This is a genomic window from Companilactobacillus nodensis DSM 19682 = JCM 14932 = NBRC 107160, from assembly GCF_000615905.1.
Taxonomy (GTDB): Bacteria; Bacillota; Bacilli; order Lactobacillales; family Lactobacillaceae; genus Companilactobacillus; species Companilactobacillus nodensis.
This window is the reverse complement of the sequence record NZ_BAMN01000001.1, coordinates 57,672-173,014: the sequence shown is the minus strand read 5'-3', so window position 1 is coordinate 173,014 and position 115,343 is coordinate 57,672. Positions and strand designations below refer to the sequence as shown.

Annotated in this window: 102 protein-coding genes, 1 tRNA gene, 9 pseudogenes and 1 other annotated feature (1 of these 113 only partly in view); of the genes and pseudogenes, 47 read left to right on the top strand and 65 right to left on the bottom strand. The window is 38.4% G+C overall.

The window, feature by feature from the left end; genetic code table 11:
• Window positions 1-236 precede the first annotated feature (236 nt).
• Both JCM14932_RS00780 and JCM14932_RS00775 read left to right on the top strand, forming a co-directional pair.
• Entirely contained in the window at window positions 237-2,471 is a 2,235-nt protein-coding gene (locus JCM14932_RS00780) for an ATP-dependent Clp protease ATP-binding subunit (protein WP_025023170.1), read from the top strand.
• Window positions 2,472-2,933: 462 nt separating this feature from the next.
• On the top strand, window positions 2,934-3,971 hold the full coding sequence (locus JCM14932_RS00775) for a MucBP domain-containing protein (RefSeq protein WP_051528043.1): 1,038 nt from the start codon (window positions 2,934-2,936) through the stop codon (window positions 3,969-3,971).
• A gap of 292 nt (window positions 3,972-4,263) precedes the next feature.
• Here the strand turns inward: JCM14932_RS00775 and JCM14932_RS00770 are convergent, their stop codons facing one another.
• The 12 genes from JCM14932_RS00770 to hisJ all read right to left on the bottom strand — a co-directional run bounded on the left by JCM14932_RS00770 (window position 4,264) and on the right by hisJ (window position 13,907).
• On the bottom strand, window positions 4,264-5,187 hold the full coding sequence (locus JCM14932_RS00770) for an AEC family transporter (RefSeq protein ID WP_025023168.1): 924 nt from the start codon (window positions 5,185-5,187) through the stop codon (window positions 4,264-4,266).
• A gap of 44 nt (window positions 5,188-5,231) precedes the next feature.
• The gene (hisC, locus tag JCM14932_RS00765) at window positions 5,232-6,296 is read right to left on the bottom strand and encodes a histidinol-phosphate transaminase (protein ID WP_025023167.1); all 1,065 of its coding nucleotides are present in this window, start codon (window positions 6,294-6,296) and stop codon (window positions 5,232-5,234) included.
• Between the two features lie 12 nt (window positions 6,297-6,308).
• Window positions 6,309-6,641: a phosphoribosyl-ATP diphosphatase gene (hisE, locus tag JCM14932_RS00760; protein ID WP_025023166.1), complete on the bottom strand. Its 333-nt coding sequence runs from the start codon at window positions 6,639-6,641 to the stop codon at window positions 6,309-6,311.
• Window positions 6,642-6,968, bottom strand: a complete 327-nt coding sequence (gene hisI / locus JCM14932_RS00755) for a phosphoribosyl-AMP cyclohydrolase (RefSeq protein WP_025023165.1) — start codon at window positions 6,966-6,968, stop codon at window positions 6,642-6,644.
• Window positions 6,965-7,720, bottom strand: coding sequence for an imidazole glycerol phosphate synthase subunit HisF (gene hisF / locus JCM14932_RS00750; protein ID WP_025023164.1), 756 nt, complete (start codon window positions 7,718-7,720; stop codon window positions 6,965-6,967). Before hisF ends, hisI begins: the two co-directional genes overlap by 4 nt.
• Complete coding sequence (gene hisA / locus JCM14932_RS00745; RefSeq protein ID WP_025023163.1) at window positions 7,710-8,435, bottom strand: 1-(5-phosphoribosyl)-5-[(5-phosphoribosylamino)methylideneamino]imidazole-4-carboxamide isomerase; 726 nt, start codon at window positions 8,433-8,435, stop codon at window positions 7,710-7,712. Before hisA ends, hisF begins: the two co-directional genes overlap by 11 nt.
• A complete protein-coding gene (hisH, locus tag JCM14932_RS00740) occupies window positions 8,432-9,031 on the bottom strand; it encodes an imidazole glycerol phosphate synthase subunit HisH (RefSeq protein WP_025023162.1) in 600 nt (199 codons plus the stop codon). The genes hisA and hisH overlap by 4 nt, the downstream gene beginning before the upstream one ends.
• Window positions 9,031-9,615 (bottom strand): imidazoleglycerol-phosphate dehydratase HisB, encoded by a 585-nt coding sequence (gene hisB / locus JCM14932_RS00735; protein ID WP_025023161.1) that lies wholly within the window; start codon window positions 9,613-9,615, stop codon window positions 9,031-9,033. The genes hisH and hisB overlap by 1 nt, the downstream gene beginning before the upstream one ends.
• Before the next feature lie 11 nt (window positions 9,616-9,626).
• Complete coding sequence (gene hisD, locus JCM14932_RS00730; RefSeq protein ID WP_025023160.1) at window positions 9,627-10,910, bottom strand: histidinol dehydrogenase; 1,284 nt, start codon at window positions 10,908-10,910, stop codon at window positions 9,627-9,629.
• Window positions 10,907-11,566, bottom strand: coding sequence for an ATP phosphoribosyltransferase (hisG, locus tag JCM14932_RS00725; protein WP_025023159.1), 660 nt, complete (start codon window positions 11,564-11,566; stop codon window positions 10,907-10,909). The genes hisD and hisG overlap by 4 nt, the downstream gene beginning before the upstream one ends.
• Window positions 11,559-12,716 (bottom strand): ATP phosphoribosyltransferase regulatory subunit, encoded by a 1,158-nt coding sequence (locus JCM14932_RS00720; protein WP_025023158.1) that lies wholly within the window; start codon window positions 12,714-12,716, stop codon window positions 11,559-11,561. The genes hisG and JCM14932_RS00720 overlap by 8 nt, the downstream gene beginning before the upstream one ends.
• 57 nt (window positions 12,717-12,773) lie before the next feature.
• Window positions 12,774-13,001: a binding site (T-box leader), on the bottom strand.
• Window positions 13,002-13,070: 69 nt separating this feature from the next.
• Entirely contained in the window at window positions 13,071-13,907 is an 837-nt protein-coding gene (gene hisJ, locus JCM14932_RS00715) for a histidinol-phosphatase HisJ (protein ID WP_025023157.1), read from the bottom strand.
• A 158-nt stretch (window positions 13,908-14,065) separates the two neighbouring features.
• Between hisJ and JCM14932_RS14065 the strand changes: the two genes are divergently transcribed.
• From JCM14932_RS14065 to JCM14932_RS00705, 3 genes are read left to right on the top strand one after another with little or no spacing between them, the layout of a single operon-like run.
• Window positions 14,066-14,635 (top strand): HAD-IIB family hydrolase, encoded by a 570-nt coding sequence (locus JCM14932_RS14065; protein WP_081776076.1) that lies wholly within the window; start codon window positions 14,066-14,068, stop codon window positions 14,633-14,635.
• The gene (locus JCM14932_RS16205; RefSeq protein WP_081776075.1) at window positions 14,586-14,873 is read left to right on the top strand and encodes an HAD family hydrolase; all 288 of its coding nucleotides are present in this window, start codon (window positions 14,586-14,588) and stop codon (window positions 14,871-14,873) included. Before JCM14932_RS14065 ends, JCM14932_RS16205 begins: the two co-directional genes overlap by 50 nt.
• Window positions 14,874-14,876: 3 nt before the next feature.
• Complete coding sequence (locus JCM14932_RS00705; protein ID WP_025023156.1) at window positions 14,877-15,833, top strand: LacI family DNA-binding transcriptional regulator; 957 nt, start codon at window positions 14,877-14,879, stop codon at window positions 15,831-15,833.
• 25 nt (window positions 15,834-15,858) lie between these two features.
• Here JCM14932_RS00705 and rpoN read toward each other — a convergent pair whose 3' ends face one another.
• The 3 genes from rpoN to JCM14932_RS14060 all read right to left on the bottom strand — a co-directional run bounded on the left by rpoN (window position 15,859) and on the right by JCM14932_RS14060 (window position 17,842).
• Window positions 15,859-17,157 carry an RNA polymerase factor sigma-54 gene (rpoN, locus tag JCM14932_RS00700; RefSeq protein ID WP_025023155.1) on the bottom strand — a complete coding sequence of 433 codons (1,299 nt, stop codon included), beginning with the start codon at window positions 17,155-17,157 and terminating at the stop codon, window positions 15,859-15,861.
• 104 nt (window positions 17,158-17,261) lie between these two features.
• On the bottom strand, window positions 17,262-17,402 hold the full coding sequence (locus JCM14932_RS16845; RefSeq protein WP_235700484.1) for a hypothetical protein: 141 nt from the start codon (window positions 17,400-17,402) through the stop codon (window positions 17,262-17,264).
• Complete coding sequence (locus JCM14932_RS14060; protein ID WP_051528042.1) at window positions 17,399-17,842, bottom strand: TetR/AcrR family transcriptional regulator; 444 nt, start codon at window positions 17,840-17,842, stop codon at window positions 17,399-17,401. Before JCM14932_RS14060 ends, JCM14932_RS16845 begins: the two co-directional genes overlap by 4 nt.
• A 156-nt stretch (window positions 17,843-17,998) precedes the next feature.
• On the opposite strand from JCM14932_RS14060, the gene JCM14932_RS00690 reads away from it, so the two are divergent.
• Window positions 17,999-20,554 (top strand): YhgE/Pip domain-containing protein, encoded by a 2,556-nt coding sequence (locus JCM14932_RS00690; protein WP_025023154.1) that lies wholly within the window; start codon window positions 17,999-18,001, stop codon window positions 20,552-20,554.
• 37 nt (window positions 20,555-20,591) lie between these two features.
• On the opposite strand, the gene JCM14932_RS00685 is transcribed toward JCM14932_RS00690, so the two are convergent.
• Window positions 20,592-21,734, bottom strand: coding sequence for a glycerate kinase family protein (locus JCM14932_RS00685; RefSeq protein ID WP_025023153.1), 1,143 nt, complete (start codon window positions 21,732-21,734; stop codon window positions 20,592-20,594).
• Between the two features lie 169 nt (window positions 21,735-21,903).
• Here JCM14932_RS00685 and JCM14932_RS00680 point away from each other — a divergent pair, with 169 nt between their 5' ends.
• Window positions 21,904-22,746 (top strand): aldo/keto reductase, encoded by an 843-nt coding sequence (locus JCM14932_RS00680; protein ID WP_025023152.1) that lies wholly within the window; start codon window positions 21,904-21,906, stop codon window positions 22,744-22,746.
• Here the strand turns inward: JCM14932_RS00680 and brnQ are convergent.
• The gene (gene brnQ / locus JCM14932_RS00675; protein WP_025023151.1) at window positions 22,743-24,065 is read right to left on the bottom strand and encodes a branched-chain amino acid transport system II carrier protein; all 1,323 of its coding nucleotides are present in this window, start codon (window positions 24,063-24,065) and stop codon (window positions 22,743-22,745) included. The genes JCM14932_RS00680 and brnQ overlap by 4 nt on opposite strands.
• 121 nt (window positions 24,066-24,186) lie before the next feature.
• On the opposite strand from brnQ, the gene JCM14932_RS00670 reads away from it, so the two are divergent.
• Window positions 24,187-24,738: a GNAT family N-acetyltransferase gene (locus JCM14932_RS00670; protein WP_025023150.1), complete on the top strand. Its 552-nt coding sequence runs from the start codon at window positions 24,187-24,189 to the stop codon at window positions 24,736-24,738.
• 55 nt (window positions 24,739-24,793) lie between these two features.
• Here JCM14932_RS00670 and JCM14932_RS00665 read toward each other — a convergent pair whose 3' ends face one another.
• Window positions 24,794-26,371: a peptide chain release factor 3 gene (locus JCM14932_RS00665; protein WP_025023149.1), complete on the bottom strand. Its 1,578-nt coding sequence runs from the start codon at window positions 26,369-26,371 to the stop codon at window positions 24,794-24,796.
• Window positions 26,372-26,424: 53 nt separating this feature from the next.
• Window positions 26,425-27,795, bottom strand: coding sequence for a hemolysin family protein (locus JCM14932_RS00660; protein ID WP_025023148.1), 1,371 nt, complete (start codon window positions 27,793-27,795; stop codon window positions 26,425-26,427).
• Between the two features lie 130 nt (window positions 27,796-27,925).
• Between JCM14932_RS00660 and JCM14932_RS00655 the strand changes: the two genes are divergently transcribed.
• The 6 genes and pseudogenes from JCM14932_RS00655 (at window position 27,926) to JCM14932_RS14050 (ending at window position 32,731) form a co-directional block, all read left to right on the top strand.
• Window positions 27,926-28,390, top strand: coding sequence for a hypothetical protein (locus JCM14932_RS00655; protein WP_025023147.1), 465 nt, complete (start codon window positions 27,926-27,928; stop codon window positions 28,388-28,390).
• A 251-nt stretch (window positions 28,391-28,641) separates the two neighbouring features.
• A complete protein-coding gene (locus JCM14932_RS14055) occupies window positions 28,642-29,403 on the top strand; it encodes a homoserine O-acetyltransferase/O-succinyltransferase family protein (RefSeq protein WP_235700483.1) in 762 nt (253 codons plus the stop codon).
• A gap of 46 nt (window positions 29,404-29,449) precedes the next feature.
• The gene (gene cysK / locus JCM14932_RS00645) at window positions 29,450-30,373 is read left to right on the top strand and encodes a cysteine synthase A (RefSeq protein ID WP_025023146.1); all 924 of its coding nucleotides are present in this window, start codon (window positions 29,450-29,452) and stop codon (window positions 30,371-30,373) included.
• A gap of 77 nt (window positions 30,374-30,450) precedes the next feature.
• Window positions 30,451-31,236, top strand: coding sequence for a transporter substrate-binding domain-containing protein (locus JCM14932_RS00640; protein WP_025023145.1), 786 nt, complete (start codon window positions 30,451-30,453; stop codon window positions 31,234-31,236).
• A 42-nt stretch (window positions 31,237-31,278) separates the two neighbouring features.
• Window positions 31,279-31,974, top strand: coding sequence for an amino acid ABC transporter permease (locus JCM14932_RS00635; protein WP_025023144.1), 696 nt, complete (start codon window positions 31,279-31,281; stop codon window positions 31,972-31,974).
• Window positions 31,974-32,731: pseudogene (locus JCM14932_RS14050) on the top strand (amino acid ABC transporter ATP-binding protein). Before JCM14932_RS00635 ends, JCM14932_RS14050 begins: the two are co-directional and overlap by 1 nt.
• Window positions 32,732-32,814: 83 nt before the next feature.
• Here the strand turns inward: JCM14932_RS14050 and ntdP are convergent.
• From ntdP to recX, 5 genes are all read right to left on the bottom strand, one after another.
• Window positions 32,815-33,348, bottom strand: coding sequence for a nucleoside tri-diphosphate phosphatase (ntdP, locus tag JCM14932_RS00625; protein WP_025023143.1), 534 nt, complete (start codon window positions 33,346-33,348; stop codon window positions 32,815-32,817).
• Between the two features lie 116 nt (window positions 33,349-33,464).
• Window positions 33,465-33,623 carry a hypothetical protein gene (locus tag JCM14932_RS16445; RefSeq protein WP_155832047.1) on the bottom strand — a complete coding sequence of 53 codons (159 nt, stop codon included), beginning with the start codon at window positions 33,621-33,623 and terminating at the stop codon, window positions 33,465-33,467.
• Window positions 33,624-33,667: 44 nt separating this feature from the next.
• Window positions 33,668-34,291: a type II toxin-antitoxin system death-on-curing family toxin gene (locus JCM14932_RS15800; protein WP_025023142.1), complete on the bottom strand. Its 624-nt coding sequence runs from the start codon at window positions 34,289-34,291 to the stop codon at window positions 33,668-33,670.
• Window positions 34,292-34,333: 42 nt separating this feature from the next.
• Window positions 34,334-34,462: a hypothetical protein gene (locus JCM14932_RS17350; protein ID WP_268870352.1), complete on the bottom strand. Its 129-nt coding sequence runs from the start codon at window positions 34,460-34,462 to the stop codon at window positions 34,334-34,336.
• A 162-nt stretch (window positions 34,463-34,624) separates the two neighbouring features.
• On the bottom strand, window positions 34,625-35,395 hold the full coding sequence (gene recX, locus JCM14932_RS00605) for a recombination regulator RecX (RefSeq protein ID WP_025023141.1): 771 nt from the start codon (window positions 35,393-35,395) through the stop codon (window positions 34,625-34,627).
• 65 nt (window positions 35,396-35,460) lie between these two features.
• Here recX and rlmD (JCM14932_RS00600) point away from each other — a divergent pair, with 65 nt between their 5' ends.
• Together rlmD (JCM14932_RS00600) and JCM14932_RS14040 are read left to right on the top strand one after the other, a co-directional pair.
• Window positions 35,461-36,840 carry a 23S rRNA (uracil(1939)-C(5))-methyltransferase RlmD gene (gene rlmD, locus JCM14932_RS00600; RefSeq protein WP_025023140.1) on the top strand — a complete coding sequence of 460 codons (1,380 nt, stop codon included), beginning with the start codon at window positions 35,461-35,463 and terminating at the stop codon, window positions 36,838-36,840.
• A 164-nt stretch (window positions 36,841-37,004) separates the two neighbouring features.
• Window positions 37,005-39,679, top strand: a pseudogene (locus JCM14932_RS14040) (HAD-IC family P-type ATPase).
• A 41-nt stretch (window positions 39,680-39,720) separates the two neighbouring features.
• Here JCM14932_RS14040 and JCM14932_RS00590 read toward each other — a convergent pair.
• The gene (locus JCM14932_RS00590; RefSeq protein ID WP_025023139.1) at window positions 39,721-40,242 is read right to left on the bottom strand and encodes a GNAT family N-acetyltransferase; all 522 of its coding nucleotides are present in this window, start codon (window positions 40,240-40,242) and stop codon (window positions 39,721-39,723) included.
• 150 nt (window positions 40,243-40,392) lie between these two features.
• On the opposite strand from JCM14932_RS00590, the gene JCM14932_RS00585 reads away from it, so the two are divergent.
• Window positions 40,393-41,769 (top strand): MDR family MFS transporter, encoded by a 1,377-nt coding sequence (locus JCM14932_RS00585; RefSeq protein ID WP_025023138.1) that lies wholly within the window; start codon window positions 40,393-40,395, stop codon window positions 41,767-41,769.
• Between the two features lie 438 nt (window positions 41,770-42,207).
• Here the strand turns inward: JCM14932_RS00585 and JCM14932_RS00580 are convergent, their stop codons facing one another.
• The gene (locus JCM14932_RS00580) at window positions 42,208-43,074 is read right to left on the bottom strand and encodes a DegV family protein (RefSeq protein ID WP_025023137.1); all 867 of its coding nucleotides are present in this window, start codon (window positions 43,072-43,074) and stop codon (window positions 42,208-42,210) included.
• A 201-nt stretch (window positions 43,075-43,275) separates the two neighbouring features.
• Here JCM14932_RS00580 and JCM14932_RS00575 point away from each other — a divergent pair, with 201 nt between their 5' ends.
• From JCM14932_RS00575 to JCM14932_RS00565, 3 genes are read left to right on the top strand one after another with little or no spacing between them, the layout of a single operon-like run.
• Window positions 43,276-44,451 carry a galactokinase gene (locus JCM14932_RS00575; RefSeq protein ID WP_025023136.1) on the top strand — a complete coding sequence of 392 codons (1,176 nt, stop codon included), beginning with the start codon at window positions 43,276-43,278 and terminating at the stop codon, window positions 44,449-44,451.
• Window position 44,452: 1 nt separating this feature from the next.
• Complete coding sequence (locus JCM14932_RS00570; RefSeq protein WP_025023135.1) at window positions 44,453-45,916, top strand: UDP-glucose--hexose-1-phosphate uridylyltransferase; 1,464 nt, start codon at window positions 44,453-44,455, stop codon at window positions 45,914-45,916.
• Window positions 45,916-46,911 (top strand): LacI family DNA-binding transcriptional regulator, encoded by a 996-nt coding sequence (locus JCM14932_RS00565; protein ID WP_025023134.1) that lies wholly within the window; start codon window positions 45,916-45,918, stop codon window positions 46,909-46,911. The genes JCM14932_RS00570 and JCM14932_RS00565 overlap by 1 nt, the downstream gene beginning before the upstream one ends.
• Before the next feature lie 30 nt (window positions 46,912-46,941).
• Here the strand turns inward: JCM14932_RS00565 and JCM14932_RS00560 are convergent, their stop codons facing one another.
• Window positions 46,942-47,907, bottom strand: coding sequence for a ketopantoate reductase family protein (locus JCM14932_RS00560; protein WP_025023133.1), 966 nt, complete (start codon window positions 47,905-47,907; stop codon window positions 46,942-46,944).
• Between the two features lie 164 nt (window positions 47,908-48,071).
• Here JCM14932_RS00560 and JCM14932_RS00555 point away from each other — a divergent pair, with 164 nt between their 5' ends.
• Both JCM14932_RS00555 and JCM14932_RS00550 read left to right on the top strand, forming a co-directional pair.
• The gene (locus JCM14932_RS00555) at window positions 48,072-49,103 is read left to right on the top strand and encodes a branched-chain amino acid aminotransferase (protein WP_025023132.1); all 1,032 of its coding nucleotides are present in this window, start codon (window positions 48,072-48,074) and stop codon (window positions 49,101-49,103) included.
• A gap of 294 nt (window positions 49,104-49,397) precedes the next feature.
• Complete coding sequence (locus JCM14932_RS00550; protein WP_025023131.1) at window positions 49,398-50,315, top strand: L-lactate dehydrogenase; 918 nt, start codon at window positions 49,398-49,400, stop codon at window positions 50,313-50,315.
• Window positions 50,316-50,353: 38 nt separating this feature from the next.
• Here the strand turns inward: JCM14932_RS00550 and JCM14932_RS14035 are convergent.
• The 8 genes and pseudogenes from JCM14932_RS14035 to JCM14932_RS14015 form a co-directional block, all read right to left on the bottom strand.
• Window positions 50,354-52,278, bottom strand: a pseudogene (locus JCM14932_RS14035) (copper-translocating P-type ATPase).
• Window positions 52,278-52,550, bottom strand: coding sequence for a cupredoxin domain-containing protein (locus tag JCM14932_RS14030; protein WP_034542275.1), 273 nt, complete (start codon window positions 52,548-52,550; stop codon window positions 52,278-52,280). The pseudogene JCM14932_RS14035 and the gene JCM14932_RS14030 overlap by 1 nt, the downstream one beginning before the upstream one ends.
• A 140-nt stretch (window positions 52,551-52,690) precedes the next feature.
• On the bottom strand, window positions 52,691-53,101 hold the full coding sequence (locus JCM14932_RS00540; protein WP_081776074.1) for a cupredoxin domain-containing protein: 411 nt from the start codon (window positions 53,099-53,101) through the stop codon (window positions 52,691-52,693).
• A gap of 94 nt (window positions 53,102-53,195) precedes the next feature.
• Window positions 53,196-53,936 (bottom strand): ABC transporter ATP-binding protein, encoded by a 741-nt coding sequence (locus tag JCM14932_RS14025; protein ID WP_034542274.1) that lies wholly within the window; start codon window positions 53,934-53,936, stop codon window positions 53,196-53,198.
• Window positions 53,937-54,947: a taurine ABC transporter substrate-binding protein gene (locus tag JCM14932_RS16200; RefSeq protein ID WP_061778443.1), complete on the bottom strand. Its 1,011-nt coding sequence runs from the start codon at window positions 54,945-54,947 to the stop codon at window positions 53,937-53,939.
• Window positions 54,944-55,720: an ABC transporter permease gene (locus JCM14932_RS00525; RefSeq protein WP_025023129.1), complete on the bottom strand. Its 777-nt coding sequence runs from the start codon at window positions 55,718-55,720 to the stop codon at window positions 54,944-54,946. Before JCM14932_RS00525 ends, JCM14932_RS16200 begins: the two co-directional genes overlap by 4 nt.
• Window positions 55,721-55,941: 221 nt before the next feature.
• Window positions 55,942-57,645, bottom strand: a complete 1,704-nt coding sequence (locus JCM14932_RS00520; RefSeq protein ID WP_025023128.1) for an FAD-dependent oxidoreductase — start codon at window positions 57,643-57,645, stop codon at window positions 55,942-55,944.
• Between the two features lie 21 nt (window positions 57,646-57,666).
• A pseudogene (locus JCM14932_RS14015) lies at window positions 57,667-58,821 on the bottom strand (YeeE/YedE thiosulfate transporter family protein).
• 247 nt (window positions 58,822-59,068) lie between these two features.
• Here JCM14932_RS14015 and JCM14932_RS00510 point away from each other — a divergent pair.
• The gene (locus JCM14932_RS00510; protein ID WP_025023127.1) at window positions 59,069-59,989 is read left to right on the top strand and encodes a LysR family transcriptional regulator; all 921 of its coding nucleotides are present in this window, start codon (window positions 59,069-59,071) and stop codon (window positions 59,987-59,989) included.
• Window positions 59,990-60,002: 13 nt separating this feature from the next.
• On the opposite strand, the gene JCM14932_RS16735 is transcribed toward JCM14932_RS00510, so the two are convergent.
• Window positions 60,003-60,260 carry a hypothetical protein gene (locus tag JCM14932_RS16735; RefSeq protein ID WP_025023126.1) on the bottom strand — a complete coding sequence of 86 codons (258 nt, stop codon included), beginning with the start codon at window positions 60,258-60,260 and terminating at the stop codon, window positions 60,003-60,005.
• A gap of 58 nt (window positions 60,261-60,318) precedes the next feature.
• Between JCM14932_RS16735 and JCM14932_RS00500 the strand changes: the two genes are divergently transcribed.
• The 5 genes from JCM14932_RS00500 (at window position 60,319) to JCM14932_RS14005 (ending at window position 64,743) form a co-directional block, all read left to right on the top strand.
• Window positions 60,319-60,780, top strand: a complete 462-nt coding sequence (locus JCM14932_RS00500; RefSeq protein ID WP_025023125.1) for an Rrf2 family transcriptional regulator — start codon at window positions 60,319-60,321, stop codon at window positions 60,778-60,780.
• A 52-nt stretch (window positions 60,781-60,832) separates the two neighbouring features.
• Window positions 60,833-61,306 (top strand): nucleoside 2-deoxyribosyltransferase, encoded by a 474-nt coding sequence (locus JCM14932_RS00495; RefSeq protein ID WP_025023124.1) that lies wholly within the window; start codon window positions 60,833-60,835, stop codon window positions 61,304-61,306.
• 160 nt (window positions 61,307-61,466) lie between these two features.
• Window positions 61,467-62,276 (top strand): SLAP domain-containing protein, encoded by an 810-nt coding sequence (locus JCM14932_RS00490; RefSeq protein WP_025023123.1) that lies wholly within the window; start codon window positions 61,467-61,469, stop codon window positions 62,274-62,276.
• Between the two features lie 275 nt (window positions 62,277-62,551).
• Window positions 62,552-63,154, top strand: coding sequence for a hypothetical protein (locus JCM14932_RS14010; protein WP_034542271.1), 603 nt, complete (start codon window positions 62,552-62,554; stop codon window positions 63,152-63,154).
• A gap of 17 nt (window positions 63,155-63,171) precedes the next feature.
• Window positions 63,172-64,743 (top strand): glycosyl hydrolase family 65 domain-containing protein, encoded by a 1,572-nt coding sequence (locus JCM14932_RS14005; RefSeq protein ID WP_051528040.1) that lies wholly within the window; start codon window positions 63,172-63,174, stop codon window positions 64,741-64,743.
• Window positions 64,744-65,211: 468 nt separating this feature from the next.
• Here the strand turns inward: JCM14932_RS14005 and JCM14932_RS14000 are convergent, their stop codons facing one another.
• The 4 genes from JCM14932_RS14000 to JCM14932_RS00470 are packed head-to-tail and all read right to left on the bottom strand — an operon-like array spanning window position 65,212 to window position 68,760.
• The gene (locus tag JCM14932_RS14000) at window positions 65,212-66,183 is read right to left on the bottom strand and encodes a hydroxymethylglutaryl-CoA synthase (RefSeq protein WP_268870351.1); all 972 of its coding nucleotides are present in this window, start codon (window positions 66,181-66,183) and stop codon (window positions 65,212-65,214) included.
• The gene (locus JCM14932_RS17345) at window positions 66,093-66,368 is read right to left on the bottom strand and encodes a hypothetical protein (protein WP_268870350.1); all 276 of its coding nucleotides are present in this window, start codon (window positions 66,366-66,368) and stop codon (window positions 66,093-66,095) included. Before JCM14932_RS17345 ends, JCM14932_RS14000 begins: the two co-directional genes overlap by 91 nt.
• Window positions 66,368-67,609: a hydroxymethylglutaryl-CoA reductase, degradative gene (locus JCM14932_RS00475; protein WP_025023122.1), complete on the bottom strand. Its 1,242-nt coding sequence runs from the start codon at window positions 67,607-67,609 to the stop codon at window positions 66,368-66,370. The genes JCM14932_RS17345 and JCM14932_RS00475 overlap by 1 nt, the downstream gene beginning before the upstream one ends.
• The gene (locus JCM14932_RS00470) at window positions 67,606-68,760 is read right to left on the bottom strand and encodes a thiolase family protein (RefSeq protein ID WP_025023121.1); all 1,155 of its coding nucleotides are present in this window, start codon (window positions 68,758-68,760) and stop codon (window positions 67,606-67,608) included. The genes JCM14932_RS00475 and JCM14932_RS00470 overlap by 4 nt, the downstream gene beginning before the upstream one ends.
• 93 nt (window positions 68,761-68,853) lie before the next feature.
• Here JCM14932_RS00470 and JCM14932_RS00465 point away from each other — a divergent pair, with 93 nt between their 5' ends.
• Window positions 68,854-69,138 (top strand): hypothetical protein, encoded by a 285-nt coding sequence (locus JCM14932_RS00465; RefSeq protein ID WP_025023120.1) that lies wholly within the window; start codon window positions 68,854-68,856, stop codon window positions 69,136-69,138.
• 384 nt (window positions 69,139-69,522) lie between these two features.
• On the opposite strand, the gene galU is transcribed toward JCM14932_RS00465, so the two are convergent.
• Genes galU through map form a run of 3 tightly spaced genes read right to left on the bottom strand, consistent with a single transcriptional unit; the run spans window position 69,523 to window position 72,220 of the window.
• A complete protein-coding gene (galU, locus tag JCM14932_RS00460; protein WP_025023119.1) occupies window positions 69,523-70,434 on the bottom strand; it encodes a UTP--glucose-1-phosphate uridylyltransferase GalU in 912 nt (303 codons plus the stop codon).
• On the bottom strand, window positions 70,434-71,411 hold the full coding sequence (locus JCM14932_RS00455; protein ID WP_025023118.1) for a YihY/virulence factor BrkB family protein: 978 nt from the start codon (window positions 71,409-71,411) through the stop codon (window positions 70,434-70,436). The genes galU and JCM14932_RS00455 overlap by 1 nt, the downstream gene beginning before the upstream one ends.
• 11 nt (window positions 71,412-71,422) lie before the next feature.
• Window positions 71,423-72,220 (bottom strand): type I methionyl aminopeptidase, encoded by a 798-nt coding sequence (gene map, locus JCM14932_RS00450; protein WP_025023117.1) that lies wholly within the window; start codon window positions 72,218-72,220, stop codon window positions 71,423-71,425.
• A 124-nt stretch (window positions 72,221-72,344) separates the two neighbouring features.
• On the opposite strand from map, the gene JCM14932_RS00445 reads away from it, so the two are divergent.
• Both JCM14932_RS00445 and JCM14932_RS00440 read left to right on the top strand, forming a co-directional pair.
• On the top strand, window positions 72,345-72,800 hold the full coding sequence (locus tag JCM14932_RS00445) for a flavodoxin (protein ID WP_025023116.1): 456 nt from the start codon (window positions 72,345-72,347) through the stop codon (window positions 72,798-72,800).
• 2 nt (window positions 72,801-72,802) lie between these two features.
• Entirely contained in the window at window positions 72,803-73,285 is a 483-nt protein-coding gene (locus JCM14932_RS00440; RefSeq protein WP_025023115.1) for a GtrA family protein, read from the top strand.
• A gap of 25 nt (window positions 73,286-73,310) precedes the next feature.
• Here the strand turns inward: JCM14932_RS00440 and wecB are convergent.
• A pseudogene (gene wecB, locus JCM14932_RS13995) lies at window positions 73,311-74,452 on the bottom strand (non-hydrolyzing UDP-N-acetylglucosamine 2-epimerase).
• A gap of 405 nt (window positions 74,453-74,857) precedes the next feature.
• On the opposite strand from wecB, the gene fba reads away from it, so the two are divergent.
• Window positions 74,858-75,724: a class II fructose-1,6-bisphosphate aldolase gene (fba, locus tag JCM14932_RS00430; protein ID WP_025023114.1), complete on the top strand. Its 867-nt coding sequence runs from the start codon at window positions 74,858-74,860 to the stop codon at window positions 75,722-75,724.
• A 448-nt stretch (window positions 75,725-76,172) separates the two neighbouring features.
• On the opposite strand, the gene JCM14932_RS00425 is transcribed toward fba, so the two are convergent.
• Complete coding sequence (locus JCM14932_RS00425) at window positions 76,173-76,496, bottom strand: metal-sulfur cluster assembly factor (protein ID WP_025023113.1); 324 nt, start codon at window positions 76,494-76,496, stop codon at window positions 76,173-76,175.
• A 147-nt stretch (window positions 76,497-76,643) separates the two neighbouring features.
• Entirely contained in the window at window positions 76,644-77,996 is a 1,353-nt protein-coding gene (locus JCM14932_RS00420; RefSeq protein ID WP_025023112.1) for an FAD-dependent oxidoreductase, read from the bottom strand.
• Window positions 77,997-78,317: 321 nt separating this feature from the next.
• Here JCM14932_RS00420 and JCM14932_RS00415 point away from each other — a divergent pair, with 321 nt between their 5' ends.
• Window positions 78,318-78,755 carry a GNAT family N-acetyltransferase gene (locus JCM14932_RS00415; RefSeq protein ID WP_025023111.1) on the top strand — a complete coding sequence of 146 codons (438 nt, stop codon included), beginning with the start codon at window positions 78,318-78,320 and terminating at the stop codon, window positions 78,753-78,755.
• A 55-nt stretch (window positions 78,756-78,810) separates the two neighbouring features.
• Window positions 78,811-79,503 carry an EAL domain-containing protein gene (locus JCM14932_RS00410; protein ID WP_025023110.1) on the top strand — a complete coding sequence of 231 codons (693 nt, stop codon included), beginning with the start codon at window positions 78,811-78,813 and terminating at the stop codon, window positions 79,501-79,503.
• 32 nt (window positions 79,504-79,535) lie between these two features.
• On the opposite strand, the pseudogene JCM14932_RS13990 reads toward JCM14932_RS00410, so the two are convergent.
• Window positions 79,536-82,206, bottom strand: a pseudogene (locus tag JCM14932_RS13990) (cation-translocating P-type ATPase).
• 217 nt (window positions 82,207-82,423) lie between these two features.
• Window positions 82,424-83,770, bottom strand: coding sequence for an FAD-dependent oxidoreductase (locus JCM14932_RS00400; RefSeq protein WP_025023109.1), 1,347 nt, complete (start codon window positions 83,768-83,770; stop codon window positions 82,424-82,426).
• Window positions 83,771-83,972: 202 nt separating this feature from the next.
• Here JCM14932_RS00400 and JCM14932_RS00395 point away from each other — a divergent pair, with 202 nt between their 5' ends.
• From JCM14932_RS00395 to JCM14932_RS00375, 5 genes are all read left to right on the top strand, one after another.
• The gene (locus JCM14932_RS00395; protein WP_025023108.1) at window positions 83,973-85,046 is read left to right on the top strand and encodes a bifunctional glycosyltransferase family 2/GtrA family protein; all 1,074 of its coding nucleotides are present in this window, start codon (window positions 83,973-83,975) and stop codon (window positions 85,044-85,046) included.
• A complete protein-coding gene (locus JCM14932_RS00390) occupies window positions 85,043-87,262 on the top strand; it encodes a glycosyltransferase family 2 protein (protein WP_025023107.1) in 2,220 nt (739 codons plus the stop codon). Before JCM14932_RS00395 ends, JCM14932_RS00390 begins: the two co-directional genes overlap by 4 nt.
• Window positions 87,259-89,121: a hypothetical protein gene (locus JCM14932_RS00385; protein ID WP_155832046.1), complete on the top strand. Its 1,863-nt coding sequence runs from the start codon at window positions 87,259-87,261 to the stop codon at window positions 89,119-89,121. Before JCM14932_RS00390 ends, JCM14932_RS00385 begins: the two co-directional genes overlap by 4 nt.
• 191 nt (window positions 89,122-89,312) lie before the next feature.
• The gene (locus JCM14932_RS00380) at window positions 89,313-90,518 is read left to right on the top strand and encodes a GGDEF domain-containing protein (RefSeq protein ID WP_025023105.1); all 1,206 of its coding nucleotides are present in this window, start codon (window positions 89,313-89,315) and stop codon (window positions 90,516-90,518) included.
• 123 nt (window positions 90,519-90,641) lie between these two features.
• Complete coding sequence (locus tag JCM14932_RS00375) at window positions 90,642-91,841, top strand: GGDEF domain-containing protein (RefSeq protein ID WP_025023104.1); 1,200 nt, start codon at window positions 90,642-90,644, stop codon at window positions 91,839-91,841.
• Window positions 91,842-92,091: 250 nt separating this feature from the next.
• On the opposite strand, the gene JCM14932_RS00370 is transcribed toward JCM14932_RS00375, so the two are convergent.
• The 3 genes from JCM14932_RS00370 to JCM14932_RS00355 all read right to left on the bottom strand — a co-directional run bounded on the left by JCM14932_RS00370 (window position 92,092) and on the right by JCM14932_RS00355 (window position 95,402).
• Entirely contained in the window at window positions 92,092-92,718 is a 627-nt protein-coding gene (locus JCM14932_RS00370; RefSeq protein ID WP_034542327.1) for a DUF6198 family protein, read from the bottom strand.
• A gap of 306 nt (window positions 92,719-93,024) precedes the next feature.
• Window positions 93,025-94,485, bottom strand: coding sequence for a multicopper oxidase family protein (locus JCM14932_RS13985; RefSeq protein WP_034542269.1), 1,461 nt, complete (start codon window positions 94,483-94,485; stop codon window positions 93,025-93,027).
• Window positions 94,486-94,844: 359 nt separating this feature from the next.
• A complete protein-coding gene (locus JCM14932_RS00355) occupies window positions 94,845-95,402 on the bottom strand; it encodes a hypothetical protein (RefSeq protein ID WP_025023102.1) in 558 nt (185 codons plus the stop codon).
• 100 nt (window positions 95,403-95,502) lie between these two features.
• On the opposite strand from JCM14932_RS00355, the gene JCM14932_RS00350 reads away from it, so the two are divergent.
• Window positions 95,503-96,147 (top strand): Crp/Fnr family transcriptional regulator, encoded by a 645-nt coding sequence (locus JCM14932_RS00350; RefSeq protein WP_025023101.1) that lies wholly within the window; start codon window positions 95,503-95,505, stop codon window positions 96,145-96,147.
• Here JCM14932_RS00350 and JCM14932_RS13980 read toward each other — a convergent pair.
• From JCM14932_RS13980 to JCM14932_RS00320, 6 genes and pseudogenes are all read right to left on the bottom strand, one after another.
• Window positions 96,144-96,772, bottom strand: a pseudogene (locus JCM14932_RS13980) (DUF421 domain-containing protein). The gene JCM14932_RS00350 and the pseudogene JCM14932_RS13980 overlap by 4 nt on opposite strands.
• Before the next feature lie 9 nt (window positions 96,773-96,781).
• Window positions 96,782-97,228, bottom strand: a complete 447-nt coding sequence (locus tag JCM14932_RS00340; protein ID WP_025023100.1) for a DUF3290 family protein — start codon at window positions 97,226-97,228, stop codon at window positions 96,782-96,784.
• An 82-nt stretch (window positions 97,229-97,310) separates the two neighbouring features.
• The gene (locus tag JCM14932_RS00335) at window positions 97,311-97,817 is read right to left on the bottom strand and encodes an acyl-CoA thioesterase (protein WP_025023099.1); all 507 of its coding nucleotides are present in this window, start codon (window positions 97,815-97,817) and stop codon (window positions 97,311-97,313) included.
• Window positions 97,818-97,892: 75 nt separating this feature from the next.
• Window positions 97,893-98,285: a type II toxin-antitoxin system HicB family antitoxin gene (locus JCM14932_RS00330; RefSeq protein WP_025023098.1), complete on the bottom strand. Its 393-nt coding sequence runs from the start codon at window positions 98,283-98,285 to the stop codon at window positions 97,893-97,895.
• 2 nt (window positions 98,286-98,287) lie between these two features.
• Window positions 98,288-98,482, bottom strand: a complete 195-nt coding sequence (locus JCM14932_RS00325; RefSeq protein WP_025023097.1) for a type II toxin-antitoxin system HicA family toxin — start codon at window positions 98,480-98,482, stop codon at window positions 98,288-98,290.
• Between the two features lie 110 nt (window positions 98,483-98,592).
• The gene (locus JCM14932_RS00320; RefSeq protein ID WP_025023096.1) at window positions 98,593-100,608 is read right to left on the bottom strand and encodes a hypothetical protein; all 2,016 of its coding nucleotides are present in this window, start codon (window positions 100,606-100,608) and stop codon (window positions 98,593-98,595) included.
• A 285-nt stretch (window positions 100,609-100,893) separates the two neighbouring features.
• On the opposite strand from JCM14932_RS00320, the gene JCM14932_RS00315 reads away from it, so the two are divergent.
• Complete coding sequence (locus JCM14932_RS00315; protein WP_025023095.1) at window positions 100,894-102,624, top strand: putative glycosyltransferase family protein; 1,731 nt, start codon at window positions 100,894-100,896, stop codon at window positions 102,622-102,624.
• 29 nt (window positions 102,625-102,653) lie between these two features.
• The gene (locus tag JCM14932_RS17570; protein WP_025023094.1) at window positions 102,654-103,127 is read left to right on the top strand and encodes an SHOCT domain-containing protein; all 474 of its coding nucleotides are present in this window, start codon (window positions 102,654-102,656) and stop codon (window positions 103,125-103,127) included.
• A 192-nt stretch (window positions 103,128-103,319) separates the two neighbouring features.
• On the opposite strand, the gene JCM14932_RS00305 is transcribed toward JCM14932_RS17570, so the two are convergent.
• The 3 genes from JCM14932_RS00305 to JCM14932_RS00295 form a co-directional block, all read right to left on the bottom strand.
• A tRNA-Arg gene (locus tag JCM14932_RS00305) sits at window positions 103,320-103,393 on the bottom strand.
• A 57-nt stretch (window positions 103,394-103,450) separates the two neighbouring features.
• Complete coding sequence (locus JCM14932_RS00300; RefSeq protein ID WP_025023093.1) at window positions 103,451-104,671, bottom strand: DEAD/DEAH box helicase; 1,221 nt, start codon at window positions 104,669-104,671, stop codon at window positions 103,451-103,453.
• A 1-nt stretch (window position 104,672) separates the two neighbouring features.
• Window positions 104,673-105,683, bottom strand: a complete 1,011-nt coding sequence (locus JCM14932_RS00295; protein WP_025023092.1) for a Gfo/Idh/MocA family protein — start codon at window positions 105,681-105,683, stop codon at window positions 104,673-104,675.
• Between the two features lie 119 nt (window positions 105,684-105,802).
• Between JCM14932_RS00295 and JCM14932_RS13970 the strand changes: the two are divergent.
• From JCM14932_RS13970 to JCM14932_RS00275, 4 genes and pseudogenes are all read left to right on the top strand, one after another.
• Window positions 105,803-107,145: pseudogene (locus JCM14932_RS13970) on the top strand (APC family permease).
• 71 nt (window positions 107,146-107,216) lie between these two features.
• A complete protein-coding gene (locus tag JCM14932_RS00285) occupies window positions 107,217-108,566 on the top strand; it encodes a PTS transporter subunit EIIC (protein ID WP_025023091.1) in 1,350 nt (449 codons plus the stop codon).
• Window positions 108,550-109,433 (top strand): annotated as a pseudogene (locus JCM14932_RS13965) (alpha/beta hydrolase). The gene JCM14932_RS00285 and the pseudogene JCM14932_RS13965 overlap by 17 nt, the downstream one beginning before the upstream one ends.
• A gap of 133 nt (window positions 109,434-109,566) precedes the next feature.
• Window positions 109,567-110,316 carry a response regulator transcription factor gene (locus JCM14932_RS00275; RefSeq protein WP_025023090.1) on the top strand — a complete coding sequence of 250 codons (750 nt, stop codon included), beginning with the start codon at window positions 109,567-109,569 and terminating at the stop codon, window positions 110,314-110,316.
• Window positions 110,317-110,377: 61 nt separating this feature from the next.
• Here the strand turns inward: JCM14932_RS00275 and JCM14932_RS00270 are convergent, their stop codons facing one another.
• Window positions 110,378-110,638 (bottom strand): helix-turn-helix domain-containing protein, encoded by a 261-nt coding sequence (locus tag JCM14932_RS00270; protein WP_025023089.1) that lies wholly within the window; start codon window positions 110,636-110,638, stop codon window positions 110,378-110,380.
• A gap of 237 nt (window positions 110,639-110,875) precedes the next feature.
• On the opposite strand from JCM14932_RS00270, the gene JCM14932_RS00265 reads away from it, so the two are divergent.
• Window positions 110,876-112,219, top strand: coding sequence for a sensor histidine kinase (locus tag JCM14932_RS00265; protein ID WP_025023088.1), 1,344 nt, complete (start codon window positions 110,876-110,878; stop codon window positions 112,217-112,219).
• A gap of 60 nt (window positions 112,220-112,279) precedes the next feature.
• On the opposite strand, the gene JCM14932_RS00260 is transcribed toward JCM14932_RS00265, so the two are convergent.
• From JCM14932_RS00260 to gatB, 4 genes are all read right to left on the bottom strand, one after another.
• Entirely contained in the window at window positions 112,280-112,477 is a 198-nt protein-coding gene (locus tag JCM14932_RS00260) for a hypothetical protein (RefSeq protein WP_025023087.1), read from the bottom strand.
• Window positions 112,478-112,566: 89 nt separating this feature from the next.
• The gene (gene rlmD, locus JCM14932_RS00255) at window positions 112,567-113,922 is read right to left on the bottom strand and encodes a 23S rRNA (uracil(1939)-C(5))-methyltransferase RlmD (RefSeq protein ID WP_025023086.1); all 1,356 of its coding nucleotides are present in this window, start codon (window positions 113,920-113,922) and stop codon (window positions 112,567-112,569) included.
• 74 nt (window positions 113,923-113,996) lie between these two features.
• The gene (locus JCM14932_RS13960) at window positions 113,997-114,983 is read right to left on the bottom strand and encodes a diacylglycerol kinase (RefSeq protein ID WP_034542264.1); all 987 of its coding nucleotides are present in this window, start codon (window positions 114,981-114,983) and stop codon (window positions 113,997-113,999) included.
• A 13-nt stretch (window positions 114,984-114,996) separates the two neighbouring features.
• Window positions 114,997-115,343, bottom strand: the final stretch of a protein-coding gene (gene gatB / locus JCM14932_RS00245) for an Asp-tRNA(Asn)/Glu-tRNA(Gln) amidotransferase subunit GatB (protein ID WP_025023085.1). It continues 1,084 nt past the right edge of the window; the window shows 347 of its 1,431 coding nt (coding positions 1,085-1,431); its start codon lies off the right edge, out of view; it ends in the stop codon at window positions 114,997-114,999.

Sequence of the window (115,343 nt, the reverse complement as noted above, 5' to 3'; positions counted from 1 at the left end):
AATTTACCATTATATAGATTTATTCACAAGTGATTTGTCGAAATATCTCTTATGAACCCTTGTTATGATAAGTCATGTAACGCTTTCATGCAACCCTTTTGGAAACGTTAAATTTTGTGAGAATAAATTCTTTGCAAAATGTCTGTATTTTTCGAGACTTAGCACTTGCATTACCCGAGTGCTAAGTTATATACTACCGTTGTATCCTGTATATGAGACAGAAAGGTGGGGTGTCAGTGCTTTGTCAAAATTGTCACAAAAATGAAGCAACAATTCATTTGTATACAAGTGTTAATGGTCAACGTACAGAAATAAACCTCTGTCAGAATTGCTATCAACAACTAAGAAATCAAGCTAACGAAGGTATGAATAATATGGCAGAAAATCCATACGGTTTTTCAAGTTTTGAAGACTTGTTCAATGCCTTGAACAATGGTGGCGCACAAGCTGCTAATGGCATTGGTCAACAACAAGGTCCACAAACACAAACTGGTGGCAACGGTGGAAACAACCGTGGCCGCGGTCGTGGTAATGGTGTGTTAGATCAATATGGTGTTGATTTAACAGAATTGGCTAAGAAAGGCCAAATTGACCCTGTTATCGGTCGTGATAAAGAAATTAACCGTGTAATCGAAATTTTAAATAGAAGAACAAAGAACAATCCCGTCCTAATCGGTGAAGCTGGTGTTGGTAAAACAGCTGTTGTCGAAGGTCTTGCACAAAAGATCGTTGACGGAGATGTCCCAGAAAAATTACAAAATAAACGTGTCGTTCGTCTAGACGTCGTCTCACTAGTTCAGGGAACTGGTGTCCGTGGTCAATTCGAACAACGTATGCAACAATTGATCCAAGAATTACAAAAGAGCAAAGAAATCATCCTATTTATAGATGAAATTCATGAAATCGTCGGTGCTGGTAACGCCGAAGGTGGTATGGACGCTGGTAACGTCTTGAAACCTGCCCTAGCCCGTGGTGATCTTCAATTAGTTGGTGCTACAACTTTGAATGAATACAGAACTATCGAAAAAGACTCAGCTCTTGAACGTCGTCTACAACCTGTTCAAGTTGACGAACCTTCAGTAGAAGAAACTGTTCAAATTCTAAAAGGTCTCCAACCTAAGTATGAAGACTATCACCATGTTAAATATTCCAACGAAGCTATCAAGGCTGCTGCAGAATTGTCTGCACGTTACATCCAAGATAGATTCTTGCCTGATAAGGCTATCGACTTGATCGATGAAGCTGGTTCTAAGAAGAACTTGCAGATCAATCACGTTGATATGGCTGACCTAGATAATAAGATCTCTGATGCGGAAGTTCAAAAGCAAGCTGCATTGCGTAATGAAGATTACGAAAAAGCTGCCTACTACCGTGATCAAGTAACTAAGTTCCAAGATATGAAAGATAACGAAAAAGATAAACCAACTGACGAGAGTATTGTCAGTGAAAAGAATATCCAACAAATCGTTGAGGAGAAGACCAATATTCCTGTTGGTGAGCTCCAATCCAACGAGCAAACTCAATTGAAGAACCTAGGTCCTGATTTGAAGAGTCACGTGATTGGACAAGATGAAGCTGTTGAACAAGTTGCCAAAGCAATTCGTCGTAACAGAGTCGGATTCAACAAGTCTGGTCGTCCAATCGGTAGTTTCCTATTTGTCGGACCTACTGGTGTTGGTAAAACTGAACTAGCTAAGCAATTAGCACGTGAACTATTCGGTACTGAAGATTCAATGATTCGTTTCGATATGTCTGAGTACATGGAGAAACACAGTGTGTCTAAGTTGATCGGTTCACCTCCAGGGTATGTTGGTTACGAAGAAGCTGGTCAATTGACTGAACAAGTTCGTCGTAATCCATACAGTTTGATCCTATTAGATGAAATCGAAAAGGCTCACCCTGACGTTATGCACATGTTCCTACAGATTCTTGATGACGGTCGTCTGACAGATTCTCAAGGACGCACAGTCAGCTTCAAAGATACGATTATTATCATGACTTCTAATGCTGGACAAGGTTTGCAAGAAGCAAATGTTGGTTTCGGTGCTGAAGCAACTGGTAATACTCACTCAATCATCAGTCGTCTATCAGAATTCTTCAAACCAGAGTTCTTGAACAGATTTGACGGTATCGTTGAATTCAATTCATTGACTAAGGCAAACTTGATGAAGATTGTTGACTTGATGCTTGACGATACTAACTCAATGATTGCTGATCAAGGTTTGAGTATTCACGTTACAAGGGATGCCAAGGAGAAACTTGTTGACCTTGGATTCAATCCTAAGATGGGTGCTCGTCCATTGAGAAGAGTTATTGAGGAACAGATCGAAGATAAAGTTGCTGATTACTTCTTGGACAATGCTCGAGAAAAAGAATTGGAAGCTAAGATCGTCGATGGTAAGATCACTATTAGTAAGTACAATAGTGCAAATACACCTGCTACTGACAATTCGTCAACTGACAAAAACTAATTTAATAGGTAAATAAAAATCCGAGGTCTTATGATCTCGGATTTTTTGTTTGTTATTTTTGGGTGGTTTGCAACAAGATTTGCACTTTTAAAACGAGTTGCGGAAGGGCAAAACTCTGCGCTTACTACGGGTAACGAATGCACTGCTTCGCAGCACCTTCGTTACCCTAAGTAATGCTCAAGTTCTGACCGCCCTTCCTCCACTCTCTCTTCAAAACGCGTTTACCAAAGACAACCTCCTCCGCTCACTACGATTAGTGACTTCACCACTACGTGGCAAATTCACTAATCTAGGTGATGCTCAGAGCTTCCCATCTTTGGACACGCTCTGAATATTAAAATTTCCTTTAGTCTTCCTTATATTTAATTTAAATTATCGCCATAACGGCTTTAGAGCAACTTTCATACTACTTTACTATGTTAGAATTACAATAATTAAAAAGTACATTGAAGGGGTCTAACTATGGGGAAAACACAAAATAGAAATAGTTCCCCTAACCACGGGGACATGCATATGAACAACAATTTAGTTTCTTCAAAAGTAAAAAAAATAACTCGCAATGATGTTGAGATCACTATAAACTACATCGATTCTGTCGGTAATCCAATCGCTGAACCAGTCACACTTCAAGGTCATTACATGGATGCTCTTGATATGCCTTGGAAGACGATTCCTGGCTATGTTCTTTCATCCGTCCAAAACTTTCAACAATCATTCTTACCTAACTCTGATGGGATCTATTTAATCTATTTCAAGCAAATAGCTGCCCCAGTTGTCGTCTATCATCGTAATACTAAGGGCGAATTGATTTCTGATCCACAATATATTTATGGCGAATTGAACAAGGATTATCAAGCTAAGCCACTCGCAGAAGCCGAACGTTTCTTAGTTAATTATCCTAAAAAATCTAAAGGTCAATTTTCTAGTCAGGTTCAAGAATATGAATTTGTCTACAATACTATTCCGCTGGTTAATTACAAAATTGAAAAAGACTTGTTCATCAAAACCAACAGCAACGTCAATGTCTTCGAAGAACCTGCTAGCAAAACTCCGTTACAATTGCCTATTCCACATGACTCAACTTGGCGTGTCTTCAAAGCCTTGAAGGAAACTTACAGCAATATTATTTGGTATAACTTGGGCGGCAGTACTTGGATCCCTAGTTCTGAGGACATTACACCAGTCGTATTGAAGGAATACACTACTAAGCAAATTGAACAACAGCGTCAATTAAACAATCCATTGAATGCTACTGCCAATAATATCAGCTATATTTATCAAATCATTGACAGCATGAGTATCAATCGTTCAGTTAGGATCCTCTACTATGAAGATCAAAATGTGACCGCCTGGGAAACTCCGTATGGCACGATGGACAACAAACGCTATTATGGCGGTCAAGATGTCTTTGTCACTCGTTTGATTCAGCTCGATAATTACAGTGTCTGGGCAGAGTTAAAAGATGGTTATTACATTGAAAGTAAGTATTTGAACTTGTAGTCGTCTCCAGGACCGAGAATACCTACCTGCTGTGCGGACCTGTTCGAGCCTGAAGCCCGGTCTCGAACTTCGGTTTGAAGCCTTGTAAAATTCACAAGTCTCCAAACACGCCCGGTGGTGTATATGGCTAAAGCCATAACTCCACTCTCACGGCTGGTCGGATTCTCGGTCCTTCCGACTCACTTACATATATATAATAGAAAACGTTAATATAAATTCATTCCATGGCTAAAACAATCTATAAAATCAAAAATTTCATTACTGAAATTAATCAGTAATGGAATTTTTTCTTCTACAATATAAATCCGCCAATCGCAAATATTAATGGAATTGTTATCAAACTCAGTATTGTTGAAATACTCATCAGAGAAATTGCTGGTCCCGCATCCCCGTGAGATTGCAATGTGAATAACACTACGATTCCAGCCACCGGACAGGCTGCCATGATTATTGTCGTATAATATGCCACCCCTGTTACTCCTAATAACTTGAGTATCAAGATCATGATAACTGGCAAAATCAAGTTTCTTAATATCAAGGTTAAACCAATATTCTTATCTAACATATCCCTACTCAACTTAATATTGGCAAGGCTATTTCCAATAACGATCATCGACAATGGCGTGTTGATCGAACCGACATTTTTCACAACTTGATTCAATATACTTGGAAAACGTAACGATAATAAAAACATTAATAAACCTATAACAATGGCTATTAAATTAGGATTAAGCATAACTTGCTTATAGTCGATTTGTTCTTCATCGTTTCTGAATAATGAAACTCCATGAGTCCAACTAAAAATATTGAATCCTGCAAGTGATACGACGGCATAAAATACCCCGGTCGAACCGAATAAAGCACTGATCAATGGTATTCCCATAAATCCAGCATTCGAATAGACACTTCCATACTGGGTTATTCGTCGAAGATTCTCATTCTTCAATCGACCAAAAACTAATTTTGAAATAATAATCGCAATAATATAAAAAATAACTATTCCTATGGAAACCATCACAAATTGCTTGATTCGACTATTTGAATAGTCTTGTTCAAAAGCATTGATGATCAAACAAGGTGAAACCACATAAAGTAATATATTCGTTAAATCGTTGGAAGTTTGGGCGTGCATAAATTTAAACTTATTAATAATCACACCCACTAGCATCAAACAAAACATCAAAACGATCTGATTAGTTATTTGTCCTAGATTCATATATAGTTTCCTCCTCAATAAAAAAAGAGTGACAAATCTCACCCTTATTTATAACTATATATTAAATTACGTAATTCTTCATTATCTGTCTTTGTTCCAACGGTTAATCTTAACCAATTTTTTTGCAATCCTGTTCTCAATAAGTAGCCATTGTGTAACAGGTAATCCGCTAGCTTGTTGGCATCAGGATATTCGAAGAAAACAAAATTAGCTTGACTCGGATAATATTTAATTTTTTCTTTTTCGAAGAATTCCTCCCACAACTCACGTTCAAAATCATTTTTCTTAACTACATCAGCAACGAATTCAGTATCTTTGAAGGCGGCTGTAGCCGCAACTTGAGCAACTGAATTCACATTATATGGCAAACGGACTTTTTGAACATTTTCACCAACATCTTGAGGAAAAACAGCATACCCAACTCGGAAATTAGCAAGCCCATATGCTTTGGAAAAAGTTCGCATGACAACAATATTGGGATACTTCTTAGTCAATGACATCGCCGTTGCATTTGGTTCAGAGGCAAAGTCGATATACGCTTCGTCCACTAAAACCATCACATCATCTGGCACTTTGGCAACAAACTTTTCAATATCAGCAACTGTTTCGATCGTTCCCGTGGGGTTATTTGGATTACAGATCCAGATCAACTTGGTGGCATCAGTAATTGCCTGAAGCATCCCCGCAAAGTCTATCTGACCACTCGCTAACACGGGAACTTTGGTGATATTAGCCTGTTCTATCTCAGCATGCAAAGCATACTCTGAGAATGTTGGCGTTGAGACCATCTCAACATCACCCGGTGATAAAAAGACTCGTGACAACATAACGATAACTTCGTCTAATCCAACTCCAAAGACAATTTGTTCTGGATCAAGCTCGAACTTCTTAGAAATCAAGCCACGCAATTCTGTCGCATCACCATCGGGGTAACGATTAGATTGATCGTAATTCCAGTTAAGCACCGCTTCTTTGACAGTTGGTGAAGTTCCATAAGGATTCTCATTCGCAGATAATCGAACTAACTTCTTCAGTCCTAACTCCTGTTTTAATTGCTCAAGTGGTTTTTCAGGTATATAGGGTTGTAATTGTTGAATAATTTTTTTCATACCGGCCTCCGACTATAAGTCTTTGATTTCTGGTCTATCTTTGTATTCACTCATCAAGCCTTCACGTTTGGCGAGTTCTGTCTTGATCTGGTCAAAGGTCACTCCTTGTTCGACCCACAAAACACACAGGTGATACAGCAAATCGGCTGACTCATAAACCAACTCACCATCACCACGTGGTTTGTCAGGATTCTTAGCGGCTACTACAACTTCAGTTGATTCTTCACCGACTTTTTTGAGGATCTTATCCAATCCCTTTGAGAATAAGTAATCAGTATAAGAACCTTCCTTAGGATTCTCTTTACGCTGTTTGACCATTTCATATAATTCATCTAAGTTTTGCATTTATTTTCCTCCTAATACCGGATTAAAGAAGCACGATTGATGTCCGGTGTGACAAGCTGGACCATGCGGAATTACTGATACCAATAAGGTGTCTAAGTCACAGTCTAGAGTCATCTCAACAACATCTTGCAGATTGCCGCTAGTTGCCCCTTTGTGCCAAAGTTCTTGCCTGGAACGAGACCAGAACCAAGTCTGACCACTCTCAAGCGTTCGGCGATAACTTTCTTCATTCATCCAAGCTACCATCAAGACCTCTTTGGTCTGACTGTCAGTTACAACGGTGGTCAGTAATCCTTTTGAAAAATCAGGTTCTAATTCATTTTTCATCTGACAACGACACCTTCTTTTTTGGCAGCAGCTTTGACGTCGTTGACAGTCAATTCACCAAAGTGAAAAACCGAAGCCGCTAATGCTCCATCCACATCAGCCCGCTTGAAGACTTCCGTAAAATCCTCTACTTTGCCAGCACCGCCTGATGCGATGATCGGTACATTTACTACCTGATTGATTTTTTGATACAGTTCAATATCGAACCCTTGCATAGTACCATCGGCATCCATACTCGTTATCAACAATTCTCCAGCGCCAGCTTCAACAGCTTGTTTCGCCCAATCGATTGCATTCAATTCTGTTGCCATTTTTCCACCATGGATATAAACGATGTATTCTCCTTGAGGATTCTTTTTAACATCAATGGCAACGACGATACACTGATTACCAAATTTTTCAGCGCCTTGTGTGATAAGTTCTGGATTATTCACAGCAGCTGAATTAATAGCTACTTTATCAGCGCCAGCTTTTAACAAACGCTGAATATCCGCAACACTGCTGACACCTCCGCCAATCGTTAAAGGCATGAAGACTTGCGACGACACTTGTTCAACCACATCCGCCATCGTTTTGCGCTGTTCATTTGTGGCAGTAATATCTAAGAAGACTAATTCATCAGCACCTTGTTTTTGATATTCAGCGGCGATTTCTACCGGATCACCAACGTCAGTCAGATTGACGAAGTTGACACCTTTTTTAACTCGCCCGTCGTCCACATCAAGACAGGGAATAATTCGTTTAGCTAACATTTTTCTCCACCTCAGCAATCTGTTCTAATGTGATCGTACCTTCATACAAAGCCTTGCCAATAATGACATCAACTAGTCCAAAGGCTTTGAGATGGTGTAAGTCACGCAAGTCACGAATACCACCACTGGCAACTAGATTAACTTGCGGCATATCTTGCTTTAATTTCCACAGTAAGTCGAGATTAGGACCTGTCATCGTTCCATCACGCGAAACATCGGTTACGATGAAGTGCTTGGCGCCATTATCGACCATAACTTTGATCAAGTCTTCCATAGTAATATTTGATTGGTCGATCCAACCATTGACTGCAACTTTGCCATTGTTACCATCGACACCGATAACAATGCGCTCGCCACCGTATTCCTTCAACAAGTCCTTAACAAACTGTGGTTCTTCGATGGCGGCTGAACCAATGATGATGCGGTCGATGCCTAGTTCCAAATAATCCTTAGCAGTTTGATAATCACTGATTCCGCCGCCTAATTCTAAGAATCCTGAAAAGCTCTCACGAATAGCTTTGATAACTTCAAAATTCTTCGGTTGACCTGACTTAGCACCATCCAAATCGACTAAGTGTAACTGTCTAACCCCAGCAGCAATAATATCTTTGGCCTGTTGCACAGGATTTTTGTTGATCAAAGTAACTTTTTGATAATCTCCTTTGAATAAACGAACGCTCTGACCGTTATGTAAATCAATTGCTGGAAAAATCATGCTTCCACCACTCCCTGAAATTTTTCTAATAACTCAAGTCCAACTTTTCCACTTTTCTCCGGGTGAAATTGCATCCCGTAAACATTGTCATTCTGCACAATGCTAGGAATAAAGGTTCCATAATCAACCCCGGCAACAACGGTTTCTTGTGGACAATCGGCATAATATGAATGAACAAAGTATGTAAACTGCTGATCAATAATATTAAACGGACCATTACGCAAAATGCGATTCTGATTCCAGCCCATTTGCGGAACTTTGACATCTGCTGGAATTGCTTTGACGTTACCATTTATCAGTCCCAGACCGGTGTGCTTGCCATATTCTTCACTACTGTCGAATAACAATTGCATACCCAGACAGATACCAAGCATCGGTGTCTTATTGGCGGCAACTTGTTTAAGAACATTAACCAGGTCACGTTTTTGTAATTCTGCCATTGCAGCGGCAAAGGCTCCTACTCCCGGAAGGATGACTGCGTCTGCATTAATAATTTCATTAGGATCATCAGTTAATTTGTTTTCAATCTTTAAGTAATCTAGTGCTTTGATGAGATTACGAGTGTTCCCTGTATCATAGTCAACAATGGCAAACATCAAATCACACCTTTCGTTGAATTGACACCTTTGATCTCCGGATTGATCGTCACAGCTTCACGCATTGAACGACCTAAGGCTTTGAACAAACTCTCAACCTTGTGGTGAGTATTTCGACCGTATAGGATCCTAGCATGGAGATTCATTTCAGCCGCAAAAGCAAAAGCTTGAAAGAAATCTTCAACGGTCTCAGTATCTAATCCGCCGAGTCGAGGATTAGTTAATTCAGCATCAAAAACCAAATACGAACGTCCAGATAGATCAACACTGACTTGCCCCAGAGTTTCATCCATTGGTACGAATTGTGTGCCATAACGTTCAATCCCCACTTTGCCCCCTAACGCTTGTTTGAAACATTCGCCAAGAACGATACCGGTGTCTTCAGTCGTGTGGTGCGGATCAACATCCAGATCACCGTGAGCTTCAACGATCAACCCGAATCTGCCGTGCTTAGCAAAGAGATTCAGCATATGATTCAAGAAACCAATTCCGGTATCAATTTTTATTTCTGATTGATTATCAAGATCCAAGCTGATCTTGATCTGTGTTTCTTTCGTTTTGCGTTCAATTGTCGCTGCTCTCATAATCTTGCCCCTTAATAGTATTTGTTAAAACGTGATTCAATAGCTCTGGCGTGTCCTTCTAGTCCTTCAACTCGAGCAAGTGTCGTGATTGCCTTAGCTTCTTTTTCGAGTGCTGGCTTAGTGTATTGAATGAACGAAGTACGCTTAACGAAGTCATAGACTCCGAGTGGTGATGAGAATCGTGCCGTTCCGCCAGTTGGCAAAATGTGATTGGGACCGGCAACATAATCTCCAAGTGGCTCGCTAGCATACTTACCTAAGAAAACTGAACCGGCATTTCTAATCTGATTCAAATACTGTGTCGGATTTTCAACTTGAATCTCCAAGTGCTCTGGAGCAACTGTGTTCATCAGATCGAACATGTCATCGATCTTCTCAACTACTGCAATGAAGCCTTTATTATTGACCGATTCTGTTGCAATCTCTTCACGTGGTAATGTCTTTAACTGCACATCAACATTTTCACTAACGGCTTGTGCTAGCTTCTCACTGTCGGTAACTAAGATGGGACGTGCCAACTTGTCGTGCTCAGCTTGTGATAATAGATCAGCAGCTAATTGTTTGGGATCAGCTGAGTCATCCGCGATGATACCAATTTCAGAAGGACCCGCGACCATATCGATAGCCACTTGACCAAAGACTTGTTTCTTAGCTGTCGCAACGAAGATATTACCCGGTCCAACGATCTTATCCACACGTGGAATTGATTCGGTTCCAAATGCTAAAGCTGCAATAGCTTGTGCTCCACCCACCTGATAGATGGAATCTACACCAGCAATCTTGGCGGCAGCGAGAACAGCAGGATTGATACCATCCTTTTGCGGAGGTGTCACGATTACGACTTGTTCGACACCGGCAATCTTGGCTGGCAACGCACTCATCAGAATAGTAGATGGATAGGCAGCTGTCCCGCCTGGAACGTACAATCCGACCTTTTGTAGCGGCAATAACTTTTGTCCACGTAGAACTCCGGGTTGTTCGGCATCAATGAAGCCTGTTTCCTTCTCTTTTTCGTGGAAACTAGTGATATTCTTCTTGGCCAACAACAGGGCATCTTTGACATCACCAGCGAGGTTATCATAAGCTTCGTCGATCACAGACTGTGGCAATTTGAAATTTTCGATATCCACATTATCAAACTTCTTCTCATATTCTTTGACAGCTTGGTCGCCATTTTCAATTACATTCTCAATGATTTCACTGACACTTTTTGAAATCTGAGGGTCATTCAGTTGACGTGTTTTGGTTTGAACGATATTCTTCAATTCTGACAAACTCTTTTTATAAATTTTCATTGCGCTATCTCCCTGTCATTATTCATTTGAATTGCTGCACTCAAGTTATCCACAAAGTTATAGATTTCTGAGGGATGCTGTTTGAGCGACATCCGATTGACTACTAAACGAGTCGAGACTTTATCTAAATAATCATATATTTTAAGATTGTTTTCGCGAATCGTCGTACCTGTTTCAGTGATATCTACGATGGCATCAGCTAGCCCTGTTAAAGGTGCTAATTCGACTGAACCTTCGATTTTGATAATTTCAACATCTTGACCTAACTTATCAAAATACCTTTTTGTGATATTAGGATACTTTGTTCCAATGATTTTTCTTCTCGGTTCATCTGGATCGAAAGCTTCGGTTGAAGCAAGGACAAACTGACACTTACCGATATCTAAGTCCAATAACTCATATTGTGTACTCTGATGTTCAGTCAAAATATCACTACCTACAATGCCGATATCTGCTGCACCTCGTTCAAGAAAAGTCGTTACATCTGGTCCTTTAGCCAAAATGAATTCATATGGTTGTGTCGTTGAATCAAAGATCAAACGACGTTTTTTGTTTCTAATTTGATCACAATTTATTCCTGCTTCTTCTAAAAGTGGAACAACTTGTTTTTCCACCCGTCCTTTAGTCAGGGCAATTTTTATCCTGTTCTCATTCAATATCATTTTCATTGCCCCCTGTTAAATCCAAGAACTTAGCATCTGCCTGTTCTGCTTCTAACTGCGCTTGTTTTTTGGTATCCGCCAGTGACAGAACGCTGTGTGGAATCTTTGCTAAAACTCTCTCTGCTTCATTCCACTGTGAATTATTGAAATAGATCATCGTCTTAGTCTTTTTTGTTTTCTTTTGTAATGCCAAGTCAGCGATAACGTCAATATCGATGCCCATACCGATAGCTGATTCAGTCTGATCTTGAAAATTGGCTAACAACTTATCATACCGACCGCCACTGAAAAGATATCCAGCACCATCCTTGGAGAATCCACGAAACGTCAAGCCGGTGTAATATTTTTGCGGTGCCCGACTGCTTAAGTCTAATGAAACCTTCTGTTCTGGCATCGTTTGACTGATCCACTCAATGATTTCTTTCAAAGCATCGATTTTAACCTGAATCATGACTGGTAGATCGAACTTCGTTAACTGTTCAAAAATAACATCTGGCTTACCGAATAATCTCGGCCATCTCTTCAAAAATTCGAATAACTCATTGTTAGAAAACTTGCTGATCAAGGATTCGTATGTAGGAATTTTTTTATCATACAAAGCCTGCAAAATCTCTTCTTGCAGCTGTGTATCATCAGTCAGCAATCTTAAAATCCCTCTAGCAAAATCGGCATATCCTAGTTCGATTTCAACTGAGCTATCTAATAGTTCATCACTCAGCTGATTAATGATCATCAAGCATTCCAATTCAGCTTTGATCGATTTATAGCCAATCAATTCAATCCCAGCTTGAGTCGATTCGTTATACGAACCTGATAGTCGACGACTGATCCTAAAAATATCACCAATATAAAAGAATTTTTGTGGTAACGGTATATTTGTTGAACTGAGGAACCTGGCAATCGGTAGGGTTAAGTCTGGCCGCAATACTAAGGTGTCACCATCCTGATCCAAGAAACGATACATTTGGTAGTTGCCCAATTGATATGGTTCGAAGACTTGTTCTTTTTCTAATAATGGTGTAGAAATTCTTGAGAATCCGCGTGCTTCAAAATGTCGCTGAATCACCGCTACGATATTTTGTTTGATACTGGCACGACTTCCGAATTCATCGCGTGTCCCTAATGGTAATAAATTATTTTTCATTTCTACGCCCCCTTATTTGAATAAAAAAATAGCGCCTCTCAACAAATAAAAATTTGTTAAGAGGACGCTATTAAACGTGGTTCCACCTCATTTTATCTGACCCTTACGAATCAGACCTCATGTTGGCTAAGTCAACTTGGATAACGAATCCACTCGGTGAAGCTACTTGAGTTCAGCTCCACAGTTCATAGGTGTGTGTTCGTAAATAACTTCCATCCTGATCTCAGCTTAGAGGACTCTCTTTTCGGAGCGGTCATTACTACTTTTCCTAATCATCACTATTATTAAAATAAAATTAGCGTTTTTAATAATCATTTAATTTAATGTTAATAATAGGAGCTGAGAGTCAATCTGTCAAGCTAAATTTGCAGATTCAACCAGATGCTGTCCGTGTCCGACCGAGGCAATATCGTGCGCATCAGAACCATAAATCAAGGGAATTCCTAATTCTTTAGCCACTTCAGTAATCTGTCTACCTGGATAAAAGTCATTGCACAGCGGTTTGTATAATCCCGCCAAGTTCAAATCCAATTCTCTACTCTGCTGCTTGATCTCCTGAAGTATCCCAGTGATCAACTTCATATTTTCAGCATCATAGTCCTCAGCCAAACCAAAGTAATCCTGAAATTTTCTAACTAGACTCATATGACCGATTCTCTGCGGACGATACTGACCTAGATCAGCCTCCACAGATTTCTTGACTGTCTCGTAATATTGTTTGAAAACATGTTGAGGATCATCTAAAAATTGTACAAAACCTTCTTGATACGCATCAGTATCATAATCGATACACCATTGCTTTTGTCCTTTGCCTTGCATGAAGTGAACCGACAAGATACTTTCCTGTGTCTGTGGCCCATACTCATCTAAGAAGTCTCTGGTCCAATCTTCGAATCCTTCTAGATAATCAACTTCAAAGCCAATCGAAATTTCTAACTCAGATTGGTATTTTTTTTGCAGTCGTTGCATTTGTTTCATGTAATCCGGCAAGTCGGTCAAATCCATTGCCCCAGTATCAAACCCATCTGGATCGCCATCATAAACACTCTTAAAATCAGCTGGTAAAGGTGCATGTTCCGTAATACAATACTTCTTCATCCCTAACTGAATCGCACGTAAAATCATCTTTTCTGCCGGTTCACCACTTCCGTGCTGGCAGAATTCAGTATGTGTATGTCCATCCAAAAGCATTCGATCACCCCTATTTTTTGTTTAAAACTTAGCACAAAACAAAATATTAAACAAAAGGTTTTTTTGCTTGATGTGGAACGCGTTTCACAATTTAAGATAACTTTGTAGGATAATTAAAGTAAATAAACCATTAAAATACAGTTCCGAGAGGAGTTAACATGATCAAACACATTTTTTCTGATATGGATGGAACCTTGCTCAACAATCAAGGTATCGTCAGTAATGAAAATATCAGAGTAATCAAAAATTCTCACATTCCTTTTACACTAGTGTCGGCACGCGCACCGATGGAAATGTTCGATACGATCGACAAATTAAACTTGACTAGTACTCAGATCGCCTTTAATGGTGGCCTAATCTACAAGCGTCATGAAGACTCAATCATTAAGATTTCCGTGCATTCTTTAGATATCAATAACGTTAAGAATATCGTCAACAAAATTAGACTGACATTACCAAATGTCAGCATGAGCCTCTATACAGCTGACAACTGGTATACTGACAAAATCGATGCTGGTATCAAGTTGGAAACAAGTATCACTGGCCTACATGCACAAGTTGTTAACTATCAACAATTTTTAAATACAAACAAAGATGATATTTTTAAAATAATGTTCATTGGCTCCGATAAAACACAAATAGATGAATTGATCACGACCTTGGACAAATTGAACTTATCTGGCGTCAGTATTCAACAGTCCGGAAATAATTATCTTAGAAATAACTAGTGATCAAGCCAAAAAATCACGGGGTATTCAATATATTCAGGAGATTAATTCACTCGATAAGTCTGAAATGGCAGCTTTTGGTGACGGTCATAATGATATTCCCATGTTAAAGATGGTTGACACAGCCGTTATTATGGCAAATGCTATGGATGAGGTAAAAAAATATGCCACCCACATGACAAAGAGTAATGTCGACGATGGTGTGGCCTATGGTATCCAAAATTTTATTGAGGTGTAACTTATGAATATTCACGACATTGCCAAAATAAGTGGTTATTCGGTTTCAACTGTTTCTCGAGTGATCAATAACCACGATTATGTTTCTGATAAGACCAGACAAGATATCCAAAAAGTTATCAACCATTTTGACTATGTTCCTAACGACGTGGCTAGAGATCTCAGTAATGGTAAAACTTATAATATCGGCGTTGTCCTGCCACACACCGATCATCCCTACTACACACAATTGGTCGAAGGTATTATTAGTGCTGCCTTCCCGGCAGGATACAAAATCGTCATGTTACCATCAAAATTCGAAGCTGACCTAGAGATGGATTATCTTAATCGTTTACGACGTAAGGCATACGACGCCATCATCTTCACTTCACATGTAATCCCGTTAGAGGAATTATTGAAGTATCAGCAATACGGGTCCATCGTCATCTGTCATAATCCTGGTGATCTCAACATTGCGGCAGCGTACACTCGTCGCGAGAATTCATACATGGAAGCTTTCAATTGGATAAAATCACAAGGTAGCCAAAAAATTGGGATATTGCTGAACCGTGATTACAGCGTTAGTGCCACCGCGCAAAAGACATTTAAATCATACGAGAAAATATTCGGATCGACGCCGGATGAGCGACTATTAAAGACCGATATTACAACCTATCAGGATGGATACGATGCCGCAAAGCAATTCCATCAGAATGAGTATGAACCGGACATATACTTCACAAATGGTGACGACATTGCTGCTGGCGTCAGACAATTCTACCTGGACAACAAACTATCAGTACCAAAACTGATTGGTCAAGAAAATCAACTATCCAGCAAACTTCTCAATATTCCAACTATCAATCACCACTTTCATGAAGTTGGTAAACTAGCATTTGAGTTAGCTATTAACAATGAAATAAAACAATTATCAGTTGAATCAGAGTTTATCTTTAGAAATCAAAAGAACATCGAAAATTAATTCGATGTTCTTTTATTTTTTAGTTTTAAACTATTTGATCATTCTTACGTTTGCTTGCAGTTGGGATTTCTAATTGTTCACGATATTTAGCAACTGTTCTTCTAGCAACTTCTGAACCTTGTTCTTTCAGTAAATCAGAAATCTTCTGATCACTTAATGGCTTATCTTCATTATCGATCATTGACTTGATTTGTTGTTTAACTTGATCGACAGACCGACTCTCAACACCAGCTGCAACCTTACTACGTCTTGAGAAGAAGTGTTTCAAAGCAAATAACCCAAAGTCAGTTTGAATATATTTACCATTAATGGCACGACTAACGGTCGACTCACTCAATTGTAATTTTTGAGCAACATCACGCAATAATAATGGCTCTAAACTGTCAGACTCTTGCGTAAAGAACTTGTATTGCTTATTCACAACAACCTTACCGATCATAGAAATGGTCTTGATGCGGCGCTCCAAATTGTATTCCAAAGTCTGATACTGATCATACTTCTGCTTGATATATTTTTTGACATCTTCATCAACCGTCTTCGATAACAAGTCATAAGTCTCTTCCGCAAAAATCAATTGTGGTTGACCATATCTAGTGACAGCCAAGCTCAATTTGCCACCATTATTCTTAACCTGCAATTCAGGAACAACATATTGCAGATCACTACCGTTATAGCGTTCACCAGGGGCACCTGACAAGGACTTGATGTAATCGATGTTATCGTCCAAAGCTACTTGGTCGATCTCTAACTTCTTCATGAGTTTTTTCCAATCATGAGCGGCTACCAAGTCAAAGTACTTGTCTAATATTTCTTCAGCATATTCTGGTGCTTCCGAGTCAGCTTGCGCCTGTAGGAACAAGCACTCACGTAAATCATGTGCTCCAACCCCGGGTGGGTCGAGTTGTTGCAACAATGTCTTGGCATCAAGCAGCATGATCTTATCAACATCTAATTCTTTCAAAATCTCTTTGTCAGTCAATGGCAAATATCCGTTAGGGTCAAGTTGCTCAACTAAATAAATCACCAAGTCACGTAACGGCGTCTTCCTCATCGTTAGTTGAACCTGATCTAACAAATATTCAAATAGTGATTGGTCATTATCTCTTAATTGATACGATTGATTATCTCTAGTACCTTGCATGAATGGAACGTCCAGACTTGTATGTACATCAAACAATGGATTTTCCAAACTAATGTCTTTTAAGTATTCACTTAGGTCGATTGCATCTGACTGTAACATCAGAATTGACTGACGCATCCCTTGAGTTAGCGATAATTTTTGCGATTGTCTCTGACTTAACTGTTGTCCTTGTGCGAGTTGCATAATAAATTGCCCTCCTTTCGGGTTAAAAATATTCTTTTATGAATTATTCTTCAAAATTAATGATAGCGCTTTTCAGTGGCTTTGTAATTGATTATTTAAATATTTCACAAACTATTATTCTTATTCAAAAAAGTCCGCAATCCAGATTTATCGAGTCGAATGATACGATCTTTGAATTCATCACGAGTCATCTCGACCTCACTATTGATCCGCAATCTAAATAACATCATCGTATTACGAATCATAAAACTAGAACTGATATAGGCGTCAGCTTACTGACTTGGTATGATTCACTGATTGCTTGAGCCAGACTTTTCGATACTTTTGACTCAACCTTCCGCGACAAGAAGCTATATTCATCCGAAGTAATCATAAAAGTATAGAATTCTCGAGATTGTTCGAAGAAGTCAAACACTTTATCAAAAATAATCCCTGGTTGCGACAATGTTTTGTTCATCGGTTTGATAACAATTATTTTGATCAATTGATCGGCTAATTCGTCAACAAAAGTATTCGCAAAGTCTTCAATCGAATCATAGTGTAGATAAAATGTCTTGCGATTAACATTGGCTTTTTCCGTCAAAGCTTGAATAGTAATGTCGTGATAGCTTGTATTCCTTGCCATCTCGCGAAATGCATCTTTCAAAGCTGTCGTTGTCTTTCTAACCCTACGATCTGTACTCATTCATGTTACGCCTCACTTCTAATGTATCTGTGTATTAATACTCAGATGTGGCTGATTTAGTGTAGTAATCAACTTTCAAAGAAGTTATTCTTTCTACACAAGTGAGTATTATCTTTACTCACAGTATAATACTTTTTACGAGATGCGAGTGAAGCTATGTTAAAAGCTGAATGGAAATATATCCTCAAACACAGATTCTTATTAATAGTGTTAATCGTCATCATGTTCATACCATCAATATATTCGGTCACCTTCCTAAAATCAATGTGGAATCCATATCAGGAATTGAATAAAATTCCTGTTGCAGTGATCAATGAAGATGAACCAGTTAAATATCAAGACTCTGAATTAGAGGTTGGACACAATTTAACTAATAATCTTAAGAATTCATCTGCGATGAACTTCAAAATTATCAACAATAAGAAGACTGCTGATCAAGGTTTGAAGAATGGTAAGTATTACATGATAATTACTATCCCTAAGAATTTTTCCAAAAATGCCACGACCTTGATGAACAAAGAACCTAAGAAGATGATTCTAAAATACGAAACCAGTGCCGGTCACAATTACACTGCTTCAAAGATGACCGCCACAGCTGCCAAACAAGTTGCTCAAGAAGTATCTCAGCAGATAACCAAGAGTTATTCAAAAACTATGTTTACCGATATCAAGAAAATTGGTAATGGTATGAAAACAGCCGCCAATGGCAGTGCAAAAGTCGTCAAAGGTGACCAAAAGATTTCCACAGCCAATAAAACAATCACAAATGGATTGAATCAATTGGCTGCCAGTTCATTAACTTTTTCTGACGGTACTAATAGTTTGAATCAAGGTCTGAACGATTATATTCAAGGTGTCGACCAGCTTGAAAGTGGCAATAATGATTTGACCAGCGGTGTCGAGCAACTATCCAACAATTCGTCGAACCTCATCAATGGTGTTGGACAATTAGCAAATGGTTCATCTAATCTGAACACTGGTATAAAATCCTATACCAGCGGTGTCGACAATTTGAACTCGTCTACCAAGTCATTGAACTTCGGTTCTAGTTCATTGGCCAGTGGCAGTAATAAGTTGAGCAAGAGCTCCACCGCTCTCAATTCTGGTATGAATCAGATCTATTCAGCCAGTTCACAATTATCCACCCAACTACAAAGAGTCAGTGACGGGCTTAACAGTTCATCAGACACGGCCAAACTTAGTTCATCGATTTCTAATTTGAAATCCGCCTTGAGTAATAACAGTCAGTCAGACACATTACAGACTGACCTGGCTTCACTACAAAAAAGTATTGATAATAATAATGACGACCTCACAGTCAAGGTTTCTGATGTTGCCGATCAGCAAGGATTAACTTCTGAACAAAAATCAGCAATCTTGGCTGCTGTAAGTGACAATGATTCAGCAAGTATCACCCAGGCTGCTTCTACACTCAACAAAGATCTAAGTAACATGTTGGACTCACAAAACACTGCGGTCGACAATTTAAACACGATTCAATCACAGTTATCCACAAACTCAGACCTGACAACTATCATCGGACAGTTAAGTTCTGGTGCTACGGCATTAACGACCAATATTGGAACAGCAGCTACAGGAATGAATCAACTAAACAATGGTATTTCACAATTAACTGATAACTCAACGGCATTAGCCAACGGTGCCAACAAAGTTTCTGTCGGAACTGAACAATTAGCCGATAGCTCAAACACTCTGACTACCGGAGCAAATACGTTAACTAACGGAATTAGTTCGATGAATAGCCAAATGCCAGCTTTAACTAATGGTATCTCACAACTAGATACTGGTGCCAGTCAACTGAATTCAGGCTTCCACAAATTAACCGCAAATAATCAAACTCTAACTTCAGGATCAAAGCAATTATCAAGTGGAGCAACACAAATATCATCTGGTGCAAATACTCTAGCATCCGGTTCTTCACAAATGGGAACCGGAATTAGTCAAGTAACATCTGGTGATAATACACTAGCCACTCAATTAGCTAATGGTGCTAAAAAAGCCAAAGTAAACCCCAGCAAATTAACTTACGACCAAATTGTCCAGCCTGCTACAACTAAGCACACAGAACGTGATGATGCGCCAAACAACGGAACCGGCATGGCACCTTATATGTTGTCAGTTTCATTATTTGTTGGGGCTCTCGCCTTCAATATGATGTTTGATACCTACTCTCCAAGAAAGTATCCTCGTAACGGCTTCAACTGGTGGTTCAGCAAAGCTTCGGTTCAACTAGTCTTCGCAACATGTGAGGCTATTATCGTCTTCGGTCTATTGTGTGTTATCGATGGATTAGCACCCATTCATCCCGTCGCAACATTCGGTATGATCTTGTGTACGGCACTAGTCTTCATGGCAATAGTTGGTTGGCTGAATCTAGTCTTTGGCAAAGTCGGTGCCTTCTTCAGTATGATCTTGCTGGTACTTCAACTTGGTGGTTCAGCTGGAACATATCCGATTCAACTATCTAACGGCTTCTTCAATGCAATTCATCCCTGGTTACCTATGTCATACAGTGTTTCTGGATTACGTGAAACATTAATGATCGGCAATTCAGCTATATCACAAATGATAATTTTGTTGAGTATCACTACAGTCTTTTCAATCATGAGTATTCTCTTCTTCTTACGCCGCAGATCTCATATTAACAAGATCGACTTCACCAAAGAAGCAGCTGAGAATTCCCTTACGTAAATAAAAAATCCCACAAGTTTTGTGGGATTTTTAGTAATCACTTTCGATTGGCAGCAATCAAGCGGCCAATATTCTCAGATACTTGTTCAATATTTTTTTGTGAATTAGTGATTGCTTTGTCCAAGCTTTCAACACCGGGAACACAGGTAAAAATTGCATCGATTCCTAATGGATATAATTCAGAAATCCTATCGCCAATACTACCAGCAATGCCAATCACCATTGCATCGGGATTAACAGACTTCGTTGCCTGACTGACACCGATCGGTGTCTTACCAAACTTAGTCTGGAAGTCAATTTGACCTTCACCGGTCAAAACCACATCAGCATCTTTGACCTGTTCCTTCAATCCGGTGTAGTCCACGACAATGTCGACCCCTGATTGAAGTTTAGCATCAGTAAAAGCTAATAATCCTGTTCCTAATCCACCTGCAGCACCAGCTCCGGGAACTTGCTCCAAATCTTTATCTAAGTCACGTTTAATCACATCTGCATAATGTGACAATGACTTATCCAAGAACTTGACCATCTCTTCACTGGCACCTTTTTGTGGTCCAAAGACACGTGAAGCACCATTTTCACCAGTCAATGGATTAGTAACATCAGATGCTACGACGATTTTTACATCACTTAATTCAGGTAATATTCCACTGATGTCAATTCTATCCAGCTTCTCTAACATCGCACCGCCATATTTTAACTCTTCACCTTTTTCGTCCAGTAAGTGAGCACCCAAAGCTTGCGCCATACCAGCACCACCGTCATTTGTTGCCGATCCACCAATACCAATAATAATTGTCTTGACACCATGTTTAATTGCAGCCCTCATCAATTGTCCAGTACCATAAGTCGTTGTGATATAAGGATTCTTAGTGAAGTCATTGATGAACTGAATTCCCGATGCTTCGGCCATTTCAATAACCGCGACTTCACCATTATTGATCAATCCATAGTGAGCTTTAGTTGTGGCACCTAATGGATTAACGACTGTTTCAGTTAGAATTTCACCATCCTTGGCATCGACTAGCGATTGAACAGTTCCTTCACCACCATCAGCCATTGGAACTTTGACATATTCAGCATTTGGATAAACTTTTTCCAAACCATTCTGCATTGCCTGTGCTACTTGCTTTGCAGTCAATGAATTCTTGAATGAATCTGGAGCTAATACAAATTTCATTTTGGTAACTCCCCTTTATAACTTTTGAAACATATAATTATATGATAACTCAAAACAAAATCACCAAATCAACTGATTTTGATTTACACAACATAGGCCAAACTATTAAACTATATGTGAATTACCCGTTCTTTTGATTACAAATCATTAATCCGAATAGGAGACAATTATGAAACAAATAGAATTTAATGGCCGACCAACCTCCATCATTGGCATGGGAACTTGGCGTATAGGTGAAGCCGCCGAAAAAACTGATTCTGAAATTGAGACGATTCGCTATGGTCTCGATCACGATATCAATCTTATCGATACCGCCGAAATGTATGGCAACGGAGCTTCTGAATTACTTATCGGTGAAGCAACTAAGTGTTATGACCGCAGTAAGTTCCAGCTAGTTTCGAAGTTCTATCCCTACCATGCAACACCAGATTTGATCAAAAAAAGCCTGCAAGACAGTCTTCGCAGACTTCAAACAGACTATCTAGACATGTACCTACTGCATTGGCGTGGCGACACTCCACTTGAAGAAACCATTGCCGGTTTGGAAGCAGTAAAAAAAGCCGGCTACATCAAAGATTGGGGTGTCTCCAACTTTGATATTGACGACTTAAAAGAACTCGCTTCATTGCCTAATGGTGATAACTGTAAGGTCAACCAAAATCTCTACAATATTGAGAGCCGCGGTGTTGAATACAACGTCTTGCCTTGGCAAAAAGAACACAGTATTTCATTCATGGGTTACTCACCTTTCGGCTCCGACAAGAATGCGTACTTGCATCCCAAAGAAATAGTTGCGGAACTGGCTGAACAAAAACAAATTACTGTCTTCCAATTATTACTAGCTTGGGCTATCAGAAATAATAATCTCTTAAGCATTCCTAAGACTAGCTCGGTTGAACACTTGAAGAGCAACTTAAAGGCTGTCGACGTTGAATTCACCAGCGACGAACTCAACTTGCTTGACGAATATTACCCAGCTCCAACACATGCCGTACCACTAGATACAATCTAATCCTTAACAATTTTACTAACTACATAGCCGATTACCGCTCCAATCAAGGCCGGGACGATCCATCCCAGACCAAGATTTGAAAATGGTAAGAGGCTATTTATTTTGAGTAATGATGCAATTTGGAGATTCTTAGGCATATTCTCAATTCCAGCAAAAATGGCTGGAAACAGCGTGAACAATAACGTTACACCGTACAGAATTTTGGAGTGACCTAATATTGGTGAAAATACTGATAACAATATCAACACGATTGCGATTGGATAAATGAACATCAATACTGGCGTTGAATACTTAATAATATTTGTCAAACCAACATTTGACATAATACATGACAAGACAGTTGCAACGATGATCATTACTTGATAGTTAGCACGCGGGAACATCTCCACCATCGAATCACCGAAGGCCGAGATAGCACCGATAGCCGTTTTCAAACAGGCAATAATAACGATCACTGCTAATAGCAAACTACCAACTGAACCAAAGTAATAACTGAACACTTGAGCCAAAGTAACTCCACCGTTGTCGGCTAAGTCTAATTTACCAAGACTCATCGCACCGATCAGGGCTAACAAAGCATACAAGATTCCCATCAAAACAATACTGATAGTACCTGACTTAATTGTTTCTTTGGCAATTTGAGCCGGTTGTCTAACACCAAGTTCCTTGATCGAATCAATAACAACTACCCCAAAGGCCAGTGATGCTAAAGCATCCATCGTATTATAACCTTCAGTAAAACCAGACAACACAGGGCTATGGCTGTATGCTCCCTGTGGCATTGAAGAGATGCTTCCCATTGGCTTAACAAATGCCGTCACGATCAATATTCCTAATAGGATCAAGAAAATTGGTGTCAGCCACTTACCAACATAAGTCATCAACTTACTAGGTCTTCTAGCAAACCACCAAGATACAGCGAAGAAAATAATTGAGAAGATTGCTAAAACAACTTTCTGATTCTCTACCGGTGTAAATAGTGCTAAGCCCATTTGAAATGATGATGTTGCCAATCTAGGCGTTGCGAAGAATGGTCCAATCGTCAAATACAATAGCATTGTAAATACATAAGCAAACGGACGATTAACTTTTTCTGATAACTCAAACACACTGTTAGAACGAGTAAGTCCCATTCCAGCAACTCCCAATAACGGTAATCCAATCCCAGTTATTAAGAATCCAATAATTGCTGGAAAGACATTTTGTCCCGCTTGTTGCCCCATAAAAACTGGAAAAATTAAATTCCCGGCTCCAAAGAACAGTCCAAACAACATGGATCCAATGAATAGCGAATTTCGCCATGATAACTTATTATCCATAAAACTTTCACCTCATAATGAGTTTAAAAACTCAACCTAAATATAATAACAAAATTTCCACACAATTATTCACAGAAGTTGTAAGATTTAGATAATTTATTATGAGAGCCGGTGCTTGATCATGAATAATGTTGGTACGATTCCACTTGAAACTAAACGTCTTATGTTGCGAAGATTAAATCTCAATGATGCACAACAAATGTATGATAATTGGGCCAGTGACTCAGAGATCACCAAGTACTTATCTTGGCCAGCTTACGACTCAATCGAACAGGCACGTGCCTTTCTTGACTATCGCACCGACTCATACCGCGATCCATGTACATATGACTGGGGTATCGTCGTCAAAGAGACAAAGCAATTAATCGGAACTATCTCCGCTGTCGACTTCTCTGGTAAAGTAAGTTCAGTGGAGATCGGTTACGTCATCGGAAGAAACTGGTGGCACGAAGGTTACATGACTGAAGCATTGAAGAAAATAATTAGTTTTTTCTTTACTAACACCGATGTCAATCGAATCGAAGCCTGTCATGATTGTGACAATCCTAATTCTGGTCGCGTTATGCACAAGTGCGGTATGAGTTTTGAAGGAATATTACGTAGCCGCGGATATAATAACAACGGTATTTGTGATGAAGCAGTGTACTCTATTTTAAGAACTGAATATGAATAAAAAAAGTTTCCTCAAAAGAGGAAACTTTTTTAAACGCGTTTACAAGAAACAATCTCTATAATTTAGAAGTCAACTTAACGTCTGGATATTTATTAGCAAACCAATTCTCAGCAAATCTGTTTTCAAACAAGAACAATGGTTGGTCATCTGTATCCTTCACTAACATATTTCTAGTTGAGGACATTGCTGGATCCAATTGTTCTGGATCGATCCAACGAGCTGTTCTTGAGCCGATCGGATTCATTTCAACATCACAGTTATATTCATTTTTCATACGGAATTGGAATACTTCGAACTGCAATTGACCAACAGCACCAAGGATATAATCGTTAGTCGTATAAGTTCTATACAATTGAACAGCACCTTCTTGAACAAGCTGTTGCATACCCTTGTGGAAAGACTTCTGTTTCATAACATTCTTAGCTTGAACTTGCATGAACATTTCAGGTGTAAACTGTGGCAAGTCTTCGAATTGAACTGCCTTCTTACCAGAATAAATCGTATCACCAATTTGGAAATTACCAGTATCGTACAGACCAACGATATCACCCGCAACGGCAGTCTTAACTTGTTCCCTTTGATCAGACATGAATTCAGTCGCGTTATTCAAACGCATGACCTTGCCCGTTCTTTGTAAGGTAACATCCATCCCCTTATCGAACTCACCTGAACAAATTCTAACGAAAGCAATTCTATCACGGTGATTAGGATTCATATTAGCTTGAATCTTGAAGACAAAGGCAGAGAATTCAGGATCATCTGGCTTAACGATTTCGTCACTATTTTGAATTTTGTGTTCAGCAGGAGCTGGTGCCATATCAAGGAAAGCATCCAAGAATGTTTGTACACCGAAGTTTGTCAAAGCTGATCCGAAGAAGACAGGCGTCTGATTACCAGCTTGGACTTTATCGATATCAAAAGTATTACCAGCTTCTTTGATCAAATCAACTTCACCAACAGCTTGGTCATATACTCCTTCACCCTCTAAGTCATTGCCAGCAGGCAACTTACCATTTTCATCCAATGGCAAATACTTATCGTCACCATCCTTACGATATAACTCAACACGATTGTTTGAAATATCATAAAGACCTTTTAGTTCCTTACCCATACCGATAGGCCAATTCATTGCACAACCTTCAATATTAAGTAGATCTTCTAATTCAGCGATAAGGTCTAGTGGATCACGACCATCACGATCCAACTTATTCATAAATGTAAAAATAGGGATACCACGTTTTTTAACAACTTTGAACAGCTTCTTTGTTTGTGGCTCAATACCTTTGGCTGAGTCAATTACCATGACTGCAGCATCAACTGCCATCAATGTACGGTAAGTATCTTCAGAGAAGTCCTCATGTCCTGGTGTATCCAGGATATTAACATCTTTATCACGATAATGGAATTGCATAACCGAACTAGTTACAGAGATCCCACGTTTCTTTTCGATCTCCATCCAGTCACTAGTTGCGAACTGTCCTGACTTCTTAGCTTTAACAGTACCAGCAGAACGAATAACTCCACCAAAGTAAAGCATCTGTTCTGTAATGGTTGTTTTACCAGCATCCGGGTGAGAGATGATGGCGAATGTACGACGCTTGTTTACTTCATTTTCTAATTGTTTTTGATCCATATTAACTCCTATATTCTTATATTAACTTAAACATTGAAAAAGAAGGCAACAAACTAAGCGCCTTCTGTTCCACTTTCTTTTCTAAAAGTATTTGCCATAACTTGTTTTGTCTTCTTATCAGGCAAGGTTACGATAACTTTTTCAATTCTCGAACCATTCATTTCACCAGATGTGACAACAACACCGTCTTCCAAGGTGAATGACTTAGGATGATTTTCATCCGGAATCTCACCAATGTTGGCAATCAAGTAACCGGCAATCGTATCAACATCTTCTGCTTCTAATTCTTCATTGAACAAGTCGTTGAAATCTTCTAATGAATACTTACCAATAACTGAATACTTGTTGGCACTGATCCGCTTATAGTTAGTAGTGATCTCATCATATTCATCATCGATTTCACCGACGATTTCTTCAATAATATCTTCAATCGTTGCTAGACCAACGATACCACCGTACTCATCGACTACCATCGTAATCTGTGTCTGAGTACTGCGCATTTTGACTAAGACCGAATCAATATTAGTTGTTTCTTGAACAAAGAGTGGTTCAGTCATAATATCCTTCAAAGAAATATTATCAAAACCAGATTCACGAGCTTTTTTGAGCAAGTTCTTAATGTGAACAATCCCAATGATCGTATCCTTGTCACCACCATAAACAGGAATTCTTGAATATGGTTGATTCAAGATTGCATCAATATTCTCATCTAATGGATCATTGATATCGATCATAAAAGTATCGATTCTTGGAACCATGATCTCACGAATTGTCGTGTCACCGAAGCGAATTATCCCTTGTAACATCTGATACTCATCAGAATTAATAGTTCCACTTTGACGGGACTTTTGAATCGTAGCCATCATTTCATTACGTGTTACCTTGTCATCTTTTTTGCTAAAATCAATCGGCGTTATCTTCATTAATAAATCTATCGATACTGTCAATAACCAAACAAACGGCTTCAGCAACTTACCAAAAATTGAAACTACCGGTTCAGTTGCACTCGCAACTTTGTATGGACTATGTAACGCTATACGCTTGGGATAAAGCTCTCCCAGCACTAATGTGAAGTAAGATAAGATCACCGTTATTATAACGATGGATAGCTCACGACTACCTGGGAACTTACCCATTACTCCTTCTAAAATAGAGCTCAAACTTGTAGCAGCACTAGCTGATGAAAGGAACCCAGCTAAGGTTATCGCTACTTGAATCGTTGATAAAAAATTATTTGGGTGATTAATCGCCTGTAAAATCTTAACAGCTCGACGGTTACCATCCTTTGCCTTTTCCTCCACGGAAGTTTTATTAACAGAAACAATCGCCATTTCGCCTGCGGCAAAAAAAGCATTAAGGAACGTAAGCACGACTATTAAAATCAGCTGTCCAGTCAGCGTCGCTCCGGTAGGGTCATCACTCATTAAACTTTTCACTCTCTTTCATTTGTAAAATTAAATAGACAAAAACATTATAGCAGGTGTTATTGTTTTCAACAATATAGGTTTTTCATGATAGAATATAAGTTAATTGTATATATGGGAGTTTTCAAAAATGTCTAACAAAAAAATTGCAATTATTTATCTATTATTCTTCATCATTCCTTACATCGTTTGCTTACTAGTTGTGGGGATATCATACAACGCACTTGTCCTACATGCATTGACTTGGCGCGTTGTCATGGGTGGAATCGTTGGCGCATTCGGTATGTTTGCGGTCAAGGTCATTGCACAGAGACCAGTCTTGATCATGTATCGCAGTACCACTAGGAAGTTCCTCAAGGGTTTGATCAACTTTTTTGTACTTGAAAGAAGTAAATGGGTCATCGGATTTAATTTGATCGTCGACTTTTTCCTATCGATTGGAAGTATTTATTTAGTAGCCAATGTCTTTACCATTTCACAGATAATTGGTAAGACTCTTGGCTGGCTAGTCTTGATACTAATGGTTTCTTTGACCTTAGCATCATACTTAGAATTCGAGTCACTCTCGATCTACACTGAGAAAAAGAAGAAATAATTCTTGACTTATCTATAAATTAATAATAATCTTGAGACAACTTAATTGAAGGAGGTATTTGACATGATGAAATTCAACAGTGAAAAACAAATGCAAGCATGTTGTTGTGTAGTAATTAAAAATTACTATACTTTTTCGACATGTCTAATACCACTCAATTGATGAACACGTAGTGAAAACTATAAATTTCAGGAGAGTCGACATTAGTCGGCTCTCCTTTTTTTATGCCCACTACCAGAAAGGAGCCAGTCGTGGAACATACTAGAATCGGAATTTTGAATTTAATGAAAAACAAAATTGAGACTAATCATAACTTTGAACATGTTTTAAGAAATGATGAAGTGGAATTAACCTTTTATTATTCAGCTACTCGATACAACGATAGAGTTCTTGACCCAGAGATTACTTCAACAATGAAACCACTCGATTTAACTGCAATCAAACAATTCGATGGTTTTATCATAACCGGAAGTCCAGTTGAACAACTCGCTTTTGAACAAGTTACCTACAATCAAGAGATCAACGAACTGTTGGACAAACTAGATGAACTGAATATCCCACAGCTCTATGTCTGTTGGGGCGCCATGGCTGCCCTTAATCACTTCTACCAAATCAGAAAGAATATTTTACCACACAAAACTTTTGGAGTTTATCAAAACAATATTATTGGTGAATCTTATTTCCTCAGGGATATTGAAAATGAATTCCCCGCACCACATGCTCGTTACGCCGAAATGAACCACCAAGATATCGACATGAGTAATGAACTAGAGACCAAGGCTATCAGCGAGAACGGTTTACTTACATTAGTAGAATCAACTACCAAACCACAACTATTTATCTTCTCACATCTTGAATATCCACAGAGTGGATTAGATGACGAATATCAACGTGAAGTTAACAGTGGCAAAGTTCCTGAAGCTTCCCTGCCAATAATTATTATTCACCGATCGACAATCATCCAATGTTCACTTGGCAAGAGACACAGACACAATTCTTCAATAATTGGTTGAATTGCGTTACCGAAACCAAATTAATTAAATCTTAGGAGAAAAAATTATGACAAAAATTGCTGACAACGTAACAGAATTAATTGGAAACACACCTATCGTTAAACTAAACAACGTCGTACCAGAAGACGCTGCTGACGTATATGTCAAACTTGAATTCTTCAATCCCGGCAGTTCCATCAAGGATAGAATTGCTTTGGCCATGATTGAAGATGCTGAAAAATCCCGCAAGATAAAACCCGGAGATACAATCGTTGAACCCACATCCGGTAATACTGGTATCGGGCTTTCGTTAGTTGCATCAGCTAAAGGATATCATCTGATCATCATGATGCCCGACACGATGAGTGTTGAACGTCGTAAATTGATGCAAGGTTACGGCACAGAATTAGTTCTTACACCAGGTAGTGAAGGCATGGGTGGTGCCATCAAACGTGCACAAGACCTAGCGGACGAAAAGGGCTACTTCCTACCTATGCAATTCAAGAATCCCGCTAACCCTGCCATCCACGAACAAACAACTGGCAAAGAAATTGTCGATGCTTTTGGAGATGACAAAGTCGACGCCTTTGTTGCTGGCGTCGGTACTGGCGGTACTCTTTCTGGTGTCAGCCATGCGTTGACTAAGGCATATCCCGACGTTCAAGTTTTTGCACTAGAAGCCGCTGAATCTCCATTATTAAAGGAAGGAAAAACTGGTCCACATAAAATTCAAGGTATCAGTGCTGGTATGATTCCTGACACATTGGATCAAAATTCTTATTCAGACATTGTTGAAGTAAGTAGTGACAACGCCATTAAAACAGCTCAAGAAGTTAGTCACAAAGAAGGCTTCCTACCTGGCATTTCATCTGGTGCCAACATCTATGGTGCTATTCAAATTGCTAAGAAACTTGGCAAAGGTAAGAAAGTGGTTACAGTTGCTCCAGACAACGGAGAACGATATCTATCAACTGATTTATTTAATTTTTAAAAGTCAAATCTTTTCAAACGACAACCAAGTTATGAGAGAATAGAAAATGATAATTTTATATGGGGAGAGTTTTTAATATGAAGAAAAGAATTATTTTACTTTTGTCTACAATCGCTGCATTGGTACTTATCCTAACTGGATGCTCAAGTAACAACGACCAAGCAACTACTAAAACAAAGGGTACATTGACAATTGGACTTGAGGGCACATATGCACCCTATTCATACCGTGAAGATGGCAAGCTAAAGGGATTTGAGGTTGACCTTGGCAAAGATATTGCCAAAGAAATGGGTATGAAAGCTAAATTTGTTCCTACTAAGTGGGATTCACTTATCGCTGGTTTGAACTCAAATACATTCGACGTTGTTATCAATAACGTTGCTATGAACAAATCACGTGAGAAACAATATCTTTTCTCAACACCTTATATCTACTCAAGATCAGCTTTGATCATGAAACAAGATAACACTGATATCAAAAACATCACTGATATTAAAGGTAAGAAAGTTGCTGCCGGAACTGGTACAGATAATTACAACAAGGCTGAAAAGTACGGTGCCGACATCGTTCCATCAGCTGACTTCCAAACATCAATGTCAATGATCGATCAAGGACGTGTTGAAGCTGCTGTTAACTCAAAGGAAGCCTTCTTAACATGGAAGAAAGATCACAAGAACACTGACCTTAAGTACCAAGTTATTTCATCTAAGTATATCGAAGCATCTAAGATTGCTCCTATTTACAATAAGAAATCAACTGCACTTCGTGACGACGTCAACAAAGCTATGAAGAAGCTTTACAAAGACGGAACTATGAAGAAGTTATCAATCAAGTACTTCGGTGAGGATATTACTAAAAAATAATTATTTTTAATTAATAGATTTTTGAGATGGGGTTTTCGTTTCATGTGGCACATAATTGTTTCATCACTGCCGGAAATGGTTGGAGCTATGCTTCAATTCACTATTCCACTAGCCATTATTTCGTTCATCTTCGGACTTATCTTGGCTGTTCTAACAGCACTGATCAAGTTCATTGAACCTAGTGAGAACAAAGCACTACGTTATCCCTGGTTAGTATTACGAGCTATCGCCAACTTCTATGTTTGGTTATTCCGTTCTACTCCATTGCTAGTTCAATTATTCATTATTTTCTTCGGACTACCTAGTGTTGGGATTCAACTACCAGCTTTCATAGCTGCTGTGATTGGGTTCTCACTCAATACTGGTGCATACGCATCTGAAACCATTCGTTCAGCGCTACTATCTGTACCGCAGGATCAATGGGATGCAGCTTATACTTTGAACTTTACTACTCGTCAAACACTGATGAAAATTGTTCTTCCACAAGCTGTCAGAATTGCCTTACCACCACTATCCAATTCATTTATTGGCTTGGTTAAGGATACTTCACTGGCCAGTTCAATCACTATCTTGGAAATGTTCCAAGTCAGTCAACAGATTACGGCTAAGAACTACCAACCACTATTGATGTACACGCTGGCTGCCGTACTTTATGCGATCGTCTGCTCACTTCTAAGTTGGTTACAACACTACTTAGAACGTCGTACATCCAAATACGTTAAGGGAGGTCAGAACTAATGATTTCAGCAAAACATATCAATAAGCAATACGAAGGCAAAACTGTTTTGGATGATATCTCAGTTGACTTCCCCGATGGTAAGACAACCGTTATCTTAGGACCTTCAGGTTCCGGTAAATCAACATTGTTACGTTCCCTAGATATGTTGGTCCGTCCCGAAAGTGGAACTGTCAGTTTCCCTGATCTCGAGATCGACTACAGTAAGCCTATTTCCAAAAAAGACAGTTTCAATCTAAGACGTAAGACTAGTATGGTTTTTCAAAACTGGAATTTATTCCCTAACCTAACTGTTTTGGATAATATCACGACTGCACCGATAACAGTTTTGAAACGTTCAAAATCCGATACTGAATTACTAACCAAACAACTATTAAAGGAAGTTGGTCTTGAAGGACTTGAAGATCGTTATCCTAGTCAACTTTCCGGTGGACAACAACAACGTATTTCAATCTGCCGAGCACTAGCAATGCATCCCGAATACATACTGTTAGATGAACAACAAGTGCGCTGGACCCAGAACTTGAGACACAAGTCTTGCGTATCCTTGAAAAATTATGTGAACAAGGTCAGTCGATGGTCATCGTGACACATAATATGGAATTCGCCAGACTTGTTTCTGATAAGATTGTCTTCATCGAAGACGGTAAGAAGTTATACGATGGTGCTACGAAGGATTTCTTCTGCCACCCAACACAACGTATTGAGGACTTCTTGTCAGGTATTTCACTTAATGAAGAAAAAGACAGTATCAAATAACTAACTACCACATACGAAAAACCCGAAAAAATAAGCTAAGACTATTTAAAGTCTTAGCTTATTTTTATTTATCTGACAATCCATTAATGGTGTGACAATTCCTTATATCTCTGCATCCAAAGATCAACATAGGCTTGAGAAAATGGTCCCTTACCCTTATCGATCCAATCTATCAGAACATCGACATTGCGATGTAAAATCGTATCTATTTCTGGTGGATAATTCCAGTACTTACTATGTGCGGCATACTCGTCCACATCTAATAAGCGCTTCTCTCCATCAGGAAAGACCTTTACATCCAAATCATAATCAATATATTTAATGGCCTCTTTGTCTAAAGCAAACGGTGTCGCTAGATTGCAGTAATATGAAACCCCGCTCTCTCGTATCATGGTAATAATATTGAACCAGTAATGTTTATGAAAATAAACCAGTGCTGGCTCTCTAGTTACCCAACGACGTCCGTCTGACTCAGTAACAAGAGTGTTCTCATTACAGCCGATTATCTCGTTCTCACTTGTCTTTAACACCATTGTTTCACGCCAAGTACGATGTAAATGACCATCATGCTTATAACTCTGGATTGCCACGTAATCTCCTTCTTTAGGTATCTGCATAAATTACCCGGCTTTCCACTTCTTGTTCACGAAAGATTATAACAGAGCTGTGAAACAATTAAAAGATATTACGCACTAAAAAGCACCTGCCAAGTGAATGACAGGTGCTTGAGTTATTACATTTTTGATAGTTCTTTTAAGGCTGCAAGTACTTCTGGGTTTGAGAATACTTTATCTTCACTACGTTTAATAATTTCTTTTCTCTCTTCTTCAGTACGTTCATTTACCTTAATATCCGCTTTAACATTAATTGTAAATTTATCATTTCTTAACATAAATTCTCGCCTCCATTTTGTCTAATAATACACTGAAATCAATTTTATTCAACTTTTGAATTTCCAAGTTTTTCTAACATGTCCCACTCTTCATTATTAATATTCAATTTAATGTTTTTCAAAATATAATTCCTGATAAATTTAATTGCTGAATCATCACTTTCAGAATATTGTGCAATCCTTTGAGACATATCAATCAACTCTTTTTTTAATCCATTCTTATATTGAAAATCATATCCGTTAGAATGCAGAAAAACTAATGTAGACAACATTGCCGTACGCTTATTTCCATTTTTAAAAGCTTGAAACTTAGCAATTTTATGCCATAAATATGCTGCTTTAGTTGCAATTGTTGGTAACTGATCTGAACCAAAACTTATTGAATCTTTCACCATATCCAATGTATACCTTACATGATTCAAATCTGAGACACCCTCAACACCGTACGTTCCCTTTTCAACAAATATTTCTTGTGCCCTACTATTGAGATTAATAACTTCATCAACATCCAAATATATCAGATTAGTAAGTCCGTACAAATATTTTTCTCTGACAATCGATTTCTCAACATCATCTACAATATTTAGCGAATAATAATTAATTGTCCCATTGTTTTTGATATCATCAATTATATCAATACCAGTAAATGGGATATTCTTATTTTTCATCTGATATGTTTTGATAATAAGTTTTAAAAACTCTTCCAGTTGCTACTCACCTTCATAAGAATTCAAAGCCAGTCCCGAAAATCTTTTCCCTTGAAATTCCATAATCTCAAACTCACCCGTTTTCTTTTCACTGGGTAATAATTGGTCCTTGAACTTCATATTCTTTTTCATGGATTCTCCCATAGGCATAATATTACCGTCATAAGTTAAACAGTAATATTATTTTATCAAACGTATGTTTGCATAGAAAGAAACAAATTCGAATATAAGAAGTTCGTTGAATCATCTATTAACACAATAATATATTTTAGAAACCGTACTAGAATTCACACTCTAATCTTCGTTACTCAAAGCCCTTTTGATTGCATCATAGCGGTATCCCTTGGTCATCAAATAATTTATCAACTTAGATGGATTGTCATAACGATGTTGAACCTTATTGATCATCGCAACTAGATTCTCTTGTTCAGTATCGTCATCACGTTCTAAGTCCAAATCATCAATTGCCTGACTAACTATATCACCGCTATATCCCTTTTGATACAAACTTTGCTTAAGCTTAGTCATCATCTGCTGAAAGGACTTGTGACGTTGCTTTCTAACTTGTTTACTAGCAAACTCAGTTGCATTTTCCAATAATCTATCTTCATCGACCTCTGCTAACTTATCCTCAATAATATTTGCGGGAACACCTTTTTGAACCATCTTTTGTTGAATGATTCTCGGACCGTTAGCGGTCGTATTCAATTGCGTATTAATAAAACTTGTAGCGTAGGCTTCATCGTCTAAATAATTCAGTTTTGCCAATCGTTCCATTACCGAATAAATAACCGGTGAACCATATTCTTTCTTATATAAATAATCTCGCATTTCTTTTTCAGTTCTTAATTGGTAACTCAAATAATTTACGGCATCACCGTATGCTTTGTTGATATTTTCTCGTGACTGAATCTCTTTGATCTGTTTATCATCAAGCTCAACACCATTCATCAATCGGAAATCTACTAGTGTCGTCTCTCCAACTGGAAAAGCATATTCTCCGTCAAGATAAACATTGTAGCGTCCTTTTCTCTTTTGAGCTTGTATTTTTGTGACTTTTGCCAATATCATTACCTCACATGTTATACTCTAGAGTAGTTTACCGTACATTTAAAAAAAGGAAAAATCATATGGATAACAATATAACTGAAGAACTAGCAGTGGGCGACCGTTTCCCACTTACAATCAAACGAATCGGAATTAATGGTGAAGGAATTGGTTTCTTCAAACACGTCATTGTCTTCGTACCAAAGGCTGTCCCTGAAGATGTCATCGTTTGTGAAATTACTGAAGTCCACCCTAAATTCCTCAATGGTAAAATTCACAAAATCAGAACTGAAAGTCCTTATCGTAATCCTGAAACACCTGAACTTGCCAGTAAAGTCGGTGGTTTGGAATTCGCACATATCAAGTATGAGGATCAATTGAAGTTTAAAGCAGACATCCTTCGTGAATCAATCGAAAAATACCGTCCTTATGCCTATGAACATTACAATATCAGACCAACTGTCGCATCTCCTCAACAAGAAAAATATCGTAATAAGGCACAGTTCCCTATTCAAGAAATTGATGGAAAAATCCTTTGCGGACTATACAAAGACGGAACACAGACACTCGTTGACCTTGAAGAAATGCCTACACAAATGGATCTAACTATGGAAGCTATGCGTAAAATCGTTGTTCTCATCAAGGAACTTGGTATTCCAGTTTATAATCCCGAAGCCAAATCAGGAATCTTACGTATGATCGTAATTCGTCAATCTGTTGAATTCAACAAACTACAAGTTACCTTCATTACTCGTACAAAGAAGTTCCTAAAGGAACATCAACTAACTGAAAAGATCAAAGAACAAATTCCAGAAGTTAGTTCTATTTCTCAAAACATCAATACTGATGACAAGGGCAGCGTCTGGGGTGACGAAACACGTTTGGTCTGGGGTGACGAATATCTTCAAGAAGATATCAACGGCTATGTTTTCAACCTTTCACCACGTGCATTCTTACAACTAAACTCACTTCAAACAGACAAGCTATATGACATTGCTGAAAAAGCTCTAAACCCTGAAGAACGTGACGTTCTACTCGATGCTTACTGCGGTGTTGGTACGATCGGTATCACTCTTGCCAAAAAAGTTAGTCATGTCTACGGAATTGAAATCATTCCTGAAGCTATCGCTGATGCCAAGAAGAATGCTGAATTAAACGATATCGACAACGCCGATTATTACGTTGGCTCCGTTGACCAAGTTTATCCCGAACTATTAACCGACAATGTTAAACCTAACGCCGTTATCGTTGATCCTCCACGTACTGGACTAGATGGCAAACTAATTGACACTCTATTGCGTCATCGCCCTGAGAAGCTAGTATATATCTCATGTAACCCATCTACCTTGGCTAAGGATTTAACACGTTTGACTAATAAATATCGTGTTGATTACCTACAACCAGTTGATATGTTTCCACAGACTCCTCACGTTGAAACAGTTGTTAAATTAAGTAGAAGATAAAAACATGGCATCCACAATCGTGGGTGCTTTTTTGCTATTAAGTATATCTAATGATAAGCATAATTCTTTATTTAATATAAATATCTTGATAAACTTAAAAAGTACGCACGGAACAAATGTGCATTCGATCCACCCAACCCCACTTGAAGAAAGCGAGGAATTAGATGGACCAAAAAGCTTATAGAACCGAACTAGATGTACTACAAAAACAAAATAAGATTCACAGTTTTGATCAAGGATTGGACTATATTGAGGCAAATAAACGTCTCGAAGAATTCGGACCAAACAAATTGGAAACAGTCAAAACACCAAGGTGGAAAATGTTTCTGCATCAATTCAACAACATGGTGATCTATGTCTTGATTTTTGCAGCAGTCATCACATTAATACTTGGACATTATTCTGACTCGATCATCATTGGATTAGTAGTACTCATTAATTCACTGATTGGTTATTTCCAAGAAGCCAGTGCTTCTAACGCGCTCGAACGCATCAAGGACATGCTATCGATCAATGCTAAGGTTCACCGCGATGGCATTCGAAAAGAAATCCCCGCCGAAGAACTCGTTGCTGGCGATACAGTTTTCTTAGAGGCTGGAGATAACGTTCCAGCTGATCTACGAATTATCAATTCAGATAATTTGAGAATTCAAGAATCATCCCTAACTGGTGAAACTAATTCAGTTTCTAAAAACTCTAAATTGATTACCAAAGATTCCGCATTAGCCGATCAAACTAACATGGCCTTCGCCTCTACTTCAGTAACCAAAGGTAGCGGAACTGGATTAGTAGTTGCGACAGCTGAAAATACTGAGATCGGCAAAATTTCCACTGAAGTTGGTGCTGTTAAAGCACGTAAAACTCCACTAATGCAAGTTATCGACAAACTTGGTGCCGGGGTTTCATACTTCATCGTTCTGGCAGCAATTGCAACTTTTATTATCGGTTGGTACTTCGGTGCTTATTCGCTCTCTGTTCTATCAATGGCCGTGGTATCAATGGTTGTTGGAACAATTCCAGAAGGATTGCCTGCAACAACTTCGGTTATTCTTGCCAAGGGTGTTAATGACATGGCAAAAAATCAAAATACCATCATCAAGACTTTGCCAGCTGTAGAAACACTTGGCTCGGTCGATGTTATTGCGACTGACAAAACAGGAACACTGACAAAGAACGAAATGACCGTTACCGACATTGTTATCGATGATCAAAACTATCAGGTGACTGGAACTGGTTATGATCCGATAGGAGAAATTACGCAAAATAATCAGAAAGTAACTATTTCTGACAAAATGAAACTATTCTTAGAATCTGGATTTCAGGCCAATGACACTCACCTAATCAACGAAGCCGGCCAGTGGGACATCACTGGTGAACCGACTGATGGAGCTTTCTTATCGCTATATCATAAAGTTTACAATCATGGCGAAGAATCAGATTATGAAAAAATCGATATTCTACCATTCGATTCTGACTTCAGATATATCGCCCGACTAGTCAAAAAAAACAACAAACATTATCTATTCGTCAAGGGTTCACCTGACAAGTTGTTTAACATGGCTCAAAAATTAGACTTAAATTTCGACGATACAACTTGGTCACAACGTGTTCACGATTTCTCAGAACATGGAAAACGTGTTATCGCAGTCGGTTATAAGGAAGTTTCAACAGACATCACTAAGATAACACACGACCTCATCAACAACGGACTGAACTTCTTAGGGCTTGCGGCCATTATTGACCCGCCCCGCGAAGAAGTTATTGTGGCGTTAAAAGAAATTCGCTCCGCTGGTGTTGAAGTTAAGATGATTACTGGTGATAGTCCTGTAACAGCAACTGCTATTGGTGGAAAATTAGGATTAGCTGACAAAATCAATGCCATCACTGGACCAGAGTGGGATCAATTGTCCGACAATGAACGTATTGTAGCAGCTGACAAAAATCAAGTTTTCGCTCGAACAACTCCTAGTAACAAAATCGAAATTATCGAAGCACTTCAAGCAAATAACAAGGTTACCGCTATGACTGGTGACGGAGTTAATGATGCCCCAGCATTAAAGCAAGCTGACATTGGTGTGGCAATGGGAATCAAAGGAACTGATGTTGCCAAGGATTCCGCCGATATGGTGCTAACTGATGATAACTTTGCGACAATCTCCAAAGCCATCAGAGAAGGACGCAGAATCTTCGATAACATCAAAAAAAGTATCCTGTATCTTCTACCCATCTCCTTCTCAGAAGGACTAATAATCGCTTATGCCATTCTGACTAAGAGTGATATTCCACTGCATCCGACGCAGCTACTCTGGATCAATATGGTTTCAGCAATTACGATTCAATTTGCGCTGACTTTTGAACCAGCCGAAGAAGGTATCATGAATCGTAAGCCTCGAAAGACTGGCAGTAAGTTAATGACTAAACACAATATTTTCCAAGTTGCTTACATTTCAGTTCTCATGGCAGTGATAAGCTTGACCATCGATGCCTTTTTACGAGGTAATGGTGTCAGTGCCATAATCTCTAGTACTACTATGGTCAACGTTTTGATTGTTGGTAAAATATTCTATCTATTCAACATTCGTTCCAGAAAACCAGCACTATCAAGGGACTTCTTCTCAAATCCAAAAGCCTTCTACTTCGTTGGCCTAATGATGGTGCTGCAACTGATATTGACCTACGTTCATTCATGCAAAACATTTTCTACACTGGATCAATTGGCATGATGGAATGGGGCTTGGCTATTCTAGGTGGTGTTATTATCTTAGCTATTGCTGAAATAGACAAGTATATTCGTAACTTCAAATTCAATAGATCTGAAAAGTTATTGTTTGAAGAGTAACAAAAAAACCTCTCGAAAAATTTTGAGAGGCTTTTTTGTATCTACATATTCAATTCATAAGCAACACGACGGTCGTCTTCTTTAGGACCAACGTAAATAATTCCACGATACTTGAATCCAAGTTTTTCCGAAACATGTTGCATTCCTTTGTTCATTTCATGTGTATCGATTCGGAAATTTCTAAATCCTAGACCATAACCAATCGTAAACATATTGGACATCAAGAAGTCACTCAAGTGCTTACCACGATAACCATCACCAATTGCAACACGGTGCAATGTCGCATATTTGTCAGTTGTGTTATTCCAACTACCGTCTTGGATCACTTCATAATGTGGATCATCTGTCTGCATCAAACAAGTATAACCAACCAAGTCACCATTGACCATTAGGACATAACCACGACCAACTCGTAAGTCCTCCTCAAGTACGGCACGACTAGGTTCACCATCTTGCCATTGTGGACTGCCAGTTCCCTTGATAAGACTCTTAGCATCATTAATAACTTTGATGATCTGTTCCAAATCATCACTCTGAGCTTTTCTTACAAAAACATTAAACATTTAATTCACTCCCTAAACATAAAACTCGATGTTTCTAATAATAATCTAACTTGAAGCAATGTCAATTATAGATTAATTTGACAAAGGCTAATATTAAATTCATGATTATTAACGTCACGTTTTTGACAATTATAAGGAAGTGTCTATTTAATGAATAAAAACGCTAAAGTATCACTCGCTATTGTAACCTTCGGAAGTTTCTTCGGAATATTAAGTTCAACTTTGATGAGCACTGCGCTGCCATCAATCATGAAAACATTCTCGATCACTACTTCCATGGGACAATGGCTGACTAATGGTTATATTCTGGTAAATGCTATTATGATTCCTACCAGTGCCTTCTTGTTGAAGAAATTTTCATTCAAAAATCTTTATTTATTTTTCTCAATCATCTTTTTGTTGGGAACAATTTTTGGTGCCTTATCACACGAGTACATCTTCCTAATAACTGGCCGGATGATTCAAGCCATCGGTGCTGGTGTCATGATGCCACTAGTCAATGTCATGGCGATGAATTCTGCGGATCGACACAATCAGGGTAAAATCATGGGAATAATTGGATTAGCTTTTAACTTTGCTCCAGTAATTGGACCAACGCTTTCAGGATTCATCCTATCAGTTTTATCATGGCGCTACTTATTCATCTTAGTTATCCCGTTCACCGCGATAGACATTATTCTATCTATTACTTTTCTCCAAAGTAATCACCAAGAGACTAAATTAAAATTCAATACTAAAGGTTTGATTCTATCCAGCTTGGGCTTGTTGTTCCTATTATACGGATTATCCAATATTGGAACGGCTAACTTTATTACCTTTAATATTGGCGGTTCTTCATTGATTGGTCTCGTAATTCTAATTTTATTCGTTCTAACGCAGCGAAATGATGAATCCCCATTCATTAATCTGAGCATCTTTAATTACAAGCAATATAATGTTGCCGTAATCATAAATATGATTCTAATGGTGACAATGTACAGCAACGCTATCATTATTCCGATCCTAGTTCAGAACGTCATGCACTACAGTGCCTTGCAATCAGGATTAGTGGTCATGCCAGGTGCCATGTTCACCGCCATTATGTCACCAATAAGTGGCCGATTGTATGATAGATTCGGTGTCAAACGCTTAGTAATATCTGGATTGATCATAGATTGTATCGGTACCGGACTGCAGTCATTCACCACCTTATCCACATCGATCCTAGTTGTCACATTGGGACAAACCATCAGACAAATGGGACTGTGCCAGGTTTTGATCCCTATTCAAACCCAAGCTTTAGCTTCTATTCCTCACGAAATACTTCCTGACGGTGTTGCGACCTATAACACTTTACGTCAGGTTGCGGCATCTTTTGGTACAGCGCTGTTGGTTGGTATAATCAGCATGTCGACTCGTGCTAATCCTAGTAATTATTTAAATAGTGAATTGATTGGTATTAAGATAGGTTTCGTCGTTTCATTAGGTATGATAATTGTTTGTTTGATAATGACGCGTTGGTTGGTTTCTCGCACTTCTACAAATTAACCTATATATTGCCGCCTCCGCTTCCGAGATATTGTACCAGTCGTGGGGACCGGTTCGAGCCACGGTCTCGAGCCTCTACTTTTAGCTTTGCAAAGAGCGCAAATCTAAAAGCTAGTCCTATGGCGTTCCGCCACCTTTCACGGCTGGTACAATATCTCTCCATCTACGGCTAAATCGCATTTTAGCTAAAATCAAATGGCAGTAATACATGCCGGAGATTGAAAATAACGGAACCAGCTGTGATAGTGGTGTTGGAACGGCGTTTTCCCGTTCTTACAGCACAGGATGCTTTTTGAAATCTGCGATTCATGCAGAGTTCAAAATCAAGACCTCAGACCGCTCTTCGGCTGAGGTCGGTCCCACAGCAGGTGGAGTTATTTTAAATCGTAGGCAAAAAAATAGGAGCATCCACAAAAATGGACGCTCCTTTTAAATACACTATTTAATTGTTTGCCAATCTTCTTGCCAGATAATTCCCATTGTCTTCTCACCAGTATGAACACTGATTGCAGGTCCAAGCGAACTTTGAGTAACTCGAATCTGAGGAAACTTCTCCCCTAGTTCCTTAGTCCAAGCATCTGACAATTCTTGATTATTAGCATCAATCACAGTGGCATGGACTTTGTAATCTACACTATCAAGTGTCTCTTGAATCTTTTCACACATTAGTCTGAAGACACGCTTCATCGTACGTTCCTTACCAATAGCGATGATCTTACCCTCTTCATCAAAGGTAAGCATGGGCTTGATGTTCAACAAGTTACCAATAACAGCTGAACGATTGCTCAAACGACCAGTACGCATTAAGTGCTTCAGATTATCGACTGCAAAGCGAACTTCCATCGTCTCGCGCAGCTTCAATAATTTCGGCATGATTTCTTCAGGTTCTTGGCCTTCTTTAACTAACTTCCCAGCTAGTAAAACCAAATTAGCTTCACCGGCACTTGCTACCAATGAATCGAATGGAAAGGTTTTTGCCTTGTCATAATCCTTACAAAACATTCGTAAATTATCCATAAAAGAAGTTATTCCGCTAGATAAATGAATCGAAATAATCTTGTCATAACCTTTTGAAACCAAGTCATCATAGGCTTCCTCAATTTGACCCATGGAAACTTGAGATGTAGTTGGTAATTCTTCTTCAGTATTTAGATAGTCATAGAACTTATCTAAGCCTAGTTCTTCTGTTTCTTTATATTGCTTATTTCCCAAAATAACTGTAATTGGTAACACTCTAATATTGAATTCTTCAATCTGTTCGGGTGTTAAATATGAAGCCGTATCCGTCACAATTGCCGTTGGCATAACTCGTCCTCTTTTTTCATTAAAAGTATATGAAAGTATTGTTTAAAGCATAACATAATTGTCATATATTTCTATTATGAAATGGCTTGTTCTATCACTAACAATTTTTGTTTACTAGTTGTTTACTAGATACATCTTGCTCACACTACCGAAAGAGGTTATTATTAATTAGTAAACATTTACTAAATATGGAGAAAAATTATGAAGACAAATACCCTTTTATCAGATTTTAAGAACATATTTAATAGCAATGCTGAGCGATTATTCTTCTCGCCTGGACGAATCAATTTGATCGGTGAACACACCGACTATAACGGTGGCAATGTTTTCCCATGTGCCATCAGTTTGGGAACTTACGCTGCTTATGGAACACGCGATGATGACGTGATCCAACTTTATTCAGCCAACTTTCCCGACAGTGGAATCATCAGTTTTACAACAACTGATCTAGAATATAACAAGGCTGATGACTGGGCCAATTACCCACGTGGAATCATGTATTATTTAGTAAAACATGGCTACATTTTTGACCATGGATTCAATTTGTTTATCCACGGAAACTTACCTGATGGTACTGGCCTATCTTCTTCAGCATCAATTGAATTATTAATGGGAACAATTCTGAACACCGCATTCGATCTCGGAGTCGATCAATTGGATTTAGTCAAAATCGGCCAAGAGGACGAAAATAACTATATCGGTGTTAACTCAGGAATCATGGATCAATTTGCTGTCGGTATGGGTAAAAAAGATCAAGCTATTTTACTCGATACTAATACGATGGACTATCAATATGCACCAGTCGAATTAGGCGACCACGTTATCGTGATTATGAATACTAATAAACGTCGTGAGTTAGCCGATTCCAAATACAATGAACGTCGTAGCGAATGCGAACAAGCCCTCGAACGATTACAAGCCGACCTATCTATTAAGTCACTGGGAGATTTGACGATTGATGAATTTGATCAGAATTCATATTTGATCAATGACGATACGTTGATTCGTCGTGCTCGCCATGCTGTCTTCGAAAATCAACGTACGCTTCGTGCAATCGACAAATTAAAACAAAATGACCTAGTCAGCTTCGGCAAACTAGTCAATGCCTCACACGTTTCACTTCACTACGACTATGAAGTTACTGGTCAAGAACTCGATACACTCGTTGAGACAGCTTGGCAACAACCTGGTGTCTTAGGCGCTCGTATGACTGGTGCCGGCTTCGGCGGCTGTGCGATTGCCATCGTCGAAAAAGATCAAGTGGAAAACTTCAAAGAAAATGTCGGTGAAACTTATAAACAAATCATCGGTTATGACGCTGACTTCTACATCGCAGAAATATCCGATGGACCAACAGAATTAAAGGTGGAAAAATAATATGAATGCAATCGATAAGTTTGTCGATGCAATTATTAGTTCAGATAATAATTATCAAGAATTAGATCGTATCTACTTAATCAACCGCGTCAGAGCCTTGGTTGGTGATGAATGCAATATCAATGGCAAAAGCTTGTTAGCAGTTCGTGATGCTCTGATCCAAACTGCTATTCAGAACCAAAAGATCGTAGACACTCCAACTGAAAAAGAAATATTGAGCGACCAATTGATGGACTTGTACACACCCGTCCCATCAGCGATAAATCAGAAGTTTTGGAATTTATATCAAAATAGTCCAGAGTCCGCCACTAATTATTTTTATGAATTAAGTCGTAAAAATGATTACATCAAAACTAAGGCCATCGCCAAAAATATTTCTTACACAACTAAGACCGACTACGGAGACTTAGAAATAACCATCAATCTATCCAAGCCTGAAAAAGACCCTAAGGCTATTGCGGCAGCTGGCACGCAAGTACAAACTGGTTACCCCAAATGTCAATTGTGTATGGAAAACGAAGGCTATTTAGGACGACTAGGTTATCCTGCCAGAAGCAATCACCGGATAATTCGTTTCATGCTCGGTGGAGAAACTTGGGGATTCCAGTATTCCCCATATGCTTATTTCACTGAGCACGCAATTTTCTTATCACACATTCATCGTCCAATGGTTATTAATCAACATACCTTCAGCAATCTATTGGAAATCACCAAACAATTTCCACAGTACTTCGTCGGTAGTAATGCTGACTTACCGATTGTTGGCGGCTCAATGCTTTCTCACGACCACTATCAAGGCGGACGTCATGAATTTCCAATGATGAAAGCTCCTGTTGTTAAAAACATAAACCTGCCTATCAAGAATGTTGAGGCCGGTATCGTCAAATGGCCATTGTCAGATATCAGACTGACTAGCGATGATCCTGAACAATTGATCAAAGCTGCTACTCTGATCCATAATAATTGGAAATCATATTCTGATGAAGACGTTGATATCCGCGCCTATACAGGCGAGATTCGTCACCATACCGTTACGCCAATTGCCTACCGAAAGGATAATCAATACGTACTCGATATTGTTCTACGTGATAACCAAACTTCTACAAATTATCCTGATGGTATCTTCCATCCCCACAAACAATATCAACATATCAAAAAAGAAAATATCGGATTAATCGAAGTAATGGGCCGTGCAATCCTTCCCGCTAGATTAAAAACTGAATTGATTGAAGTTGAAAAATACTTATTGAATCAACCAAACAACATGGCAGAATATCACCACGACTGGGCTGATCAACTCAAACAAAAGTATGAATTCACTTCTGAAAATGTCGAAGATATTGTTAACAAAGAAACCGGATTAGTCTTCTCCCACGTACTAGAAAATGCCGGTGTGTACAAGTGGGATAATCAGGGAAGAAAGGCCTTTGATAAATTTATTAATAGTCTAAATGAGGTGAAATAATGGCTACAATTCGTGATATTGCTAAACGGGCTTCCGTTTCACCCGCTACTGTTTCCAGAGTTCTCAACAATGACTTAACACTGTCTGTGACTGATGACACTCGCGAAAGAATCATCAAAATTGCTGAAGAAATGAATTACTCCAAAACAAGTAAAAAGAGTCAAACTAGAATTGCCCTAGTTCAATGGTATTCAGAATCTCAAGAACAAGACGATATCTACTACATGATGATCCGTGAAGGTATCGAAAAACAAATACAAAAGTTCAACTTTGAAATTATTCGAATTTTCAACAACGACTTCTCCACAATTGATGGTGATATTGATGGAATAATTGCTGCTGGAAAATATAGTTTTCAACAAGTTGATCATATGAAGAAGTATTCTGACAATATCATCTTCATCGACGACGACCAATTTCAAAATGGATTTGATACTGTCTTAACTGACTTCAAATATGGCGTACAACGCGCGCTAGACTTCTTTTTGGACCAAGAAATCAAAGAAATTGGAATTATTTATGGCGAAGAGAAATCAACTGATGGACTCAAAACAATCGTTGACAAACGCTTCGATTGCTATAAAGATTACATGGCACAAGAAGGACTCTTTCAAGAGAAATATTGTTTCAAAGGTGACTTCTCCAAAAAATCTGGCTACGAACAGATGAAACTTGCTATCAAAAAGCTAGATAACTTACCTAAAGCATTCTTTATTAGTAATGACCCAATGTCAGCCGGTGCATTAAGAGCATTACAGGAAGCTAGTATTTCAGTTCCTGACGATGTTCAAATCTTCAGTTTCAATAATACTTCCGTTGCCGGCTACGTTAACCCCGAGCTGAGTTCTATTTCTGTTTCAACAGTTCAAATGGGTGCAGCCGCAGTACAGTTGCTGTATGATCTGTTAATGAATAAAAACCACGTACCGTATAAATTAGAATTAGCCACCAAATTAATATTTAGAGAAAGTACAAAAAAGGTCGAGAAAAAATAATTTTCTCGACCTTTTTGTTTGCTTATTTTACTATGCTTCCAATGACTTAGGATCAAAATCACGAGCGAACTCTGACAGATGAACCAGATTTCTCAAAAATTCATGTGTAGTTGCTTCGTAATGATACTTCAAGCCTAACTCATAAATATAACCGTTGATATAGTCAACTTCAGTCGGACGACCTTTTGACATATCTTGATACATTGATGGGAAATGTAATGGATTAGTATCAGTACTTACGTGTCTGATTATCTCCCATTCTTCCTCACGTGTATTCAACAGTTTGATTCCAGCACGTTCACATACATCAAATGCTTCATTGATAAGTTGTCGTCCTAGTTTCTCGGCAGTTGGTCCTTGGATATATTCGCCCATTTGAATCTCAAACATAGTACATAGTGTGTTGATAACTGAATTAAAAATAACTTTGGCCATCAATGTTCCTAAGAAGTTCGTTGTCAAAGTAGGATTCAAATTAGCTTTGGTAAATTCTTCAACAATTTGATGAGTTGTATCATCTGGACTCTCAGTCTGATTGGCCATGTGCATACTTCCGGCACCAGATGCACCGATAAAATCAACATCCCCGGCTCCATTCAAAACAGTACCGATCAAAGCTGTTCCACCAATTACTTTTTTGGGTTTGAAATATTTATTAATTTTTTCAATATGTCCCATACCATTCATAGGAGAAACGACATATTGATGGTCTTTGAAACTACCTGCTGTACGTTTCAAAGCATCTTCTAATTGCATCTGTTTAGTGAAGACGATCCAAACATCAGGATCACCTTCGTAATTTTCTGGAGAATAAATGTTGACGGGCACTAGATGTTTATCTTTACCATCTCTTGATACATAAACTCCGTTCTGTTCTTTAATCTTTTCGATCTGATCATCCCAGATTTCAACGAAATCCACTGGAAAACCAGCCTGCTGTAGTAAAATTCCATATCGCAGGCCCATTGCTCCTGCTCCCAAAACTGCATATTTCATAGTGTGCGCCTCCATTTATTGATTAACAGCAATTATTAGACAAATTATAATAATTGTCAATGAAATTTTAATCTTTTTCTTAGATACGGTTGACTTACCGTTGGTACAAGCACTATCATACAAATTAACTTAAAATTTATTTTTTTAATAAAGGAGAGATTTTTATGGCAAAAGCAGATGCATCAAAACTAGATTGGAATAACTTAGGATTCGAATATATGGACTTACCTTATCGATATACGGCCCATTGGAAAGATGGTGCTTGGCAAGACGGCGGTCTTACTGAAAACAGCACTCTTCCACTAAACGAAGCAGCCGTTGTACTTCATTATGGTCAAGGTGCATTCGAAGGAATGAAAGCCTACCGTACCCCCGACAATAAGATTCAATTATTCAGACCCGACCGTAACGCAGCACGTTTAAAGAATTCAGCTGAAAGACTACTTATGCCAGTATTCCCCGAAGACAAGTTTGTCGATGCTGTCAAACAAGTTGTCAAAGCTAACGCAGACTTCGTTCCACCATATGGTACTGGTGGCACATTATACATCCGTCCTCTACTAATTGGATCAGGTGCTACGATCGGTGTTCATGCCGCTCCAGAATATACTTTTACAGTCTTCGCAATGCCTGTCGGTAGTTACTTCAAGGGTGGAATGACACCAGTCAACTTCACGACATCACAATATGACCGTGCTGCACACAAGGGTACTGGTCAATCTAAAGTTGGTGGTAATTACGCTGCATCTCTATTGCCCGGCGAAAATGCTCATAAAGATGGATTTGCCGACTGTGTTTACCTTGACCCAGTCAATCATAAGAAGATCGAAGAAGTTGGATCTGCTAACTTCTTTGGTATCACTAAGGATAATGTCTTTGCAACACCTAAATCACCATCTATCCTTCCATCAATCACCAAGTATTCACTACTATGGCTAGCTGAACATCGTCTAGGTCTTGGCACTGAAGAAGGCGACGTCTACATCGATCAACTAGACAGATTCAAAGAAGCCGGAGCTTGTGGTACAGCCGCTGTCATCTCTCCTATCGGTGGCCTAGAACACAATGGCAATCTACACGTCTTCTACAGCGAAACTGAAGTTGGACCTGTTACTAAGAAATTATACGACGAATTGACAGGAATCCAGTTTGGTACCGTTGAAGCACCTGAAGGCTGGGTACAGGTCGTAGAATAGAGCAGAGAGTGGAACAAAACGGGTAACTCCTGAGCATTAACCTAGGTAACGAGACGATGCGGTTTTAGCATCTTCACGTTAGCGTAGTTAAGCGGAGGGAGTTGTTTTGTGCAACTCGTTTAAGAAAATAGAGAGTGGAGAAAAGCGGTAACTCCTGAGCATTACCTAGAATAACTAAGGTGCCAACGAAGTTGGTGCATTTGTTATTCGTAGTAAGCGGAGGGAGTTGCTTTTCGGAACTCGTTTCAAACAAAGTACTTCTAATAACAAATCAAACAAAAAGGAATCAAAAATATGAGAAAATTTGGAATCATCGGTGTCGGACACGTTGGTGTTACCGTCGCCTACACCCTAGTAACTAAAGGAATTGCGGATGAACTAGTTTTGATCGACAAAAAAGAAGACAAAGCTATCTCCGAACAACTCGACTTACAAGATGCTCAAGCACGTCTTGATACCAGCACAATCATCAAAATTCAAGATTACTCTGAATTAAAGGATGCCGACATTCTATTTCTCACTGCTGGAAAAGTTGATGCTGCCAAAGAAACTGGTAGTCGTTGGGCAGAATTCGAATATACCAATGCTATCGTCAAAGAAGTAGCACCTAAGATCAAGGCTTCTGGTTTCAACGGTGTTGTGATAGACACAACTAATCCTTGCGATGCCATCACACAATATCTTCAGAAGTCTGCCGGCCTAACAACTACTCAAGTTATGGGTACAGGTACATTCCTTGATACTGCCAGAATGCAACGTGTCGTCGCTGAACAATTCGGTGCTAACTCTAAGAATATTACCGGCTATACCCTTGGTGAACATGGTGACTCACAATTTGTCGCTTGGTCAGGCGTTCGTGTCAACAATCATCCCCTAGTTGAATTTGCTAAGCAACAAGGCAAAGACCTCAACTACGATGACCTCGAAGAAGAAATCAGAAAAGGTGGTTGGGCTGTCTATAAAGGTAAAGGTTATACAAGTTTTGGTATTGCGACTTGTGCCGTCAAACTGGCTCAAGCAGTCTTATCAGATGCTCAATTTGAATGTCCAGTATCTTGTTATAACGAAGAATTCGATACATACATCGGTCAACCTGCCGTCATTGGTAAGCACGGTGTAGAATTCGTAAATGAGATTAAACTAACTGATGAAGAAAAAGCTAAGTTAAAGAACTCAGCTGAAACTATTAAAGAAAAATTTGCGACAATGTAATAAAAAGACGTTGATGATTTTCTCATCAACGTCTTTTTCTATGCAATTTTTACTTTACTTGTAATCTTGGCTTTGTTCAACAACATGGAACTAGTTACAACTGACAATGAACTGAATGCCATTGCCAAGCCGGCTAATTCAGGACTTAGGCTCAAGCCGATACCGTAGAAGATACCAGCAGCGACTGGAATTCCTAGAACGTTGTAAATGAAGGCCCAGAATAGGTTTAGCTTGATGCGATTGAATGTCTTCTTGCTCAAAGCAAGTGCACGATCAACATCTCGTAAATCATTCTTAACCAACACAATACCACCAGATTCAATGGCAATATCTGTCCCTGAACCCATGGCAATACCGACATCCGCAACTGTCAAAGCTGGAGCATCATTGATACCATCCCCAACAAAGGCGACTTTACCATCTTGTTGCAATGCTTTAACATGATCCGCTTTGTCACTAGGCAACACATCAGCAATAACTGAATCGATACCAACTTGTGAAGCAATTGCTTCAGCAACACGCTGGTTATCACCTGTCAACATGACTGTCTTCAATCCACGTGCTTTAAGATCCGCAATAGCCTCTTTGGATGTCTTTTTAGGAGCGTCTTGGATAGCAATCAATCCAATAACTTTATTCTCAACTCCAACGAAGACCACAGTCTTAGCTTCCTCTTGAAGTTTGATAACTTGTTGCTGTAATGAATCATCGATTTTAACATCTGCTAACAATTTGTCATTACCAACAAAAGCCTGTTGACCATCGACTATAGCTTCAACACCCTTACCTTCAATAGCTTTGAACCCACTTACTTTGGGTACAACAATGTTTTCTTTGCCAGCTTTCTTAACGATGGCTGAAGCAAGTGGGTGCTCAGAAGATTGTTCCAAACCGGTCGCAAATGATAATACAGACTTAGTATCACCAACGATGTCAGTTACTTCAGGCTTACCAACTGTGATGGTACCAGTCTTATCGAAGACAACTGTCTTAACATCATTAACAGCTTCAAGGACTTCACCATTCTTGATCAAAATACCCATCTTGGCTGAACGACCAGTTCCCACCATCAAAGCTGTCGGAGTAGCCAATCCAAGTGCACAAGGACAGGCGATAACGACCACCGACACTGCAAAAATCAATGAGTTCGCAACCGATGCGCCTAAGAAGACGTACCAAGCCAAGAACGTTACGATGGCCAAAATCAACACGGTTGGTACAAAAATATCTGAAACTTTATCAGTCAAATTTTGAATTGGTGCATGACTGTTTTGAGCCTTTTTAACTAATTCAACGATTTGTGACAACATCGTATCGTCACCGACTTTTTCAGCTTTGAACATAAAAGTACCGTTACTATTAATTGTCGAACCAATAACTTTGTCACCAGTCTTCTTCTCAACTGGCATACTCTCACCAGTAACCATTGATTCGTCGATAGTCGATGTACCTTCAGTAATAATTCCATCAACGGCAACTTTTTGTCCAGGTTTTACACGGACAATATCACCAACAACGACTTCTGATAAAGGAATCTTAACAAGTTGACCATCACGCATAACTTCAGCATCTTTGGCTTGTAGATCAACTAATTTTTCAACGGCATTGGAAGCATTATTTCTCATTCTCTCCTCAAATACTTGTCCCAATAGAACGAAGGTCGTAACGAAAGCTGCACTCTCGAAGAATACGGCTTGCCCAGTTATCATTGCGTAGATACTGTATACATAAGCTGTCACAGTTCCAATCGCTACGAGCGTATCCATATTTGAATGATGCTTATTGAATGATGCCCAAGCACTCTGCCAGAATGGACGAGCTGAAACTACCATCACACTGTCGTTAGAAGCAACTGTGTCCAGTCTCCTCCAGGAAGCATCCAGCCAAATGGCATTAGGATCATGTTGGCTAACATTGGTAATGAAAAAATCAATGAGACCCAAAAACGTTTTGTGATAGTCATTAGGAAATAACCACCTTCCCAAACATCATGTCCATTCCACAACTGAAGTCATATTCTCCAGCCTTATCAGTTGGTACATCGACTGTCTTAGTTACATCGATAGGAAGATCTTCCTCAAAGCCTAATTCTTTGGAATGTACAACCTCCAAACATCCTTGCTCATTAGTTCTAGTAAATGAAATCTTAGCTGGAACACCTTGTTTCAAATTAACAACATTTGGCTTGTATCCTCCAGCAACTTCTACTTTAACTTCTTGTGTGTTTTCATTCATAATATTCATCCTGTCCTTCATAAACGAGTTACAAAAGTCAGATTTCTGCGCCTGCTACAATTAGTGATAGCACTACTACGTAGCACTCTCCCTAATCTAGGCAGTGCTCAAAATCTCCCAACTTTTTCCACTCTCTCTTTTTATTTTATAATTAATTTTCCATGGAACATATCCATACCACAAGCCCACTGGAATTCACCAGGCTTAGTTGTATCTATTTCTATTTGTTGTTCTTCATTAATTGGTAATGCTTGATTGATACCGAAGTCTGAAAAGACTACTCGATCCAAACAACTGGATTTATCTTTTCTGGTAAAATTGAGCATTGCTGGAACGCCCTGCTTCAAAACAACTGTCTCTGGTGAATAGCCACCATTTACCTCAACATCAATACTTTGTGAATCATCAGTCACATCTGCCGAAACCTCAGCTACTTCATGCTTGCCGAAGAACCACCAAACGATGAATCCTATAATTGCTAAACCAACTATCAATACTATGATCTTTGTCAAAATAATCCCCTCACATTTCTTGTTTACACTTGTAATCATTAGTTACATTTTATTCTCGGTGTTTACATTTGTCAACAAGATAATTCTACAAAATAAAATAGCCATATCCTATTAGGGATATGGCTAAGTTTTTCTAAACTATTTGTTCCAAAATATCATTCTTATACTTCATATATTCAGCATCGATCTTCGCTGAATCAATGTTGAAATAGGGATTATCAATTACCTTGATCGGAATACCCTTGTCTGGCGTCATGATGGCAATACGATTACCCAACTTAATTGCTTCATCAATATCATGAGTGATGATAAAGAACGTCAGGTGCAGTGACTTCCAGAGGTCCAGTACAACATTATGAATGTCGTTACGTGTAAATTCATCCAAAGCACCAAAAGATTCATCAAACATCACTACTTGCGGTTGATTAGCCAGAGCCCGAGCAATAGCAACGCGCTGACGCATTCCACCAGATAATGAGAAGACATAATCGTCTTTCTTATCAGCTAACTGCACTTGATCAAGCAAAGTACTTACTCGTGATTCAATCTTAGATTTATCAAAATGTCGCATTTTCAAGCCAAAACCAATATTATCGGATACGTTCAACCACGGATATAAAGCATTGTTCTGGAACACGACTCCAAGTTTCCAATTAGGACCTGTGATCGGTTCACCATTCAACAATACTTCACCTGAAGTCGGCTGAAGATAACCGGCAATCGTATTAAGCAGTGTACTCTTACCGCACCCAGACTTACCAATGACCGTCATGATTTCTCCACGGTTGATATCAAGATTGAGGGCATCCAAGGTCGACTTATCAGCACCTGGATAAGTGAGCGTTAAATCTTTTACTTCTATAATTTTCTCCACTTATTTATCCCCCAATTCCTCTACATAGTTTGATGCAACAAAATTACTGATTTCTTTCTTAGTTGGTGCGTGATCGATTGTTTGCTGCTGCGCCATGAATCTACCCGTAATATACAACTGCTCCTGGAAGGTTTCAGTCAAAAACTTTTGATCGACCATCTGTTTAGCAGTTAACCATTCTGAAGTTCCAATTTGTGATTTTGCTTCATTGTAACCTAAGTCGTTTTGCTTTGAAGCTGCAGTAATGATTTTCTTAGAATCAGTTTGCATCTCTTGATGTGTCCGATTCAATTGCTGTAACAATCCTTTGACCAATTCAGGATGACTACGTTCGAATCCACCGCGAACCAAAGTAATATTAGCTGTGACTCGATTTTGATTCCGTAGGTTTTCACTAGTGATAAGGAAATGTCCATTCTTCAACATCGGCGTCAAAGTCGGCTGCCATGTGTAAGCAGCTGAAATATCACCACGATTCCATGCCGCAACAATGTCTTGCGTGTCCATATCTAACAATGAAACCTTATCCAACAAATTATATTTTTTAAGTGTCATCATCAGGCTATAGTGCGATGTCGAAGCAAATGGTGTCGCAATCTTTTGACCTGCTAAATCTTGAAAGTCCTTGATACCACTACCATTGCGAACTACTAGGCCCTCATTATTACCTAACACATCATTGACCCAGATCAACTTGGCATCGATTTTCGAAGACATCGCTACAACACCATTAGTATCGCCCATTGTCGCAAAATCAATATCACCGGAAACCAATGCTTTGTTCGCATCAACTCCAGAATCAAAAATAATATATTTGGTCTGAATATGCTTTTTGTCAAAATAAGCTTTTAAGTAATTCAATTGTCTAGCTGCCGCGACGTCATTAGGAACTTGTAAAATACCGATTCTGACTTCACTGACCTTCTTCGGATCATTCTTTCGATTGGAACATCCGGTCATTATTAATAATAAACTGAATACAACTGCCAAAACCTTGATTGTTTTTCTCATGATTTACCACTCCAAAAGACAATCTTTCTTTCGATAACTTTCAAGAACTGGTCCAATGCCACACCAGTAATTCCAAGAATAATGATTCCAACAAACATAACATCACTCTTCAAATACTTCGAAGCATTGATGATCATCCAGCCAATTCCATACGTTGCTGCAACCATTTCAGCCGCAACAACAGTTGTATAAGCCATCCCGACAGCAGTTCTGATTCCCGTGAAAATATCTGGTAATGCGGAGGGAAAAATCACGTGGAAGAAGACTTGTCTGGGAGTAGCACCTAGCGATTCAGCACTTTTGATGTAATCATCATTAACCTTTTGGACACCTGAAATACATGCCAGGTAGATTGGTGCAAAAGCTGCCAAATACAGCAGAACGACCTTTGAGGTTTCACCAATACCGACCCAAAGAATCAGTAGAGTGTAATATGCCAACGGTGGAATCGGTCTAATAAATTGAATTATAGAATCAAACATTGAATAAATAATTCTGATCCTACCACTTATTAATCCTAATGGTACGGCTGTGATGATAGCCAAAACGACTGCACTTAATAATCTCACCATCGTGATCATGAAGTGATACCACAATGGAATTCCATTATAGCCATATTTACTCAAGTTAATGAATGTAGAAATAACCTTTTCTGGACTTGGTAAAAGTATTTCTGGTGTGATTTTTAATGATGTCACTAGCTGCCAGACGACTAATAAGACTAGCCATGTGGCGACCGTTATGCCCCAATAGTGCTTCTTTCTTGCTTTCATATTTCCCTCCGAAAAAAACTAGACGTGATACGGATACCACGTCTAGTTGTGTTTCAATTTCTACTATATTGTAGAACCGTTTTGTTTTTGTTTTCTGAAATGAGTTGCGAAAGCCAACTCCCTCCGCTTAGCTACAGATAAGAAAGGATGCACAAACCGCATCAATTCTTATCTTAGGCTAATGCTCAGGAGTTACCCGTCTTTTGACGCGCTCTGATTTTCTACATCAAATCAAACCGATATCCATCAATAATAGGTTCTCTATCATCAACCGTATCATGATAATATTCGTACTCCGACAATCCTAAGAATGAGCCAACAATATTGTAGATATTTGTATATCCTAAGTTGCCCAAAGCACGTACCATGTTATAACTGCGCTGACTTGATAGACAGTGTACATAAACTGGTACATTGTGTGGAATTTCATCCAATCTGTCTCTGAACTCACTCAACGGAATGTTGATTGCATCCTTGATGTGGCCATCTTTGTATTCCTTAGGTTCACGAGCATCAACTATCATTGCTCCACTTTCAACTAAGTCACGAACTTCTGACATTCTAACTTGTTTGAATTCACCGTTAAGAAGATTTGTTGCAACTAAGCCAGCCATATTAACAGCATTCTTAGCTGTACTAAACATTGGTTGGTAGCACAATTCAAGATTTTGTAAGTCTTCAACGTGTCCATGCATTGAAATCATTGTAGCAATTACGTCGACTTGCTTATCAACACCACTTTCACCAACAGCTTGTGCACCGAGGATTTCGCCTGATGGTACTCCGAAGATCAATTTGAAGTATAGTGGTTTAGCATTTGGCATCAAGGCCACTTTGTCCTTAGGGATGATCATTGCAATATCGTAATCAATCCCATTTTCCAAACATTGTGTCTCTGTTAATCCTGTTGAAGCTGCGTTCATCTTAAACAACTTAATAACTTGTGATCCGATAACGCCACGTTGTGTAACGTGTCTGCCATACATGTGATCTGAAGCAGCACGTGCTTCCATTTGAGCTGGAAAGGCAAGATCAAGACGTTGCTTCTTTCTTGTAATCATATTTGTAACTTCAATGGCATCCCCAACCGCGTAGATATGTGGAAGATTAGTTTGATAACCTTGATTTACAGCAATTGCTCCTGTATCTCCAAGTTTAACACCAATTTTTTCTGCCAAAGAAACATCTGGTCTAACACCGATCGCCATAACAACGACATCAGTTGGAATAGTCTTACCTGAAGCTAGAATTACCTTAGTGTCAGAAATTTCTGAGACTCCATCATCTACGACCAAGTTAACATCATTGTCGATAATTTCTTTATGAAGGATTTGAGCCATGTCATCATCAATCGTTGCCATAACATGGTGAGCTGCTTCAACCAAAGCGACATTCTTGCCACCTTCAACCAAGTTCTCCATAACTTCAAGTCCGATGAACCCACCACCGACAACCGTAATGTTCTCAGCATTGTTGTTTTCAATGTAGCCAGCCAAAGCCTTGATATCTTCAACATTACGAACTGTGAAGACATTCTCGTTGTGAATACCCTTGATTGATTCTGGCAAAATTGGAACGGCACCTGGTGAAAGAACTAGTTCATCGTAATCTCTTGTGCTTGTCTCACCAGTGATCGTATCCTTAATAGTTACAGTTTGATCTTTGTAATCAGCATCGATAACTTCAGTGTTTACTTCAGCATCAATATTGTATTGCATCTTGAATTGTTGCGGTGTCATCAAGACAATGTCGTCAGCATCTTCAATTGTTCCGCTCAAGTGATATGGCAAAGAACAGTTTGAGAACGATACATTTGGACCCTTCTCAAACATTGTTACTTCAGCACTTTCATCTAAACGTCTAACTCTAGCGGCAACTGATGCACCACCGGCAACTCCACCTACTACTAATACTTTTTTACTCATTACAATTTCTTCCTTTCTTTATTATGCATAAACTCTCTTCGCTACCATATTTCCAATAATTCCACCTGCGACCAATACAATTAAGAATATCCATCCTGACAATGAGAATGTAGCGATTGGGCTGTATAAAGCACCAACGTTACAACCGTTTGATAGACGTGTTCCGAATCCCATTGAAAAACCACCAATGGCATATAATGTACTACTCTTAACAGTCAATGACGGAACAGAATGAATAGTTTCACTCATTAATCCAGCAGTTGTGAAGTAAACCAAAGTTCCAAGTAAGATACCAAAGTTTTGTACTGTAACTCCATTAGCTAACCAAGGACCTGCAAACACTGCAGCTGGTTGGTTAGTAAAGCTTGCTAATGAACCAGCAGAAACACCAAATGATGTTAGAACTTTACCAAACCAGAATCCGTAAGGTGTTGAAGCCCCCCAACCAGACTTTGTAAGACCCATTAATAATACAAATAGAAATGCTAAACCGATGGCACCTTGTTTCAAAGTCAAAGGTCTCTTAAACATAACATCATAATTAGTTGGACTTGTTAATGAATAATCAGCAATACCTTCGTCAGATAAAGGTTTGTCTTGCATTCTTTCTGACAATACTCCTGAATATGTTGATTCATTACGACGTTTCTTTTCATATAGATATGATAGATAAACACCGATTCCAGCAAAAATAGCTGTTAGAACGATAGCACCTAGATATCCATTCAAGCCATCCCATTTGAACCAGTCAGGCATATAGACGCCATTTGAAAACTTTGAACCAGTTGCTGAAGTAAATCATGATTTTTGAACCCATGATTGAGTTGATTGTACTGGGAATCCTAAAAATACACCGACACAGAAGAAAATCAGAGTAATTCCGGCTCTTGGTAAATCAGTTACTAAGTCTGTCAATGTACCCGTAGCACAACATGATGAGAACGACATTCCAAATCCGAAAAGCAATCCGCCTAATAGTAATCCTAAATTAATTGGATTTATCCACAAGTCATAATCTGTAATATTCTTTGCTGAGAACAAAAATGCCACATTAGCAATTGCCGTTATAAGGAACATGAACATTAATGTACGCATCAACTTAGTTGAGCCTGTGTTATAAGCTCTATTGACACTACCAGCAAATCCCGTATAAGATCTTGATAATATGTATCCCATTGCCAAACCAATCAGCAATCTAACGTAATGCATATTGGTTGGTAAAACAAATGGTGCTCCAAAAATAAGTACTGCTAACAAGATAAAACCAAATATTTTATCCCAATTTTTCATATCAACACTCCCCTAACATTTATTATGTGATATTGTTAACAATTTATAGTTACAGTATACAACCCTTGATATAACTAATGAAATTCCATTTATTGTGATAAGCTATAACCATATTGGAATAGGAGTGAAATCTATGAACAATTACGACGAATTACTTAATTACTTCAACGCTATTTTGAACTTTGGAAGTTTTTCAGCAGCTTCTGACCAGTTATTTATTTCACAATCATATCTAAGCAAAGTTATCCTTAAGGCAGAAAAAGAATTAGGTGCAACTCTTTTGGACCGTTCACATCACCCGATAACTTTGACATACGCTGGTGAAAAGTTCATGTCAGGCCTTGAAACAATAGCTTTTGAACGTCGCAATTTATATCAAGAAGTACACGATATCGCTAATAATAAGAACGGCCATATTAGTCTAGGAATTAATCAATCTATTGCTTCAGTCTATTTGCCCGAAATACTCCCCATATTCCACGAAAAAAATCCTCGTATCCATATAACTTTATCAGAAAGTCCTTCTGCTGCATTAGAAGGACAGCTTCTACATCAAGACTTAGACTTCCAAATTCGAATGCTTCCTATATACACGAACAAGATTCAATTTGAGCACTTAAAATACGAACCCATCTATCTGATATTGGCAAAAAATTCTCCTTACTTTAATCTAAACAAATCAAAAATAAATATTCTAGAAGACAACTTCGAATGTTTAAAACATCAAGATTTCATCAGCTTATATTCAGGGTCAGGCTTCTCTAGACTATTAGAGACTTTTCTAAATCGGCAAGAAATAGATCTAAATACCGTACTAAAGGTCAAATCTATTCAAACCGCCGCTACACTAGCATACAAAGGTCTAGCGTCAACCTTCATCCCCGAATCATTCTTAAACAAAGACTTCGACCCTACACTCTGCAATATCTACAAAATAAGTCCTAACGTTCTGAAAATGAATGTTGTCCTAGCTTCACTTAAGGACAGGAAGTTTACTCATGAAATGGAACTATTCCAAAAGAGTGTCCTAAGGAGCTTCTCAATCTACAAATAAAGGAATCAGCCAATTAGCTGATTCCTTTATTATTATCATTAACTATGTCAGCAAATACTGTATTGATATCGGCGTGAATAACTAATGACTTATCTTCAATTTTTGGATGTGTCATGGCATCCTTGGGATTGATATCAACATACGAAGCCTGAGGCAAGTTATAAGTCAAATTCCAAAATGGTTGTTGAATAAACATTGGTGTCATGCGACCAACCCCCAATTCTAACAGCAATAATTTTTTATCCTGATTGGCCTTAATGAAGGTATTCACCTTGTTATACTCCTGCTTAAATCTATCTCCCTCAAGAAAAGATGGAGATTAAAATACAATGAAAAAATCATCCAAGCTTAGTGACAGCGTTCATGTCTTAGTCTTGATTCAACTGGATCCATTTCATAATTTAACCAGTGCTAGATTGGCGAAGAGCATCAAAACTAATCCTTCATTCATCCGCCAAATTATGAGTAAGCTTAAGCAAGCCGGAATTATCGAAAGTGTCGCCGGGCATCCCCAACCACGTTTGACAGCTGAACCAAAGAATATTTCATTATTAGATGTTTATCATGCTGTTGAGGGAAATGAACCTGTTCTCCATCTGGATACAGATATCAATCCTGAATGCGGACCTGGAATCAACATTCAATTATCATTAAAGGATTATTATCAAGATATCCAAAAGAACATTGAACAGCAAATGGAGAAAATCACATTACAAGATGTAATTGATAATTACGAGAATCGTCTGGAGAACCCACAATCAGATTATTTGGAATTGATTGCAGATAATTAATTCTTTCATGCTAAAATTGAATTACCAATATATATGAAAGAAGGATTTTTAAATGAAGATTTATTTTGCTAATGGCTTATTCTCAGAAGCTGACCGTCTATACAACGACATGGTGGTTAAAAAGATTCGCGAGATGTCCAGTGACATTGAAGTATACCTACCTCAAGAAAATGGTGACATCAACGACAAGATGAACTATGCCGACTCGATCAAGATTGCTCAAGAGGATAACAAAGAACTTCTTTCATCTGACTTAGTTGTTGCCGTACTAGACGGCGATACAATGGATGACGGTGTTGCTACAGAGATCGGTTTAGCATTTGGTAAAGAGATTCCTGTTGTCGGCCTATGGACTGATCTTCGTCAACACGGATTTAACAATCCTGCAAAAGTTGAAGCCGTTAAGATCATCGGCGAGAATCCATTTGGTTACATCAACAACTACACTATCGGCTTGATCAAGATGAACGGCGTTGTTATCAACACTGTTGACCAACTTCTCGTTGAAGTTAAAAAATACCTCTAATGTTTCAATAGTGTTACACAAACTTTACAGTTGGATTATACCTAATTTACGTTTAGGTTATATCCAACTTTTTTGCTTCTATACGTTATATGATATTTCTCGGTTAGAAAAATTCAATTAAACAAATACGTTTTTACTTATCTAAGGGGATATATCTTATATGAAAATCAAAAGTTTCGCTGCTTCACTATTAACTGTTGCTTCACTTGCTCTTGTAACATTAGGTTCAACATCAAACGTCCAAGCTGCTACAGTTGCTACACAAGCTATGTCAGGTGTGCTTTACATCAGTAATGCATCTGGCGCACAAATCTACGGAACACCTACTAAAGAAAGTGGAATTGCTACTACTGGTGCCAGCCTCGATAACAGTTCTGCTTGGAAATATACAAAGGCTGCTAGTGTCAATGGAGAATTGTTCTATGCCGTTGGTAAGAACCAATGGGTCAAAGCTTCGGATACAAGCGCACAACCTACTACACAAGCTACAACTCAAATGAACAAGCTTATGTTCGTTAAAGCTAACGGACTAGTAAATCTTTACAGTTCAGCAAATGGTGGCTACTTCACAGGTAACACTGTTACTGGTGGCTACGGCTATACAGTTTACGAATCAACAACTGATGCCAATGGTCAAATCTGGTACAACGTTGGCCAAAACCAATGGGTAAATGGTCAATACATGTCAGATGACAATGTTACACAAACATTAACAATGAATGCTACTGCATATGATCCAGCCGTTCTTGGCTCAAACATGGGTTACAGCGGTGTCGCTGCTAACTTATCAAAATTCCCTAAGGGAACTCACTTGAGAATCACAGATGGCAATGGCAAAACTTACGATCGTGTTGTTAATGATACTGGCTTATTCGCATACAGCAATCCTAATCAATTAGATATTGCTATGCCTAACTCAGAAGCATTATCATTCGGACGTCAAAACGTTACTGTTGAAGTTTTAGGTTAATTAGAGCGTGTCAAAAGACGGGAACGTCTGAGCATTACCTAGGATAAGGAAGGTGCCAACGAAATTGGTGCATTTGTTATCCGTAGTAAGCGCAGGGAGTTGCTTTTCGGAACTCGTTTCAGATAATAACAAAACAAGCGGTGCTACTTAATAATAAGGTAGCACCGCTATTTCTTTATCATTTTTAATATTTGTTTAAACAAATCTATTGTATTTAATATAAATCTAATTATAATTATATTTAAAGACATCTCTGTATTGGGAAGGAGAACATTATGGATTCAAACAAATTCATCTTAAATCTAAAGGACTTGCAAGAAAAAGACGCACCTTTTCTAGAAACTATCTTTTCAATCGCTAATGGGCACTTCGGTGTTCGTGCCAGCAATCCTATTACCGACGCCGAAAACTTTGACACCTTGGTCAATGGCTTCTACGAAAAATCACCAATCCATTATGGCGAATCAGCTTATGGGTACGCCAAATTCAATCAAACAATCGTCAAAGTAACTAACTTACGCCATATCAAGGTCACTAATACCGACGGAATAGACTTCAATCGTTCTGAACTGATCTCCATGAAATTGAATATGAAAAATGGGACGTTAACTGAGGATTACCACTTATTCAACACAGTAAACGATGAAATAAGAATGGAAATAACTTCATGTATTAGCCAGCACGACCGTAATTGGTATAGCATCTCATACAAATTCACACCTATTACCTATCATGCAAACTTACCATCAGTAAGACAGTCCTCTTCGACACCACAGCTAAGGTACTCAATTCCGGAGATCCACGTAAATCAAACATTTCATATCCATTATCAGTTTATGGAGAACGTCAAAAGTACAACTCATACAACTGTATTTTAGCCACAAAACAGTCTAACTTGACCGTTCCCTTTACGCTTCGTACCGCTAACAAACAAGATCAACTGATCAACATGATTGTTGATATCAACGACTCGCCTACCGTTCCTTATATCATTGGTATAGGTGATATTTCCAAAACTGGTGACGTGGAATCACTGTCCAAGCACTCAATCAAAGATATCAATATCGATGCTCAAGAATTCTGGGCCAATGTTTGGCAAAACTCTGAAGTAACAATTGATGGCGCACCGCGACTTAACACCGCCTTACTCTATAATATCTTCCAACTCAATCAATCAGCTGGTAAGGATGGTAAAACTAGCCTGGCTGCCAAAGGATTAAGTGGAACTGGCTATGAAGGACATTACTTCTGGGACACCGAAACTTACGCTCTGCCATACTTCTCATACACATCGCCTAAGATTGCTAGACGTATCCTCAAATACCGTTACAGCACCCTTCCACAAGCAAAGAAACGTGCTGCTGAACTCGGCGTTAAAAACGGTGCTCTGTTTGCTTGGAGAACTATCAACGGAGAAGAGGCTTCTGCCTTCTTCCCTGCTGGAACGGCACAATACCATATTGACGCTGACATCGCCTACGCGGTTGATCTATATTGGAAGTCCAGTGGCGACTTTGATTTTATCGAAAAATACGGATTTCCTATAATCCTCGAAACCGCTAGATTCTGGGCCTCATTTGGCAATTGGAATGGTGACAAATTCGAGTTCTGGTCAGTAACTGGTCCAGACGAATATACTGCACTAGTAAATAATAATTACTATACAAATCGCATGGCAAAACATAATTTGGCCTTGGCAAAGAAATACGCCGACATGTTAGTCAAAATTCATGACGTTGACCTGACTCAATACGGAACAAACATTGATGAGATACTTAACCTTAACCAAATTTCCAAATCAGTTTATTTACCATTCGACAAAGAAAAAGAAATCAATGCGCAAGACGACAGTTTCTTAAGTAAACCACTCTGGCCATTTGACGAAGTACCAAAAGATAATTATCCACTACTTCTGCACTACCACCCGTTGACCATTTATCGTTATCAGGTGGCCAAACAGGCTGATGCAATACTAGCAGAATACCTATTTCCTGATGAGATTTCTGACGAACAACTCAATCGTGAATATGACTACTATAATGCCGTCACGACGCACGATTCTTCATTATCTAAGTCAATTTTTGGAATTATCGCTTCACGTTTGGGCAAGCCCAGCGTGGCTTTCGAAGCATTCCAAGAATCAGCCTTTACCGACTTGTTAAATAAACACGGTAATACCGAAGATGGCCTACATGTCGCCAATCTTGGTGGTAGCTGGCTATCAATTGTTTCAGGATTCTCAGGCTTGAAATTGTACGATGACAAAATTTCGATTGAGAATCACGTACCTGAACAGATTCAAGGATTCACTTATCATATTATGTATAAGAATAGTTTGTTAAAGATCACCTTGAATCACGATTTCTCCAAGGTAAAATTAATGAACGAAATTCCTGCACAAGTTGAATTGTGCGGAACTGAAGTTATTTTGAATAAAGATAAGGCTGAAATCAAGATTGAAAAATAAAAACAAGCGTTGGGATTTTTCCCAGCGCTTGTTTTTTACGATACAAAAAGACCCCGTCCAACTGACGAGGTCAATTCATTTTGAAGTGGTAAGATGAAATCCACTGTAGTTTTCATCAACTTCTTATTTATCATTTTACTGTAAATCTGAATCTGAATCTTGCTACCGTAAAAACAAATCTTACTACTAACACTTGTTCGTTCAACTAAGGATCCTAGCAAATCATGTATTGAGCTTGCGCGACTACTATATTTAAGTCGATTTTATGTTAACTTTTGTTGCTAGTCCCAAAATGCCGTTGAACCGTACTACTCTAATTCTTCGTTGCTCTTTATTAATCCTACCAGCTCCTAACGGAAACAGTTAAAACTTTTTAATTAGCATCAAATTTTTTAGGGCTACAGTTCCGGGCATTTCATCTTTACCACGTCTATAATATAGCATTACCCGAAAGCGTTTGCAACATTTTTAATTAACCTTTTTGTATAATCTTTCACTTTCTTTTATCTCACTTAAATAGAACTTATCATGAACATCTTCCAGCTTAGTTATACCAGCGTTTTCAAGTTCTTCAGAAAAGATAGTTTCGTAATCGGGAACACTAATTTTTTGACGATTATTTAATTCTTCTTTAATAAATTCACTATCTAAATATTTATCAAATCCAGCAACAACTTCAGCACTATAGATTTCTCCAACAGCACCTGATCCGTAGCTGAACAACATTAGTTTCTCATCAGGCTGAACATTTCCATTGACTAAGTAAGAAATTAGTCCCAAATACAATGATCCCGTATAGAGATTTCCAACATTACGACTGAATTCGATACTCTTTTGGTAATGTTCTACTAATTTATCATAATGTGCGGCTGGAATTTGACCATCAAGTGTACGTAATGCCTTCATTCCCATCTTGGTATAAGGAATATGGAACAGCATCGTATCAAAATCTTCTGCTGTCATATCATATTTTTCTTGGAATCTCTTCCAAAGTGTTGTAAAAAATTCTACATATATTTCATTTGAATACTTACCGCGAGCAAAAGCCGTCTTTGAAAATGTTGGACGCCAAAAATCACCGACATTACGCGACATATAAACAGATTTATTATCAAGCTTCAAAATATGTGGATTTTGACTAACGATCATCGACACCGCACCTGCACCTTGAGTAACTTCACCAGGAGTCTTAATACCATACCTAGCAATATCGCTAGCAATGACCAGTGCCTTCTTATCAGGGTTCATCGCTACAAAGTTATAAGCCATCTGTAATCCAGCAGTGGCTCCATAACAAGCTTCTTTGATCTCAAAAGCACGAACATCTTCTGGCAAATCTAATAGATCCATCAAGAAAGCTGAAGTAGCTTTTGATTCGTCAACACTGCTCTCAGTACCGACGATAACCAGACCAATATCATTACGATTATCATCATCCAAAACCTTATCGCTGCTTCAGCTGCCATTGTTACAGCATCTTGATATACATCTGGAACAGCTTGTTTGGATTGACCAATACCAATTGTGAATTTATTAGGATCAACATCACGTGCCTCAGCCAATTCAACAATATCGATATATTTCTTCGGTGTATAAAATCCTAGTCTATCAATACCAACATCCATTATTTATTCCTCAATTCCTTTAGAACTTTTTTTGCATTATCTAATGAATAATTTTTTTGCTTATTCAATTCCTTCGCAACTAAGCCTATTTCATTACCAATCGCTCCAGCTGTAACCGCTAAGGACTTACTCTGTAAACTCATATGTCCAGCCTGAATACCGGTCGTTACCAGTGCGCGTAACGCTGACAAATTATTGGCCAAACCTACTGCACCGATCACTGCACGTAATTCTTTACTATCAGATATCTTCATAATTGCTAGACTCAATTGCGCCATTGGCATTGAACTGATGGCTCCACCAACACTACCGATTTCAACCGGCATGACAAGTTCCCCATGAAGTTTCCCATCGATAATTTTCCAATTACTCAACGGCTGATAGACACCAGTCTGACCAGCAAATTCTTGCGTTGCCGCCTCTTGAGCACGGAAGTCATTTCCCGTTGCTAAGACAACAGCATCCACGCCATTCATAATTCCCTTGTTATGAGTCACAGCTCTTTTGACGGACACTTGCGCAAACTTAGTCAGCATAACGATTCGCTCAGCTACTTCTGAACCAGGCATCGCTTTTGTCTGCAATTGATCAAAGTCAACATCTGCCCGAACCGTGACTAACTGTCCCGCTCCACTATTTGACAGAATACTACACAATACATCACGGCCGGTTATAGTAGAAACCTCTTTCGAAGTCTTTTCCAAAATTGTATTAACAATATTGGCCCCCATAGCATCGACTGTATCTACGCCTATTTCTAGTTCGATCATCTTATCGTATCTGTGAAATTCTAAAGAACGAACACCACCGCCACGTTTGATCAAGCTTGGATGCGCATCATCGGCAAATTGGATGATATCATCGTGCTTTTGCTTCAATAGATCCAAAGTATCAGACTTAACTGATTCTAGAACAATTTGACCATAGACAATATGGTCGCTAACTGTCACCGTGAAACCACCACTATTACGAATTCGCTTAGCGCCATTTGAAGCAGCAGCAATTACCGATGGTTCTTCAATCGACATCGGAACAAGATAATCTTTGTTATTTACGGTGAAATCTGTCGCAAATCCGTAAGGCAGGCCAAACATACCAACTTGATTCTCACTCAGACTATCTGCCAGTTCTTCTGACAAAGGCTTGCGTGACTTCAACAAATCAGTCTGTTCATTATTAATATAATTATTCTCTAGCAAATAATTAATACGTTCTTCATCGGTTAATTCATATAATTTCATGATAATTTAATTCCCAATGCCATACCCATACCGCCACCGATACAGATTGAAGCAATACCTGTCTTCTTATCCGTACTTTGCAAAGCATTGATAAGTGAGACAATCAACTTAGCACCAGTGGCACCCAATGGATGTCCGATGGCAATTGCTCCACCATGGATGTTGACTTTGTCAGCTGGCAGATTGAGATCACGCGTTACGGCAACCGCTTGTGAAGCGAAGGCCTCGTTGATCTCGAACAAATCAACCTTATCCAAATCAGTATCATATTTGTCAGCATACTTATTAATTGCATAATAAGGTGCATAACCCATGAAGTTAGGATTGATTCCAACTTCAGTATAACCAGTGATTTCTGCGACATACTTGAGTCCAAGCTCTGCAGCTTTGGTCTTAGTCATCATGATCAAGGCAGCAGCACCGTCATTCAATGGTGAAGAGTTACCAGCTGTTACTGATCCACCTTCCTCAAAAGCAGGCTTCAAAGTTGCCATTTTTTCTAACGTGGTATTAGCACGAATGGACTCATCCTTGGTGATCTGTTCACCATTGACTTCAACTGGTATAATTTCCTTTTCTAATTTATCAATTGAGGCAGCAGCCTTTTGTTGTGAGGCAAAGGCAAATTGGTCTTGTTGTTGTCTAGTTACAGCATATTTCTGAGCAACATTCTCGGCTGTAATACCCATGTGCTTATTATTAAAGGCATCCCACAAGCCATCACGGAACAAAGTATCACCTTGTTCATCACTTGCTTCCAATTTACCAACTCGCTTGGCGTAAAAGGCAGCGTTAGACATGCTTTCCATTCCTCCGGCAACGATGACATCTGCATCCCCTAAAAGCAAAGCGTTGGTTGCTTCATGGACTGCTTTCATCCCCGAACCACAGACTTGGTTCAAAGTCATGGCTGTTGATTCAACCGCTGCCCCAGAATTAATAGCAATTTGTCTAGCAGGATTCTGGCCTGCACCAGCTTGATAAACATTTCCAAAGATGAATTGATCGACTGATTTAGGGTCGATTTTATTCGCCTTAAGAAGTTTTTTAACTAACTGCGTACCGAGCTCAACCGCTGATACATCAGCAAATTCTCCACGGAACTTACCAATGGCAGTTCGCTTAGCATCTATAATTACAACTGAATCCATAAATTTGTACCCTCTCATTTGGTAGAATTACTCTAAGCTTTAATAATAATTTATCTGATGAAATAAAACAATGAAAATGATGGTGTTTATCTTATGAGAATCATTGATTTAATCTTATTGCTAAATGACTTTAATCGAAATAATCGTGTCTTCGTCGAAATTGATAAACAAAAACTGGCAGTCGTTGACCTTGAAGTAACAACTGACGGTGTCTATCTCAAGACCTCCGACAAATTAAAAGGAATCAAAAACTGGGAGTTTCTTTTGCTTCTCAACAAAAAAGATTATTACGAATTACCTCTATATTATGACGACAAAAAAAATCACCACCAACTCTTTGGGTTCAGAGTCGCTGATGATTGTATTTTATTAGGTTAGACGTCTACGTCAGAAAGTAATGAGCCTGCTGTGGGACCGACTTCAGCCAAAGTGCGGTCTGAAGCCTCGTTTTTGAACTCTGCATAAAACCGCAGATTTCAAAAATCGTCCTGTGCTGTAAGAACGGAAAAACACCGTTCAACAGCACCATCACTGCTGGCTCAATACTTTCCACTCCGACTTATGTAAATCCTATCTATTTTAAAAAACAAAAATAGCTGGAGGTTGAAAAAATTTTACCAGCCGTGAAGGTGGCGAAAGCCACAGGACAAGCTTTAAGATTTGCGAACTATGCAAAGCTTAAAGTTGAGGTCCCAGACCAAGGCTGGGACCGGTCCCCACGGCAGGTAAAATATTTTTCAATCGGAAGCGGAAAGTAAAAGCCTACTTACCAGACTTCTTATCCTTGCTATCTTCAGCCTCAAGCTTCTTGCTTAAGTCCAAAATGTACTTTCTCAATTCATCCTTAACTTCTGGGTGAGTCAATCCATATTCAATATTTGTCTTAACATAACCGAACTTATTACCAACATCGAATCTTTCACCCTTGAACTCGTGAGCAAATACTCGTTGAACTTTGTTCATACGATCAATAGCATCTGTCAATTGAATTTCATTACCAGCACCTGGTTTTTGAGTCTTCAATAGATCAAAAATTTCAGGTGTTAATAAGTAACGTCCAATGATAGCTAGATTGCTAGGTGCATCTTCAACTTTTGGCTTTTCAACAAAGTTCTTAACATTGTACAACCCAGGAGCATGTTGACCTTCTGGATCAATAATACCGTACTTAGAAACATCCTTATCAGGAACCTTCATAACGGCAATTGTTGAAGCATGTGTCTTCTCATAATCGTCGATAAGTTGCTTTGTCAATGGAACCTTGTCAGTCATCAAATCATCACCAAGCATAACTACGAATGGTTCGCCTGAAATAAATGATTGTGCTTGAGCAACAGCATCACCCAAACCATTTGGATGAGCCTGACGACTGTAATACAAGTTAACTCCAAGATCAGTAGTATCTTGGACAACTTTCAATAGGTCAGTTTTATTCTTTGATTCAAGATTTTGTTCCAACTCTGGAGCAGCATCGAAGTGATCTTCGATAGAACGTTTATTCTTACCAGTGATGATCAAAATATCTTCGATACCTGAAGCCTTAGCTTCCTCAACGATAAATTGAATTGTTGGCTTGTCAACGATAGGTAACATTTCCTTGGCCAATGCCTTAGTGGCTGGTAAAAATCTTGTTCCTAATCCTGCTGCTGGAATGATGGCTTTTCTTACTTTCATTACTTATCTCCTTGTTTGTTATTCTCATACATCCTCAGATATGTACTCAAACGCCCAGTGTTCTTACGCAGATATGGACCCTTACTTGCCTCCGCAAATCCAACATTAACGGCATTTCCAAATAGGAATATTGTCACTGACATGTTGATCCACAATAGGAAAATAATAATAGCTCCAATCGTACCGTAATTATCCCATGCTGATCCAAAATACTTCAAATAGTATGAGAACAATTGCGATAGGATCAATATTCCTGCGGTAGTAATAATTGAGCCTAATAATACATAGTGAAGTTTTAATTGAACATTAGGTAAAAAATAAAATAAAGCAAAAACGATCAAGAACATTATAACAATAGCCAACGGCCATTTCCATCTCATAAACTCATCTAATGCGGTTTGTAATGCCTTGACTTCAATCAGACTTATTAGCCAATTCAGCACTGTCTGACCAAAGGTAAAGACGATAACCACTGCTACAGCAATAACTATCAAGAAAAACGTCATGATGAATGCCAAACCACGCCTGATAATATAGTTCAAAAACGTCTGATTGACGAACAAACTATTGATATCCAATCCGTATGCCTGATTCATCGAAAGTTGTGCTGTGTTCAATCCACGAGACATTGCCCAAAGCGCCACAATAATACCGACTGACAAGATACCGGTGTTGGAACTGGTAATAACTTTTTCGATAACCGGTATAAATGTATTGTGCAAATTCTCAGGCAAAATGAATTCCACATAAGAAACAACTGTTGGTCTATCCAAATGCAATAATGGAATTAAATTTCCCACAATAATAAAGGCCGGAAATAAAGACAATAGTAAATAATACGTAACAGCCTTAGAGGCCATAGGTATATTGGCATCCCCCACAGCCTGCGTAATGAATTTCACTAGTCCCACGAACTTTTTATAACGTGGAATATCTTGCGCAAACACGGGTACCGTTTCATTTTTATTTTCGTCCATTTACTCCACCATTATTTCAATCGATATTTAGCGTCAAATTCAGGGTCTTGAGATGTAAGAATCTTAGGACCATCCTTTGTAATAGCAATTGTGTGTTCATATTGCGCTGAGTTTGAACCATCAGCTGAAACAAAGTATTCCCAGCCGTCGGCTTTGACAAACTTATCCTTGATCTCCCAAGTACCTAAGTTGACCATTGGTTCGATCGTAATGGTCATACCTTCACGTAAGCGAAGTCCTTGTCCTGGTTCACCGTAGTGAGGAACATTAGGAGCTTCATGCATTGTAGGCTGGATACCGTGTCCGATAAGATCACGAACATCACCCATGTGTTGTTCATCTTCAACATAATGTTGAATGGCATAACCAATGTCACCCAAACGGTTACCAACAACAGCTTGATCGATACCTAAGTATAGAGCCTTGTGAGTAACATCCATTAAATGTTGGTCTTCAGCTGAAAGAGTTCCAACAGCATATGTCCAGCAAGAATCACTTTCGTAACCATTCAAGTTGACAGTCATATCAACCTTTAGAACATCTCCGTCTTTTAGGATCAGGTTCTTACGGGGAATACCATGAGCAACTTCATCATTAACACAGACACAAGTTGCATACTTGTAGCCCTCAAAGCCTTTTTCAGATGGTCTCCCACCGTGTTCAGTTATATATTTATCAGCGAATTCTTCGATTTCCATTGAAGAAATTCCTGGTTTGATGATATCTCTTAATCCGATATGAACGTTGGCAAGTAGTTCGCCAGACTTTCTCATACCTTCTATTTCACGTGCAGATTTTAATGTAATCAACTTTTGCATTTCCCTTCAAAAAAAAATAAAGTCGCTTATATTATAACATTGTCCGGTATTTTCATTTAGATAGTTGTTTATTTTTGCTATAATATCCCAAGAATGTAAATTGAGAGGCATTGATATGACAAAAGTAAAAATCGTTTATGCTAGTATCACCGGTAACGATGAAGATATGGCATACGTCCTAACAGAAAAATTTGAAGACTTGGGCATGGACGTTGACATGAGTGAAGTCTCACAGACTGACGCTTCAGATTATGAAGATGCTGATATCTGTGTGATGGTCAGTTATACATACGACGACGGTGTTGTCCCTGAAGAGGCATTAGACTTTTATGATGACATGAAGGACTTAGATCTAACTGATAAGATCTACGGTTCTTGTGGTTCTGGCGATCACTTCTATGAAGATTTTTGTCGTGCCGTCGATGAATTTGCGGATGCTTTCGAAGAAGCTGGAGCAACCAAAGGTGCTGACCCTGTCTACGTTGAATTAGCACCTGAACAAACTGATGTTGACAATCTAGATAAATTTGCGGAAACAATTGTGGCAAAAGCTAAAGAAATGGATGACTAAAAATGGATTTCATTAGAAAACATCGTGACTTTGCGGTGTACTGTCTATTTGGATTTCTTGCGTCTATTATTAATATCATCATTTTTGATGTTTCACATAATAACTTTGGCGTTCCTCTATGGATTGCCAACACGATTGCTTGGTTCATCTCGAATGTCTTTTCGTTCTTTGTAACGAAGATATTTGTTTTTAAAACCGAAATGGGAAGCTACAAAAAAATGTTCAATGAAGGAATATACTTCATCGTTTCAAGATTGTTCTCATTGCTGTTCGATGACGTGTTCATGATCGTAGCGGTCTTGATCTTCCCATTGAACAATATTCTCATCAAAGCAATCGACCAATTAGTTGTTGGGTTATTCAATTACTACTCATCCAAATGGATATTTAATTACAACAATCGAAATATTATCGAGAAGATCAAGCAATTCAGGATCTCTCAAAAAAATAACGAAAAAAAAGAGAGTGAAGCTAAGGAAATTTAACCTTAGCTTCACTCTTTTAGTTTGCTTATTCAAATTCATCTGGCTTAACGTCTGTTTGTCCAAAATGGAAACTGATTGCATCCATGATTCTGTCAGATGCATTACCGTCACCATAAGGATTCTTGCATTTGCCATACGATCATATTCAGCCTTGTCTTCAATAAGACGATTCATCTCACGTTCGACAACTTCTGAGTCAGTACCAACCAACTTCAAAGTCCCGGCAGTAACACCTTCTGGTCGTTCTGTAGTATCACGAAGAACTAACACTGGCTTACCTAATGAAGGTGCCTCTTCTTGAACACCACCTGAGTCAGTCATAATGAAGTAACTCTTCGATGCCAAGTTATGGAAGTCAACAACATCCAATGGGTCAATCAAGTGAACACGATCAACATCACCTAAGATATCCTTGGCTGTCCTTTGAACAACTGGATTCAAGTGAACTGGATAGATAAGTTCGATATCATCATGCTTCTCAACCACACGCTTCATTGCATTGAAGACTTGCTTCATTGGCTCACCCTGGTTCTCACGACGATGCATTGTAATCAGGATCATCTTCTTATCTGGATCAATAATATCCAAGATATCGTGATGGTAATCCTTATGTACAGTACTACGCAAAGCATCGATAGCAGTATTACCAGTAATGAAGACATTGTCTCCATTGTGATTTTCTTTGAGCAAGTTAGCCTTACTTTCAGTAGTTGGAGCAAAGTATAAGTCAGATAAATCATCAGTCATTTGACGATTCATTTCCTCTGGCCATGGAGAATACTTATTCCAAGTTCTAAGACCAGCTTCAACATGTCCAATACTTGTCTGGTGATAGAAAGCCGATAGAGCCGCACTAAAGGTCGTTGTTGTATCACCGTGAACAAGAACGATATCTGGTTCTTCTTTTTCGATAATACTATCTAACTCTTTCAATACCAATCCAGTGATACCACTGAGAGTTTGACGTTCCTTCATAATATTCAGATCATAGTCTGGTTTGATCTTAAATATTTCAAGAACGGAATCCAACATCTCACGATGTTGAGCTGTCACGACGGTAACAGTTTCAAATCGATCACTATTTTGTTTTAATTTCAATACTAGTGGAGCCATTTTAATTGCCTCTGGTCGTGTTCCAAAGACTGTCATAACTTTGATTTTTTTCAAATTAATCACCTCAATAACCTCTTCAAATTATATCAGAATAGAAATACTTTATATAGGTGTCAACACAATCCAATATTATATAGATATTTTCTGAAAAAAATTGCTATAATTAAATTCATGATGATAAATACACCAATGCTTTTAATTCTAAGTACTCTCACGACATTACTGGCATTTTTCCTAGTGATGGCAATTTACAATACATTTATGAAATCCGACAGTAAGAAATACTGGTGGTTTATTTTATTAGGGCTTGTAATCCTTTATATAATAGCTTTTGCGGTCTATTTTCATATCAAAGGTACACCTTTACTGTAAATACTTTTACAAAAAACATATGAATTCGTTAAGATTTGAGTTAAAATATCAATTGTATTCAAAGATGAATTTATTGGAGGATTATCGATGGTTTTAACAAACGGTAACGAAATTTTCAACAACGCCCGTAAAGGCAAATATGCTGTTGGTGCTTTTAACATCAACGACTTGGAATGGACTCGTGCTATTTTAGCTGCAGCCCAAGAAACAAACACACCTGTCTTGGTTCAAACATCAATGGGTGCTGCTAAGTACATGGGTGGTTATGAACTTTGCCTACACCTAGTACAAGACACAATCAAGTCAATGGGTATCACAGTTCCAGTTGTTATGCACTTGGATCATGGTAACTATGAAGCTGCTAAAGAATGTATCGAAGTTGGTTACAACTCAGTTATGTTCGATGGCCATGACTTACCTTTCGACGAAAACCTTGAAAAGACAAAGGAAATCGTTAAATTAGCTCACGCTAAAGGTATTTCTGTTGAAGCAGAAGTTGGTTCAATCGGTGGTACAGAAGATGGTATTACTGGTCTTGGTGAATTAGCTGATGTTGAAGAAGCTAAGACACTTAACGCTACTGGCGTTGACTACCTTGCTGTTGGTATTGGTAACATTCACGGTGTTTACCCTGACAACTGGAAAGGTTTAAGCTTTGATCGTCTAGAAGAATTAGCTGCTGAAATCTCAACACCACTTGTTCTTCACGGTGGTTCAGGTATCCCTAAGGAACAAATCGTTAAGGCTATCTCAATGGGTATCTCAAAGGTTAACGTTAATACTGAATTACAACTATCATTTGCTAAAGCAACACGTGAATATATCGAAGCAGGACATGATCAAGATGTTGATGCTAAGGGTTATGACCCACGTAAGTTACTTGCACCTGGTACAAAGGCTATTACTGAAACAACTAAGGAACGTATTGACTGGTTCGGTACACCTTCACTATAATATTTACTTTAAGAGAGATGTTTATCATCTCTCTTTTTTTATGCCTTGTTTAGAATTGGTATAGTTATGATCAAAAATATTTACTGAAAGTACCAATTGTGAAAATATTTTTTAAATATCTTTATCACAACTTCACTATTATATCAGTTATCACAGGCCGGACACTTGTGAAAGTAAATTGTAAATATGTTTTGATATTGTGAATCAGTTCTAACCCTGTTATACTATTCCCATAAAAGGAGAGCAATCTCCGAAGTAAGGAGGTCCTGCGATAATATTGGTATACTCAACAATTTTATCTACGCCCACTCTGCTTCCTAATCTAGCCTCCCTGGAAAAACGAAGCGTGGATAAAGATTCGTAATAGAAATATCCCCCACAGTTTTAAAAGAAACAAACCCCTAACAAAAAAGAATCCTAAGATATTTGCCGTCTTAGGGTTCTTTTTCTATTCCAAATTCATTGCTATTCTTGCCACACGACTCATCTTATCCACCGTCCACTTGGGTTCCCAAACTAATTTGATATTGCAACGGTCAATACCTTCTACCGATATTGCTGCCTTATCAATTGCTACTTTTAAATAATCACTAACTGGACACCACATATGAGTTAACGTCATGGTAATTTCACATACATTATCTTTGATCTCTACGCCATAAATCATTCCTAAGTTGACGACGTCAACTCCTAGTTCTGGATCAACTACACTTTGTAGGGCGCACATGATATCCCCCGCTCGCTGATCGGCTACATCTATTTGTTTATCCATATTTACGACTCCCTTCGGAATATGAATCGTATTTGCTATCACTTTCACAATTTTAATATATCATCTTTTTTATGAATTTGTATAGTTAGATACAAAAAAGGACAATTTTTTTCACAAAAATTGTCCTAAAATTATTCATATCAAGTTTTATTGGTTCACAATACCATAATCCAACTTATTGATTGCTAACTGTGCAACCAAGTTAAGGTAATTCCATGGATTGTCATAGTATGGTTGGAACATCATATCTACGAATGCCAAATCATCAATTGTATTCTTGTTTTGGATAGCGATTGAGACAGCATTGGCTGATTGAGTAACTTCATGCTTACTGAAGAACTGAGCTCCCAAGATCTTTCTAGTATCCTTGTCATAAACCAAGAAGATACTTAATTTTTCATTGGTTGGCATAAAGTCCGGACGGTAATTAGCATAGTACTCTACTCTATCCGCATTGATTCCAGCAGAAAGAGCATTGTGCAAGGTAATACCCGTTGAGGCCAATGTGTATCCAAACAATTGCATGGCAGTTGATCCTTGAGTACCCATGTACTTTTGAATGTTGCCAAAAACATTTTTACCAGCAAGTGTACCTTGACGTACAGCGTTTGAAGCTAGTGGAATGTATAATGGCTTCTTCGTTGGATTGAAGTTAACAGCACAAGCATCCCCGGCTGAATAAATATCAGGATCTGATGTTTGCACGTATTCATTGATGATCAAAGCATTACGACCATCCATATCAACTTGGCCCTTCAATAATCCAGTATTGGCATCAAAACCAGTACACATAATAACCAAGTCAGCCTTGTGTGTATCCTTGTCGGTCTTAATAGTAATTTCTTTGCCATCTTCGAACCCTTGTACACGTTCGTTCAAATAAACATGTACGTAATGATCCTTTAACAAGCCAATAATCTTGTCTGACAGTGGTTTATCAATATAGTTCTTCAAGATTTGACCACCAGATTGGATCAAAGTTACTTCGTGAACTGTGTTGGCATAACTCTCAGCTAATTCAACTCCGACATAACCACCACCAACGATGGCAATGCTTTGATAGTTTTTAGCTGACTCATAGATATTCTTAGCTTGTTCATAATTCTTACAATACAAGATACGAGGACTGTCAATACCATCAATATTTGGGGTACTTACAACCGAACCAGTTGTCATGATCAACTTATCATATTTATCCTCAAACTCTTTACCAGTCTTAAGATCTTTAATGACCATCGTCTTAGTTTTAGCGTCGATTTTCTCAACACTATGTTGCATTTTAACTTTTGCACCAAGTTTTTCAAGTGTACTTGGATCCGCATAAAACATATCCTCAAGTCTATCAACAATACGACCTAAGTACAAAGCAATCCCACATGACAGAAATGAGATGTTATCTTCACGCTCATATACGGTAACATCTGTGTCAGGATGATCTTTCAAAATCTGCTCCACTGCAGCTGTACCAGCGTGTGTACAACCAACAATAATAACCTTCAATATGTGCCTCCCTATAGGACTTTTTAATAGACTATTTTTTACTCAGTTAACTAAAAGTCTTTAGTATTAAAAATAACATACTTACAACTTCTATTTTACTAAAATGTCCTAATTTATGTGAATACTTTCTTAAATGAATTATAGTTTAATTCTACACCTTGTAACTACCATTTTTGATAAATTCATTTATCAAAAAATGAATACACAAATGGAATATCTCAAATATTCTAATATTATGTTGTCTAATATCATAATACACTACAAAGATTTTGAATATTAGAGTAAAATAATTTAAATTCAACAATTGAAAGCAGGAATAATATGCTAAAAATTAATTACTCGACAGATCTATCTTCAAAGACATATCAAGACGCCTTAAGCATTCGCAAGGAGGTCTTCATTAAAGAACAAAACGTTGAACCTGATATTGAAATAGATGGTGAAGATTCTTGCACTCACGTAACGATTTACATGGATGGAACTCCTGCCGGAACGGCTCGCTATTATCCAACCGACGACAATGGAGTTCACATCCAACGTGTCGCCGTACTCAAGGATTTTCGCCACCAAGGAATTGCATCGATCCTACTCAAAGATATTATTGACAAGGTTACAAAAGAAGATTACCACTATGTCATCTTAGGAGCACAGGATCATGCTCAGGACTTCTATATACAACTTGGATTCAAGGTGATCGGCGAGCAATACCGAGAAGCAGGAATCCTGCATCATGATATGGAACTCATATTGCAAGAATAAAAACTTATCTTATTGTATAATAGAACGATAAGCAATTAGTTTTAGGGGGAAGCCTATGTACAGATATTTCATTCAACCGCAATTGAACAAATACACCAATACGTTGATCGGTTATGAATTGTTAATGAAGAAGAAGACTCCAGAAGGATGGCGTCCACCTTTACACTTTTCCGATATTCCATCACACATTATGGCAGAAGTCTTGATTGCCACAACTAAGCGCCTGTCACTAAAGATCGGCTCGGTATCTGTTAATATCAACCGAACACAATTGATGAACCCAGAAGTAAGAAAAGCTATCATTAAATCACAACTTCAACTCCGTCCATTAAAGTTAGTCGTTGAGCTCACTGAAGAACCTGGCGATGAAAAATGGACCAATGAAGAAATGATCCCATTAATTAAGCAATTCATAGACTATGGTATGGACTTCAGTCTTGACGATGTTGGTACCGGGGAAAACAAATTAGAACACATTAAGCCATTAATACCAATGGCTTCGGAAGTTAAATTTGCACTACAAAACTTCAAAGAGAAGTTTCGTGATCCTAACATTGAGGATAAAGTTATTTTTTGGCGTGACTATACCAACAAAAATAACCTCCGTCTGATACTTGAGGGAATCGAAAATCCCGAAGACGATCAACTTGCGGATACATTACAGATAGACTTACGCCAAGGATACTTCTACGGCAAGCCTCATCTGCTCAAATTAAAAGAAGACGATGACGTTTTCGATCAAAAATAACCATTTTGGAAAATTCCAAAATGGCTTTTTTTTTAATCTTTTTTTATTTTACGCTGAACTAATTTAACTAATTCCACAAATGGAATCACTGCGAATGAAGCTCCAAGGACAATTACCCATTGATGAATGTCTAAATGAGCGACTCTAAAGGCATCATTCAAACCAGGAACCAGAATCACTACCATCATCATAACCAGTGAAGCTAGGATAGCCCAGTTGAAGGCCTTGTTCTTAAACAATCCTACTTTGAAGATCGATTGATGGACCGACTTCACGTTGAAAGCGTGGAATAACTGAATCAAGCCTAACGTTGCGAATGACATAGTTAAAGCGTCTGCATGAATTGCATTATATCCACTATGAACTGGCCACATGATAGCTGTTGCATAAACCATCAATACCATCGCCGCTTCAAAAATCCCCTGATAGACCACACTGCTCAAAATACCACCGGAGAAGAAGTTCGAGTTCCTTCCCCGAGGCTTATGATTCATCAGGTTAGATTCTGCCGGTTCCATTCCCAATGCAATGGCTGGGAAAGTGTCAGTTACCAAGTTGATCCATAACAAATGAATCGGCAACATCGTATCCCATGCCAATAATGTTGCAATGAACAAGGTCAATACTTCACCTAAGTTGGCAGCTAGCAAATACTGAATAGCTTTTTGAATATTCGAGAAGACCTTGCGCCCTTCTTGAACCGCCACAACGATCGTCGCAAAATTGTCATCAGCAAGAACAATGTCGGAAGCACCCTTGGATACCTCCGTACCAGTGATTCCCATTCCAATACCGATATCAGCCTGTTTCAGAGCTGGCGCATCATTCACACCATCACCTGTCATGGCAACGACCTTACCCAGTTTTTGCCATGCCTTAACGATTCTAACCTTATGCTCTGGTGAAACTCTAGCATAGACTGAATAATTCTCGACTTTCTCATCAAACTCTTCTGTCGACATCTGATCTAATTCTGCACCCGTTAATACAGCCGCATCGTTACCGGCTTCAATAATCCCCAATCGTGCAGCAATCGCCTCTGCGGTATCTCTATGATCACCAGTAATCATTAATGGTCTCACTCCCGCTGCCTTGGCAACACGAACGGCATCGGCTGCTTCTGCACGTTCAGTCGATCATCCCAACTAATCCGGCAAAAATCAAATTATTCTCGATCTCGTCAGAATTCAATTCACCTGGAACTTCGTCGATATATTTATATGCCATTTCAAGTACCCGAAGCGCCTGTTTGGCCATATCCTGATTGTTTTGCAAAATAACACTCTTATCTTCGGCGGTAATATCTCTAATCCAATCTGTAGTCTGAATCTTCGTGATTCGCTCTAACAGAATATCTGGAGCACCTTTAACGGCGACCAAGGATCTCTCACCATCTTTGTGGATAGTAGACATTAATTTGCGATCTGAATCGAATGGCAATTCAGCCACTCGTGGTTGTTGTTGTAATTTATTATCAAGATCAAAATTATGTTTCTCACCAAAAGTTATTAGAGCCGTCTCAGTCGGATCACCGATCATCGTTCCATCTTGAGATATTTTTGTATCATTAGCAAAGTTCATAACCTTCAGTGCCATGTTATCTGTGGATAATTTTGTTTCAGCTGATTGTTGCTGATTAAAGGTATAGATCTTTTCCACAGTCATCTGATTCAACGTCAATGTACCAGTCTTATCAGAAGCAATGATTTCCGTTGAACCCAAGGTTTCTACTGCTGGCAACTTACGAATAACAGCATTACGCTTGGCCATTACCTGTGTTCCCAAAGCAAGAATAATCGTTACGATAGCTGGCAGTCCTTCGGGAATTGCCGCAACGGCTAGAGAAATCGATGTCAGCATCATCTTGATTGGATCCATTCCGTTGAAGAATGTGCCCACAACATACATCACCACAGCGATTATCACGATCGCAATCGTCAAGAACTTACCTAGATGATTCAAGTTTTGCTTCAAAGGTGTGGTCGTCTCATCAGCCTTGGCCAACATACCAGCAATCTTACCGACCTCGGTAGACATCCCAGTATTAACAACAACACCATTACCACGGCCGTACGTAACATTACTATTTGAGAACGCCATATTGACACGATCACCGATACCGGCTTGTTTGTCGTCAATAATCTTGATTTCTTTTTCAACCGAAACAGATTCACCGGTCAAGGCTGACTCCTCGATCTTAAGTGAATTAGATTCCAACAATCGTAGGTCAGCCGGAACCACATCACCTGCTTCTAATAACACAATATCTCCAGGAACTAATTCAGTACTTTTAACAGTTATCGTATCGCCATTTCTCAAGACATTAGCATGAGGCGTCGACATTTTTTTCAGAGCCTCAATGGCTGCTTCAGCACGTGATTCTTGAAATACACCTAAGATTGCATTAATGATCACAACAGCTAGGATGATGACAGAATCGACAACGTCATGTGACACCACAGCTGAAATAATTGCAGCAGCTAATAACACTAGGATCATCAAATCTTTGAACTGCTCCAAAAATTTTTGCAACAATGACTTCTTCTTGCCATCGTCCAATTTGTTCGGTCCATACTTACTAACACGCTCGTTGACTTGATCAGAGTTCAGTCCACTACTAGTTGCCTCTAATTCGGTCAATACCTCTGATTCACTCTGAGCGTAGAAGGCATTGGAAAATTGTTGATATTTTTGTTCTGACAATTTGATTCCTCCCTTTCATCACCAGGCCTCTGTCAAAACAAAAAAGAGACCTACGCGTGTTAAAAACACACATAAGTCTCACTATTTACAGCAATACCAGAAAAATCCCTTCGGGTTGGTGATATTGCTACAGCTTACGCCGCTAGTTACTCCCTCATGAAAAACCATTATATTTTAACCAAAGTATATCTGATTGATTATCTAAGAGCAACCATATTTATTTTTTAGCTTCGCGTTCTTTGGCAACTGCCATTTGGCCAACCAAGTTCAAATAATTGAATGGATTATCATAATTAGGTTGGAACAACATATCGACAAACGCCAAGTCATCGATCGTATTATTATTTTGAATCATTACCGAAATAGTATTAGCTGATTGAGCAACTTCATGCTTACTGAAGAATTGTGCTCCCAAGATCTTACGATTGTCCTTATCATAAACCAAGCGAATCGTTAACATCTCAGTAGTTGGCATATATGCAGGACGATAGTAGTCATGATAGACCACGGCTTCAGCGTTGAAGCCCCACTCCAATGCATTCTTCAATGTCAAACCAGTTGAAGCCAGTGTGTAACCAAATAACTCCATACCTGATGTAGCTTGTGTTCCCATGTACTTTTGAACATTGCCAAAAATATTCATCCCTGCCAAGGCACCTTGACGAATGGCATTAGTTGCCAAAGGCATGTAGGCAGACTTACCAGTTGGGTTGAAGTTGACGGTACATGCATCACCTGCAGCATAAATATCAGGATCTGACGTTTGAACATATTCATTGATCACGATAGCACCACGACGGTCCATCTCAACTTGTCCACGCAACAATTCTGTATTAGCGACGAATCCGGTACAGACAATTACTAGATCAGCCTTGTGGTTGCTCTTATCTGTTTCGATAACTACTTGATCATCACCAGAGAAACCACTGACACGTTCATTTAGGAAAATATTAACGCCGTTTTTCTCCAACAAGTCAGTAATATTAGTCGACATTGACTTATCAACATAGTGATTCAATACTTGATCATTCGATTGAATCAAAGTAACTTCGTGGTCAGTATTGGCATAACTTTCAGCTAATTCAACTCCAATATATCCACCACCGACGATAGCAATATGTTTGTGGTTCTTAGCTGTTTCATAGATTTCACGTGCTTGTGCATAACTCTTACACATCAAGATCTTCGAATTATCGATTCCCATAATAGGTGGCACTTGAACATATGAACCTGTAGTCATGATCAACTTGTCATATGTATCTTCGAAAACATCACCTGTTTTGATATTTTCTACCATTAACTTCTTATTCTTAGCATCAATCTTTAGGACATCATGCTTCATACGTACTTTAGCACCAAGCTTCTCCAAGTCGGCAGGGTCAGCATAGAACATGTCTTCTAGACGCTTTACCCTGTGTCCCAAATACAAAGCAATACCGCAAGATAAAAAAGAAATATTATCATCACGTTCATAAACCGTAACTTCGGTACCCGGATGATCTTGTAAAATTTGATCAACGGCCGCAGTTCCGGCATGTGTACAACCTACTACAATAACTTTCACAAAAAATTCCTCCAATTGAAAAACAATATCATATTTATGATAACAGGATTTATAACGATTATGTACAAACTTTTGATTAAAAATACTAATTTTTCACACAAATTTATTAAATATAATAATTATTTTAATACTATGCAAATATTAATTTAATAGCGTTATAATTAATGGTGAAAATTTAGTAAACATACGAGAGGTTACGGAAATGAACAATTTAGCAATTGTAATTCCTTCATTGGAGCCGGGCCAGCGGTTATTACAATTGTTAGTTGAAATCCGAAAAACTTCACCTGAGGTTCCTATCATCATCGTAAATGATGGTAGTGGCGAAGAATATGATTCTATCTTTGATCATGTAAAAAGTGACTATTCGAACACGTTGGTACTATCTCATGACATCAACCGTGGCAAAGGCGCTGCCTTAAAAACAGCTATGAACTACGTCTTAAAACATATGCCAGAGATCAACGGGATCGTCACGATGGACTCAGACGGCCAACATTTGTATAAGGATGTATACAAATGTATGAAACTTTTCCAAAATCACCCCAATGATCTAATATTGGGCGTTAGACGATTCGGTAAGGATATTCCTTTCCGGAGTCGCTTGGGAAACATTTTAACTAGCAAATTACTGGGCATCTTTACCGGTATCCATATCACTGACACACAAACGGGGTTAAGAGTCATTCCACGTTTATTTATGCGTCGCTTGATTCACGTATCAGGTGATCGCTTTGAATTCGAGATGAAAATGCTCTTCGAAGCCAAAGAATCTAATGTTTCTATAATCGAGCAGCCGATAACGACTGTCTATTTAGAAAACAATACTGGTTCCCACTTCCGGGTTATCTCCGATTCAGTATCGATCTATTCGATTTTTTTCAAATATGCGATACCATCATTTTTCCGTTACACAATTTCATCATTATTATCATTCGTAGTCGATATCGGTGTCTTCTCACTGACATTGGCACTTTTTCAACGTAATAACTTTCTGTCGATATCGGTTGCCTCAGTACTATCACGAGTACTGTCGTCAGCCTTTAACTATTTAGTCAACCGACATGCAGTTTTCTCTGGCAACTCACATTACAGTGCCGTCAAGTACGCTACCCTAGCTATCGCTCAGATATTTGCTTCAAGTATCTTGGTCTCGATGGTACATGCGGTAACATTCTTCAATCCGACCTACATCAAAGTTGTTGTCGATTGTCTATTATTCTTCGTCAGTTATCACGTTCAGAAAAAATATATCTTTAAGGAATTAACTGTATGAAATGGACTAAAAAATTACTATACGCTATCACTGTTATCTCAACAGTGATCTATTTGGTTTGGCGTACCTTCTTCACGATTCCCTTCCACACGAAATTTTGGGTATTTTTATTTGCTATTTTACTTTTACTAAGTGAAATAATCTCTAACTTTTCTGCCTTTGTACTTATCTGGAACAAGCGTCAAGTCAAAGAATACGACAAACCCAAGATCCTACCGGAAGAGTATCCCGATATCGATGTACTTATTGCTACACACAACGAGCCACCTGATCTATTAATGAAAACTATCAACGCCTGTACCTTTATGAGATACCCTGACAAAAACAAAGTTCATATTTATGTTTCTGACGATGCCAACCGTCCCGAAATAAAAGAACTTGCTAAAAAATATCACGTAAACTATATGGGAATCGCCGACAACAAAGATGCTAAAGCTGGAAATTACAATTATACCTTGGCACGTACACACTCCAGACTAATAGCTACTTTTGATGCTGACATGATCCCCTACTCCGAATTCTTATTAGAGACTGTACCTTACTTCGTTCAAAACGAAAAAGAGGGTCAACAAGAAGACCCTCCAAAAGATTGGCAACCTATCGGCTTAGTTCAAACTCCTCAGAGTTTCTACAATGCCGATATTTTTCAATACAATTTGTTTTCTGAGAATTCCATCCCTAATGAGCAAGACTATTTTTCTCGAGAAGTAAATGTCTTGAACAACGCTCACGGTGCAGCCATCTACACCGGATCAAACACCGTTCTGTCCCGAGCAGCGATTGAAGCTGCTGGCGGATTTCCAACCGATACTATTACTGAGGACTTCGAACTTAGTATGCGGATCAATGCACAGGGATTTAAAAATATTTCGACTATTGAACCCATGGCCAGCGGTCTAACTCCAGTTGACTTCAAGAGTGTCATGAAACAGCGTATCCGTTGGGCCCGTGGAGTTATTCAGAGTATCTACAATCTAAAAGTACCATTTAATCCTGACCTAACTGGTGCTCAAAAGCTGATCTACATGAATAGTTACTTCTACTGGTGGGCCTTTCCACGAAGATTTCTCTACATCTTCGCACCAGTTTTGTACGCTCTATTTAAAATTCGAGTCGTTGACGCTGACTTCTGGGTCTTGCTAGCTATTTGGGCACCAAGTTATTTTTTGGTCCAATTGGTTCTAAGAAATATCACTGGTAATATTCGGACTCAACGTTGGGGGGAAATTCAAGAAACTGTCTTTGCTCCTTACTTATTCTTTCCCGTTATACTTGAGAGCTTTGGTATCAAAGCTAAGACCTTCAAGGTTACTAATAAAGAGGCTAAGACTTCCAAAAAAGATATTATCTATGTTCTGCCATATCTGATTATGTGGCTCATCGTATTAGTAAGTATTATCAAATTTAATTACGGTAAGTTTGGTTCCGAGATCATGTACGGAAGTGTCATTACCTTCTGGCTCTTAATGGCATTGATCAACTTATCATTTGCCGTTCTACTCTGCCTCGGCAGACCCATCTATCGCCGGTCCGAGCGGTTCTCCACAAGTATCGATATCAAAGTCAGTCAGGGCAATAACAGCTATGATCTCAAAACCACTAATACATCTGAAGAGGGACTCTCGTTTATTTCCAAAGTTCCGCTCTACTTCCCAGGTAATTCAACCTTGAACTTCACACTGAAGAGCAAACATTACGAGGCACATCTACAAGGCAAAGTTGTTCGTGCCTTCGAAACTAGAAATGGCTGGATGTACGGTATAACGTTGAAGAAACCTGACTTCAAGAATGACAATGAATATCTCCAAATAATTCACGATGGCTTCAATCGTTATCTACCTCAAAAACGTGATCCTTGGGATACTGCACTTGATGAATTAATGGATAACTTCGATCAACGTTTCAATAAGAAGGAAGTTCGACAGAGCTTCACTAACGAATTCCCCATGGTTCAGGTCAATCAACGTGTTAATTCCAAAGACCAAGAGTTCACTCTCACTACTTTCAACTTTGAAACTCTAACATTAGCGGGAACAAGTTTTGAAAAACTACCTGATAATTTAAGTTTATTTTTAGCTAAAGGCATTACTTTAAAATTAACGGCAAATCAAGAAACCACTTCTAATCAACGCCAATACAAAGTCGATAATCTGGAAGAGCTATTACAAAATAAGTCATTCGTTAAAATTCTTGACGATTGGGGTGGTAAACAATGATGCAAACTTTATTGGTCACACTTAAGTTTGCGGCCTTCTTCTTATCGACGCTTGGCTACGTGTCAACTGCCAAACGATACACCAAGGTAGATTCTAAGTTGATTTGGATAATGGTTTTTGCTGGGAATATTCTAGTCTTATATTTTGCAGCTTACTTCAAGCTCTTGAATCTAGCAGCTAATGTGATGTTTGGAATCGGATTGCTTTTATTTTTAGTTGAGCTATTCTTGTACTTCAAATATCCGCATGGACGGATTCCTATCCAATTGCATTATCTCTGGCTAGCTTTCTACGGAATCATGTTAGGAACAACTTTGTTAAGTTCGCATCTGGAACACTATGATAATTTTTCCCACTGGGCGGTGATCGTAAAGTTCTTATACACTCAAGGACGACTTCCCGGAGCTTCTGACACGATCATTAGTTTCACTTCCTATCCAATGGGCAGTTCACTATTTATTTATTACGTAACTCACATCGTCGGATTCCAAGCAGGAATTATGTTATTCGCACAATTCATCTTGTTGTTCAGCTGCATGGTATCAATGTTTGCCGTGATCCGTGACGAGAGTCGCGCCCTTATTACGATGATGATGTGCACAATGATCACCATCTTTAACTACTTCAATATCGCTATTCGTATGAATAATCTATTGGTCGACTTCTTGATACCAATGCTCACGATTGCGGCTATCAGCGGTATTTATCGTTATCGCCACCAGATTGGACTGATGACCCTGCATGCCGCCATGCTTGGTGCTGTGATTGGTATGGTCAAGAATAACGGTATTATCTTCAGCGTTATCGTGATCGGCTATTACGCCTATGAAATCTTTTATAATTCCAAAACTGCCAAGGCAATCATCAAAAGTATTATAAGTTTGATCGTAATGATAGCTGAAACACTCATCCCGATTATGATTTGGAATTATCACGTTAAGTCAACATTCAAGGCTTCCAAACACGAAGTTAGTGTTAAATCGTATGAAACGATTTTTGGCGACAAATCTGCACACACGATCCACAGCATTATCCACCATTACTTAACGAGCATTTTTAGTTTTTCAAGTTTATCCACAAGAGGAATAATCTTGGTCAATCTGATTTTGTTGATAACATTCTTTATTATCAGATATCGAATCAAACACAAGACTAGCGCCTTAAAGGCCCTCATAGCAATTGATATCACCATCATCCTTTATTATGTTGGTATTTTGTTGATGTTCTTAGTTTCAATGCCAACTGCTGAAGCCCTACAATTAGCGGGATTCGAGCGTTACGCTTCCAGTATTGTTATCCTGGCTCTGGGAGTAACCGCAATGGTACTAGCCAGAGAATTCGATGCATCATTGTATGAACAGAACATCATGTTGAGAAATTATCGCAGTTACAAAACCATTACTACTAAGAAAACTTATCAATATACTTCAATGGGATTGATCTTCGTTGCCACTTTGATGGCCTTGTCCGAGAACAATGGTATCCGCTATAATGAAAAACTTTATAATAAGACTGAACCCTATCGGGTGGAAAACATGACTGGTAATCGTATGAAACTAAACCGGACTCGTTATCTGATCGTCTCCACAGATGCCGCTGATGTGAATAGTTATATGACAGCTTACGTTGGAAAATATTACTTATTCAGTCCCAACGTCGACGCTAAGGAATTCTTCGTTATGGACGATGACCAATTTGTCGCACTCTTGAAGGGTTACGACAAAGTAGTTATCTTAAAGCGGCACTTTACTTTTAACGCTATGACTCAAAAAATTTATCATAAAAAATATGGTCCCGGAATTTACTCAACTAAGCAGATTCTTGATCAGAAAACATTTGTTAAGGATACAAACAACTAATAAGTGATAATTTTTTTATATAATGCGTTTTCACAGTTATTTGCTTCAAATATAACTAAAATAATTTTTGTTTTATAACCTAACAATATATTCTACTTCATGGTACTATCTATATTAGTTGCTGTGATATTCATACTAGGTTATGAATTTACCATGTTATAGCACATTAATTTAATATTTAGAGGTGAAGGATGTCAATTAACTCCAACTTTGATAGCTTCCAATCACTTTTAAGTGTCGACGGCAATATCAATGCGATTATTATTGGTTTAATAACGGTCGGTCTCATAACGATCATAACTATAATGGCATATTCATTTGAAAACATATTGCGTGGCAACAATAGCACAGTCAAACGACTGATCTTCGAAATAATCGAAGGAGTCGTTCTTGCTATCAGTATGGTTTTGGTCCAGCACATCTTCAAGGCGCTGAATTCGGGTGATATGAGTAGCTGGTTCTACGCTACGACCCAGCTGACCATCTTGTTATATAGTTTGTATACGATGCAAAATCGTATCATTGAAGTAATGAATATTATTGCGCCGGTTTATATCTTCGGTTACCGTGTAGTGACTGGATATAACAGCTATCTACTACTATTTACAGCATCAATAGTTATGCTTGCTTTAACCGTCATCTATATTTACAGACACACAGATTTGATTCTATCTTCACAATGGAGATTTATTATTCTCCAAATAATGTATGGTGCTTTGTGGTGGGCAATCATTTGGCCATTCCACAAATTTACACCTTACTATACGATCAATATGGTGGTCGGATTCGTGGCTTATATGTATATGATTCGTTACTTAGCCAAATGGATTCGTGATTCATTCAAGAACTACAACAATTTGTCTGAGAAGGTTAATTATGACGAATTAACTGGCATTAGAAATCGTGCCAGCTTTGATCAAGTATCGAAAGAAGTATTCAAGGTTTACAAAAATGAACCCGATGTACCTCTGACTATCGCAATGTTTGATATCGATCACTTTAAGAAGTTCAATGATACGTACGGACATATGGCTGGTGACAAAGTATTACGTCACGTGGCGACTCACTTCGAGCATCAATTGTTCCACAAGACCACTCGTGGTCAGTTATTCAGATATGGTGGTGAAGAATTCATCATCATCTTCCGAGGACTAAGAGCAGATGAAAGTTCCACTGTAATTAGTGAGATTCGTCAAGAATTGATCCAAGATCCACTTGACTACAATGGTCAGGAGTTGAACATCAATGTCTCCTTCGGTGTCACTGAACTTAAAGACTCCGATGTTTCTTTCAGAGACCTATTCAAACGAGTAGATAGATACCTATATGAATCAAAGGATTCAGGAAGAAATAGGATAACAGTTGAAAATAAAACGATTAGTTTTGAGAGAAGCTGAAGATCATATTCTTCAACTTCTTTTTTGATTTCTCGAATATAATTTTTTTAATATCGTGTAGTATACTTAAGGTGGTCGTTTAGTAAACGCGGCCGTTTTTCAAATTTAATTAAGAGGTGTGGAATGTCAACAAAATTAGAGGCTAGTGTTTTTCCGAAGCTTTTAAGTGTGGACACTAATATCAACGCAATTATTATTGGATTGATCACAATTGGTTTGGTAACAATTCTTACGGTTATGTCGTACAGTTTTGAAGACATTTCCAGACGCAAGAAAAAACGCTCGTACGACATAGTATTAGGTTTGACTGAGGGTGCCGTGGTTGTTATCAGTATGATTCTGGTTCAGCATATCTTCAAATCACTGAACGCTGGAAGCTCCGCTAATTGGTTCTATGCAACGACTCAAATGACACTTCTCCTGTACTCCTTGTACACGATGAAGAATGCTGTTATTGAATTTGTTAATATTATTGCCCCACTATATATCTTCGGACATCACTTATTTGAGGGAAATCTCAGTTTTAACATTATTTTCGTCCTAGCTTTGATTGCCATGGCGATCACTGTTTCATACATCGCACATAACAAGAACAATCTATTAAACGATGAATGGAAATATATGGCACTACAAATTATTTATGGTGGAATCTGGTGGCTGATCATCTGGCCACTCTACCGTTTTACACTGCTCGAAGCAGTTTACATCTTGATTGGATTCGTGATCTACATGGCATTGATCCGCTATGTTGCTAGATGGGTCAGGGATTCCTTCAATAATTACAATGACATGTCTGAAAAGGTCAATTACGATGAATTAACTGGAGTTAGGAATCGTGCTAACTTCGACGATGTTTCAGCTGAAGTCTACAAAGTCTACAGCCGTGACAAAGATGTCCCATTGACAATGGCAATGTTCGACATCGACCATTTCAAGCAATTCAACGATAATTACGGACACATGGCTGGAGATAAAGTTCTCCATCATGTGGCAAGCGACTTCGAACGACAATTGTTCAAAAAAACTACTCGTGGTCAATTGTTCCGTTATGGTGGCGAAGAATTTGTTATTATCTTCCGTGGATTAACTGATCAAGATGCTGTCGGGATCATCAAAGAGATTCAGACAGAATTCATCAGTCAGCCACTTGAATACAACGGTAATGAGTTGAGTATTCGAATTTCATTCGGTGTATCTCAATTACAACCATCTGACAGGAATATCGATGATCTCTTCAAACGTGTTGATCATTACTTGTATGAGTCAAAGGAATCAGGCAGAGACCGAATTACAGTTGAAGATGAGACCTTTACATTCGGATAAAGCAAAAGCTCCTAGCAACTTAGTTTTTAAGTTACTAGGAGCTTTTTTAGTGTTTCGTCCAACAAAAAAAGATGAAACCATATGGCTTCACCTTCGGGAAGGAATCAGTTGTTTTGAATCTGGTAGTCCCTAAAAGTCATAGTACAACATCTGACCCTCGGGCGCAATAGTATTCAATCAAATTATTTTAACTCTTTTTGAAATTTATAGTTGCAATTTTATATTCTTTTAACATTATTTTAATATGAACTTAAAGAACGTAATGATGTTTTAATGAAGGCACGACTATTTTGTCCGATATACCAATTATTATTCCCTGAATAAACACAGCGAGCAAAGTCCCTATACCAACTGACAATAATTTACCTGTACTGAGGTAGCATATCAGCATGATCGTAACTGGCGGAGTATAACTTATTAATTGTCCCCATCCCGCTGATCCATGTAAATATTTGAATCTTAATAAATATGCCAATTCGTCATTCGGATGCTGGATCAAGTTACAGCGCTGATAAATTGACGTTCCAACTGACACGCCTATTAGTCCGATAATATCGATCGTAACTCTTAATACAATATTTAGTTGATCAAAATGCAATGGCAAGTATAGATTAGAAAAGAATCCTACTAAATAACTGAACGGTAATGAGAACAACAAATTTGAAATAAAAATATGTCCATCAAAATTACCTATCAATATCTGATTGGCGACAGTTACCAATACCGCATAAACGAATAAAGTCGTTCCGTATGGAACATTTATCAGATGAGATATATTGACACCTGAAGCCATCCAAACAGCGCTACCGACGTTACTGTCGATCATTAGCGCATTGGCTGCTGCATCGAGGATTATCGCAAATATTAAAAATCCCATTCTCTTTTTGAAGCTGTTATCTTCCACGAATCCACCCTCTTTTTTGATATGTTTATGTTATTACTTTTTGGGGATAGAAAAAAGCCAGCTGAGATTATTTTCTCGGTTGACTTTTGGTTTTATTTGGTTCTTTAAAACTAGTTTTGGAAGGGCAGATTACTGCGCTTCTTTGCTGGTTTGGTTTTCTGAAACGAGTTCCGGAAGGGCAAACCTCTGCGCTTACTACGCTTAACAAATGCACCAACTGTGTTGGCACCTTCGTTAACCTAGGTAATGCTCAAGGTCTGACCGCCCTTCCTCCACTCTCTATTTTGAGGGATGCATCATCTCATCCATAGAGATCAAATGGAATTCATGTTTCTTATTTGGATCATAGGCTTCGATTTGTGCCATCATTCCGGTATCTTCGTGTTCCAAGATGTGGCAGTGATACATGTAGATTCCAAACTTAGTGAATCTAACGGCTAATCTGACTGTTTCACCGGCATTTACACCAACGACGTCTTTCCATCCGTGTTCATTTGGATAAACATCTTTACCATTTCTGCTTAGAACTAAGAATTGATTACCATGCATGTGGAATGGGTGGATCATTCCTTTGTCCATATCATTTGTATTCGTAACATCCCAAATAACCGTATCACCGATCTTTTGTTTCTTATCGATTCGTTGCATGTCGAATAATTTACCATCAAGTCTGACTTGATCATCCATACCAGACATAACTGTGTGAACGATTTGTGTTCCTGGTGTTGGTTTTGGTGTTGGGATAGTTGCCATGTGTTCTGGCAATTCAACATCTTCACGTTTGTATTCACCAATCTTGAACTTCATAACTGGAATATTATCTGTCATTAATGTGACAACATCACCAGGCTTTTTATCACCAAAGTCAACGATAACCTCAGCACGCTCTGCACATGTCAACATTAACTTCGTGAAGTGAACTGGTTCTGGCAATGTTCCGCCATCAGAAGCAATTTGTGTGAATTCATGATTATCGTCAAAGTGTAGACGCCATTCACGACGATTCGATCCATTCAAGATACGAAGACGAACACGTTGTGTTGTTACATCGAATACTCCGTTGATAGTACCATTGACCAAGGCATACTTGCCCAGAGTACCGTCCATATCATAATCAGCTTTGTAATCTAACTGATTGTCGTGATAACTTCTGTCTTGCAAAATAACTGGGATATCATCGACACCATAATTTCTTGGGAATGGTAATTTAGCTTCCTCATCATCTGTAACGACGACAGCTGCGGCTAATCCATTCCAAACTTGACGAGCAGTGTTTGGACATGGGTGAGCATGGAGCCAATCAGTCTGAGCTTGTTGATCAAGAGTGAAGTCAATGTCACGACTGCCACCAGGATAAACTGGTGCATGTGGACCACCATCAACGATCGGTCCAGTAACATTCAATCCATGCCAGTGAAAAGTTGTTACTTCTGGCAATTTATTAACCAAATGAACGTGATAATGAACGCCCTTCTTGTAGACAATGGTCTTACCTAGAATACTTGCACTATAACCCCAAGTTTTAGTCTTTTTACCAGGTAGAATCTGTGTCTCACCCTCTTGAGCAGTCAATGTGTAATAAACATCGTTGCCCTCAACCTTATCAGGTTTTAATAATTCTGGAACATTCAAAGGTTTCTCTGGTACATCAGCAACCTCTAATGGCTTGTAGCCGCCATCGTGTAAGTCAAATATCGGCTCATCAAAAAAATAATCATTGTAAACTTTTGTTTTTCCCAATGTTTTCGCCTTCTATTCAAATTTTATCCTACTTTTTGAAAACCCCAAAAGCATTCACGATTGCTTCTAATAACATTCCGATCGCCATCATATACATAGCAAGCATGTTCTTATTCACAATCACGAGAAAAAGCAATATGGCATAAAAGATAACCATGAACACCGAAAACAGTTTCGATTCACCCATCAAAATATCACCACCAAACTTTTACATTTATATTTTAATACACTTTTGATAAGTATAATAATAGATATCTAAATATTCATGAAAGCATATACAAACTAAAAAGGAAGCGCACATTTTTCGTACGCTCCCTTGACTTATATCTTCATTATCACTAACGAAATATCTTCTTCAACTATGCTTTTTCGATCTTTCCTACAGCAATTGGCAATGTGACATGCTGATCGTAATGACCCACAGCACCAGCGATTGTATCGGGTAATTCTAACTCGTCAGGAACACCATGAACGTAGATGACACGTTTATCTAATTCCAATTCATCTGTTCCAAACACTTCTTTGAACTTAGCTTGTAATTTGTCTAGTGGAACTTCCTTCTCGTATTCAAAACTTCCATTAGCATCTGATACTGGATATGTATCATTAGGAACATTCATATCATGCGGTGCAGCATCAAAAGGAACCATTGTCGTTCCGGAAACTGGTTCTGTTTCAGGGAGGTCAACGAAGCCGTCCCCATTGACATCTTGAGCCTTGGTAGCAATTTGTGCTTCCTTACCATCTGGGAAACCGTGGAAGTGTTCCCAGTGTTGTGTATTCTTTGGAGTATCTTTCATTGAAATATGAATCTTCATAATATCATTTTCAATTTCAAACGTGGCAGTTCCGTGTGCTGCTGAACCAATCTTATCTTCATTTAATGGAACTATTTTAGCAATATATTTTTCAGTCATGGCGACTCCTCCAGTTATTATTTCTTTGATTACAAGAGTAATTGTATACTGAACATAACAAAATAGAATTGACATATGTCAAGAAAGGAAAAATTAATTTATGGCACACGATCCTATCAAATGCGTTGAACAAGTTCCCATCTTCAGAGGCGCTCCCAAAAATGTGATCGAAGCACTAGCACGAGTTTCAGTCCACCAAAAAAAGATTCCCGCTGGACAAATGATTTATTCGTCAGGAGAACCTAATGATAGATTAATGATCGTCGATTCCGGCCGAGTCCGCGTCTTCAGTTACGCTGATGATGACCATGAACGAACGCTGTACATGTTGCACTCAAGTGACGTCGATCTCACTGGCGCACTGTTTAGCAGTCACGAACACCACAACTTTGCTCAAGCCATTGAACCCACTGAAATATGCTACCTTAAACAATCAGCCTTTAAGGACGTACTCAAATCATACCCTGAAATGGCACTGTCGCTTGTTGATATTCTTGGAGAGCGGCTAACATTGCTTGAACAACGTGATGTCACAGATACACTTCTAACATCCAAGGAACGACTCTACAACTACTTATTGGAACTTCAAGGCCAATTCAACAGTCCTACCTACAAACTCCCTGTAACTAAGCGAGAACTGGCATTATACCTAGGAATAACTCCTGAGACTCTTAGTCGCCAACTCAAACTGCTTGTAAAAGAAAATAAGATCAAAGTTGACCGTCGTGAATTCACAATTCTCTAATACGTATAAGCAACAACTTTTCCATTGATATAATTTGCCAAATAAATATCTGAGATATCCAAATCTTGTTCCTTCAATCGGGCTTCGACCCATTCAGGATCACGGCCGATCATTTCTAGTTCGTCTGTGTTAATCTTACCATCTAGCACGACTGGATATTTGATATTCTCTTCATCCTTCATAATAATAGTCAATTGTCCATTCTGCTCGAAGACCGCGCGTTTAACATTGCTGATATCAGTTACACCAGCCGTTCGTAATTTGAATGACAAGTCAGCTGCTGACAAGCCATTTCTCAACGCTAAGTCGACATCGATCTTACCATTTTGATGATCATCTTCGGAGAACCAATGATCATACGTCTGAAATAAACATTATGATTAGATAAGAACTTGGCAATGAAGACGATCAAAGTCCAAATAATCAAAACAATCGTAAATTGAAACGTCGTGATACTTGAGTTGTAGATCATACCACCGACAATCCCACCTAGAACGTAATTCTGTAATTGATCGATGGCGCTAGTTGGTGCAATATTGCTCTTACCGAATAAATTGATCTGGATAACCATGAAGAGAAATCCAATCGTTAATTTTAAAGCTAAATTTCCATATGATAGATCCATAATTTCTCCCTACTTCACCAAATTGATTTGACTTGAATCAACGATACTGGCCCTGTTCAAAGTATAACTATTGACGTTATTATCGAAGCTGACACGATAATAATCCTTGCCAGCCTTGATCAGCATCCCTTCCGTCAAACTAGAACTATTAGAATAAAGCTTCTTCTCTGAAATCTTCTTTTCTTTGGAGATCGACCTCATCAATGTCAAAGTTTGGTTAGTCTGATTATTAATATCAATTTGCTTCTCATAGTTGTTGTAATTAATTCCAAAGAACAACGCAATTGATAATACAAAGATCACAGCTAAGTCTCGATACTTGTTATCCTTGCGATTCTTGAAATATAAAAATCCTGTAACCACTAGCGCTATCGATAGTGCTGACAAAACAAAGATAAACAAAAGATTCGGTTCTTGATTCTGCGTATATAAATGTTCGTACGAATAAAAAGTCATTGCAATTCCCTCTCAAATTTTTAAGACTTCATGATTATTATAATATACGAAAAAAATTGATCTCGATTAGGAGGTCAACTTTTTATTTTGTCCAAGGAAAGTCCAAGCTAATATTACTGTTAAAATCACGTTGCTGCTGAAGCTTTTTCATCCGTTCAGCTTGGCGTTGTTCATATCCTTGGCAAACAAACTTGTATTCATCAGTATCAGGAACCACTTGTGGTAATTCGATGCCTCGTTCTACGACTACAAATGATGAGAAACAAGTCAAACCTAAGAAACGTTCACCGGTTTTCAAATGTTCACCAATAATTTTGGTAAAAACTTCGATCGAACGAGTTCCAACACCTGACACATAAGACTCAGTACACATCGAATCTTGTAATTTGAATGGAAGAATAAAATTAACTTGGTCCACTGAAGCAGTGACTGTCTCGATTCGGGCCACACGAGAGGCTGGGATTGATGAATTGTCATCGATCGTAGCTAAAATCTTGCCACCAAAAACTGTGTCGTGCTCATTTAGATCAGACGAAAATACACGATGATTACTGACTGATAAAGTTTGGGAAACATTAATAGTATTCATATATTAGATTTCCTTTTCATAGTATTAATTATGATTATTATACTAGAAAAAATTATTAATTATCATTGAACGTATTTAAACACCCAATTTAGTTCTCAGCGCCTCAGTCAATGTAGCAGAAAAATTTATATTATTCCTTTTACCTAACTTAACCAAATACTCCGGAACGGTCACATTCTTTCTAACTGTTTTAGGATTATTACGACGATATGCTTCAATATCAATCGAGACAATCGTTTTTATATTAGGATCTTCAACATTCAAATTTTCCAACCCAGTTGCTTTTGGAAAATCTATTTCATCTTCCAACATAATACCAATCACATCTTCAGCCATTAACAATGCTTCTTCGATTGTTTCACCTTGAGTCCAAGTACCGTTATCAATATCGGAAATTTCAACACTATATCCTTTGGATTCTGGGTAGAGTATTACAGGGTAAACTAACAAGTTTTTACTTTTATTCATATTCATCTCTCCTTAATTCCTGCTTTCTTTAATATCGCATGCTCAATTCCTTTTTTCATTTCTCTAACATGAATTGGAACTGGAATAGTCACTTTAGTATCAGGATTATACATCTTCAAATGTGATCCACATTGAGACTTTTCAACAAAACCATACTGCTTAAGTAGCCGTACTAACTCCTTAGGTTTTAATGGCATAAGATTTCCCCTTGTCTTTTAGATAATACACACTAATGTGTATTCAATCAATAAATACACTTACATATAAAATTACGAAAAAAAAGACCACATCTCTGTGGCCCATAACTCTAAGGCGTATCTTCAAATACCCAAGTCAAAGTAGTGTTGTAAGTTCCTTGTTTCAAGATTGCATCACCCAAGTATAGCAGCAAGCCATCTTCCTTACCCCAACCGATCGAATCAAAACTCTCACCTGCCTGAGTCTCTTTCAAAAAGGTTTTATTATTCAAAATATTTACGTAGCTACCATTCTCATAATGCCGAATACTGGAACCTAATTGATCTCCATTTTCGTTCTCAAATAATTTATCTTGTGAAACAAAAGCCTTTTTCCCTAGCTTATCCCGGCGTCGGTCATCGATCTCTACTACATTACCATTCGGTAAATTGTGCTTGTCCTCACGATAATGCAGGCTTTGCACATCTAACGGATTAACTGATCCATAGTTCAAATTATCTATCGAAACGCTGAATCCGTCCAACGTATAGCTGATTTGCTCAGTAATACCCTTGGACATATAGACTTCATTATCATTCGCATTCCCATAAATATACGGTGTATACGTCAGTGATTCCTCACCGGTGATGCCGGCAACAGTCGTTTTTACCTCTACCTTATGAACTCTGACATCCACTCCGTCAAAGTTCATACCACTGATAACCAAGTCATCAGTCCCAGCTTCTGAATTAGAAACGATCGAATATTTGCTGGAGTCCAAAACCGTCTCATCAAGTTTCACAGTATTGACCTTGGTATCCCTATGTAACGGAATAACATAGTAACCATTCTTCAAGACACCTCGATCACTATTTTCAGTTAGTGTCGCATTATAAGTGATCACATCATCATTGCTGACATCATTTAGCGTATGCTCATCATTACCATTACCAACATAAGTATCATCAGTCACAGTGTTATCAACCGTAATATCCGGCTTATTAATAACAGTCAGGTTGGCTTGATTAGTAGTCATCGTCTTACTCTGGAGGTTCAGAGTTCCATATTTAAAAGTAATCTTAGCTTGATACTTAGTACCATCATCATCCATTGTTGTGGGTGGCGTTGTATAGGAAATATAATCCTTGTAATTGGAACTGGTACTTTTAGCGACTGAAGTTGATTTTCCTTTTTTGTCGTATTTGAACCATTCAATCGTAATTTTACCTTTGTTCTCAGACTCATCGTCACCAACAGTATCACCGTGCATCGTGTACGTGGCGGTCTCACCAATATTGACAGTCTGATCATCTAATCCTCCACCAACTCGAACGATTGTTTTATCACTAACCGTACTGCCATTAGGGTTTTGCATAGTTCCCGTTATCGTGACGGTCCCGACGGCACCATCTTTAGCAATCAACTGTGTAGTTTTACCACCATTCTCGGTATCATCTGAGAAGTCCGCGATTTCTGGCTTGTCGACAGTATATGTTACCCGCCCATTTGCATCAGTTGGAATTGGATGGGCATGCACATAGGTATTATTATTGGCCAAAATATTATCACCCAAATTATATAAATAATCATCATCGGTTGTAATAGTTAAATTAGTCGCATTAACCGGTTCCTTGGCATGAACTGCTGTAACTTGAGAATAAATGTGAGTTTTCGCTAACCAACCGGTTAAATAATTCCAATATTGCGTATCGAGTTGATACCAGGTTGTTCCTATCTCCTTAGGTGTAACTGGAAAATTCATACGGTACCCACCTTCGGATTCAGGCACCTCTGACCAAGTCTCGCCGGCATCTGTGGTCTTATACCATCTATAATGCGGACTATCAAGTAGTCCTGTTAGGACTGACCAGACCGATCTACCAGCACTGGTGCGAACAATAACCGTCTGTCCAACCTGTGTATAATAGTCACTTTCAGGTTGCAGTGAATAGCCATTAGTCAGCCAAATACCCAGTATTTTAACGACATCACGGTTAGGCTTTTCCATAGGTTTAACTACGACTTCCTCATCGTCGGCATGTACTTCATTAAGGTCATTATTATTCACCGCAAAAAATAATCCAGTACAGAACAAAATAAGGCAGGACAATCCAAGCAGCATCTTTTTCAACTGATGTTGTTTCATGATAAGTTCTCCTTTATTAAGCGATAAATCTTTTCATATGTATTATCTCAAATGGTTATATCAAGATGGTGTCATTAAAGGATATATTTTTTTATATAAAATGATATTGGTAAATAAATGTAAAAAAAGACTATCAGTTTCACATTTATGTGATACTAGATAATCGCCAAATGATTATATACAATTCGTCTCGAACTGCTAGGCAGTCCAATCGGATATACTGATCCTCAGATAAATTTTAATTTGCGTAATGGCTTCGATATAATATTTACTAGGGAGGAAATTATGCATATTTCTGTTAGCACAAAAGGATTACTTAAGTTTCTAGGATTAATTTTGTTCTACGCGACTCTTTCAGCCATCATGGCAGTTACACTGAATTCCAAGGGTATTATTTGGGGTGGAGACGATGCCCCATTCCACGTCGGCAGACTGATCAGCCTCAATTACTCATTTGAACATGGCAATCTGATCCCTAGTATTTCCAATTCCAACTTTAGACAAATAGGCTATGGCATCAATCTTTTCTATCCATGGATCACGATTGCACCAATAGCCTTATTATTCTCACTCTTCAGTAATCCCATAACTGCCTTTTACACCGGTATCGGGATCTACTTTTTTATATCGTTTTTTATAAGTCACATCGTAATGGTCAAGTTTTCCAAATCATTTTGGAATGCCATTATTTTTTCACTATTCTATAATCTCTCCAATTATCTATTAATAGAAGTTTTGCCACGAACTGATATAGCAGAATTCATCGCGACTATCCTCTTACCGATTTGTTTTTTAGGTCTATATGAAGTTTTCTTCCGTGACTTTCATAAATGGAACATCCTCGCCATAGGAATGTCAGGGCTGTTACTAACCCATTTGTTATCCACAGTTATTGTTTCATCTTTTTTTATAATTATTTTGTTATTATATGTCATTAAATCAAACAACTATTGGAACAGAATCAAAGCCTTATGCAAAGCAATATTTGCAACGATTTGTGCCAGTGCTATATTCTTAATTCCATTCTTAAATGAAATAACGTTTCAACCGTATGAACAGCCTTCTCCATATATATTAAAAGGAAAAGTACTTGAAAAAATAGTCAGTGCCAGTTTCTTAAACAGTAGTATTCAAAGTACTAGTGGCAATACTTATAATATTGGTGTTTTCCTAATTGTTGCTTTGATTTTTGGTTTGATTTTCTTCTACAAGTTTTCAACACTTTACAAAAGAATCTATGTTTTGGCATTCTTATCCTTTTTCATGACCACAAATGTTTTTCCATGGAGCTTGTTCCAAAATACCCCCATTAGAGTGATTCAATTTCCATTTAGATTCTTAATGGTCGCGACTTTATTGGCATCAGTTATCGCAGCTAAATTACTCATTATGTTGATCGACGATTTTAATTTATCAAAACTTCAATTTCCAATTACAATTATATTAGCTGCGATCCTCTGTGGATTCTGGATCTCATCAGTTCATATCACTCAGCAACAAAAGATGATTTCTAAGAAAACTCAGATAATTACTAGTAAAAAAATCAAAAAAAGAACTGTCTATGAAGATTACTATGAGCAATATTCTCCAGCAGCTGCAGGTAAATTTATTAACTCGACGATTTGGCATATTGGTAAAATTGATAAACAGAAAATAACCTTCGATCCTCAGGCCAAAGGAGAATCCACTGTTTTCAAGCTGGGAGAAATGCCTAAGAATACCGTTGTTGAATTACCAGTTATTCGCTACAAAAATACTGAGTTAACGATCAACGGTAAACATGCAAAAATCTCCACTAGTAAAAACGGAACTGTTAGAACTAAATTTAACCAAAAAATAAAACACCCCAAACTTAAAGTCACTTATAAACTAACCAATTTAACGATTTTTAGTGCCGCTCTATCCTTCGTCAGTTGGGTATTCTTGTTACTAGGACTTAATAATGAGAATAAATACAATTGGAAGCATATGGAAAAATCACTAAAAAATATCAAATATAATAATTCTGCAGTATAATTAAAATCTATTAAATGTGAGGGATTATTATGCAGGCAAATTTAATTAATAAAAATACTAACGAAGTTAAACATGTTAAGGTTGGTTTCTCATGGACAGAGTGCTTCTTTGGATTCTGGCCAGCATTCTTTCGTGGCGATTGGAAATGGCTCTTGATCATACTACTAGTGGACATTGCTTTAGGGGTATTCACTTGGGGTGGTGGATCATTTCTAATTAATCTTATCTTCGCCTTTTTCTACAACAAGTTCTACGTGAAAGACTTGATTGGAAAAGGATTCGAGCCTTCTGATAAAGGTGACTATCACACATTGGTCGCTCAAGGATACATTGAGCCAAACACGCGCTTTGGCGGTTCAAACTTTAATAACAATCAAAGCTCAAGCAATGTGACAACTGATGCATCACTTGAAGAATTGGAAAAACTCAAAAAACTACTTGATGATGGTACTATCACTCAAGAAGAATTTGATGCTAAAAAGAAAAAAATATTAAGTTTGTAGAATTTTTGGGTAAATAAAAACGTGAATTCCATTTTATAGGAGTTCACGTTTTTTGATTTTGTTTCTGAAACGCGCTTACGATAGACAACACCCTACGCTTACTACGAATAAGTGAAGTGCCACTTCGTGCCACCTCTCTTATTCTAGGTAATGCTCAGGTGTTACCGTCTATCGACGCGCTCTGTTATAAAATGATCCCTCCCGGAATCGAACCGGGGACCTACTGCTTAGGAGGCAGTTGCTCTATCCAACTGGGCCAAGGGACCATATGGCACTACTAATAATAGTGCCACCAAATTATTTATATTTCAAGCAAATTTAAACTAATGCTCTGCCTTTGGAGCACGGCGTTTACCTTTGTTCTTTTGATCACGTAAACGTTTCTTTTGTTTAGGCTTTGGTTGTGTCTTTTGAGCTTGACGCTTTTCCTTTTGATAAGTCTCCTTATCAGAATAAGTACCGTCACGGTTCAAGAAGACTTTTTTGATTTCGACATCAGTGAATCCTTGTAAGTTACGGAAGTCATGACTATTACCAAATGTCAGAACACTTCCGGCCTTACCCATTCTACCAGTACGTCCGCCACGGTGAACATATTCACTGTCATCACGAGGGATCATGTAATTAACGACTGTTGTGATATTGTTGATATCCATTCCACGAGCCGCAACATCCGTTGTCAACATTAAGTTGACCTTCTTGGTCGAGAATGAGTGTAAGGCTGACTTACGTTGTTGTGAAGACATCTTACTATCCAAAGCTACATAGTTAGTCTTGTTGTAACGCAGGTCACTGATAACTTTGTGCAGCGAACGAGAGTTATTGAAGAAGATCATTCCCTTAAACTTCTTATTGTGAGCTAACTCTCTGATCAAGGCATTCTTAGTTCCGTCTGAAGCTGCGTTAATAAAGTAATGCTTGATTCCGGCAGTATAAGAGCTGTCATTACGTTGATCGATCATCAAGAAGTCTTGACCAAACCACTTGTGCATCTCTTTGAAGATTTCATTACCAGTAGCTGAGAAGAATGTCATTTGAACATCCCCAGGCATCTGGTCGATCGTCTCACGAACAGATTCAAGTTTGGATTCATTCAACATTTCATCCGCTTCATCAACGATAACCGTTTGAATCTTACCGAGTCTAACTTTGCGTGCCTCAGTTAATTCCTTAAGACGTCCTAACGTTGCAACCAGAATCTCTGGTTTCTCTCTTAATTTCTTCAACTGACGTTGTGGATTAGCACCACCAGTTACAGCTTGAACGCTACAACCAACTAACTTAGCCAATGGTTGAATAACCGTTCTAACTTGAATCGCTAATTCTTGTGATGGTTCCAAGATCAATACTTGTAATCCATCTCCAGGTACTAATGTTTCGAGCATTGGCATCGTAAATGCCAATGTTTTACCTGATCCAGTCGGTGCCATGGCGATCAGCCCCTTGCCTTCTTTGAATGGCATGTAGACTGATTCTTGAATCTTAGTCATTGCTTCAAATTGATTTTCTTTAAAATAATCTTGATATAATTTAGGTATGTCCACTTTATTTTTCCTTATCTGCTTCAAATACAAGTCCAGCGCTGGTTCTGGCTTGTTCTAGTACACGATTTACTCTTCGTGCATAACTACTCAACTTATCATACGTTGCCGTATCGTTCTCATTCATGATCCTAGCAAACTCAACAGCCTCTGAATCCATTGGATTATCGCTCTTAGTTGTTGGTATAACTGATATTTGTTTGTCAGCATTTGCTTCTGAGATCTTAGTAATGTCACCCGCACTATCCATCAACAAGGTCTTCTTACCGAAGTAAATTTCTGAAGGCATGTACGAATTCTTAGTCTTACCGACGATGATATTAACATCGAACTTGTCATATTTCAGAGTCAAACTACCTGACCCATCGATTCCCGTGCTTAGTAATTCTGGTTCATAATCGACCTTATTAGGTGCTCCAAATAGAACGATTGAATCATAGACCGCATATACTCCCAAGTCATACAATGCTCCACCTGAAAACTTAGGATTGAAAATATTAGGTTTATTACCGGCCAAGAAGCTATCCATTTTACTTGAATACTTCATATATGACAAGGTAGCACCAGTCAATTGTTCACGATTAGCGTCGACATATGCTTGAATCTTCTTAAAGATCGGCTCATGGATCTGGCGAGCAGCTTCAAAGAAGTATACGCCCTTTTCATGTGCTAAGGTATCCAAAATCGTATATTCACGAATGGTCGAAGTACTTGGTTTCTCAACGATAACATTCTTGCCACTCTCGATTGCCTGACGAGCTTGGGCAAAATGCAGTGCGTTTGGTGATGCAATATAGACAGTATCAAAATCTTCACTAGCAAAAAACTTATCCAAATCTGTGCTGATTTTTACAGATGAGCTGTCCAATTCTTTACTCAAACCATCGATAAACGTTTGAGCCTTTGCTTCAGTTCTTGAATAAACTCGAGTCAACTTGAATGACTTAGTTTCATCTGCTGCCTCAATGAATTGTTGCGTGATCCAACTTGTTCCGATTATTGCTAAATTTATCATAAAATCACCTCACTATTGATTTTACTTATATGTAGAACTAATTGCCACTAAAAACATTACAGTCTCTACCTATATGGTGTATTATATTACTTTACACTTTCGCTTAGGAGTTGAGAATCATGGACAAAGAAACAGATAAGTTCAGTTTGAAGCGAGATCTGGGGTTCTTCTCCGCACTATCCACTGTTATGGGACTAGTCATCGGTGGTGGAGTTTTCTTCAAGATCTCAAGTGTCACTGCCGCCACAGGCTCACCTAGTTTGACGATATTCGTCTGGATACTAGCAGGCTTTATTACGATCAATGCTGGCTTGACTATCGCTGAATTAGCGGCCGCCTTACCAGTCGCTGGTGGTATCTACAAGTACATCGAATACATTTATGGCAAAGTCCCTGCCTTCTTATTGGCTTGGCACAGTCCGTCATCTACTATCCTGCCGGTATTTCAGCACTATCGATCATCTTTGCGACCCAAGTCATCAACCTCTGCAATCTTCCAGCTGATTGGCAGATTCCTATTGCCATTGCCTTGGCAGTCTTCTTATTTGCGGTCAATCTACTTGGTGCCAAGGCTGGTGGAACTATTCAGTCGGTTTCTCTGATTGCCAAGCTTATTCCCATCATCTTGATAGTTGCGGTTGGTCTATTCACCAAATCAAGCAATAATATTTCATTATTCCCAATTACTTCAGGGACTCATCCCGACTTTTGGTCCTCAATGGGCGGCGGACTTTTAGCCACCATGTTTGCTTTTGATGGTTGGATGAACGTTGGTAATTTGGCTGGTGAAATGAAAAAGCCTGAAAAAGACCTATCACGTTCGATCATCTTAGGATTGTTCTTAATTACTTTGATCTATGTCTCGATCAGCTTCGTCTTCATTAAAGAACTACCATTTCACTTGATCCCTGGTAATCAAAACGCAGCTTCAGAAGCTGCTATCAGAATATTCGGTGATATCGGCGGTAAGATCGTTACGATCGGCATTCTGATCTCTGTCTTTGGCGCTGTCAACGGCTACACTATGACTGGTCCACGTGTTAGTTACGTCTTAGGTGCTGACGACGATATTGTCTTCAGTAAGTTCTTCGCTAAGCTAACTAAGAATAGCCGTGTACCATTGAACGCAGGTATCGTACAAACGATAATCGCTATCATAATGATTTTTATGGGAAGTTTCGACTTCTTGACTGACATGTTAGTCTTCGTCATGTGGATCTTTTCAATGATGATGTTCGTGGGCGTCTTCATCTTGCGTCACAACGAACCCGAACTCGATCGCCCCTACAAGATCAACTTCTATCCGATTCCACCAATTATTGCCATGCTCGGTGGTGGATATATTATTATTTCAACGCTAACACGTCAACCTACACTCGCCTTCACAGGTATTGCTATCACATTGTTTGGTTTACCGTTATATTACATACATCAATTTAACAAAAAAAAGAAGTCGCTATAATGGCAGCTTCTTTTTTTTAACGTTATAATCTAAATGATTTTATAAAGCCCCAAATCTTGCAGGTGTTGATTATGGAAAATTTATTTAAAAATAAATTTGAACAAAAATTAGCTCAAATAACTTTAAAATTACAAAAATTATTATTTTATCGTATAATCCAGCGAACTGTCTTAATGATATTTCCTTTTGTCTTGTTTGGAAGCTTCATCAAAATAATCCAAATAACCATTTTGAGAAAAGATAGCTTCTTAACTGATATTATTCCCAAGCTCAACAATGATTTTGTCTTTAACCACATTAACGATATCGCGACAGCTCTATATAGTTTAACCTTGGGATGGGTGGCGGTCATTGCTACCTTTGGAGCTGCTAAATATACCGCCAAGCATTTCCATCGCGACGACCAGATGGCTGGTTTAACTAGTATCAGCTCACTATTGATCATCACCTTCACGTATTCACGAGTTCAACCATTATCATTCCACGGCACAGTTCTTGGCATGCGTGGATTATTGTTTGCCATTTTGCTAGGGATGCTAGTTGGCTGGACCTTCAAGGCAACCAGTTCTTCAGCTCCTAATCATCGTTCCAAACACTTATCCAGCAATGTCTTGGAGCGAACATTTATTTCACTCAAGCCGATATCGATAGTTTTAATTGTATCGGTTATTTTTAGTTTTTTGGTTAATATCACTTACTATTCAGATCTACCTAATAATATTGTCTATTCTTTGGCGACCAATTATCAAAGCAACAATGCTCTGATTCAACTGCTTAGCACAATAGGATTCTCTCTTTATACAATTATCGCGTCATTCTTTGGTTGGTCAGGTATTTACTCACCGATCGAGATCGAGAAGTCCGATCCAACTGTCTTAAATAACCTTAACTATGCCTTGAACCACCACACCGCATGGGGTGCTCCTAACCTATTCACCAGCAATACTCTGTATCATTCATTTGCGACTTTGGGTGGAACTGGTTCAGTTCTAGCTCTGATCATTGCAATATTCTTAGTTTCCAAAGACCCAGACTTTCAAACCGTGGCTCGTTGGACAATGATCCCTAGTGTCTTCAATCTCGGTAGTAGCATCATGTCCGGTATTCCCGTACTATTTAATGTCATTTTTATTATTCCGTTTATACTAGCACCGCTAACTTGCATGCTGATGGCCGCAATTGCCCTGCAGCTGCATTTGATGCCTCCAAGTGTATATCCGATACCGACAGGAGCTCCAGGGCTCTTATCCGCATTTATTGGCACAAATGGCAGCTGGCAAGCTTTGATTTTTTCACTAATCAGCCTCACAGTTTCAGTTTATATTTATATTCCCTTCGTCCGTATTGCTGAAAAACTCAAAACTATTGATAACTTAGCCCTTGATGAAGGAGGTATATCCGATGATGAGAACCTTCAATAAACAAAAGAAACCTGCTAAGTATCTGATAATACTCACAACTATTCTAGTCATTCTTGGTATCCCCTCTTACATCTGGACCAAGAAAAATGTTTCGACATTAGCTGGCAGATATAATTCACCAATGTCACCCATCATAATGATTCCCGGCAGCAGTGCCTCGGCTGATAGATTCGACGATCTCGTCAAAACCATCAACAAGCAATATGGGGAACATCACAGCCTGCTTAAGCTAACTGTTAACACGGACGGTAAAATCACCTATAAAGCACTATAAACGCCAATGACGACCGTCCATTCATCGTGGTAGGCTTCATCAACAATAACGACGGTTATAATAATATCAAGAAACAAGCCAAGTGGTTTAACATTGCCTTTGATCAATTGAAGACCCGTTATCGATTCAATAGCTTCGATGCCTTCGGACATTCCAATGGTGGATTGATCTGGACTTACTTTCTCGAACATTACTTCGATGACTCATCGATCGACATCGATTCAATGCTTACAGTTGGTACACCGTATAACTTCGAAGAAAAGAATAGTTCCAACCGCACCCAGATGTTAAACGACTTTATTAAGGATAAGGACAAATTGCCAAGTAGCTTGACATATTACTCTATTGCGGGCACACAACTGTATACTGATGATGGGATAGTTCCGATCAGCAGTGTTGATTCTGGTAAGTATATCTATGAAGGAAACATTGAGAGATATACGCTAATAACTCTTACAGGGAGTAAGGCTCAACATTCAGATATGATTACCAATAATCAATTTATTTCCATCTTCCATCAGTATATTATCGGCAATAAGATAAATAATCGTACTGGTATGATCAACAAAAAAGGAACCGAGCCAGTAAAATAAATCATCTATTAAGACTTAAAAATCGCTAATTTGTAAATAAATGGCGATTTTTTTATATTACAAAATTTGCTACAACTTGTTTTTACATCTATCCTTCAATACAATTATCTTATTCTACACAGGAGGTGCCAGTATGCTGCCAGTTTATTTATTGGAAGACGATGACGTACAAAGAAAGAACTATTCAGAATTTATCAATAATAGCATCATGATCAATGATGCCGATATGGAGTTAAAACTGGCAACCGCAAGAACTGAAGAACTCTTCAATACCTGTGTCTCACCTGAAAAAGCTATCTTCTTCCTAGATATGGAAATTGACAATAACAATACTGCTGGACTGGAAGCTGCCGAGCGGATCAAAAAAGAAGTCCCTCTGGCACAGATCATCTTCATTACGACTCATGACGAATTATCATTAGTTACTCTGGAACGACGAATTGCTCCGATGGACTATATTCTTAAGAACAAAGGCATCGATTCAATCAAGAAGAGTATCAATAATGATATTGCTCTAGCACAGAACTACTTTGAAAAATTTGCCCATCATTCTCAAAACCTATTCAATTACCGAATCGGTAGTCGTTTCTTCAATGTCTTGATGGATGATGTGATCATGCTATTCACTGAAAAAGCTGCACCTGGTCAAGTGACTCTAGTAGCCAAAAATCAACGTAGTTCATTTTCCGGTTCACTCAATTCTATTGAATCCGTCTATCCTAACTTATTCAGATGTGACCGCAGTTACCTAGTCAACTTAGAGAATGCCCAGACTTATGACGGTAAAAATCGTATTCTGACATTCATCGATAACTCAACCTGCAAAGTGTCCTTCCGTAAAGGAAGAGAACTTCTGGGAATATTAGAAGATAAAGACAACTAAAAAGCAGGACTCATAAAATCTGAGCCCTGCTTTAGTATTTCCAATCAGGTTCAAGAATCATCTAAGCTTCAGATTGACTCTCTTCATATTCTTTTTCTTCTCTGCCTACTAGTCTATCAAGACTAACATCGTAAACATCTGCGAACTTAATCATTGTATATATATCAGGTGTTCTAGTATTATGTTCATACTTCGAAATCGTTGTGATATCCACATGAAGTAGGTTTGAAACCTCACGCTCTGAAAGATTACGTTCCTTACGAAGAATCCTCAAGTTGTCTCCTAATTGAAGGTTTTCACCGAAATGAATATTTTTATCCATGATAAAATACCTCAATTCTTATTACTCTAATTTTGCCACGCAATACTAACATTATTTCATAATTAAAATTTTCCGCAGAAAAAACTTATAAACGTAAAAAAAACGCATATAAACGTTAATTGTTGTAAGTTAATTATTAATATCTTGTTTTAATAGTAGAATATCACTACAATTATTTAGGCATCATTGCTTACATAAATATAAGCGAGAAAGGAACGACCACTTGGCTAATTTTTCATGATATATATACAAACTAATCTCAGCCCACTTGGAAATGTCTTTATACTCTTTGCAACCTTGCAACTAGTACACTTCTTTATGCATGACTTTCGATATTACTACTGGGTCAATGATTTGATACTATCAACTGCATTTGGAATTCTTGGACTGTATACTAATAATTCGTTCATCCTGCTCTTTGTTCTGGCACTCTTAGCAATTCATATTTTTAAGAATACTCCGCATACTATCAACTACAATAATGGAATCTCAATCGTTCTAGCAGCCAATATCCAGCTGACATTATTCAGTCTAAGTACTTATCTGGCAAGTTTCTTTATTTATCTTCAAACCGGCATCTGGAGTACTGATAACATGATGCTCCATCAGAATATCTTTGCTCCACTGACGTTACTGATCAACTTCATCCTGCTATGTGTCAGTGTCGCCTTCATCAATAAGTACGAAAAGCAAATCAGACACGTACGACATAACATCGTTCGATATCAATTAGGCAAAAGAATCTTTATCATGCTATTCACATTATTGCTAGCATTCATGGTCATCCTAGTTATCAGTGACATTGAAAACATCAATCCTTTGATTCAGATGGGAATTTTACTGACATTCACAGTCATGACTATCTCAACTTATTGGCAAACTATTATCTTCATCCAGTCGTTTACAATGCGTAAAGAAGCCAGTGAAGCAACTGAACGTATCAAAGAACTCGACGACTATCTAACAAGTTCGCAGCAACAAAATGAGGACCTTCGTAAATTCAAACATGACTTTCAAAATATCATGCTATCATTGGGACAAGTCGTTGATGATCAAAGTTCCGAAGAAATAAAACGCTATTACCACGAGCTGATGAATCAACAAAACAGTTTTAAAAATGTTCAAACTCACAGTTTGCTCGAACTGCAAGCAATCAAAAGCAAACCGATCCAAAGTTTGCTGACTCAAAAGTACTTCATGGCAAAATCCAAGGGCATCAAATTAAATCTTGAACTAACCAGTGACAATTATGAAATAAAAAAGAACGACCTTTCGATCATTCGGATTGTTGGTATTTTATTGGATAACGCTATTGAATACGTTCAGGGTATCGAAAATAAAGTTATCACCTGTGCATTTCTCAAATCGTCAGAAACACTTGAAATAACCATTGCTAACCCACTGCAAAATAATATTGATATCAATCAAATATTTCAAAACGGGTATTCAACCAAACACGAGCATCAAGGCTACGGTTTGGCAAATATTAAAAATATCACTGACTCATCAGATACCTTATTCACTGACACGCAAATTATCAAAAACAATTTAATGATGACACTGATTATTCTTCAAAAGTAAGGGATCGAACCTCCCTTATTTTTTTCGGTTTTTAGTTAAGCGCTTACATAAATTTGTAAGTTAAAAGACTTCCATGAGCACCAAAATGGCACCTACAAACATTGATCCACCAACAAGGCCAAACCAAGATGCTAATAAGTCAAATATAACTATTTTTTTGGATACGCTCTCATTCGGTACAGTAAAGTATCCGATAGAAGCAAATAATTGCCAAAACGCAATTACTAACATGCCGATTGCTACAACAGTACGTCCCAAGATAATCCCCCTCAGAATTAATTCTTAACTATATTTTGAAGTAAAAAAATAGCGAGGTCAAGGCTTTTTAGCCTTAATCTCGCTATTGATCATTTTCTAGTTAATTTTGTTACGGATTCTATATGATTCGTCATTGGGAACATATCAACTGGTGTTGCATCGCCAATTTCGTATGTATCACTCAATAATTTCAAATCTCGAGCCAAAGTTGCAGGGTTACAACTGATGTAAACAATTCTCTTTGGTTTGATATTATTAATCGAATCAATCAATGAATTGTCCAATCCCTTACGAGGAGGATCGACCATCAATACATCGACCTTCTTCTTGTCCTTTGCCCATTGGTTCAAGACAGTTTCAGTCTTACCAACAATGAAGTCTGCATTTTCAATACCATTGATCTCAGCATTTTGCTTAGCATCGTTGACTGCATCAGCAACCATTTCGATACCAGTAACATGCTTAGCCTTATCAGCTAATGACAAACCAATCGTACCAATACCTGAATAAGCATCGACAACTGTTTCTTTGCCAGTTAGTTCAGCCTTATCAACTGCCAACTTGTACAAACGTTGTGTTTGTGTTGGGTTAACTTGATAGAACGAACGTGGTGAAATTCTGTATGTGTGTCCCAAAATTTCATCATCAATATAAGCACTACCCGCTAACAACATCATGTCTCTACCCAAAATAACGTTGGTAGTCTTGGAATTGATGTTCAAGTAAAGTGACTTAATTTCTGGGTTAGCCATAATATCTGCAGTAATTTCTTTGTAATGTGAAATATCACGAACACGTGATACTAAGACAACCATCATTTGGCCTGTGTAGTATGCACGACGAACCATGATCGTACGGATCTGTCCCTTGTTCTTAGATTCTTCGAAGCCGCGGACATTATACTTACGTAGGATATCACGAACACGTTTGATTTCAGCATCGATTTTAGGATCTTGAATCAAGTAATCTTCCATTGGAACAAGATCATGTGAATGTCTACGGTAGAATCCTGATGTCAACTTGCCATTGATTTGGCGAACTGGTACTTGTGCCTTATTACGATAGTGGAATGGATCTTCCATTCCAAGAGTTTCGTTAACATCGATATCTAGTCTAGCTTTTTGGAAATCAATTTGAAGTTGTTTTTGCTTAAATTTCAATTGTTCTGAATACTTCAAGTGGCTCAATGGAGCGATTCCCGTTCTAACATAGACATTATCAATATTTTCAACACGGTCTGGTGATTTCTTGACGATATCTAGAGCCTTGGCAAATCCATAGCTCTTACCTACTTTTAGGATCACAGCGTTAACTACTTCGCCAGGTAAAGCATTATCAACGAAAAGTGTGAAGTCATCAACTTTGGCTACACCCTTGCCTTCGTATGATAGATCCTCGATCGTTAATTCTAATTTGTCGTTCTTTTTAATGTTTGGTTTTTCCATATTTCATCCTTTGCATAGAAAAAGGGTAGCTGGTACTAATGTCTCAGCTTCCCTTTTATTCATAGTTTTATATTCTAATCTAATTTCTTCTCTTCTTCAATGATCTTTTCTCCGGCATCTTTTTCATCCATCGATGAAGTATCGATTGCCTTAAGCGGAATTGAGTCAACATTCGCATAAATATTCAAATGTGCATGTAGGTTAGTGAACTCCATTGGAGCATCCCCACCATACTCACCGTCAAGGTTGACCATGATACGATTGGTATCATTTGCCTTAACGGTCAGCTTCTTAGTCTTAGTGTAAATAATCTTAGGATTATAAACATGACGACCACCATTCAATACTAATGCAATTAAATGAACTAAGTCACGAAGATTTGTTTCTTTAACGATGATCAATGAAAATGTTCCGTCACCAATAACTGAGTTAGGGGCGATTTGTTCCATTCCACCGATCGAGTTAGTCAATCCAATCAAGAACATCGTAGCCTTACCATCGAAGACACCCTCATCGTATTCGATATGCATATCGATAGGATTGATTCGAGGCAACATCTCTGCACCTTTAACCAAGTATGCTAGATAACCAAGAATTGACTTATATGCTGAAGGAACTTCATATGTTAACTCAGTCATTGAGCCACCACCAGCTATATTCATAAAGTAATTATCGCCAGCTTTACCAATATCAACTGGTAATTTTTGCTTTTTCAAAATAACTTTGGCTGCTTCAACAACGTCATCACGAGGTATCTTCAACGCACGAGCATAATCATTGGTCGTTCCAGCAGGAATAATACCTAGCTCTGGACGCTTGTCCAAACCAGCAATACCATTAACTACTTCATTGATCGTTCCATCACCACCAGCAGCGATGACTAGATCAAATCCTTCTTTGGCAACACGATTAGCTTCATCTTGAGCTGAATTCTTAGTTGGAGTCGTACGAAAAGCGCTGGCTTCATAGCCGGCTTCTTCAAGTATATTTAAAATATCTCCTACATTATTTCTCAGCGTCTCATGGCCTGAGGTAGGATTGTAAATCAACCTTGCTCGCATATACTTCTCCTCACTAACGACTATTAAGTTCAGCCATTAGGATCTTATTAACAACCTTAGGGTTAGCTTGTCCATGTGTTTGTTTCATAATTTGTCCAACTAAGAAACCAACAGCACGATCTTTACCATTCTTGAAGTCGTCGATTGATTGTTGGTTGTTGTCCAAAATCTCCATGATCATTGGCTTCAATACAGCAGGATCTGATTCTTGAACAAGTCCTTTTTCTTTGACCCATCCTTCTGGCTCTGTTCCATTACTGATAGTTTCTTTGAAGACCTTTTTGGCGATCTTAGAAGAAATAGTTCCATCAGAAATCAACTTAATCATCGTTGATAAATGTTCTGGTGTCAACTTAGTAT

Coding starts and splice junctions, on each gene's coding strand:
- JCM14932_RS00285 (WP_025023091.1), top strand. CDS start 107,217: ATGGAAAATTTATTTAAAAATAAATTTGAACAAAAATTAGCTCAAATA.
- JCM14932_RS00580 (WP_025023137.1), bottom strand. CDS start 43,074: ATGCCAACGGCAATTGTGACGGATACGGCTTCATATTTAACACCCGAA.
- JCM14932_RS00380 (WP_025023105.1), top strand. CDS start 89,313: ATGTCAATTAACTCCAACTTTGATAGCTTCCAATCACTTTTAAGTGTC.
- JCM14932_RS00335 (WP_025023099.1), bottom strand. CDS start 97,817: ATGAATACTATTAATGTTTCCCAAACTTTATCAGTCAGTAATCATCGT.
- hisD (WP_025023160.1), bottom strand. CDS start 10,910: ATGAAAATTTATAAAAAGAGTTTGTCAGAATTGAAGAATATCGTTCAA.
- ntdP (WP_025023143.1), bottom strand. CDS start 33,348: ATGCAGATACCTAAAGAAGGAGATTACGTGGCAATCCAGAGTTATAAG.
- JCM14932_RS00665 (WP_025023149.1), bottom strand. CDS start 26,371: ATGGATCAAAAACAATTAGAAAATGAAGTAAACAAGCGTCGTACATTC.
- JCM14932_RS00370 (WP_034542327.1), bottom strand. CDS start 92,718: ATGGGATTTTTAATATTTGCGATAATCCTCGATGCAGCAGCCAATGCG.
- JCM14932_RS00555 (WP_025023132.1), top strand. CDS start 48,072: ATGGCAAAAGCAGATGCATCAAAACTAGATTGGAATAACTTAGGATTC.
- JCM14932_RS00680 (WP_025023152.1), top strand. CDS start 21,904: ATGAAACAAATAGAATTTAATGGCCGACCAACCTCCATCATTGGCATG.
- JCM14932_RS17570 (WP_025023094.1), top strand. CDS start 102,654: ATGCAGGCAAATTTAATTAATAAAAATACTAACGAAGTTAAACATGTT.
- JCM14932_RS00585 (WP_025023138.1), top strand. CDS start 40,393: ATGAATAAAAACGCTAAAGTATCACTCGCTATTGTAACCTTCGGAAGT.
- JCM14932_RS14010 (WP_034542271.1), top strand. CDS start 62,552: ATGGATTCAAACAAATTCATCTTAAATCTAAAGGACTTGCAAGAAAAA.
- hisH (WP_025023162.1), bottom strand. CDS start 9,031: ATGTTTGCCATTGTTGACTATGATACAGGGAACACTCGTAATCTCATC.
- JCM14932_RS00455 (WP_025023118.1), bottom strand. CDS start 71,411: ATGGACGAAAATAAAAATGAAACGGTACCCGTGTTTGCGCAAGATATT.
- JCM14932_RS00655 (WP_025023147.1), top strand. CDS start 27,926: ATGTCTAACAAAAAAATTGCAATTATTTATCTATTATTCTTCATCATT.
- JCM14932_RS00510 (WP_025023127.1), top strand. CDS start 59,069: ATGAACAATTACGACGAATTACTTAATTACTTCAACGCTATTTTGAAC.
- fba (WP_025023114.1), top strand. CDS start 74,858: ATGGTTTTAACAAACGGTAACGAAATTTTCAACAACGCCCGTAAAGGC.
- JCM14932_RS00775 (WP_051528043.1), top strand. CDS start 2,934: ATGGGGAAAACACAAAATAGAAATAGTTCCCCTAACCACGGGGACATG.
- JCM14932_RS13960 (WP_034542264.1), bottom strand. CDS start 114,983: ATGCGAGCAAGGTTGATTTACAATCCTACCTCAGGCCATGAGACGCTG.
- JCM14932_RS17345 (WP_268870350.1), bottom strand. CDS start 66,368: ATGGATGTTGGTATTGATAGACTAGGATTTTATACACCGAAGAAATAT.
- JCM14932_RS14060 (WP_051528042.1), bottom strand. CDS start 17,842: ATGAGTACAGATCGTAGGGTTAGAAAGACAACGACAGCTTTGAAAGAT.
- JCM14932_RS00340 (WP_025023100.1), bottom strand. CDS start 97,228: ATGACTTTTTATTCGTACGAACATTTATATACGCAGAATCAAGAACCG.
- JCM14932_RS00415 (WP_025023111.1), top strand. CDS start 78,318: ATGCTAAAAATTAATTACTCGACAGATCTATCTTCAAAGACATATCAA.
- JCM14932_RS00325 (WP_025023097.1), bottom strand. CDS start 98,482: ATGCCATTAAAACCTAAGGAGTTAGTACGGCTACTTAAGCAGTATGGT.
- JCM14932_RS00350 (WP_025023101.1), top strand. CDS start 95,503: ATGGCACACGATCCTATCAAATGCGTTGAACAAGTTCCCATCTTCAGA.
- JCM14932_RS14065 (WP_081776076.1), top strand. CDS start 14,066: ATGATCAAACACATTTTTTCTGATATGGATGGAACCTTGCTCAACAAT.
- JCM14932_RS16200 (WP_061778443.1), bottom strand. CDS start 54,947: ATGAGAAAAACAATCAAGGTTTTGGCAGTTGTATTCAGTTTATTATTA.
- hisJ (WP_025023157.1), bottom strand. CDS start 13,907: ATGCTTTTGGATGGACATACACATACTGAATTCTGCCAGCACGGAAGT.
- rlmD (WP_025023086.1), bottom strand. CDS start 113,922: ATGGAAAAACCAAACATTAAAAAGAACGACAAATTAGAATTAACGATC.
- JCM14932_RS15800 (WP_025023142.1), bottom strand. CDS start 34,291: ATGAAAAATAAGAATATCCCATTTACTGGTATTGATATAATTGATGAT.
- hisC (WP_025023167.1), bottom strand. CDS start 6,296: ATGAAAAAAATTATTCAACAATTACAACCCTATATACCTGAAAAACCA.
- JCM14932_RS00385 (WP_155832046.1), top strand. CDS start 87,259: ATGATGCAAACTTTATTGGTCACACTTAAGTTTGCGGCCTTCTTCTTA.
- JCM14932_RS00275 (WP_025023090.1), top strand. CDS start 109,567: ATGCTGCCAGTTTATTTATTGGAAGACGATGACGTACAAAGAAAGAAC.
- JCM14932_RS00270 (WP_025023089.1), bottom strand. CDS start 110,638: ATGGATAAAAATATTCATTTCGGTGAAAACCTTCAATTAGGAGACAAC.
- JCM14932_RS00265 (WP_025023088.1), top strand. CDS start 110,876: ATGATATATATACAAACTAATCTCAGCCCACTTGGAAATGTCTTTATA.
- JCM14932_RS00470 (WP_025023121.1), bottom strand. CDS start 68,760: ATGGATTCAGTTGTAATTATAGATGCTAAGCGAACTGCCATTGGTAAG.
- JCM14932_RS00565 (WP_025023134.1), top strand. CDS start 45,916: ATGGCTACAATTCGTGATATTGCTAAACGGGCTTCCGTTTCACCCGCT.
- JCM14932_RS00440 (WP_025023115.1), top strand. CDS start 72,803: ATGGATTTCATTAGAAAACATCGTGACTTTGCGGTGTACTGTCTATTT.
- JCM14932_RS00475 (WP_025023122.1), bottom strand. CDS start 67,609: ATGAAATTATATGAATTAACCGATGAAGAACGTATTAATTATTTGCTA.
- brnQ (WP_025023151.1), bottom strand. CDS start 24,065: ATGGATAATAAGTTATCATGGCGAAATTCGCTATTCATTGGATCCATG.
- JCM14932_RS00640 (WP_025023145.1), top strand. CDS start 30,451: ATGAAGAAAAGAATTATTTTACTTTTGTCTACAATCGCTGCATTGGTA.
- hisB (WP_025023161.1), bottom strand. CDS start 9,615: ATGAGAGCAGCGACAATTGAACGCAAAACGAAAGAAACACAGATCAAG.
- JCM14932_RS00590 (WP_025023139.1), bottom strand. CDS start 40,242: ATGTTTAATGTTTTTGTAAGAAAAGCTCAGAGTGATGATTTGGAACAG.
- JCM14932_RS00395 (WP_025023108.1), top strand. CDS start 83,973: ATGAACAATTTAGCAATTGTAATTCCTTCATTGGAGCCGGGCCAGCGG.
- JCM14932_RS00495 (WP_025023124.1), top strand. CDS start 60,833: ATGAAGATTTATTTTGCTAATGGCTTATTCTCAGAAGCTGACCGTCTA.
- rlmD (WP_025023140.1), top strand. CDS start 35,461: ATGGATAACAATATAACTGAAGAACTAGCAGTGGGCGACCGTTTCCCA.
- JCM14932_RS14030 (WP_034542275.1), bottom strand. CDS start 52,550: ATGAATGAAAACACACAAGAAGTTAAAGTAGAAGTTGCTGGAGGATAC.
- JCM14932_RS00520 (WP_025023128.1), bottom strand. CDS start 57,645: ATGAGTAAAAAAGTATTAGTAGTAGGTGGAGTTGCCGGTGGTGCATCA.
- JCM14932_RS00425 (WP_025023113.1), bottom strand. CDS start 76,496: ATGGATAAACAAATAGATGTAGCCGATCAGCGAGCGGGGGATATCATG.
- JCM14932_RS00490 (WP_025023123.1), top strand. CDS start 61,467: ATGAAAATCAAAAGTTTCGCTGCTTCACTATTAACTGTTGCTTCACTT.
- JCM14932_RS16445 (WP_155832047.1), bottom strand. CDS start 33,623: ATGTTAAGAAATGATAAATTTACAATTAATGTTAAAGCGGATATTAAG.
- JCM14932_RS00575 (WP_025023136.1), top strand. CDS start 43,276: ATGAAGACAAATACCCTTTTATCAGATTTTAAGAACATATTTAATAGC.
- rpoN (WP_025023155.1), bottom strand. CDS start 17,157: ATGCAACTCGCACAAGGACAACAGTTAAGTCAGAGACAATCGCAAAAA.
- JCM14932_RS00320 (WP_025023096.1), bottom strand. CDS start 100,608: ATGAAACAACATCAGTTGAAAAAGATGCTGCTTGGATTGTCCTGCCTT.
- JCM14932_RS00465 (WP_025023120.1), top strand. CDS start 68,854: ATGAGAATCATTGATTTAATCTTATTGCTAAATGACTTTAATCGAAAT.
- JCM14932_RS00690 (WP_025023154.1), top strand. CDS start 17,999: ATGTTAAAAGCTGAATGGAAATATATCCTCAAACACAGATTCTTATTA.
- JCM14932_RS00410 (WP_025023110.1), top strand. CDS start 78,811: ATGTACAGATATTTCATTCAACCGCAATTGAACAAATACACCAATACG.
- JCM14932_RS00330 (WP_025023098.1), bottom strand. CDS start 98,285: ATGAATAAAAGTAAAAACTTGTTAGTTTACCCTGTAATACTCTACCCA.
- JCM14932_RS16845 (WP_235700484.1), bottom strand. CDS start 17,402: ATGATTCGTAATACGATGATGTTATTTAGATTGCGGATCAATAGTGAG.
- JCM14932_RS00705 (WP_025023156.1), top strand. CDS start 14,877: ATGAATATTCACGACATTGCCAAAATAAGTGGTTATTCGGTTTCAACT.
- JCM14932_RS00295 (WP_025023092.1), bottom strand. CDS start 105,683: ATGATAAATTTAGCAATAATCGGAACAAGTTGGATCACGCAACAATTC.
- JCM14932_RS00355 (WP_025023102.1), bottom strand. CDS start 95,402: ATGACTGAAAAATATATTGCTAAAATAGTTCCATTAAATGAAGATAAG.
- JCM14932_RS00670 (WP_025023150.1), top strand. CDS start 24,187: ATGAATAATGTTGGTACGATTCCACTTGAAACTAAACGTCTTATGTTG.
- JCM14932_RS00315 (WP_025023095.1), top strand. CDS start 100,894: ATGCATATTTCTGTTAGCACAAAAGGATTACTTAAGTTTCTAGGATTA.
- JCM14932_RS17350 (WP_268870352.1), bottom strand. CDS start 34,462: ATGAAAAAGAATATGAAGTTCAAGGACCAATTATTACCCAGTGAAAAG.
- hisF (WP_025023164.1), bottom strand. CDS start 7,720: ATGTTAGCTAAACGAATTATTCCCTGTCTTGATGTGGACGACGGGCGA.
- JCM14932_RS00770 (WP_025023168.1), bottom strand. CDS start 5,187: ATGAATCTAGGACAAATAACTAATCAGATCGTTTTGATGTTTTGTTTG.
- JCM14932_RS00550 (WP_025023131.1), top strand. CDS start 49,398: ATGAGAAAATTTGGAATCATCGGTGTCGGACACGTTGGTGTTACCGTC.
- galU (WP_025023119.1), bottom strand. CDS start 70,434: ATGAAAGTAAGAAAAGCCATCATTCCAGCAGCAGGATTAGGAACAAGA.
- JCM14932_RS00540 (WP_081776074.1), bottom strand. CDS start 53,101: ATGATTACAAGTGTAAACAAGAAATGTGAGGGGATTATTTTGACAAAG.
- JCM14932_RS00635 (WP_025023144.1), top strand. CDS start 31,279: ATGTGGCACATAATTGTTTCATCACTGCCGGAAATGGTTGGAGCTATG.
- hisI (WP_025023165.1), bottom strand. CDS start 6,968: ATGAAAAATGAATTAGAACCTGATTTTTCAAAAGGATTACTGACCACC.
- JCM14932_RS00720 (WP_025023158.1), bottom strand. CDS start 12,716: ATGAAAAATAATTTATTACCATTAGGGACACGCGATGAATTCGGAAGT.
- JCM14932_RS00685 (WP_025023153.1), bottom strand. CDS start 21,734: ATGAAATTTGTATTAGCTCCAGATTCATTCAAGAATTCATTGACTGCA.
- JCM14932_RS00570 (WP_025023135.1), top strand. CDS start 44,453: ATGAATGCAATCGATAAGTTTGTCGATGCAATTATTAGTTCAGATAAT.
- JCM14932_RS00500 (WP_025023125.1), top strand. CDS start 60,319: ATGAAAAAATCATCCAAGCTTAGTGACAGCGTTCATGTCTTAGTCTTG.
- JCM14932_RS00660 (WP_025023148.1), bottom strand. CDS start 27,795: ATGAGTGATGACCCTACCGGAGCGACGCTGACTGGACAGCTGATTTTA.
- JCM14932_RS00445 (WP_025023116.1), top strand. CDS start 72,345: ATGACAAAAGTAAAAATCGTTTATGCTAGTATCACCGGTAACGATGAA.
- JCM14932_RS00375 (WP_025023104.1), top strand. CDS start 90,642: ATGTCAACAAAATTAGAGGCTAGTGTTTTTCCGAAGCTTTTAAGTGTG.
- hisE (WP_025023166.1), bottom strand. CDS start 6,641: ATGCAAAACTTAGATGAATTATATGAAATGGTCAAACAGCGTAAAGAG.
- JCM14932_RS00390 (WP_025023107.1), top strand. CDS start 85,043: ATGAAATGGACTAAAAAATTACTATACGCTATCACTGTTATCTCAACA.
- hisA (WP_025023163.1), bottom strand. CDS start 8,435: ATGATTTTTCCAGCAATTGATTTACATAACGGTCAGAGCGTTCGTTTA.
- JCM14932_RS00560 (WP_025023133.1), bottom strand. CDS start 47,907: ATGAAATATGCAGTTTTGGGAGCAGGAGCAATGGGCCTGCGATATGGA.
- cysK (WP_025023146.1), top strand. CDS start 29,450: ATGACAAAAATTGCTGACAACGTAACAGAATTAATTGGAAACACACCT.
- JCM14932_RS00525 (WP_025023129.1), bottom strand. CDS start 55,720: ATGAAAGCAAGAAAGAAGCACTATTGGGGCATAACGGTCGCCACATGG.